The 91,945-nt window shown below is 71.0% G+C and carries 84 protein-coding genes, 1 tRNA gene, 1 pseudogene and 1 riboswitch; of the genes and pseudogenes, 63 read left to right on the forward strand and 23 right to left on the reverse strand.

The annotated features are described in order from the left end of the window. The 6 genes and pseudogenes from KME78_RS56675 to rpe all read left to right on the forward strand — a co-directional run. Positions 1-408: pseudogene (locus KME78_RS56675) on the forward strand (hypothetical protein); the annotation flags it as partial. Between the two features lie 38 nt (positions 409-446). After that, on the forward strand, positions 447-1,784 hold the full coding sequence (locus KME78_RS56680; protein ID WP_219538370.1) for a hypothetical protein: 1,338 nt from the start codon (positions 447-449) through the stop codon (positions 1,782-1,784). Between the two features lie 26 nt (positions 1,785-1,810). Continuing rightward, entirely contained in the window at positions 1,811-2,359 is a 549-nt protein-coding gene (gene def, locus KME78_RS56685; protein WP_219538371.1) for a peptide deformylase, read from the forward strand. Between the two features lie 2 nt (positions 2,360-2,361). Next, positions 2,362-3,291 carry a methionyl-tRNA formyltransferase gene (fmt, locus tag KME78_RS56690; RefSeq protein ID WP_219538372.1) on the forward strand — a complete coding sequence of 310 codons (930 nt, stop codon included), beginning with the start codon at positions 2,362-2,364 and terminating at the stop codon, positions 3,289-3,291. Between the two features lie 8 nt (positions 3,292-3,299). Then, positions 3,300-4,997 carry an RsmB/NOP family class I SAM-dependent RNA methyltransferase gene (locus KME78_RS56695; protein ID WP_219538373.1) on the forward strand — a complete coding sequence of 566 codons (1,698 nt, stop codon included), beginning with the start codon at positions 3,300-3,302 and terminating at the stop codon, positions 4,995-4,997. Positions 4,998-5,089: 92 nt separating this feature from the next. Further along, a complete protein-coding gene (gene rpe, locus KME78_RS56700; RefSeq protein ID WP_219538374.1) occupies positions 5,090-5,758 on the forward strand; it encodes a ribulose-phosphate 3-epimerase in 669 nt (222 codons plus the stop codon). A 158-nt stretch (positions 5,759-5,916) separates the two neighbouring features. Here rpe and KME78_RS56705 read toward each other — a convergent pair whose 3' ends face one another. The 5 genes from KME78_RS56705 to KME78_RS56725 are packed head-to-tail and all read right to left on the reverse strand — an operon-like array spanning position 5,917 to position 11,790. After that, positions 5,917-6,948 (reverse strand): ABC transporter ATP-binding protein, encoded by a 1,032-nt coding sequence (locus tag KME78_RS56705; RefSeq protein ID WP_219538375.1) that lies wholly within the window; start codon positions 6,946-6,948, stop codon positions 5,917-5,919. Further along, entirely contained in the window at positions 6,945-7,958 is a 1,014-nt protein-coding gene (locus KME78_RS56710) for an ABC transporter ATP-binding protein (RefSeq protein ID WP_219538376.1), read from the reverse strand. The genes KME78_RS56705 and KME78_RS56710 overlap by 4 nt, the downstream gene beginning before the upstream one ends. Beyond that, positions 7,958-8,938: an ABC transporter permease gene (locus KME78_RS56715; RefSeq protein ID WP_219538377.1), complete on the reverse strand. Its 981-nt coding sequence runs from the start codon at positions 8,936-8,938 to the stop codon at positions 7,958-7,960. The genes KME78_RS56710 and KME78_RS56715 overlap by 1 nt, the downstream gene beginning before the upstream one ends. Before the next feature lie 53 nt (positions 8,939-8,991). Next, on the reverse strand, positions 8,992-10,779 hold the full coding sequence (locus tag KME78_RS56720; protein WP_219538378.1) for an ABC transporter substrate-binding protein: 1,788 nt from the start codon (positions 10,777-10,779) through the stop codon (positions 8,992-8,994). 9 nt (positions 10,780-10,788) lie between these two features. Beyond that, positions 10,789-11,790: an ABC transporter permease gene (locus KME78_RS56725; protein ID WP_219538379.1), complete on the reverse strand. Its 1,002-nt coding sequence runs from the start codon at positions 11,788-11,790 to the stop codon at positions 10,789-10,791. A 316-nt stretch (positions 11,791-12,106) separates the two neighbouring features. Here KME78_RS56725 and KME78_RS56730 point away from each other — a divergent pair, with 316 nt between their 5' ends. From KME78_RS56730 to KME78_RS56780, 11 genes are all read left to right on the forward strand, one after another. Continuing rightward, a complete protein-coding gene (locus KME78_RS56730) occupies positions 12,107-12,868 on the forward strand; it encodes an oxygenase MpaB family protein (RefSeq protein ID WP_246654739.1) in 762 nt (253 codons plus the stop codon). Between the two features lie 89 nt (positions 12,869-12,957). Then, positions 12,958-13,088, forward strand: a riboswitch (FMN riboswitch). A gap of 246 nt (positions 13,089-13,334) precedes the next feature. Then, positions 13,335-14,645: a bifunctional diaminohydroxyphosphoribosylaminopyrimidine deaminase/5-amino-6-(5-phosphoribosylamino)uracil reductase RibD gene (ribD, locus tag KME78_RS56735; RefSeq protein WP_219538433.1), complete on the forward strand. Its 1,311-nt coding sequence runs from the start codon at positions 13,335-13,337 to the stop codon at positions 14,643-14,645. After that, entirely contained in the window at positions 14,645-15,235 is a 591-nt protein-coding gene (locus KME78_RS56740; protein ID WP_219538381.1) for a riboflavin synthase, read from the forward strand. Before ribD ends, KME78_RS56740 begins: the two co-directional genes overlap by 1 nt. Next, complete coding sequence (locus KME78_RS56745) at positions 15,232-15,891, forward strand: nicotinamide mononucleotide transporter family protein (RefSeq protein ID WP_219538382.1); 660 nt, start codon at positions 15,232-15,234, stop codon at positions 15,889-15,891. The genes KME78_RS56740 and KME78_RS56745 overlap by 4 nt, the downstream gene beginning before the upstream one ends. Next, positions 15,888-17,105, forward strand: a complete 1,218-nt coding sequence (locus tag KME78_RS56750) for a bifunctional 3,4-dihydroxy-2-butanone-4-phosphate synthase/GTP cyclohydrolase II (RefSeq protein WP_246654740.1) — start codon at positions 15,888-15,890, stop codon at positions 17,103-17,105. Before KME78_RS56745 ends, KME78_RS56750 begins: the two co-directional genes overlap by 4 nt. Next, complete coding sequence (gene ribH, locus KME78_RS56755) at positions 17,102-17,572, forward strand: 6,7-dimethyl-8-ribityllumazine synthase (protein ID WP_219538383.1); 471 nt, start codon at positions 17,102-17,104, stop codon at positions 17,570-17,572. Before KME78_RS56750 ends, ribH begins: the two co-directional genes overlap by 4 nt. 20 nt (positions 17,573-17,592) lie before the next feature. Beyond that, positions 17,593-18,045: a PH domain-containing protein gene (locus KME78_RS56760; protein ID WP_308127522.1), complete on the forward strand. Its 453-nt coding sequence runs from the start codon at positions 17,593-17,595 to the stop codon at positions 18,043-18,045. 78 nt (positions 18,046-18,123) lie between these two features. Further along, positions 18,124-18,990, forward strand: a complete 867-nt coding sequence (locus KME78_RS56765) for an AAA family ATPase (protein WP_219538384.1) — start codon at positions 18,124-18,126, stop codon at positions 18,988-18,990. Further along, positions 18,983-20,053, forward strand: a complete 1,071-nt coding sequence (locus KME78_RS56770) for a vWA domain-containing protein (RefSeq protein WP_219538385.1) — start codon at positions 18,983-18,985, stop codon at positions 20,051-20,053. The genes KME78_RS56765 and KME78_RS56770 overlap by 8 nt, the downstream gene beginning before the upstream one ends. Next, positions 20,046-21,137, forward strand: a complete 1,092-nt coding sequence (locus KME78_RS56775) for an XdhC family protein (RefSeq protein WP_219538386.1) — start codon at positions 20,046-20,048, stop codon at positions 21,135-21,137. Before KME78_RS56770 ends, KME78_RS56775 begins: the two co-directional genes overlap by 8 nt. Then, positions 21,134-21,697: a nucleotidyltransferase family protein gene (locus KME78_RS56780; protein WP_219538387.1), complete on the forward strand. Its 564-nt coding sequence runs from the start codon at positions 21,134-21,136 to the stop codon at positions 21,695-21,697. Before KME78_RS56775 ends, KME78_RS56780 begins: the two co-directional genes overlap by 4 nt. Here the strand turns inward: KME78_RS56780 and KME78_RS56785 are convergent. Further along, a complete protein-coding gene (locus KME78_RS56785; protein WP_219538388.1) occupies positions 21,686-22,573 on the reverse strand; it encodes an endonuclease/exonuclease/phosphatase family protein in 888 nt (295 codons plus the stop codon). The two genes, KME78_RS56780 and KME78_RS56785, sit on opposite strands and share 12 nt — an antisense overlap. Positions 22,574-22,677: 104 nt before the next feature. Between KME78_RS56785 and KME78_RS56790 the strand changes: the two genes are divergently transcribed. The 5 genes from KME78_RS56790 (at position 22,678) to KME78_RS56810 (ending at position 26,813) form a co-directional block, all read left to right on the forward strand. Next, complete coding sequence (locus KME78_RS56790; RefSeq protein ID WP_219538389.1) at positions 22,678-23,718, forward strand: LLM class F420-dependent oxidoreductase; 1,041 nt, start codon at positions 22,678-22,680, stop codon at positions 23,716-23,718. Positions 23,719-23,773: 55 nt separating this feature from the next. Then, positions 23,774-23,850: transfer RNA gene (locus KME78_RS56795), tRNA-Met, on the forward strand. Between the two features lie 189 nt (positions 23,851-24,039). Then, on the forward strand, positions 24,040-24,435 hold the full coding sequence (locus KME78_RS56800) for a VOC family protein (protein ID WP_219538390.1): 396 nt from the start codon (positions 24,040-24,042) through the stop codon (positions 24,433-24,435). Positions 24,436-24,719: 284 nt separating this feature from the next. Beyond that, positions 24,720-25,025, forward strand: coding sequence for a hypothetical protein (locus KME78_RS56805; RefSeq protein ID WP_219538391.1), 306 nt, complete (start codon positions 24,720-24,722; stop codon positions 25,023-25,025). Positions 25,026-25,232: 207 nt separating this feature from the next. Continuing rightward, positions 25,233-26,813, forward strand: coding sequence for a serine/threonine-protein kinase (locus KME78_RS56810; protein ID WP_219538392.1), 1,581 nt, complete (start codon positions 25,233-25,235; stop codon positions 26,811-26,813). Between the two features lie 79 nt (positions 26,814-26,892). Here KME78_RS56810 and KME78_RS56815 read toward each other — a convergent pair whose 3' ends face one another. Continuing rightward, positions 26,893-28,770 carry a glycoside hydrolase family 9 protein gene (locus KME78_RS56815; protein WP_219538393.1) on the reverse strand — a complete coding sequence of 626 codons (1,878 nt, stop codon included), beginning with the start codon at positions 28,768-28,770 and terminating at the stop codon, positions 26,893-26,895. 102 nt (positions 28,771-28,872) lie between these two features. On the opposite strand from KME78_RS56815, the gene KME78_RS56820 reads away from it, so the two are divergent. Genes KME78_RS56820 through nusB form a run of 3 tightly spaced genes read left to right on the forward strand, consistent with a single transcriptional unit; the run spans position 28,873 to position 30,919 of the window. Next, a complete protein-coding gene (locus tag KME78_RS56820) occupies positions 28,873-29,922 on the forward strand; it encodes a M24 family metallopeptidase (protein ID WP_219538394.1) in 1,050 nt (349 codons plus the stop codon). Between the two features lie 24 nt (positions 29,923-29,946). Continuing rightward, positions 29,947-30,507, forward strand: coding sequence for an elongation factor P (gene efp / locus KME78_RS56825; RefSeq protein ID WP_219538395.1), 561 nt, complete (start codon positions 29,947-29,949; stop codon positions 30,505-30,507). A gap of 1 nt (position 30,508) precedes the next feature. Beyond that, positions 30,509-30,919, forward strand: a complete 411-nt coding sequence (gene nusB / locus KME78_RS56830; protein ID WP_214637679.1) for a transcription antitermination factor NusB — start codon at positions 30,509-30,511, stop codon at positions 30,917-30,919. Between the two features lie 326 nt (positions 30,920-31,245). Here the strand turns inward: nusB and KME78_RS56835 are convergent, their stop codons facing one another. Then, positions 31,246-31,938 (reverse strand): hypothetical protein, encoded by a 693-nt coding sequence (locus KME78_RS56835; RefSeq protein ID WP_219538396.1) that lies wholly within the window; start codon positions 31,936-31,938, stop codon positions 31,246-31,248. Positions 31,939-32,180: 242 nt separating this feature from the next. On the opposite strand from KME78_RS56835, the gene KME78_RS56840 reads away from it, so the two are divergent. The 3 genes from KME78_RS56840 (at position 32,181) to KME78_RS56850 (ending at position 34,783) form a co-directional block, all read left to right on the forward strand. After that, positions 32,181-32,900 (forward strand): methyltransferase domain-containing protein, encoded by a 720-nt coding sequence (locus KME78_RS56840; protein ID WP_219538397.1) that lies wholly within the window; start codon positions 32,181-32,183, stop codon positions 32,898-32,900. Between the two features lie 42 nt (positions 32,901-32,942). Then, complete coding sequence (gene dinB / locus KME78_RS56845; RefSeq protein ID WP_219538398.1) at positions 32,943-34,184, forward strand: DNA polymerase IV; 1,242 nt, start codon at positions 32,943-32,945, stop codon at positions 34,182-34,184. Positions 34,185-34,387: 203 nt separating this feature from the next. Beyond that, a complete protein-coding gene (locus KME78_RS56850) occupies positions 34,388-34,783 on the forward strand; it encodes an SCO2097 family morphological protein (RefSeq protein ID WP_214637675.1) in 396 nt (131 codons plus the stop codon). A 75-nt stretch (positions 34,784-34,858) separates the two neighbouring features. Here KME78_RS56850 and KME78_RS56855 read toward each other — a convergent pair whose 3' ends face one another. From KME78_RS56855 to KME78_RS56865, 3 genes are read right to left on the reverse strand one after another with little or no spacing between them, the layout of a single operon-like run. Beyond that, positions 34,859-37,288: a transglutaminase TgpA family protein gene (locus KME78_RS56855; protein ID WP_219538399.1), complete on the reverse strand. Its 2,430-nt coding sequence runs from the start codon at positions 37,286-37,288 to the stop codon at positions 34,859-34,861. Next, positions 37,285-38,547 carry a DUF58 domain-containing protein gene (locus tag KME78_RS56860; protein ID WP_219538400.1) on the reverse strand — a complete coding sequence of 421 codons (1,263 nt, stop codon included), beginning with the start codon at positions 38,545-38,547 and terminating at the stop codon, positions 37,285-37,287. Before KME78_RS56860 ends, KME78_RS56855 begins: the two co-directional genes overlap by 4 nt. Then, the gene (locus tag KME78_RS56865) at positions 38,544-39,587 is read right to left on the reverse strand and encodes an AAA family ATPase (protein WP_372455126.1); all 1,044 of its coding nucleotides are present in this window, start codon (positions 39,585-39,587) and stop codon (positions 38,544-38,546) included. The genes KME78_RS56860 and KME78_RS56865 overlap by 4 nt, the downstream gene beginning before the upstream one ends. 408 nt (positions 39,588-39,995) lie before the next feature. On the opposite strand from KME78_RS56865, the gene mraZ reads away from it, so the two are divergent. From mraZ to KME78_RS56955, 18 genes are all read left to right on the forward strand, one after another. Further along, complete coding sequence (mraZ, locus tag KME78_RS56870; RefSeq protein ID WP_214637671.1) at positions 39,996-40,427, forward strand: division/cell wall cluster transcriptional repressor MraZ; 432 nt, start codon at positions 39,996-39,998, stop codon at positions 40,425-40,427. Between the two features lie 214 nt (positions 40,428-40,641). Continuing rightward, positions 40,642-41,613 carry a 16S rRNA (cytosine(1402)-N(4))-methyltransferase RsmH gene (gene rsmH, locus KME78_RS56875; protein ID WP_219538436.1) on the forward strand — a complete coding sequence of 324 codons (972 nt, stop codon included), beginning with the start codon at positions 40,642-40,644 and terminating at the stop codon, positions 41,611-41,613. After that, positions 41,597-42,121 carry a hypothetical protein gene (locus KME78_RS56880; protein ID WP_219538447.1) on the forward strand — a complete coding sequence of 175 codons (525 nt, stop codon included), beginning with the start codon at positions 41,597-41,599 and terminating at the stop codon, positions 42,119-42,121. Before rsmH ends, KME78_RS56880 begins: the two co-directional genes overlap by 17 nt. Positions 42,122-42,939: 818 nt before the next feature. Further along, on the forward strand, positions 42,940-44,670 hold the full coding sequence (locus KME78_RS56885; RefSeq protein ID WP_465264795.1) for a peptidoglycan D,D-transpeptidase FtsI family protein: 1,731 nt from the start codon (positions 42,940-42,942) through the stop codon (positions 44,668-44,670). Positions 44,671-44,710: 40 nt separating this feature from the next. Next, entirely contained in the window at positions 44,711-46,243 is a 1,533-nt protein-coding gene (locus KME78_RS56890; protein ID WP_219538402.1) for a UDP-N-acetylmuramoyl-L-alanyl-D-glutamate--2,6-diaminopimelate ligase, read from the forward strand. Next, a complete protein-coding gene (locus KME78_RS56895; protein WP_246654742.1) occupies positions 46,240-47,841 on the forward strand; it encodes a UDP-N-acetylmuramoyl-tripeptide--D-alanyl-D-alanine ligase in 1,602 nt (533 codons plus the stop codon). The genes KME78_RS56890 and KME78_RS56895 overlap by 4 nt, the downstream gene beginning before the upstream one ends. After that, on the forward strand, positions 47,838-48,893 hold the full coding sequence (mraY, locus tag KME78_RS56900) for a phospho-N-acetylmuramoyl-pentapeptide-transferase (RefSeq protein ID WP_219538403.1): 1,056 nt from the start codon (positions 47,838-47,840) through the stop codon (positions 48,891-48,893). Before KME78_RS56895 ends, mraY begins: the two co-directional genes overlap by 4 nt. Next, entirely contained in the window at positions 48,878-50,257 is a 1,380-nt protein-coding gene (murD, locus tag KME78_RS56905; protein WP_246654743.1) for a UDP-N-acetylmuramoyl-L-alanine--D-glutamate ligase, read from the forward strand. The genes mraY and murD overlap by 16 nt, the downstream gene beginning before the upstream one ends. After that, positions 50,254-51,549, forward strand: a complete 1,296-nt coding sequence (gene ftsW / locus KME78_RS56910) for a putative lipid II flippase FtsW (RefSeq protein ID WP_308127524.1) — start codon at positions 50,254-50,256, stop codon at positions 51,547-51,549. Before murD ends, ftsW begins: the two co-directional genes overlap by 4 nt. Before the next feature lie 12 nt (positions 51,550-51,561). Beyond that, on the forward strand, positions 51,562-52,638 hold the full coding sequence (gene murG, locus KME78_RS56915) for an undecaprenyldiphospho-muramoylpentapeptide beta-N-acetylglucosaminyltransferase (protein ID WP_219538404.1): 1,077 nt from the start codon (positions 51,562-51,564) through the stop codon (positions 52,636-52,638). Next, positions 52,635-54,035: a UDP-N-acetylmuramate--L-alanine ligase gene (murC, locus tag KME78_RS56920; RefSeq protein WP_219538405.1), complete on the forward strand. Its 1,401-nt coding sequence runs from the start codon at positions 52,635-52,637 to the stop codon at positions 54,033-54,035. The genes murG and murC overlap by 4 nt, the downstream gene beginning before the upstream one ends. A gap of 327 nt (positions 54,036-54,362) precedes the next feature. Continuing rightward, positions 54,363-55,025, forward strand: a complete 663-nt coding sequence (locus KME78_RS56925; RefSeq protein WP_219538406.1) for a cell division protein FtsQ/DivIB — start codon at positions 54,363-54,365, stop codon at positions 55,023-55,025. 454 nt (positions 55,026-55,479) lie between these two features. Further along, positions 55,480-56,928 (forward strand): cell division protein FtsZ, encoded by a 1,449-nt coding sequence (gene ftsZ, locus KME78_RS56930; protein ID WP_219538407.1) that lies wholly within the window; start codon positions 55,480-55,482, stop codon positions 56,926-56,928. A 312-nt stretch (positions 56,929-57,240) separates the two neighbouring features. After that, a complete protein-coding gene (locus KME78_RS56935; protein ID WP_308127525.1) occupies positions 57,241-57,963 on the forward strand; it encodes a YggS family pyridoxal phosphate-dependent enzyme in 723 nt (240 codons plus the stop codon). 142 nt (positions 57,964-58,105) lie between these two features. Further along, positions 58,106-58,606 carry a cell division protein SepF gene (locus KME78_RS56940; RefSeq protein WP_219538408.1) on the forward strand — a complete coding sequence of 167 codons (501 nt, stop codon included), beginning with the start codon at positions 58,106-58,108 and terminating at the stop codon, positions 58,604-58,606. A gap of 80 nt (positions 58,607-58,686) precedes the next feature. Beyond that, positions 58,687-58,980: a YggT family protein gene (locus KME78_RS56945; RefSeq protein ID WP_219538409.1), complete on the forward strand. Its 294-nt coding sequence runs from the start codon at positions 58,687-58,689 to the stop codon at positions 58,978-58,980. 107 nt (positions 58,981-59,087) lie between these two features. Beyond that, a complete protein-coding gene (locus KME78_RS56950; protein WP_219538410.1) occupies positions 59,088-59,963 on the forward strand; it encodes a DivIVA domain-containing protein in 876 nt (291 codons plus the stop codon). Positions 59,964-60,004: 41 nt separating this feature from the next. Next, the gene (locus KME78_RS56955) at positions 60,005-62,305 is read left to right on the forward strand and encodes a hypothetical protein (RefSeq protein WP_219538411.1); all 2,301 of its coding nucleotides are present in this window, start codon (positions 60,005-60,007) and stop codon (positions 62,303-62,305) included. Between the two features lie 175 nt (positions 62,306-62,480). On the opposite strand, the gene ileS is transcribed toward KME78_RS56955, so the two are convergent. Continuing rightward, entirely contained in the window at positions 62,481-65,627 is a 3,147-nt protein-coding gene (ileS, locus tag KME78_RS56960; protein WP_219538412.1) for an isoleucine--tRNA ligase, read from the reverse strand. Between the two features lie 441 nt (positions 65,628-66,068). On the opposite strand from ileS, the gene KME78_RS56965 reads away from it, so the two are divergent. Genes KME78_RS56965 through KME78_RS56975 form a run of 3 tightly spaced genes read left to right on the forward strand, consistent with a single transcriptional unit; the run spans position 66,069 to position 67,922 of the window. After that, on the forward strand, positions 66,069-66,458 hold the full coding sequence (locus KME78_RS56965; protein WP_214637658.1) for a TraR/DksA family transcriptional regulator: 390 nt from the start codon (positions 66,069-66,071) through the stop codon (positions 66,456-66,458). Further along, on the forward strand, positions 66,422-67,000 hold the full coding sequence (lspA, locus tag KME78_RS56970) for a signal peptidase II (RefSeq protein WP_308127526.1): 579 nt from the start codon (positions 66,422-66,424) through the stop codon (positions 66,998-67,000). Before KME78_RS56965 ends, lspA begins: the two co-directional genes overlap by 37 nt. Continuing rightward, on the forward strand, positions 66,993-67,922 hold the full coding sequence (locus tag KME78_RS56975; RefSeq protein WP_219538413.1) for an RluA family pseudouridine synthase: 930 nt from the start codon (positions 66,993-66,995) through the stop codon (positions 67,920-67,922). Before lspA ends, KME78_RS56975 begins: the two co-directional genes overlap by 8 nt. Before the next feature lie 8 nt (positions 67,923-67,930). On the opposite strand, the gene KME78_RS56980 is transcribed toward KME78_RS56975, so the two are convergent. Genes KME78_RS56980 through KME78_RS57005 form a run of 6 tightly spaced genes read right to left on the reverse strand, consistent with a single transcriptional unit; the run spans position 67,931 to position 74,473 of the window. Then, positions 67,931-69,307 (reverse strand): serine/threonine protein kinase, encoded by a 1,377-nt coding sequence (locus tag KME78_RS56980; protein WP_219538414.1) that lies wholly within the window; start codon positions 69,305-69,307, stop codon positions 67,931-67,933. Positions 69,308-69,316: 9 nt separating this feature from the next. Further along, the gene (locus KME78_RS56985; RefSeq protein WP_219538415.1) at positions 69,317-69,628 is read right to left on the reverse strand and encodes an AzlD domain-containing protein; all 312 of its coding nucleotides are present in this window, start codon (positions 69,626-69,628) and stop codon (positions 69,317-69,319) included. Then, positions 69,625-70,287: an AzlC family ABC transporter permease gene (locus KME78_RS56990; RefSeq protein ID WP_219538416.1), complete on the reverse strand. Its 663-nt coding sequence runs from the start codon at positions 70,285-70,287 to the stop codon at positions 69,625-69,627. The genes KME78_RS56985 and KME78_RS56990 overlap by 4 nt, the downstream gene beginning before the upstream one ends. A gap of 10 nt (positions 70,288-70,297) precedes the next feature. Further along, positions 70,298-71,143, reverse strand: a complete 846-nt coding sequence (locus tag KME78_RS56995) for an AraC family transcriptional regulator (protein ID WP_219538417.1) — start codon at positions 71,141-71,143, stop codon at positions 70,298-70,300. A 5-nt stretch (positions 71,144-71,148) separates the two neighbouring features. Then, complete coding sequence (locus KME78_RS57000) at positions 71,149-72,732, reverse strand: serine/threonine-protein kinase (RefSeq protein WP_219538418.1); 1,584 nt, start codon at positions 72,730-72,732, stop codon at positions 71,149-71,151. 10 nt (positions 72,733-72,742) lie between these two features. Beyond that, the gene (locus KME78_RS57005; protein WP_219538419.1) at positions 72,743-74,473 is read right to left on the reverse strand and encodes a serine/threonine-protein kinase; all 1,731 of its coding nucleotides are present in this window, start codon (positions 74,471-74,473) and stop codon (positions 72,743-72,745) included. A 285-nt stretch (positions 74,474-74,758) separates the two neighbouring features. Here KME78_RS57005 and KME78_RS67750 point away from each other — a divergent pair, with 285 nt between their 5' ends. Then, the gene (locus tag KME78_RS67750) at positions 74,759-75,670 is read left to right on the forward strand and encodes a chorismate mutase (protein WP_219538420.1); all 912 of its coding nucleotides are present in this window, start codon (positions 74,759-74,761) and stop codon (positions 75,668-75,670) included. 25 nt (positions 75,671-75,695) lie between these two features. On the opposite strand, the gene KME78_RS57015 is transcribed toward KME78_RS67750, so the two are convergent. Beyond that, positions 75,696-76,799 carry an SGNH/GDSL hydrolase family protein gene (locus KME78_RS57015; RefSeq protein WP_246654746.1) on the reverse strand — a complete coding sequence of 368 codons (1,104 nt, stop codon included), beginning with the start codon at positions 76,797-76,799 and terminating at the stop codon, positions 75,696-75,698. Positions 76,800-76,835: 36 nt separating this feature from the next. On the opposite strand from KME78_RS57015, the gene KME78_RS57020 reads away from it, so the two are divergent. Beyond that, a complete protein-coding gene (locus KME78_RS57020; RefSeq protein WP_246654747.1) occupies positions 76,836-78,221 on the forward strand; it encodes an amidase in 1,386 nt (461 codons plus the stop codon). 9 nt (positions 78,222-78,230) lie between these two features. On the opposite strand, the gene KME78_RS57025 is transcribed toward KME78_RS57020, so the two are convergent. Beyond that, positions 78,231-78,728 (reverse strand): hypothetical protein, encoded by a 498-nt coding sequence (locus tag KME78_RS57025; RefSeq protein WP_308127527.1) that lies wholly within the window; start codon positions 78,726-78,728, stop codon positions 78,231-78,233. Positions 78,729-78,803: 75 nt separating this feature from the next. On the opposite strand from KME78_RS57025, the gene murA reads away from it, so the two are divergent. Both murA and KME78_RS57035 read left to right on the forward strand, forming a co-directional pair. Then, positions 78,804-80,114, forward strand: coding sequence for a UDP-N-acetylglucosamine 1-carboxyvinyltransferase (gene murA, locus KME78_RS57030; RefSeq protein WP_308127528.1), 1,311 nt, complete (start codon positions 78,804-78,806; stop codon positions 80,112-80,114). 57 nt (positions 80,115-80,171) lie between these two features. Continuing rightward, on the forward strand, positions 80,172-82,421 hold the full coding sequence (locus KME78_RS57035) for a transglycosylase domain-containing protein (RefSeq protein WP_308127529.1): 2,250 nt from the start codon (positions 80,172-80,174) through the stop codon (positions 82,419-82,421). On the opposite strand, the gene ybaK is transcribed toward KME78_RS57035, so the two are convergent. Together ybaK and KME78_RS57045 are read right to left on the reverse strand one after the other, a co-directional pair. Beyond that, complete coding sequence (gene ybaK / locus KME78_RS57040) at positions 82,402-82,896, reverse strand: Cys-tRNA(Pro) deacylase (RefSeq protein ID WP_219538423.1); 495 nt, start codon at positions 82,894-82,896, stop codon at positions 82,402-82,404. The genes KME78_RS57035 and ybaK overlap by 20 nt on opposite strands. A 20-nt stretch (positions 82,897-82,916) precedes the next feature. Next, positions 82,917-83,657 carry an AraC family transcriptional regulator gene (locus KME78_RS57045; protein ID WP_246654748.1) on the reverse strand — a complete coding sequence of 247 codons (741 nt, stop codon included), beginning with the start codon at positions 83,655-83,657 and terminating at the stop codon, positions 82,917-82,919. Between KME78_RS57045 and KME78_RS57050 the strand changes: the two genes are divergently transcribed. After that, the gene (locus KME78_RS57050) at positions 83,643-84,878 is read left to right on the forward strand and encodes an MFS transporter (RefSeq protein ID WP_219538424.1); all 1,236 of its coding nucleotides are present in this window, start codon (positions 83,643-83,645) and stop codon (positions 84,876-84,878) included. The two genes, KME78_RS57045 and KME78_RS57050, sit on opposite strands and share 15 nt — an antisense overlap. A 225-nt stretch (positions 84,879-85,103) precedes the next feature. On the opposite strand, the gene ligD is transcribed toward KME78_RS57050, so the two are convergent. Beyond that, complete coding sequence (ligD, locus tag KME78_RS57055) at positions 85,104-86,093, reverse strand: non-homologous end-joining DNA ligase (protein ID WP_219538425.1); 990 nt, start codon at positions 86,091-86,093, stop codon at positions 85,104-85,106. Positions 86,094-86,227: 134 nt separating this feature from the next. Between ligD and hisD the strand changes: the two genes are divergently transcribed. From hisD to hisF, 9 genes are all read left to right on the forward strand, one after another. Next, positions 86,228-87,550: a histidinol dehydrogenase gene (gene hisD / locus KME78_RS57060; RefSeq protein ID WP_219538426.1), complete on the forward strand. Its 1,323-nt coding sequence runs from the start codon at positions 86,228-86,230 to the stop codon at positions 87,548-87,550. Next, positions 87,547-88,641 carry a histidinol-phosphate transaminase gene (locus KME78_RS57065; protein ID WP_308127530.1) on the forward strand — a complete coding sequence of 365 codons (1,095 nt, stop codon included), beginning with the start codon at positions 87,547-87,549 and terminating at the stop codon, positions 88,639-88,641. The genes hisD and KME78_RS57065 overlap by 4 nt, the downstream gene beginning before the upstream one ends. Beyond that, a complete protein-coding gene (gene hisB, locus KME78_RS57070) occupies positions 88,638-89,231 on the forward strand; it encodes an imidazoleglycerol-phosphate dehydratase HisB (protein ID WP_219538427.1) in 594 nt (197 codons plus the stop codon). The genes KME78_RS57065 and hisB overlap by 4 nt, the downstream gene beginning before the upstream one ends. Continuing rightward, positions 89,228-89,383: a CG2302 family histidine operon protein gene (locus KME78_RS57075; RefSeq protein WP_219538428.1), complete on the forward strand. Its 156-nt coding sequence runs from the start codon at positions 89,228-89,230 to the stop codon at positions 89,381-89,383. Before hisB ends, KME78_RS57075 begins: the two co-directional genes overlap by 4 nt. Beyond that, positions 89,380-90,015 carry an imidazole glycerol phosphate synthase subunit HisH gene (gene hisH, locus KME78_RS57080; RefSeq protein WP_219538429.1) on the forward strand — a complete coding sequence of 212 codons (636 nt, stop codon included), beginning with the start codon at positions 89,380-89,382 and terminating at the stop codon, positions 90,013-90,015. Before KME78_RS57075 ends, hisH begins: the two co-directional genes overlap by 4 nt. After that, the gene (locus tag KME78_RS57085; protein WP_219538430.1) at positions 90,008-90,337 is read left to right on the forward strand and encodes a hypothetical protein; all 330 of its coding nucleotides are present in this window, start codon (positions 90,008-90,010) and stop codon (positions 90,335-90,337) included. The genes hisH and KME78_RS57085 overlap by 8 nt, the downstream gene beginning before the upstream one ends. Continuing rightward, positions 90,337-91,059 carry a bifunctional 1-(5-phosphoribosyl)-5-((5-phosphoribosylamino)methylideneamino)imidazole-4-carboxamide isomerase/phosphoribosylanthranilate isomerase PriA gene (gene priA, locus KME78_RS57090; RefSeq protein ID WP_219538431.1) on the forward strand — a complete coding sequence of 241 codons (723 nt, stop codon included), beginning with the start codon at positions 90,337-90,339 and terminating at the stop codon, positions 91,057-91,059. Before KME78_RS57085 ends, priA begins: the two co-directional genes overlap by 1 nt. Before the next feature lie 28 nt (positions 91,060-91,087). Then, on the forward strand, positions 91,088-91,480 hold the full coding sequence (locus KME78_RS57095) for a Rid family hydrolase (RefSeq protein WP_214637636.1): 393 nt from the start codon (positions 91,088-91,090) through the stop codon (positions 91,478-91,480). Next, on the forward strand, positions 91,477-91,945 hold a 469-nt coding region (hisF, locus tag KME78_RS57100), incomplete at its 3' end, for an imidazole glycerol phosphate synthase subunit HisF (protein WP_219538432.1). The genes KME78_RS57095 and hisF, both read left to right, overlap by 4 nt.

Raw genomic sequence — 91,945 nt, forward strand, 5'->3', positions numbered from 1 at the left:
CCCGCCGTGGCGCGCGGCCTGGCGGTGACCATCGTCGACCGCCTCGGCGCCGAGGCGGAGCCCGAGGTACGCGCCTGCCTGGAGGACCAGGAGCTGCGCCCGCACGCCATCCACTGGCTGACCGCCAGAGGGCTGGCCGCCCCGCAGCTCAGCCAGGAGGAGCTGCTGTGGGTCAGCATCGACATGCTGGCCCTGGCGCTGCCCGCGGCCGAAGAGGACCCCGAGATCTTCGCCGAGAACATCGCCGCCTCCGGCCCGCCCGCCCACCTCATCGACGAGATGTGGCGGGTGGACCACCCGGACGTCGTCGATGTGCTGGAGCTGCTCGGACGCTCGCTGCCCGACGGCACGGTGGCCAAGGCCGCGCGCAAGGCCGCCTTCAAAGCGCGCTCCCGAGCCATCCGTTGAGTACGTTCATGTGACTCGTGTGCAGTAAGTTTCGTGGGGTGGCAAACAATGTCTTCGACCTCGCCGAGCTGCGGAAGCTGATCGATGAGCAGGCCGCCGTGCCCCCACGGCCACCTGAGGAGACCCCCGAGGTGGAGCAAGAGGCGCTGACCTTCCCGCCCGTCCTGCTGGCCGCCGACGCCGAGCTGGCCGAGATCGTCCCCACGGTGCCGCTCGTCGCCGACGCGATCCGGCTCATGAGCTGGACCGGCACCCGCGAGGTCACCCCGGAAGGGCTGCCGAACGAGGCCGACGCCCGCACCGCCGCCGCCGAGCTCGGCATCGACGCCGCCCGGCTGCGGCTCGTCTGGATCGTCGCCGTCAACACCGGGCTGCTCCAGATCGCCGGCGGCCGGGCTTCGCGCGGGCCGCTGCCGGCCCGGCTCACGCCCGAGGCCACGCTGGAGTTCTGGGACGGCGTGGTCATGGACGTGCTCGACCGCGCCGACGACGGGCTGACCGGCTCGGCCGTCGTCGACGAGCACCTGGCCGAGATGCTGGCCACTGTCTACTCCGTACGTTCCGGCGTCGCGATCGCCAACCTCGCCAGGGGCATCCTGCAGTCGCACGAGGTCGCCTGCGAGCCGGGCGCCGTCGAGATGCGCAGGCTCGCCGCCTCGCTGCCCGCCGAGCTGCTCGACGCGCTGTCGCTGCTGGCCTACTGCGGCCTGGTCGAGCAGACCGCGGCCGGGCGCACCGCGCTCACCCCGCTCGGTGTCTGGGCCATCCGCAGGGACCTGCTGCGCGAGGGGCACGACGCGCCGACGACGGCCGAGGTGGAGGTGTTCGCCGACCTGTCCGCCGCCGAGCTCGTCGAGGCCCTCGTCAAGGGCTCCGCCACGCAGAGCGCCGTGGCCGGCTGGCTGGAGCGCCGTCCGCCCGCGCAGGCCGCGCACGACCTCATCGAGATCGCGGCGGAGGGCACGGCGGGGCAGCGCGGCGCCGTCGGCGCCATCCTGGAGGAGCTGGGGCCCGAGGCCGAGGCCCCCGTCCGCGAGGCGCTCGGCCTGCCGCTGATGCGCCGCTACGCCGCCTCCTGGCTGCACATCCGCGACCTCGAGGCCCCCACGCTCAGCACCGACGACCACACCTGGATCGCCGTCGACTCGCTGGCCGCCCTCATGCACCTGTCCGCCCCCGCCGCGGGCCGCCTGGACCCGCCCGAGCCGGGCGAGGACCTCATCCGGCTCGTCACCGAGATGCCCGCCGTCGGCCACCCCGACACGATCGCGGTGCTCGACATGCTCGCCACCGCGCACGACGACAAGGCCGTCGTCAAGGCAGCCCGCAAAGCCGCGATGAAAGCCCGATCGCTGGCGCACACTAAACTGGGCTGACCCACTGACGAAACGGAGTGACCCCTTTGGCGATCCAGTCGATCCGCCTGTTCGGAGACCCGGTGCTGACCACCGCGGCGGCGCCGGTCGTCGACTTCGACAAGGAGCTCCGCAAGCTGGTCAAAGACCTCACCGACACGATGATGGACGCCCCCGGCGCCGGGCTGGCGGCCCCGCAGATCGGCGTCGGGCTGCGGGTGTTCACCTATTACGTCGATGAGCAGCTCGGCCACCTGATCAACCCTGATCTCGACCTCTCCGCCGACATCGACGAGGAGGGCGAGGAGGGCTGCCTGTCCTTCCCGGGCCTGTCGTTCCCGACGCCGCGGGCCATCCGCGCCGTCGCCAAGGGCTTCGACATGTACGGCGAGCCGGTCACGCTGGAGGGCACGGACCTGATGGCCCGCTGCTTCCAGCACGAGACCGACCACCTCGACGGCATCCTGTTCATTGACCGGATGGACCCCAAGCAGCGCAAGCTGGCGATGAAGGCCGTCCGCGAGGCGGAGTGGAGCGGCCTGTCCGTTCCCGCGGTCAAGTTCTCCCCGCACATCACGGGCGGGAGGGCACTCTGACGATGCGCCTGGTCTTCGCGGGCACGCCCGAGACGGCGCTGCCGTCACTGCGCACACTGATCGACTCGCCGCGGCACGAGGTGGTCGCGGTCGTCACCCGGCCCGACGCCCAGTCGGGGCGCGGTCGCAAGGTGCACCCGTCGCCGGTCGCCGAGCTGGCCGAGGAGGCGGGCATCGAGGTGCTGCGCCCGGCCAAGGCCGGCGACCCCGAGTTCCTCGACCGGCTGCGCGGGCTGGAGCCCGACTGCTGCCCCGTGGTCGCTTACGGGGCGCTGCTGCCGCAGTCCGCGCTCGACGTGCCGCGGCTCGGCTGGATCAACCTGCACTTCTCGATCCTGCCCGCCTGGCGGGGCGCCGCGCCCGTCCAGCACGCGATCCTGCACGGTGACGAGATCACCGGCGCCTCGACGTTCCAGATCGTCAAGGCGCTCGACGCCGGCGACGTCTACGGCGTGGTCACGGAGCAGATCCGGCCCGACGACACCAGCGGCACCCTGCTCGAACGGCTGTCGTTCTCGGGCGCCGAGCTGCTGTCGGCCACGCTCGACGGGGTGGCCGACGGCAAGCTGGAGGCGCGTCCTCAGCTTGCCGACGGGGTCAGCATCGCACCCAAGATCAACGTGACCGACGCCCGGGTCGACTGGTCCGCGCCCGCCATGCGCGTCGACCGCCTCATCCGCGCCTGCACACCCAACCCGGGCGCCTGGAGCGAGTTCCGCGGCCACCGGCTGAAGCTCGGCCCGATCCGGGTCGTCCCCTCGGCCGAGCCGCTCGCCCCCGGTGCGATCGCCGTGGCCAAGAACACCGTGCTGGTCGGCACCGCCACCCATCCGGTTGAGCTGGGCGAGCTCCAGCCGCAGGGGAAGCGGCTGATGAGCGCGGGGGAGTGGGCGCGCGGTGTGCGTCCTGAGAGCGACGACAGGTTCGAGTGAGAAACGACATGGGACAGGGCCCACGCCGCCGCAACGAGGGAACTCCGGCGGGGCAGGGCGGCGGCAGAGGCGGTCAGGGCAGTGCTCGGGGTGGTCAGGGCGGCGGCCCGGCCGGTCAAGGCGGTGCTCGGGGCGGCCAGGGTGGCTCGGCCGGTCACGGTGGTGGCCGAGCCGGTCAGGGCGGGGGTCGTGGCGGTGGCCAGGCGCGTGGCCGGTCGCGGGGGCCGGCGCGTGATCAGGCGCGCAATGCCGCCTTCGACGTCATGCGGGCCGTCGACGAGCGCGACTCGTACGCCAACCTGCTGATGCCGCGCCTGCTGCGCGAGCGCGGCGTGAAGGGGCGTGACGCGGCGCTGGCGACCGAGCTGGCCTACGGGACGCTGCGCGGGCTCGGGACCTACGACGCGATCATCGAGATGTGCGTCGACCGGGCGCCCGATCCCGACGTGCGCGACGCCCTGCGGCTCGGCGCCCACCAGCTGCTCAAGATGCGCGTCCCCCCGCACGCCGCCGTCGGCACCACGGTCGATCTCGTACGGCTGCGCATCGGGGCGGGTGCCGCCAAGTTCGTCAACGCCGTGCTGCGCAAGATCGGCTCGCGGACCATCGAAGAGTGGATCCCGATCGTGGCCCCCGACGAGGCCCGCGACCCGGCCGGGCACCTCTCCGTCGCCTACAGCCATCCGCGATGGATCGTGAGCGCGTTCCGCGACGCTCTGGGCGGGCGGGCCGGCGAGGTGGCCGACCTGCTCGCGGCCGACAACGAGCGGCCGCTGGTGACGCTGGTCGCCAGGCCCGGCCGCAGCTCGGTCGAGGAGCTGACGGACAGCGGCGCCGACCCCGGCCGCTACTCGCCGTACGCCGCCTACCTGCCGGAAGGCGACCCGGGCAGGATCCCGGCGGTCGCCGAGACCCGCGCCGCCGTCCAGGACGAGGCGAGCCAGCTGGTGGCGCTCGCCCTGACCCGCGTGCCGCTCGACGGCCGGGACGAGCGGTGGCTCGACATGTGCGCCGGGCCGGGCGGCAAGGCCGGCCTCCTCGACGCCATCGCCACCTACGGCGACCTCGCGGCCTCCGGCGGCCACGGCTTCGCCGATTCCGACGACCGGGATGCCGCCGACACCATCCCCGCTGCCGGCGATGGTGTGGGCTCTGGGGGGCGGGTGGCCTTCGCAGCCGCTTCCGGTGGGCGGGCGGTGGCCTATCCGGGTGGGGCGCGGTTGGTGGCCGCCGATGTGCAGTATCACCGGGCGCGGCTGGTCTGGCAGACCACTCGGGACGCCGCCGTGGTCACCGCCGACGGGACCGAGCCCGCCTGGCGGCCGGGGGCGTTCGACCGGATCATGCTCGACGCGCCCTGCACCGGGCTGGGAGCGTTGCGCCGTCGCCCCGAGGCGCGGTGGCGTCGCGATCCCGCGGGCATCGCCGAGCTGGGCCGGCTGCAGCGGCGTCTGCTCGACGCGGCGCTCGACGCCGTACGGCCCGGCGGGGTCGTCGCGTATGTCACCTGCTCGCCGCACCTCGCCGAGACCCGGGTCGTCGTCGGTGACGTCGCCGGTCGGCGCGGTGACGTGGAGCAGCTCGACGCGCGCGACTATCTGCCGGAGATCGACGGGCTGGGCGACGGTCCGCACGTCCAGTTCTGGCCGCACCGCCACGGCACCGACGCGATGTTCCTCGCCCTCCTGCGCAAGCGCCCGCTCTGAGGCGCCTCAATCAGAGAGCTGTGAGGTTCGTCAGGCCCGAGATCGGGGCGCGGGCGACTCGCGTGGGCGCTGTTCAATAGACTCTCAGCATCATGGCCGTACAGATCTCTCCCAGCATCCTCGCCGCCGACTTCGCCAGGCTCGCCGACGAAGCCGCGGCCGTTCCCAACGCCGACTGGCTGCACGTGGATGTCATGGACAACCACTTCGTGCCCAACCTGACCCTCGGGCTGCCCGTGGTCGAGTCGCTGCGCAAGGCGACCTCGACACCGCTCGACTGCCATCTCATGATCGAGGATCCCGATCGCTGGGCACCGCCCTACGCCGAGGCGGGTGCGGGCAGCGTCACGATCCACGCGGAGGCGGCGAAGTCCCCGGTGCGGACGCTGCGCGAGATCCGTTCGCTGGGCGCGAGGGCGGGTCTCGCGCTCAACCCGGCGACGGCGATCGAGCCCTACGAGGGCCTGCTGGGTGAGATCGACATGCTGCTCCTGATGACGGTCGAGCCGGGGTTCGGAGGGCAGAAGTTCCTCGACATGGTGCTGCCCAAGATCCGCCGGGCGCGCGACCTGATCGAGCGGCACGGTGGCCAGATCTGGCTCCAGGTGGACGGCGGCGTGGACGCGGACACCATCGAACGCTGCGTGGTGGCGGGCGCGGACGTCTTCGTGGCGGGCAGCGCCGTCTATGGCGCCTCCGACCCGGCGGCAGCGGTCGACGCCCTCCGGTCCCAGGCCGAACGGGCTGCCGGCGGGGCGTAACGGCGCCTGGCCACCATCCGGTCAGAGGCCGTCTTCCTGGAGGTCCTCAGCCACGGTCGGCGGGTGGCGGGTTCCCCATGCTTGCCGTACTAGAGAAATGCTGGCGAAAGACGTCCGGCCCGCAGCGGGAGTGCGGCGGGCCGGTACGAACAGGCAGATCAGGCAAGCGCCGGATCGAGCACCACGTCCTCGCCCTGGGTGGTCGGGGCCTCGGGGAAGTGGCAGGCGGTCAGGTGGCCCTCGTGGTTGCCGGACAGGCGCGCCAGCGGCGGCTCCTCCACCGCGCACTTCTCCTGCGCCTTCCAGCACCGCGTACGGAAGCGGCACCCCGACGGCGGGTTGAGCGGCGACGGGACGTCCCCCGCCAGCCGGATGCGCTGCCGCGCCGGCCCCTCCACGTCCGCGTCCGGCACCGCCGACAGCAGCGCGTGCGTGTACGGATGGCGCGGCCGCTCGTACAGCGAGTCCCGGTCCGCGATCTCGACGATCTTCCCCAGGTACATGACCGCGACCCGCTGCGAGAAGTGCCTGACCACCGCCAGGTCGTGCGCGATGAACAGGAACGCGATCCCCATGTCCCGCTGCAACTGCTGCAGCAGGTTGATCACCTGTGCCTGGATCGAGACGTCCAGCGCGGACACCGGCTCGTCGGCGATGATCAGCCGCGGCTCCAGGGCCAGCGCGCGGGCGACACCGATGCGCTGCCGCTGGCCGCCGGAGAACTCGTGCGGGAAGCGGTTGTAGTGCTCAGGGTTCAGGCCGACGATCTCCAGCAGCTCCCTGGCCCGGGCCTCCCGGCCGCCGGGCGGGTTGATGTCGTTGATGTCCATCGGGCCGCGGATGATCGAGCCGACGGTGTGCCGGGGGTTCAGCGACGAGTACGGATCCTGGAAGACCATCTGGATCTCGGGCCTGATCGGCTTGAGCTCGCGGCGGCCCGCGTGGGTGATGTCGCGGCCGTCGTAGGTGATGCTGCCGCCGGTCGGCTCCAGCAGCCGGGCCGCCAGCCGGCCGGTCGTCGACTTGCCGCAGCCCGACTCGCCGACCAGGCCGAGCGTCTCGCCCGCGTGTACGGTCAGGTCGATGCCGTCCACCGCGTGCACCACGCCGACCTGGTGCTTGACCAGGAAGCCGCCTCTGACGGGGAAGTGCTTGACCACCCCGGACAGCTCCAGCAGCTTCTCCGTCACTTCGTCTCCTCAACGGGTCGGTCGCGCAGCTCAGCCTTCTGCTTGAGCGTCAGGTAGCAGGCGTCGCCGTGGCCGTGTTCCGGCGACAGCTCGGGCCGCTCGCCCGCGCACACCTGTTCGCCCAGCAGTCGCACGTAGTCGCAGCGCGGGTGGAACGGGCAGCCGGACGGCAGGTTGATCAGGCTGGGCGGGGTGCCGCGCACCGGCGCCAGCGGCAGGTCCACCGGGCGCCGCAGGCTGGGCATGGAGCCCAGCAGCCCCCAGGTGTACGGATGGCGCGGCTCACGCAGCACCTCCCGCATCGTGCCCCGCTCCACGGCCCGTCCCGCGTACATGACCAGCACGTTGTGCGCGGTGCTCGCCACCACGCCCAGGTCGTGGGTGATCAGCACGATCGCCGTGCCCGACTGCTCCTGCAGCTCGCTCAGCAGGTCGAGGATCTGCGCCTGTACGGTGACGTCGAGCGCCGTGGTCGGCTCGTCGGCGATGAGCAGTCCGGGGTCGCAGACCAGCGCCATGGCGATCATCGCGCGCTGGCGCATGCCCCCGGAGAACTGGTGCGGATAGTCGTCGACGCGGAGCTTGGGCTGCGGGATGCCGACCCGGTCCAGCATCTCGATCGCCCGGTCCCGCGCCGACGACCGCGAGACGCCCTTGTGCTTGCGGTACACCTCGGCGATCTGCGCGCCGATCGTGTGGAACGGCGACAGCGACGTCAGCGGGTCCTGGAAGATCATCGCGATCCGGTCGCCACGCAGCTTCTCCATCGTGGACCTGGACGCGCCGATCAGCTCCTGGCCGTCGAAGGTGATGCTGCCGGAGATCTTCGCCGTCTCCGGGTTGTGCAGGCCGAGCACGGCCAGGTTCGTCACCGACTTGCCCGAGCCCGACTCTCCCACGATGCCGAGCGTGCTCCCGCGCTCCACCTGGAACGAGAGCCGGTCCACCGCGTGGACCACGCCGTCCTCGGTGTGGAAGTCGACGGTGAGCTCGTTGACCTCAAGGAACATCAGCTCAGCCTCACGCGGGGATCGATGACGGCGTACAGGGCGTCGACGACGATGTTCATCGCCACGATCGCACCCGCCGCGACCAGGACGGTGGCCATCAGGGTGGGCAGGTCGGAGTAGTCGACCGCGCGGACCGACAGGCGGCCGATCCCCTGCAGCCCGAACGTGGTCTCGGTGATGATCGCGCCGCCGATGAGCGTGCCCAGGTCCACGCCGAAGATGGTGACGATCGGGGTCAGCGTGCCGCGCAGGGCGAAGCGCAGCACCACGCTCCTGCCGGACATGCCCTTGGCCCTGGCGGTCCGGACGTAGTCCTCGCTGAGGTTCTCCACCATCGTGGAGCGGGTCATCCTGGTGTAGTTGGCGGTGAAGATGATCGCCAGCACGATCCAGGGCAGCAGCAGACCGCCGAACCAGCCGACCGGGTCCTCGGTGATCGGGATGTACTTGGGCTGCGGGAAGACGTGCGCCTGGTAGACGAAGAAGTACATGAGCAGCGTGCCGACGAAGTAGATCTGCATCGAGGCGCCGACCAGCGACGAGATACTGGCGACCTTGTCGAGCGCCTTGCCCTGCCGCAGCGCGGCGATGATGCCGGTGGCCACACCGAACGTCAGGAAGATCACCGAGGCGCCGACCGTCAGCGCGATGGTGACGGGCAGCCGGTCGATGATGGTCTCGAAGACCGGGGCCCGGTTGACGAAGGAGTAGCCGAGGCAGGGCGCGGGGCAGTGGCCGAGGCCCGGGTAGTCCCGGCCGACGAAGATCCCCCCGAGCCACGACACGAACTGCACCACCACCGGCTGGTCCAGGCCCAGGTTGTGCTTGGCCTGCGCCAGTGTCGTTGGCGGGCAGACCTTGCCGCACGCGAGCCGCGCCGGGTCGGCGGGGATCACGAAGAACAAGAAGAAGGTCACCCCGGAGATGATCACGAGGATGACCGCGGCGCCGATGACGCGGCGGGTCAGGAATCGAAGCACGAGATCTCCAAGAGAGTGCTCCGGGCGCCGTGACGGCGCCCGGAGCAGCGGTGCTACTGCTTCACGAAGATGGTGTTCGGCGAGACGATCCACTGCTGCGGATCGATCTCGGCGCCGCCCACCTTGGAGCCGTGCAGCATGGTGGCGATCCGGTTCTCGGCCACGACCAGCGGGGTGATGGTCTCCTGGATCTGCTTGTCCAGGTTCATCCACGCCGCGTTGGCCGCGTCGATGTCCGGGTTCTCCTCGATCTTCTTCATCTCGGCGTTGACCGTCGGGTCGTTCAGGTGGCTCATGTTCTGGCCGCCGTCGGAGACCGGGCCGAAGATGACCGGCATCACGGTGGAGCCGGACGGCCAGTCGGCGCCCCAGCCGCCCCAGTACAGATCGAACTCGTTCTTCGTCTGGCTGATCGAGTCGTAGTAGGTCTTACGGTCCAGCGGCTTGGCCACGACCTTGATCCCGGCCTTCTCCAGGGCGTTCTTGATCACCAGGGTGACCGGTTCCTGGGTGGGCATCTGGTTGTAGGCGTACACGATGGTCGGGTGGGGGTTGCTCGACTCGGCCAGCAGCTGCTTGGCCTTCTCGATGTCGCCCTCGGGCTTGTCCTTCTTCCCGAACAGGTCGTACGGCTTGTAGCCGACCGTGGTGTTCTCGTTCAGGATCGTCGTCGGCAGCGCCACCGACTGCGGGCCGCCCAGGGCCTGCTGGATCTGCTTGGACGGCCAGGCGTAGTTGATCGCCTGACGGATCTTCTGGTCCTTCACCCGGTCGAGGTTGAAGTAGTAGTAGTTGCCGTACGGCGAAGGGCTGATCATCCGGCGATCGGCCAGGCTCGCGTCGCTCAGCACCTGCTGCAGCCGCTCCGGCGGGGTGTTGGCGTAGAACGTGAACGCCGTCTGGTCGGGCCCCGAGTCGGCCACCAGGCGGTCGGTCACCTGGGTGGCCTCCTGGCCGAACTCCATCTTCCACACGTCCGGGTAGCCGCCGCGGATCGGGTCGGTGGCGGCGTCCCAGTTGGGGTTGCGGGCCAGCTCCATCGACTTGTCGACGACGTGCGACTTGATGATGTACGGACCGGAGGAGACGGGCTGCTTGTCGTACTTCTCCTTGGTGTCCTTGGCCTTGGGCACGATGTTGTAGCCCGCCATGGCGAAGGCGTAGTTCGCGTCGGCGTGCGGGGCCTTGAACTTGAAGACGACGGTCTTGTCGTCAGGGGTCTCGATGTTGTCGAGTTCCTTGCCGCCGTACGGGCCGGGGTAGGCCTTCTTGAAGTCGACGTCGGTGAGCCATTGCTGCACGTACTGGGGGCCGAACGTGATGAAGGGCGCGAACATCCGCTCCACGGACCACTTCACGTCGGCGGAGGTGATGGGGCTGCCGTCCTGCCATTTCACCCCGTCCTTCAGGGTGAACTTCCACGTCTTGCCGCCGTCGGAGGCCGTGCCCGCGTCCGTGGCCAGGTCGCCGACCAGCTTGTAGTCGCCCTTGGCGACCCGCTTGTAACCGGTCAGGCCGCGGTTGAGGAGCAGGCCCATGTTGGCATCGGTGTTCACGTAGATCTGGGCCGGGTCGAAGTGGGGGAAGTCGTCCCGGTCGATCATGGTGACCGTGCCGCCCTTGACCACGCCCTCCGGCGGGATCGCGGGGCCCTTGGAGTCCTCCGCGGTGCCCAGGGTGATCGTCGGGGGCTTGTAGGCCTCCGCCGCCGGCGCCGACGAGGCGCCCGCGCTGGCGGGAGCGCTCGACGGAGCGCCCGCGTTTCCCGGCGCGCAGGCGCCGACCAACGCCAGCGAGGCCGACGCGAGAACCGCGAGAGCCGACCGTTTGCGGTGATTCATTTCTCTCCTCTAGCGCTTGATCTTGGGGTCGAAGGCGTCGCGGACCGAGTCACCGAGCAGGTTGAAGGCGATGACGAAGATCAGCAGTGCGACGCCGGGGAAGATGAGGTAGGTGATGTCGTTCTGGTACACCTGCGTGGCGCGCAGGAACATCCGGCCCCAGTCCGGCACCTGCTCGCCCATCCCGACCCCCAGGAAGGACAGCCCCGCCTCGGCCGTGACCAGGGCGGGCAGCAGCAGCGTCGACTGGATGAGGATCGGGGTCCAGAGGTTGGGCAGCAACTCCTTGAACACGATCCTGGCCGGGGAGGCGCCGGTGACCTTGGCCGCCTCCACGAACTCACGCTCGCGCATCGACAGCACCTGGCCGCGCAGCAGCCTGGCCAGCCCCGCCCAGCCGAAGACGGTGAGCAGGATGGTCAGCGTGACCGCCCGCAGCCACACCGGAGTCTCCTCGTTGGACGGCACCAGGAACTGATCCACCACCGGCGTGAACGCGATGATGAACAGGACCTGCGGGAACGACAGCATCAGGTCGATGAACCGGCCGATGAAGTAGTCGGTCTTGCCGCCCATGTACCCGGCGACGATGCCGACCACGACGCCGATGGCGGCCGTGAGGATCGTCGCCACCACCGCGATCAGCAGCGAGGTCCTGATCCCGTAGACGAGCTGCATGAACACGTCACGGCCCAGGTTGGGCTCGATGCCGAACCAGAACTCCGAGCTGATCCCGCCGTTGGGTGCCAGCGCGTACCCGAAGTCGTTGAGCAGTCCGGGCCGGTCCTGGCCGTACAGGGTGTACGGGTCCTTGCCGTACACCAAGGAGATGACCGGCGCGAGGATGGCGACCAGGAAGAAGAAGATCACGATCACGGCCGAGATGACCCCGGTACGGTCCCGCCGGAAGCGCAGCCACATGAGCTGGCCGGGCGAGCGGCCTACGGCCTCCGGTGCTTCGGTCACGGACGTCGCGTCGATCTCTGATGCGGTGGACGTCGGTGTGGTCATCTAACAGGGCCCCCAAGCAACATGCCAGAACTGGAAGTACTAGGCCATATGGCACATTTGCAGGCGAGATCGCCTGGGGCAATGGTTTCCGGAGGCTTCACTATTTCGTTGTGCAAAGTCGACCCGGTCGTGCCATTTATCCCGTTGACCTGCGTCTATGTGAGATGTCATGATCTCTACAGGTAAAGCCTGCTTAATCACGGAATCAAGGCATAAACAAGATGCTGTCGTGACATGAACTTCGGCTTACCTGGGTAACTGTCCACTTATGGAGGACCACGGGCTCTTCGGGCCTCGCTCGGTGACATGGCGGGTCATGGGCGAGCCGATTCTGCTGATAGGCGGGTTCCGTGCGCTGCTGATGCAGGGATTGCACCCCAGGGCGATGCGCGGTGTCCTGCAGAACTCCTCGCTGATGGATCCGAATGAGGCGTGGTCGCGTTTCGTGCGCACGACGGAATTCGTCCGCGTCCGCACGTACGGTACGCGCGAGGAGGTCGAGCGGGCCGGCCGCCGGGTCCGCAAGATCCACGCCACGCTGAGCGCGTGTGATCCCGACACGGGCGAGCGCTTCCACCTCGACGACCCGGACGCGCTGCGCTGGGTGCACGCGGGTGAGGTCGACTCCTACCTGTCGGTGGCCCGCCGGGGCGGCGTCAAGCTGACGGACGCCGAGGCGGACACGTTCGTGGCGGAATGGCGGCGGGCCGCCGAGGTCGTCGGCCTCGACCCGGCCTCCGTCCCCGGCACGGTGGGCGAGCTGCATGACTACATCGAGGGGGAGCGCCCCGGCCTGCGGTTCGTCCCCGAGGCGGCGCATCCGCTGCGCCTGTCCCTCAACGCGCCGCTCCCGCTGCTGCTCACCCCGCTCAAGCCGGTCGTGCCGGGGGTGACGCTGCTGGCGTTCGCGACGCTCCCGCGCTGGGCGAGGAGGCTGTACGGCCTGCCGGCCACGCCGGTCGGCGACCTGTGGGCGACGGCCACGCTGAAGGCGCTGCACACCGGGCTGGGGCTGGTCCCGGCGCAGGTCCGCTACAGCCCGGCCGCCCGGCTGGCCCGCCGCCTCATGGCCGCCTGATGTGTTGACCAAGCGAGCGCTTGGTTGTCATAGTGGGGGTAGGTCGCATGCGGTTTTTCCGGCATGGCAGACTGGTGTGAGAAGAGAGCTAGCGTGCTCCGGGGTCGGTGAAATTCCGAACCGGCGGTGACAGTCCGCGACCCGGCCGATGCCATCGGCCGGTTGACTCGGTGAAATTCCGGGACCGACGGTTAAAGTCCGGATGGGAGGAAGCGCGCGGGTGTCCGGTGTCGAGCCGGGCGCCGCAGTGGTGTGTACGCGCACCGCCATACCCCCCGGGGCCCGCCGTGGCTTGGAGCTACTGGCGAGTAGGAGGCCCGGGGTGGAGACACCCGCTGAGGACGCCGCGCATTCGGCGCGTGCCGTCAACGACGCCATCCACGAGGCACAGGCCGTCACTGACTCCGCACGCGAGGCGCCTGCCATCTCCGGCGACGCTCGCGAGGCGCGGGCCGTCACTGACGCTATGCACATGGCGCGGGCCGTCGAGTTGGCCGCGTGTGGGCGCGGGGCCACCAGCCCGAATCCCGTGGTCGGCTGCGTCGTGCTCGACGCCGACGGGAATGTCGCGGGGGAGGGGTTTCACGCCTACGCCGGTGGCCCGCATGCCGAGGTCGTCGCGTTGCGTGCGGCGGGTGAGCGGGCGCGTGGCGGCACCGCGTACGTGACGCTGGAGCCGTGCGACCACACCGGCCGGACCGGGCCGTGCAGCCTGACGCTGCTCGACGCGGGCATCGCCCGGGTGGTCGTGGCGGTCGCCGATCCCACCCCGAAGGCCGCCGGTGGGGGCGCGAGGTTGCGCGCGCACGGGGTCGCCGTGGAGTTCGGGGTGCTCACCGAGGCGGCGGAGCGGGTCAACGCCGAGTGGCTCACCTACGCCCGGCTCGGCAGGCCGTACGTGACCTGGAAGTTCGCCGCCACTCTCGACGGCAGGTCGGCCGCCCCAGACGGCACCAGCCAGTGGATCACCTCCCCCGAGGCCCGAGCCGACGTCCACCGGCTGCGCGCCGAGTCCGACGCGATCATCGCCGGCATCGGCACGGTCCTCACCGACAACCCCCGCCTCACCGCCCGCCCGACCAACCCACCCGACCCGAGCCCGACGGGCGGCCCGGCCGACTCGAGCGGCTCGGCGGACCCGAGCCCGAAGGGCAACCCGGCCGACCCGGACCGCCCGACCGGCCCTGCCGGGTCAAGCAGCTCTACCGGCCCCAGCCATCCGGCGAGCCCTTGTGGCGGCGCCCGGCCCGGCGCGCGGGTGCCGTTGCGGGTCGTGGTCGACTCCGAGGCGCGGACACCGCCCGGCGCCAGGGTGCTCGACGGTGAGGCGCCCACGCTCATCGCGGTCGCCGACGACATCGAGACCGGCCTCGCTCGCACCGATCCCGCCCAGACCGATCTCGCTGAGACCGGCCTCGCCCAGACCAGTCCCGGCGAGGCCGGTCACAAGGCGGAGCTGATCCGGTTGCCCCGCCACGACGGCGGCCTCGACCTGGAGGCGCTCCTCCGCGAGCTGGCCGCGCGCGAGGTCGTCAGCGTGTTCCTGGAAGGCGGTCCGACGCTCGCGGGCTCGTTCCTGCGCCAGGGCCTGATCGACCGCGTCATCGCCTACCTGGCCCCGGCGCTGCTGGGCGCCGGGCCCGCCGCGCTCGGCGACGCGGGCGTGGCGACCATCGCCGGCACCCACCGGCTGGTCTTCGACGACATTTCCCCCATTGGACCGGACCTGCGGCTGACCGCGCGGCCGGTGCTCGCACCACCACGCAAGGAGAGTTGATGTTCACCGGAATCATCGAGGAAAAGGGCGACATCGTGGCCGTCGAGGCGGTGGGCGACTCGGCGCGGCTGTCCGTCCGCGGCCCGATCGTCTCCTCCGACGCGCGCCACGGCGACTCGATCGCCGTCAACGGCGTCTGCCTGACGGTCGTGGACGTCCAGGGCGACGTGTTCACCGTGGACGTGATCAAGGAGTCGCTCGACCGCAGCTCGCTCGGCGCCCTGGACGCGGGCTCCGCGGTGAACCTGGAGCGCGCCGTACGCGCCGACCAGCGCCTCGGCGGCCACATCGTGCAGGGCCACGTGGACGGCACCGCCGTACTGCGGTCCCGGGAACCTGGAGCGAACTGGGACAACCTCCGCTTCTCCCTCCCCGAGTCCTTCGCCCGGTACGTGGCGGAGAAGGGCTCGATCGCCATCGACGGAATCAGCCTGACGGTCACCACGGTTGACGACGACAGCTTCGGCGTGAGCCTCATCCCCACCACGTTGAAGCTGACCACGATGGGTGAGCTCGCAGTGGGCGACACGGTGAACATCGAGGTCGACGTGATCGCGAAGTATGTGGAAAGGCTGGTGGGCAAGCAGTGAACTGGGCTGACGCCGGATTCGAGGTATTCGGCACGCACGTCCTCTGGACGGACCTGGTCGGCAACATCGCCGCGCTGAGCACCGTCCTGCTGGCGATACGTAAGTCGATGTGGACGTGGCCGGTGCAGTTCACCGGCTCGGTGCTGCTGTTCATCGCCTCGATCAACGCGGGCATCACCGGCAACGCGCTCAAGCAGGCGATGTTCGGGGCGCTGGCGGTCTATGGCTGGTGGGCGTGGCGGCGCGGCACGCAGGACGGCAAGCAGCTGGCCGTGCGGCCGGCCACGGCGCGGGAGCGCATCGGCTACATCAGCGTGATGGTGCTGGGCACCGCCCTCGTCGGCGTGCTGTTCTTCGTCACGCACCTGTCGTGGGGAGCCGCCGTGCCGCTGCCGAAGGGCGCGTTCCTGGTGGCCGCCGACGCCTACATCTTCGTCGGCAGCGCGGTCGCCACCTGGGCGCAGGGCAGGGCGCTGGTCGACTTCTGGATCGTGTGGGTGGCCGTCGACCTGGTCGGCGTGCCACTGGCGTTCAGCTCGGGGCTGGTCGTCTCCGGCGCCGTCTACGGCGTGTTCTTCGTGCTCGTGCTGATCGGCTTCGTGAAGTGGCTGAGGGAGTACCAGGGCGCTCCCAGGGATCTGGCGGTGGTGTCATGACCGAGACCATTCTCGACCCGGTCGAACGGGCGATCCAGGACATCCGCGACGGCAAGCCCGTCCTGGTCGTCGACGACGAGAGCAGGGAGAACGAGGGCGACATCATCTTCGCCGCCTCCAAGGCCACTCCCGAGCTGCTCACGTTCACGATCAGGCACACCAGCGGCGTCATCTGCGTGCCCATGGAGGGCAAGGAGCTGGACCGGCTGGGCCTGCCCCTCATGGTGTTCCAGAACCGGGAGCGGCTGCGCACCGCGTACACGATCAGTGTCGACGCCCGTGACGGCGTGAGCACCGGCATCTCCGCCGCCGACCGTGCCAGGACGATCCGAACGCTCGCCGACTCCGCCACCGAGCCCTACGAACTGGTCCGGCCCGGCCACATCTTCCCGCTGCGCTACCACGAGGGCGGCGTGCTGAGCCGGCGCGGCCACACCGAGGCCGCCGTCGACCTGGCCAGGATCGCCGGCCTGAGTCCCGCGGGGGTCCTGGCCGAGGTCGTCAACGACGACGGCACCATGGCCAGGCTGCCCGAGCTGCGGGCCTTCGCCGACGAGCACGACCTGGCGCTCATCTCCATCGAGCAGCTGGTCGACTACCGGCGCAGGACCGAGAGCATGGTCACCAGGGTCGCCGAGACGAACCTGCCCAACGCGTACGGGATGTGGCGGGCCTACGGCTACGCCAGCGCGCTCGACGGCGGCGAGCACATCGCGCTCGCCTACGGCGACCTGTCCGACGGCGAGAACATCCTGGTCCGCGCCCACTCCGAATGCCTGACCGGCGACGTGTTCGGCTCGCTGCGCTGCGACTGCGGGGTCCAGCTCGAGCACGCCATGTCGGCGATCGCCGAGGAGGGCCGCGGCGTCGTCGTCTATCTGCGCGGCCACGAGGGCCGGGGCATCGGCCTGCTGGCCAAGCTCCGGGCGTACAGCCTGCAGGACAACGGCAGCGACACCGTCGACGCGAACATCGAGCTCGGCCTGCCGGTCGACGCCCGTGAGTTCTCCAACGCCGCGCAGATCCTGGCCGACCTCGGGGTCAAGTCCGTACGGCTGCTCACCAACAACCCGGCCAAGCTCAAGGGCATGGACGGCTACGGAATCAAGGTGCTCGGCCGCGAGCCCATGCCGGTGGCGATGAACCCCTACAACGAGCGCTACCTGAAGGCCAAGCGCGACCGCCTCGGCCATGACATCTCGGAGGCTTCATGAGCGGGCAGGGACGTCCCGCGGTATCCGCAGTGCCGGACGCCGCGGGCCTGACGGTGGGCGTGGTCGCCGCATCCTGGCACGCCAAGATCACCGACCAGCTCCTCGCCCGGGCGCTGCAGGCGTGCGACGACAGCGGCGCCACGGCCACCGTCGTACGGGTGCCGGGCTCGCTGGAGATCCCGGTCATCGCCCAGGCGCTGGCCCGCCGCTGCGACGCGGTGGTGGCGCTGGGCGCGGTCATCAAGGGCGAGACCGCGCATTTCGACTACGTCTGCGACTCGGTGACCGCCGGCCTGACCCGGATCTCGCTCGACGAGGAGACTCCGGTCGGCAACGGCGTACTCACCTGCGAGACCCTCGACCAGGCACTCGACCGCTCGGGCCTGCCGGACAGCAAGGAGGACAAGGGGTATGAGTCGACCGTCGCCGCGCTGGAGACCGCACTCCTCCTGCGGGACCTCCACTGACCTGCGGTAGGTTTCCGTTCGTGTCCGATCCGCTGCCTCCTCCGCCGTTGCCCATCACCTGGCGTCCCCGCCGGGGGAGAATCGTCGCGTACGGCTTCGCGACGCTGGTCGTCCTCGGCTCGGTGGTGATGGCCGCCCTCATCGCCGAGCCGTTCCAGCTGCCGGACCGGATCATGCTCGTGCTGTTCGGCTGTCTCGTGGCCTTCGTCCTGCACCTGCTGGGCCGGGTGCGGGTCGAGGCCGACGAGACGGGCCTGACGATCGTCAACGCCATCCGTACCCACCGCTACAGCTGGCCGGAGGTCCTGGACGTGACCCTGCTGGTCGGCGAGCCGTGGCCCAAGCTGGACTTCTCCGACGGCCGCAGCATCGGCGCGATGGGCATCCAGGGCTCGGAGAAGGCCCGCGCCCGCCGGGCCACGGCCGAACTGGCGGCCCTGATCCGCGAACGCGGCGAGGCGAGCGAGGACTAGAGCCGAACACGTCGAGAATTCTCGCGAGGACCAAGCGGCGCGTAGCCTGAAGGCGTGCTGCGGCGGACAATCAGGGCAATGGACATCGAGTCTCCAGAGAAGCTCATCGAGCTGCTCGACCGGCACGCCTACCTGGCCGACGAGGGACTGGCCACAGCCGCGTTCCTGGCGCTCAGGATGGGACGGCCGCTGTTCCTCGAAGGGGAGGCGGGGGTAGGGAAGACCGAGCTGGCCAAGACGCTGGCCGCGCTGCTGAAGGCGCCGCTGATCCGGTTGCAGTGCTACGAGGGGCTCGACGCCGCCCAGGCGCTCTACGACTGGGACTTCGCCCGCCAGCTGCTCCACCTCAAGGCCGCCGAGGCCGCCGGGATCACCGACGTGGGCCGGCTCGAAGGCGAGATCTACGACCGCCGGTTCCTGATCGCCCGGCCGCTGCTCAAGGCCGTCGAGATGCAGCCCAGCGTGCTACTGGTGGACGAGATCGACCGGGCCGACGACGAGTTCGAGGCGTTCCTGCTCGAAGTGCTGTCCGACTTCACGATCTCCATCCCCGAGCTGGGCACGATCAGCGCCAGGACGCCGCCGGTGGTCGTCGTCACCTCCAACCGGACCCGCGAGGTGCACGACGCGCTCAAGCGCCGCTGCCTGTACCACTGGCTGGAGCACCCGGACTTCGACCGGGAGGTGGCGATCCTGCTGCGCCGCCTGCCCGATTGCACCGAGACGCTGGCCGTACAGGTGGCCCAGGCGGCGGCGCGGCTGCGGCGGGCCGGGCTGGTCAAGCCGCCGGGCGTCGCCGAGACGCTCGACTGGACCGAGGCGCTGCTCACGCTGGGCGCGAAGGAGCTCGACCCCGGCCGCGCCGCCGCCACGCTGGGCGCCGCGCTGAAATACCGCGAGGACGTCGAGAACGTCCTGGACAACGGGCTGCTCGACCATGCATGACCTGATCGGCACCATGACGGGCTTCGCCAGGACACTGCGCGCCGCGGGCGTCGCCGCCGACCACGAGCGGACCCGCAACCTGCTGCTGGCCCTGGACCACCTCGACGTGACCGCCCCGGCCGAGGTCTACTGGGCCGGCCGCTTCACCCTCTGCGCCACCCCCGACGACCTGCCCAGGTACGACCGCTGCTTCGCCGCCTACTTCGGCGGCAGAACAGCGAAGGTCAGCCGTACGAGCACCACGACCGTCACCCGGCACACCGCCGCGGCCGACCAGGACGAACAGGAGGGCGAGGCGGACGCCGTGCCCGGCACCGCCAGCCGTACCGAGATCCTGCGGCACCGGGACGTGGCCAGGCTCACCGAGGCCGAGCGGGCGGAGGTGCACCGGATGCTGTCGCTGCTGCGCGGCCGGCGCGCGCAGCGGCGCTCGCGGCGGTTCGCGGCCGCGCACCGGGGAGTCCTGGACCAGCGGCGCACGATCCGGGACGCGCTCAGGAAGGGCGACGTCGCGCGGTTGCGGCGCAAGCGGCACGCCACCAGGCCGCGCCGCGTCGTGCTGCTGGTGGACGTCAGCGGCTCCATGGCGCCCTACGCCGAGACGCTGCTGCGCTTCGCGCACGCCCTGGTCAGGAGCGAGCCGCGGGCCACCCGGGTCTACTCGATCGGCACCAGGCTCACCCCGATCACCGCCGAGCTGCGCCACCGCGACCCTGGCACGGCGCTGAACGAGGTGTCCAAGGCCGTGCCCGACTGGAGCGGCGGCACCAGACTCGGCGAGGAGCTCAGGGAGTACCTCACCCGCTCCAGCGCGCGAGGCGCGATCGCGGTGATCGCCTCGGACGGCTGGGAACGCGGCGATCCGGAGCTCCTGGGCACCCAGATGGCCCGGCTGGCCCGGCAGGCGCACCGGGTCATCTGGGTCAACCCGCACAAGGGATACGCGGACTACCAGCCGCTGACCGGCGGCATGCGCGCCGCCCTGCCGTACCTGGACGATCTGGTGGCCGGGCACAGCCTGGCCGCCTTCGAGGAACTGAGCGAGAGGCTCGCCGATGCGTGATGTGCTGACGGAGATCATGCCCTGGTGGCGGTCGGGGCTCAGGTTCGGGCTCGCCACGGTGGTGAGCACGTTCAGCAGCGCCCCCCGGCCACCCGGCGCGGCCATGGCCGTACGCGGCGACGAGGTGGTCGGCAGCGTGTCCGGCGGGTGCGTCGAGGGCGCGGTGTTCGAGCTGGCCGCCGAGATCGACACCCCCGTCCTGCAGAGGTACGGCGTGAGCGACGACGACGCGTTCGCCGTCGGGCTGACCTGCGGCGGCATCATCGACATCCTCGTCGAGCCGGTCTCGATCGAGACGTTTCCCGAGCTGGGGGAGATCTCGGCGTCCGTGAAGGCGCACGAGCCCGTGGCGGTCGCCACGATCGTCTCCGGCCCCGGCCGGATGGGCGCCCGCCGCGTCATCTGGCCGGACCGCTCCTCCGGCACGCTCGGCCTGGACCGCCTCGACGAGGCCGTCGACGACGACGCCCGCGGCATGCTGGCCCAGGGCGCGACGGGCATCAGGCACTACGGCGGGCAGGGCGAGCGGCGGCTGGACGACCTCGCGGTGTTCGTGCACTCGTTCGCGCCGCCGCCGCGCATGCTGGTCTTCGGCGCGATCGACTTCGCCGCGGCGGTGGCGCGGGTGGGTAAGTTCCTGGGCTATCACGTGACCGTCTGCGACGCGCGGCCCATCTTCGCCACCCCCAAGCGCTTCCCCGAGGCCGACGAGGTGGTGGTCAAGTGGCCGCACGACTACCTAGCCTCGGTGCAGGTGGACGAGCGCACGGTCATCTGCGTCCTCACCCACGACCCCAAGTTCGACGTGCCGCTGCTGGAGGTGGCGCTGCGCACCGACGCGGGCTACGTCGGCGCCATGGGCTCCCGCCGCACCCACGAGGACCGGCTGGACCGGCTGCGCGAGGCGGGCCTGACCGAGGACGAGCTGGCCCGGCTGAGGTCGCCCATCGGCCTCGACCTGGGCGCCCGGACCCCGGAGGAGACGGCGGTGTCGATCGCCGCCGAGCTGATCCAGCTCCGCTGGGGCGGTTCGGGACGGCCGCTGACCCACACCGAGGGGCGCATCCACCAGGAGACGCCATGAGAGGCTCCCGGGTGGCCGGGCTGCTGCTCGCCGCCGGGCAGGGCGCCCGGCTGGGCACGCCCAAGGCGCTGGTCGAGTACGAGGGCGAACGGCTGGTCGACCGGGGCGTGCGGCTGCTGGAGGAGGGCGGCTGCCATCCCGTGGTGGTCGTGCTCGGCGCGGCGACCGTACAGGTGCGTCGGGCGGTGACGGTACGCAATCCGGACTGGCCGACGGGCATGGGCTCGTCGCTGAGAGTGGGGCTGGCCGCGCTGCCCGAGGAGGCCGATTCGGTGGTCATCGCGCTGGTGGACCAGCCGTTCATCAGGCCCGAGGCGGTCCGCGCCCTGATCGCCGGCCAGGCCGAGGTGGCCGTGGCGACCTACGGCGGCAAGCGCAGGAACCCCGTGCTGATCGCCCGCAGCCACTTCGGTGCGGTCGCCGCGCTGGCCGTGGGTGACGTGGGCGCGCGGCCGTTCCTGAAGGCGCATCCCGAGCTGGTCACCGAGGTGCCGTGCGACGGCCTGGGCGACCCGGCGGACATCGACACGCCCGGGGACCTGTCGCTGCTAGAGACGTAGCGAGGCGACGGCGGCCCGGTGGTCGCTGCCCGTCGCCGGGGCCACCCCCGCCTTGGTGGCCGTCATCCCCTTGAACAGGATGTGGTCCGGCCGGGTGATCGGGAACTCCGACGGCCAGGTGAACCCGAAACCGTCGCCCGCCGTGACCTGCGCGTCGATCAGCGGCGGGGTGAGCCCCCGCATGCCCCGGTCGGTGGTGGCGGTGTTGAGGTCGCCGAGCAGCAGGATCCGCTTGCTCGGGTCGGCGTCGATGAGCTTGCGGGCGGAGGCCAGGGACTCGTCGCGCGAGGCGGTCTGGCCGGGGCGGGCGGAGGCCAGGTGCATGACGTACACAGTGACCTTGCCCTTGGGCGTGGCCACCACGGCCCGCAGCGCGCGCGGCCAGCCCATGCCGACGTCGAGCGGCTTGGTCTCGGTGATCGGGTAGCGGCTCCACAAGCCGACCGTGCTCACCGGATAGTGGTACTTGAACATCTTGTTGAGCTGCTTGGCGGCCGGGCCGCCGCTGGTGAGCTCCTGCGCCGCCAGCAGGTCGAGGTCTTCGGCGATGCGGCGTACGGCCTCGCCCGAGGCGTTGTTGGTGACGCCCACGTTCACCGTGCCGACCGCCAGATCGCTCTGGCCGCCGGGCGGAGTGCGCATCAGCGTGGCGCCGAACATCACCGCCCACACCACCCCCGGCACGAGCGCCGCCACCGTGGCCACCGTCGACCGGGCCACGAGGGCGCCCACGATCAGCAGCGGCACGATGATCCCGAACCAGGGCAGCAGGCTCTCCATCACGGGAGTGAACCCACCCAGCGCCGGGATCAGCTGGTGCCCCGCCAGACTCACCGCGAGCACGGCTGACACGACGATGACGAGGCGCTTCAGCATTCGACCCAGGCTAGCCGCTCGCCGCAGGTGACGCGGCGCGCTAACCTGTTGCCGTCGCAACGGAACAACATTCGGTTCATCCTTCGGTTCATCGGGAGCCCGGCATGCGCATCGGTATGGCACTCAACTACTCCGGCGGTTTCAAGGAGACCGTCGCCGAGCTGGCCGATTACGAAAAGGCGGGCCTCGACATCGTCTTCGTGGCCGAGGCCTACAGCTTCGACGCCGTGAGCCAGATGGGCTACATCGCCGCCAGGACCGAGCGCCTGGAGATCGCCTCCGGGATCCTGCCGATCTACTCGCGGACCCCGACGCTGCTGGCGATGACCGCCGCGGGCATGGACTACGTCTCCGACGGGCGCTTCACGCTGGGACTCGGCGCGTCGGGGCCGCAGGTGATCGAGGGCTTCCACGGCGTGCCGTACACCGCGCCGCTGGGCCGTACGAGGGAGATCATCGAGATCTGCCGCCGGGTGTGGCGGCGCGAGCGGATGGAGTACGAAGGCAAGCACTACACGCTGCCGCTCCCGTCCGACCAGGGGACCGGGCTCGGCAAGCCGCTCAAGCTCATCAACCATCCGGTACGCCCCCGCATCCCGATCGTGGTCGCGGCCATCGGCCCCAAGAACGTCGAACTGGCCGCGGAACTCGCCGAAGGCTGGGAGCCGATCTTCTACGTCCCCGAGAAGGCCGCCGACGTGTGGGGCCCGTCGCTGGCCGCCGGGCGGGCCAAGCGGCAGGACGAGCTCGGCGAGCTGGACGTGATCGCGCAGGCGTCGCTGGCGATCGGCGACGACGTGGCGGGGCTGCTGGAGTTCGGCCGGCCGATGGCCGCGCTGTACATCGGCGGGATGGGCGCCAAGGGCCGCAACTTCTACAACGATCTGGCTCGGCGCTACGGCTACGAGAAGGAGGCCGAGGCGATCCAGGAGCTGTACCTCGAGGGGAAGAAGAACGAGGCGGCGGCGCTGGTGCCGCACGAGCTGCTGGAGAGCATGTCGCTCATCGGGAGTGAGGGGTTCGTGCGGGACCGGGTGGCGGCGATGAAGGAGTCGGGGGTGACGACGCTCAACATCGCGCCGTTCGGGGCGACGCACGAGGACCGGGTGAAACTGATCGAGCAGATCAAGGAGATCGCCTCCTGATTTGCCGTTGGGCGGCCGAAGCACTCCTCGGGACCCGATAGTCTTTCTCTTGCGACGCGGGGTGGAGCAGTTCGGTAGCTCGCTGGGCTCATAACCCAGAGGTCGCAGGTTCAAATCCTGTCCCCGCTACCAAGACGAGAAGGCCCTTCAGGATCATCCTGGAGGGCCTTTTTCGCGCGTCCAGGCACAATGGGCCGCGCTTCGCTCGGACCGCCTTTCTCGGCGCGCAACCCCTTACGGTCGGCGCTTGCGGCCGCCGGTTGGCCGGAGTCGACAGTCATGATCACTCGCCCGGGACCTCTGAGCTAAGCTCGGTAGATCATGACCGATCTGCTCGGAATCAACCATCTGACACTGTCCACGACCGAACTCGACCGGCTCGTGGCGTACTACACGGAGTTGCTCGGAGCAAGGCTCGCGTTCGAGCGCGCTGCAACCTCTGCCGATCCTCGGATCGCAGTCCTAGATGTCGGCGGGGCCGACCATCTGATGATCGTCGAAACCGCTACTGTCCCCGCCCTCGATCTTGATCCCCTGAACCGGGCGGGTTGGGGCCTGCGCGTGGGCACATACGCACAGCTGTGTGAGCTTCGCGAACGGATTCTGGATGCCGGGCGGTCAGTCGGACAGATCGAGACGCTGCCCACGCAATGGACGATGACGGCTCGCGATCCCGATGGACGCCCTGTGGATATCCGGGCCCATCGCCCTCGATGATCACACGTGGGGACAAGGCCCTCACGGCTTGATGTCTCCCGCCATCTCGACCGTACGCGCAGTTCGCCAACAGTGTCCGCCGAAAGGGCGGACAATCGCCGTCGGTTGGCCCGTCACCGAATCCGGGCGTATGGCGGTTGGCGTGGCGGGTGTGGGGTGAGAAAGACTGCACGTGACGGCAAGCGCTCTCCTGGGCGAATCGATGCGCATCGCACCGGCTGAGACGGCATGCTGGTTCGGGCGCCCAAGGGCGCTACCCCTCCATGCCGGAAGGTGCATGAGTCATGACAGGCAGCCCTCAGCGGGGCGCTTTCCTCAAAGAGCACATGAACGCCGTGCTGGCGATGGTCACCGTCGCTCTGGAAGCACGGGAGAGCGGCGACACCAGCGACCCCGTCGGCCTGCAGGTGATCAGCCGGGTCATCAACGAGGTGCCACGGGAGGTCGCCGCGATGGCGTCCCTGCATCTCATCCTGCTGCTCGTCCGGCACCTCGCGCGGGTGCAGGGACGGCCGGTGGACGAAGTGTGGCAGGAGCTCGCGCTGATCTACGCCGAGGACTGGCCCGAGGACGATGCGCCCCGGGCGTGAGGCCCGGGCCCGTCCTATGCCTCTGAAATGTGAGCACCACCACCCTCGTCCGTACTGGCTCTGTGTTGTGAGACGCCTTCGCGATCCGGTGGGTTGACAGGGGCCGCGCCGGAACCTGATCCCTTCGGACCGTGTTGTGGGGCGGGTGAGGCCCGTGGGGGCCTAGTGTGGGGCGGAAATTGACGTTTCTGAGTTATTGGCGGAGATATGTCCGACGCGACGCCGTCCTTGATCGCCGGCCGGTACCGGCTTGATGAGCTCATCGGCAGCGGGCCGACGGGTGAGGTGTGGCGCGGGTACGACCAGCGCGCCGACTGGACCGTGGCCGTGAAGGTGCTGGACACGCGGGCGGCCACGCCCGAGGTGCTCCGGCAGCATGCCCAGGCCGTGGCCCGGGTGATCCACCCGAACGTGGCCATGGTGCTCGACGTGGGCGACCACGAGGGAGCGCCGTACCTGGTGATGGAGTTCCTGACGGGGGAGAGCCTCGGTGAGGAGGTGGCAGCGGGGCCGCTGCCCATCGTGGAGGCCTGTGACCTCATCGGACAGGCGGCCGCGGGGCTGGAGGCGGCGCACCGGGCCGGTGTGGTGCACGGCCAGATCGGGCCCGACAGCTTCCGGCGGGCCGGGAGCGGGGTGCTCAAGGTCGTGGGGTTCGGGCTGACCGACCAGGTTCCGTCGGATGACGGCGTACGGTATCGGGCGCCTGAAGTGATCGACGGACGCGGCGGGGCGGCCCCCGCCGACCTGTACGCGCTGGGGTGCGTCTGTTACGAGGTGCTGTGCGGGCGCCCGCCCTTCGAGGGGTCGCCCGAAGAGGTCGGCGAGCTGCACCTGCACGCCGAGCCCGCCCCGCCGAGCAGCCATCGGGCGGAGGTGCCGGGCGAGCTGGACCGGCTGGTGCTGGCCATGCTGGCCAAGGACCCCGCCGCCCGGCCGGCCGGTGGCGAGCCGGTACGCAGAGCGCTGGCCGCCATCGCCCGGCCACCCCGCTCCCAGCCCGGCCAGTCCACAGCGCCCCAGCCCCACCCGGCCACGGCCCCTCAGGCCATCCCTCACCCAGCGCCCCAGGTCACCCCACACCCGGCGCCCCAGAGTGGTCAGGCCACGCCCTACCCGGGCGGCGCACCGCAGACGGGTCAGGTCGCTTCCTACCCGGGCGGAGCGGGCATCGGTGATACTCAGGCCATGCCTCCCGCTGCGTTCCACGACGGTGACGGCCCGCGCAAGGGCGACACCGCGATCTACGACGCGCCGCCACCCGGCCCGTCGTCCAACCGCCGGCTGTTCGTGCAACTGGGCGTGGCCCTGGCCGCGATCGCGGCGGTCACCGTGGGCCTGATCCTGTGGTCGGGATCACGCGGTGAGCCCGTGGCCGGGCCGACGTCCTCGCCGACGCCCACCACCAGCGCCCCGGCCCCGGTGCCGACCGAGACCCCCGAACCGAGCACGTCCGTCGCGCCCATCCCCACCGATCCCGTGGGCCCCACACCCACCCCCAAGGGCACGCTCGCCAACAGCGTCCCGCCCGGAGGTTGGGTGAAGTGGCTGGGTGAGTTCGACAAGGCCGTGACGGCTCAGGAGTCCATCGGCGACATCGAGCCCGGCGCCGCCAGAAAGGCCCACGACAAGATCAGGAAGGCCGCCAGGAAGTCCCTGGAGAACCACGACGGCCCGGCGCTCGACCAGGTCGCGGGCATCGTCCGCGACCTGCGCAAGGCCCAGGCGAAGGGCGACGTCCCCACCTCCGGACCCCTCGCGGACTTCCTCGACGACTGGAAACTCTGACGTCCGGAAACGCCGACGTCCGGAAACCCTGACGTCGGCGACCGGCGACCGGCGACCGGCGACCGGTCAGCGGCGGTGGCTACCGCGACATCAGCGTCAACGCGTAGACGCCGATGGCCGCGAAGTCGTCCGCCGGTTCCGACGCCTGCCAGGACCGCACATCGTCCACGAACCGGCTGCCCCGCCCGGTGAACGGCGCGTACCGGTCCACGCCGTCCTTCGGGCACGGCACCATCCCTTCCAGATGGTCGCCCAGCCCGTCGTGGAACAGTGAGGCGTCGTTCGGCCCGTTCACCACGGCCCCCGTGGCGGGCTTCCGGGTGATGTCGGAGATCTGGTAGTGCGGGCAGCGGATCGCGTTCTCCCCAGCCCCGGCGACGAACGACACGCCCCACGCGTTGGCGCCGAACACCCACCCGCGCTGCCGCGTCCCGAAGGCGTCGTACGCCCGGTCCCCGCTCACCGACCGGTACAGCCGCGACGTCGCCGCCATCCCGAACGCGTGCGGCACCGCGTCGAACTCGGAGTAAGCGGCCCCCGCGCGGAACGGATCCTTCCCGGCCCGCGCGGAACCGATCTCCAGCTGTGCCCGAAGATCGTCCACCAGCTGCTGTTCGGAGACGGCGAGTCCGTCGGAGATCGTCTCCTGGCCCGACGCGCCGACCAGCGCCGGCTGCCCGTCGGGGCCCGTCACCTCGATGGCCTGCACCGATCCGGCCGCGTCCGCCTGCCGGATCCCCTTGACCAGGTCGGCGTGGGCCAGCGCGCTCACGTCGTACAGGTTGAAGGTGTCGCCCCCGGCCTCGTGCTCCAGGTACTGCCCAGCCCAGTGCGCCGCCTTCTCCAGCCAGCCCGTGGCCCGGTCGTCGCCCAGCCGCAGCGCCGCCAGCGCCAGCTCGGCGGCGCCCAGCTCCATGTCGTCGCGCCAGGCGCTCTCCGGGTAGAAGGCGTGCGGCAGCGACGTGACGAGCTGCCCGACCTTCTCCGTCTTGGCCATGGCGTAGACCGCCGCCGCCTTGCCCAGCAGCGCCGCCGCCCGTTCGGGGGACGGCTCCACCTGCGCGGCCAGCGCGAAGGCCGCCGCGGTACGGCCGGCCAGGTTGGGGCTGATCGGCTTGCCGGGGGCGGCCGCGCGGAAGACCGGCCGGTGGCTCAGGAAGCGGTGCCGGGAGGAGTCGTCGGACTCGGGCAGCCGCCAGACGTCGTGGTCGCCGACGTAGGTGGCCTCCTCGTTGCCCGCGCCGATGCCGACCTGGATGTAGAGAGTCTTGGAAGCGCCGTCCCACATTTTGTCTAGATATTTCAGGCCGTGGGTGGCTTCGCGGTTGAGGCGCTGGTCGGGTCCGCCGTCTCGTGCCGAGGCCCAGAGCAGCGTGTCGACATAAGCCAGGATGTGGGTGAACTTGAGATAGTCGCCCGCGTCGAACCATCCGCCCTCGACGTTCACGGGGCCGCCGATTTTCGTCAGCTTGCCCTTGATCTCGTCGGTGTCCGGCCCGGTGAACACCGGCCAGTCATAGACCGAGGCGGCCTTGTCGTTGCGGTGCCGCCGACCGCCGTCCCGCTGCCCTTCGAAGAAAGTGAGGATCTTCGAGGTGGGCGAGGCAGGCGCGATCTGGAAGGTCGGGGAGGTCATCGTGCCCGACTTGATCCGGTAGCGGCCCGGCTCCTTGAGCGCGGTGAGGTCCAGGCCGTACACGTGCTTGTACGTGCCGTTCCAGGAGCCCAGGTCGCCGCCCGCCGTGCCCTTGAGCACCTCGCGCCCGTCGGCGCGGACGACGGTGAAGCGGGCGCCCGCGGACCCCGCGCGGGTCATCAGGAAGGCGTGCTTGGACTCGGCGGGTGCGAACCCCACTTGATCGACCCGGATATGGCCGGGTGGGGGCGGTGCGGCGAGCGCCGGGGTGCTCCCCATGGTCAGGACGGTCAAGGCGACAGCTAAGGCGTACCTCATCATGGGGCGCTCCATGGAATTATGTGAACAGCGTTCAGCACGGTATTCGCGTGTGACAGGGGAGGTCAATAGTGGCGTGAGGGTTAATACACGTACATTGACGAAATGACCGTCAATTATCCGGAACGCCGGGCGCGGGTCGCGGAAATGCTGCCCGCGCGCGAGGTCGACGCGATCCTCGTCACCTCGGGCGTCAACGTGCGCTACCTCACCGGGCTGGAGAGCTCGAACGCCGCTGTGCTGATCAAGGCCGACGGTTCCGCGCTGCTGGTGACCGACAACCGCTACATCGAGAAGACGCGCGGGCTGGACGTGGCGGCCGTCGAGGCGTCCGACGTGGCGGCCAGGCTGGCCGCGCCCGGCATCGGGATCGAGGCGGCGAGCATGACCGTGGCGACGTTCAACCGGCTGAGCAGCCTGCTGGAGAGCGGGCCGGTTCCCCTGGAGCCGCTCGTGGAGCTGCTGCGGGCGGTCAAGGACGACGACGAGCTTGAACTCCTCCGTACGGCCTGCGCGATCAGCGACCAGGCGTTCGCCGACGTCACGGGCAACATCGGCCCCGGCGTCACCGAGCGGGACCTCGCCCGGCTGCTCGAAGCCCGCATGATCGAGCTCGGCGCCGACGGACCGGCCTTCGCCACCATCGTCGCGGCGGGAGAGAACGGCGCCATCCCGCACCACGCGCCCAGCGGCAGGGAGCTGCGCACGGGCGACCTGATCACCATCGACTTCGGCGCCTGCTACCAGGGCTACCACGCGGACATGACGCGTACGGTCGCCCTGGGCGGCCCCGCCGACTGGCAGCGGGAGATCTACGACCTGGTCGCCGAGGCGCAGCGCGCGGGCAGCGAGGCCCTGGCACCGGGGGCGACGGCCAAGGAGGTGGACGCGGCCGCCCGTTCGGTCATCGAGGCGGCCGGCCACGGCGGTCACTTCAGGCACGGGCTCGGTCACGGCGTCGGACTGGAGATCCACGAGGACCCGTTCCTGGGCCCGTCGCGGACCGGTAGACTAGAGGATCGAGTTCCTGTCACCGTCGAGCCGGGGGTCTACCTTCCGGACCGGGGCGGTGTTCGCATCGAGGACACCCTTGTGACCCGCACGGGCGGCCCGGAACTCCTCACGAAGACGACCAAGGAGCTGCTCGTCCTTTGAGCGGCCGCACGCGGGAGAATACGAGTGGCGACGACCAACGACCTCAAGAACGGCATGGTGTTGAAGCTCGACGGCGGTGAGCTGTGGGCCGTTGTGGAGTTCCAGCACGTCAAGCCGGGCAAGGGCGGCGCGTTCGTGCGCACCAAGCTCAAGAACGTGCTCTCGGGCAAGGTCGTCGACAAGACCTTCAACGCCGGCGTGAAGGTCGACGTGGCCAACGTCGACAAGCGCGAGATGCAGTATTCCTACAAGGACGGCGACGACTTCGTCTTCATGGACACCGAGACCTACGACATGGTCAACGTGCCCACCGGCACGGTCGGCTCCGCCGCCAACTACATGCTCGAGAACACCCTGGCCACGATCGCCTTCAACGAGGGCTCCGCGCTCTACGTCGACCTGCCGGCCGCGGTCGAGCTGACCATCTCCAGCACCGAGCCCGGCCTGCAGGGCGACCGCTCCACCGGCGGCACCAAGCCCGCCACGCTGGAGACCGGCGCCGAGGTCAAGGTCCCGCTCTTCATCACCACCGGCGAGAAGATCAAGGTCGACACGCGCAGCGGCGACTACCTCGGCCGGGCCTGAGGTGTCTGCACGCGGCAAAGCACGCAGGCGAGCGCTCGACATCCTCTTCGAGTCCGAACTCCGCAGCGAGGATCCCCTGCGGATCCTCGCTGAGCGGGTCGAACGGCAGGACCCCCCGGTCAACGAATACACCTCGACGATCGTCGAGGGCGTCGCCCGTCACCAGGCCCGCATCGACGAGCTCATCACCACCTACTCCGAGGGCTGGACCCTCGACCGCATGCCCGCGGTCGACCGCAACCTGCTGCGTGGCGGCACCTACGAGCTCCTGTGGATGCCCGGCGTCCCCGAGGGCGTGGTCATCAGCGAGTGGGTGCACCTGGCGGGCGAGCTCTCCACGGACGAGTCGCCCCAGTTCGTGAACGGGCTGCTGGCCCGCTTCAAACAGCTGAAGCCAAGTATCACCCTTTAGACACCCTCTTCGGGTGAACCTGGTTCTACCGCCGGGGGATCCCTGCCCCTCCGGGTAGAAGAAGTTCCTACTTCTGCCCCGAAAGTCGTCCATATAGGCGAGGTACGTTCCAGACACGCGGCCTGCACGGCTTGCGCTAGGCGAGGGACGTGTACACCGCACGGTCAACCGTTCGACGCCTGTCGGCGCCTGGTTGACCGTGCGGTTTCGACAGGAGCCCACCCGCCCCGGTCCCGTCCCGCGTCAGGAACTCAGCGCCGGCCATGGGCGCCGACGCCCCACAAAACGCCCCGCCGGTCCATCCCAGCCGGCGGGGCACCGGTGTGCTACCAGGTCCAGTCGGAGTGCGCGTCGGCCTGCCACGCCTTGGGGAAGTACTGCCGGATGGCGAAGGCCATGCCGATGCCCCGGGCGATGAACTGGTCGCGCTCCAGCTTCCTGGTGATCGGCTCGCCGGGCCGGCCCTGGTTGTCCCACCAGGACTCCCACTGCTTGACGCAGGTCTGAGCGCCGTACTTCGCGTTGCTACAAGGCGCGGGCGGCGACCAGATCTGCGTGTGGCCGAAGTCGACGATCTTGCCCGACGACTCCTCGGTGAGAGTGCCCCACGCCTTGAGGCAGTAGGTCTGGCTGGGGATGTCCCACTTCACGTAGTGCTGCCGGCCGCTGGTGGCCAGCGTGCGCAGGTTCCCGCACTTGGCGTCGCCGATCTGCTCCTTGGTGATCCGCAGGCGGTAGTAGGTGCCGTTGTCGCGCCAGCCGTCGAGCATGACCCAGCCGCCCTCGTGGACGAACTTCTCCGCGTAGTTCGGCGGCCACTTGGCGGGGTCGCCCCAGCTGATCTCCGACGTGGTGGCCGACAGCGGCTTCCAGGCCCACTGCCCGGCCGCCCGCCCATCGGCCCAGAACTGACCGGCGCTGCGCGAGGTCATCCGCGAGTACGCGCCGTAGACCTCACCCGCCGTGTCCGTACCCGCCGTCTCCGCCTGAGCCGGTACGGCCGCCGGCGAGCCCAACACCACCGCAAATAGCGAGATTCGCCACAAAATCCTCATAAATCCCTCTGTACGTAGATAAGTAGCTCACGACCCCACCGCATCAGACGCCACCTACGGGCGGGCTTCGACGATCCTGGAAGCGAGGAGGCGGAGCGGGCGATCTCCCACACCGCGTAGGCTGGGGCGGGGTTGTGGGAGCAAAGGGAGGCGAGCCGACGTTGCGTGCTGAAGGACGTGCCGCAGGCGTCACGAGGACTCCGGCGGTGCGGACCGCCGTCGTCTGGGCGGCGCTGCGGGCGGTGCTGGCCGAACGGGCGGCCGCCACGGGGCGTGATGACCTCGACATCGTCGACGCCGGGGGCGGGACCGGCGGGTTCGCCGTGCCGCTGGCCGAGCTGGGCCACACGGTCACCGTGGTCGATCCGAGTCCCGACTCGCTGGCCGCGCTGGAGCGCAGGGCCAAGGAGAAGGGCGTGGGCGTGCGCGCCCTGCAGGGCGACGCCGCCGACCTGGGCGACCTGCTCGACCGCGACAGCGTTGACCTGGTCCTGTGCCACAGCGTGCTCGAATACGTGGAAGACCCGATCAGCGCGCTGACGGCCGTGGCCGGCGTGCTGCGCGCGGGCGGCGCGGTCAGCGTGCTGGCCGCCAACCCGGTGGCCAGTGCCATCCACCGGGCGCTCGCGGGGCAGTTCGACGAGGCCAGGGCCGTGCTGAGCGATCCGCGGGGCAGTTGGGGCGATCGCGACCCCACGCCGCGCCGCTACACCGCCGAGGCGCTCGCCCAGCTGCTGGCCGTGACCGGCTTCACGGTCGGGGAGGTGCACGGCGTGCGGGTGTTCGCCGACCTGGTGCCCAGCAGGCTGGTCGACGGCGAACCGGGCGCGGCCGAGGCCCTCGTCGCTCTCGAACAGGCCGCCGCCGCCCACCCCGTGCTGCGTGACATCGCCACTCAGCTCCACGTCCTCGGCCATCGCGGCTGATCAGGTCCTACCATAGAACGCGTGTTCGGATAGAATGGTGGCGTGTCTCGTAAGCAGATCACGGGCATCGGCCCCGCTCCACAGACCGGGGTCGATGACAGCGGCTGCCCGATCCTGCATGTCGACATGGACGCCTTCTTCGCCAGCGTCGAGCTGCTCGACCGCCCGGAGCTGCGGGGGCGCCCGGTGATCGTCGGCTCGCCGGCCGGGCGCGGCGTGGTGCTCAGCGCCACCTATGAGGCCAGGTCCTACGGCGTGCACTCGGCGATGCCGATGAGCAGGGCGCGCAGGATGTGCCCCCAGGCCACGATCATTCCGCCCAGCCACGGCAAATACTCCGAGGTCTCCAAGGGCGTCATGGAGGTCTTCCACGCGATCACCCCGATGGTCGAGCCGATCGCCTCCGACGAGGCGTTCCTCGACGTCGGCGGTGCCCGGCGCAGGCTCGGCTCGCCCGCCGTGATCGCCTCGATGATCAGGGCCCAGGTGCTGGAGCGTTACGGCATCACGTGTTCGGTGGGTGTGGCGAGCAGTAAGTTCGTGGCGAAACTCGCCTCAAAACAGTGCAAGCCAGACGGCCTCCTGGTGGTCCCCGAGGGCGAGGTGGTGGATTTCCTCCACCCGCTGCCCGTCTCGGCGCTGTGGGGCGTTGGCGAGCGCACAGAGCAGTCCCTGGTCCGCCTCGGCATCCGCACGGTCGGCGATCTGGCCAGGGTCCCCGTCCCCACTCTCCGGCGCGAGCTGGGACAGGCCGTGGGAGGCCATCTGGCCGCGCTGGCCTGGGGGCGCGACGAGCGCCCGGTGACCGCGCACGTGCCCGACAAGAGCATCGGCAACGAGGAGACCTTCGCGGCCGACATCGACGACCCCGAAGTGATCAAACGCGAGTTGCTGCGTCTGTCCGAGCGAGTGGCCTCCCGGATGCGTAAGGCCGGCCACGTGGGCAGGACTGTGAGCGTGAAGCTGCGCCGTGCCGATTTCACCACCATCAACCGGTCCAGGACCCTCAGAGAGCCGACCGACGTGGCCCAGGAGATCTACGCGACCGCCTGCGAGCTCTTCGAGGCGGCAGGGCTTGAGCGGGTGCGACTGCGCCTGGTCGGGGTCAGGATGGAGAATCTCCGCCCCGCCGATTCGGCCTCGCGCCAGCTCGGCCTGGGCGATCGGGAGACCGGCTGGCGGGAGGCCGAGCAAGCCATGGATCAGGCGATCCGAAGATTTGGTCCTGATGCGGTGCTCCCAGCGTCGCTTGTACGCGGCAGACTTGATGAAATGGAGGCATGACGTCAATGTCAGGATTTCTGGGGAGGGGCGGCGGATGACCCACAATGGAGTCATGACGTCACCTCCGGTTTGGTCTGCGTTGGGCGTTTGCTTTCGCCCACGCCTACAGCCTCGTATTCTGGGGATAACCGACCGCGAGGTTCGGACACCCCGTGTCGTCCGTAGCCGTCTTCCCCGTCCTGGGGCCGTCCTTGGGAGGCGCCGTGCCGCTCTCTGAGCACGAGCAGCGCTTGCTCGACCAGATCGAGCAGGCCCTCTACGCCGAGGACCCGAAGTGGGCCAACACCGTAAGGATCAGTGACCCGCGCAGCCATTACAAGCGTCGCCTCATCAAGGCCTCCATCGGCTTTGCCCTCGGCGTCGTCCTGCTGATGGTCGGCGTAGTGATCAATTTGATTCCGCTCGGCGTCGGCGGTTTCGTGGTCATGCTCGCCGCGTGTCTGTGGGGTCTGTCGAGCTGGAAACGCATGAACGGGTTCGGCGACGCCGCGCCCGCCTCGGGGGCGTCCGTTTCGGGCAAGCCGGCCCGCCGGGGCAACCGTGGCAGCTTCATGGAGCGCATGGAAGAGCGCTGGCGCCGTCGTCACGACGAGCGCTGAGCGCGAAAGAGCCTCCACACGACCGTGCGGCCGCCCCCCGGCGAGGGGGAACGACCGCACGGTCGAGTCAGACGGTCATGAGCCCTTCTGTGCCGCCGTCCGCCGCAACCTGATGTTCTCCAGCCGGTCGAATCCGTCGAGCACCCGCTCGCCCATCCGCCGCAGCCGCCGCAGTGTCGACGGGGGCAGCAGCACGGCCCGCACCCGCCGCCGGCGCGACACCGTGGCCGCCAGCGCCTGCCGTACCTTCCGCAGGTCCTTCCGCATCGGCGCGAGCTCGCCGACGTTCCGCGCGAACAGCGCCCGCTCGACCGCCGAGGCGATCGCCGAGATGGACGCGGCCGACTCGGCGTCGAACTCATACCGTTCGGTCAGCCGCCGCGCCAGCGCCCGCGGTGTCTCGCTGGGCTGGCGGGCCATTCCGTAGTCGAACAGCACGTCGTCCAGCTCCGCCCAGGCGGCCGCCACGGACGGGTGGCTGCCCGCCACCACCTTGGCCGTCACCTCGTCCGACGGCTCGGACACCTTCCAGCTCAGCGCGCGGACCCGCCTGCTCCTGGTGACCACCCGTATCCCGGCCGGGATCAGCAGGATGAGCAGGAGCACGCCCGCGCCGATGCCGAGCTTGCCGATCAGCGGCATCGAGTCGTCCGCGGGCAGCCCGCTGTCGGCGAGAGTGGCCTCGCGGTCGAGTATGCGGGGGTTCTCCCGGTTCTGCGGGTTGAGCGGCGAGTCGTCGCCCGTGCTGGTCGCCCCGGGCGTCGGCGAGGCGCTGTCACTCGTCGAACGGGGGAGCGGCTGCGTGTAGGCGGGCACCCGGGCGCTGCCCTGGCCGAGCGAGCCCGTCGGGGTGGGCTCGAACGGCAGCCAGCCCACGCCGTCGAAGTACAGCTCCGGCCACGAGTGGGAGTCGTTCGTGCCGACCATCCACCTGTCGCCGACCTTCGTACCTCCCGTGTAGCCGATCGCCACCCTGGAGGGGATGCCCACGATCCTGGCCAGCAGCGCCATCGACGCGGCGAACTGCTCGCAGTAGCCCGCCCTGCTGCGCAGCAGGAAGTCCTTCAGCGCGGAGTTGCCGGAGCCCTGCGTCCTGAGGCTGTAGGTGAAGTCGCCGGTCTTGGTGAAGAACTCCTGGAGCTTCACCGCGGCCTCGTAGCCCGTATGGGCGTCCGCCGTCTCCTTGAGCGCCAGGTCCCTGATCTCCGAGGGGAGGTTCTCCGGCAGCTTCAGGTAGCGCGGGTCGCTGGCCGAGGCCCTGGCCTGCGGCAGCGCGTCGAGCTGGGCCGAGGTCACGTCGGGCTCGGTGGTGAGCACGTCGTAGCCGAGGCCGGCGGCCTCGTCCCTGGTGGAGAAGACCATCAGCGTGCTGACGTCCGCGCGCCAGTCGCCGTCGATGCGGATCTGCCGCGCCGGGTACGGCAAGGGCAGGAACACCAGTCGCTCGATCTCTTCGCTGATCTGGATCCTGGTCGTCACGTTCGAGACCTTGGTCGCCGGAGACAGGCCGGGCGGAGTGGGCAGCGGGCCGTTCTCCGTCTTGTTGTCCGGCGCGCCCTTCGGCTCCGTCATGCCGAACTTCTCGCCGTCGAAGGTGTCGAGCGAGTAGATCCGCAGGTAGCGGGGCTTGTCGTCGCTGTTGGTGTAGGACAGTACGGTGCGCCGTTCCGGCAGCTCCAGCTGGCCCTTCAGGCCGGCGATCGGGTCCGGGATGCTGATCGAGTTGCCCTTGCCCGGGCCCCTGCCGCCCACACCGAAGGTGAAGAACGACACCGGCTCCATGGCCGGCAGCGCCGCGGGCACCAGGACCGCCAGCGCGATCGCGGCGAACCCGATGCGCTTGCCCGACAGGCGCAGCCCCCGCGTGTCGGCCGTCTCGCGCTCGGCGCCCGGCACCGGCGAGGTGGCGACGCGGGTCCGCCTGACCAGCACCGCGCGGCCCCAGTGGCCGATGCGTTCGCGGCCGTCGGCGATCAGCAGGCCGGTGAAGCCCAGGGCGGCGATGATGAACGCGGGCCAGCTGATCGGATCCGGCAGGATCGTGGCCGGCACCGTCGCCAGCGCCAGCATCGGCAGCCCCGCCAGCGCCGCCCGCCGCAACCGGGCGGCGAACAGGTCCACCACGATCGCGATGAGCCCCACGCCGCCGGCCGTCAGCAGCGCGATGCCCTCGGTGGCGGGCACCGGCGCGGCGAACCGCTGGATGTCGGCCCAGCCGGTGCCCAGCAGCTTGCCCAGCTCCACCACCGACCCCTTGGTCGGCACCACCCACGCCCACGCCTTGTCGGAGGCGTAGGCCAGGGTCAGGTAGATCCACAGCGCGCCCGCGCTCACCAGGGCCGCCGCCCACGCGGGCAGCGACAGCCGCCCGCTCACCAGACCGGCGCACATCACCGAGAGCACCGCGCCCAGCGACCCCCAGAACCAGAAGCCGCCCTGGAACAGCGGATAGAGCAGGATGGCCGCGCAGAACGTGGCCACCGCCGCGGCGATCGAGAGCCTCATGCCGCACCTCCCGCCGAACTGAGCGCGTACCTGCCACGGTTGGCGGCGTCCTGCCAGACGGAGGCGACCGAGACGCCGGCGGGCAGCCGCACGATGCGCCATCCGTAACCGGCGAGCACGCCCTGCACCGCCTCGTAGTTCTCCGTGGAGCCCGGCTCGCCGCCGTCCCACGTGCCCACGTCGAGGAGTACGGCCACACCGGTGATGCCGCTGTGCCGGAGCCTGGCCAGCTCCCTGGCCTCCTCCGGGTCCAGCGAACCGAGCACCGCCACGATCAGTCCGTCGCCGCCGCCCTGGCGGAGCGCGGACACCCCCATCTCCAGCGAGCGGGCGGTGCTGTTCCGTACCACCGCGAGGGTGTCGAGCAGTGACCAGCTCAGCCCGGTGTCGGTCAGGTGCTCGGCGCCCTGGTCGGTCACCAGCCGCAGGCCGAGCCCCTCATGGGCGAGATGCACGCCGATCGAGGCGGCTGCCGAGACCGCCACCTCGAAGGAGGAGCGCGGGCCCTCGCCGCGGTGGGCGTAGCGGCGCGTGTCCAACAGCAGCGCGCCGCGGCTCTGCCACTGCTGCTCCTCGCGCCGCACCATCAGCTCGCCGTGGCGGGCGGTGGAGCGCCAGTGCACCCGGCGCAGGTCGTCGCCCTGCCGGTACTCGCGCGGGGCCACGTCGTCGTCGCCCGCCGCCGCCACGCTCCTGGTGCGGCTGTCGCCGCCGCCGGTCCACTCGCCCGACAGCCGTACGTGGGGCAGCGCCACCACCTGCGGCGTCACCACCAGCGTGTCGCTGATCGTGAACCCGCGGGTGAGCTCCACCAGCCCGAAGGGATCGGTGATCCGCACCGACAGCGGGCCGATCGTGTAGCGGCCCCGCAGGTCGGAGCGGACCCGGTAGTCGATCTCCCGGACCCCGCGCGACTCCACCCGGTCCAGCACGAACCGGGGCCGCACACCCAGCGCGTACGGCACGGTGTCCTCGATCAGCAGCAGCCCGGTGGGCAGCCGGGTGACGTTCTCCAGGCGCAGGGTCACGGTCGCCTCGCCGCCCACCTCCGCCCTGGCCGGGTCGAGACGCCGCGCGCAGCTCAGCCGGTAGCGGGTGCGCGCCACCACCATCGCGGCGAGCAGCGGCAGCGCCGTCACCAGCACCCCGATCCTGAACAGGTCGTTCTCGCCCAGCAGGAAGGCCATCAGCATGGCGGCCACCCCGGAGGCCAGGAACGAACGTCCCCTGGAGGTCAGCGCCCGCAGTCCGTCTCTCACGACGCTCGCGTCTCCGGCACGGGTACGCGTCTGACGAGCTCGGCCACCACCTGCTCCGGCAGCCGGCGCTGGCCCTGGGCCTCGATGCTGGGCAGCAGCCGATGCGCGAGCACCGGCACGGCCAGCTCCTGCAGGTCGTCCGGGATGACGTAGTCGCGCCCGGACAGCGCCGCGTTCGCCCTGGCCGCCCTGACCAGCTGCAGCGTCGAGCGCGGTGAGGCGCCCAGCCGCAGGTCGGGGGAGTGACGGGTGGCGACCGCGAGGTCGATGGCGTACTTCTTGACCGGCTGCGAGACGTAGACGCCGCGCACCGCGTCGATCAGCGCGCGCACCTCGGCGGTCGTCGCGACCGGCTCCAGCTTGTCCAGCGGCGGGGTGCCGCCGTGCACGTCGAGCATCTCCAGCTCGGCCGACGGCTCCGGGTAGCCCATCGCGACCCGCGCGGTGAAGCGGTCGCGCTGCGCCTCCGGCAGAGGGTAGGTGCCCTCCATCTCGATCGGGTTCTGCGTGGCGATCACCATGAAGGGCGCGTCGAGCTGGTAGGTCACTCCGTCGACCGTCACCTGACGCTCTTCCATGCACTCCAGCAGCGCCGACTGCGTCTTGGGCGAGGCCCGGTTGATCTCGTCGCCCACCACGATGTTGGCGAACACGGGTCCCGGCTTGAACTCGAACTCCCGGGTCTGCTGGTTGTAGGCGCTCACCCCGGTGATGTCGCTGGGCAGCAGGTCCGGCGTGAACTGGATGCGCCGGACCGGGCAGTCGATGGACTTCGCCAGCGCCTTGGCCAGCATGGTCTTGCCGACCCCCGGCACGTCCTCGATCAGCAGGTGGCCCTCGGCCAGCAGGACGGTCAGCGTGAGGCGGACGGCGTCCCCTTTGCCCTCGATCACCGACTCGATGGCCTGCCGGATCCGGTGCGCGGTGGAGACCAGCTCATCGAGCCGGCTCGGGACGTCATGGGTTACTGCCACCAGGCCTCCATGAGAAGTGCTACGGCAGTCCCGCACGTGAGAGCGTGATAGCGGGAGCCATGCCATTCCTTTTCCATTGTGTGTACGACCCTACGACTCTGCGGGTTCTGGAGCGACTTTTACCGATATTCCAGAGAACCTGCCCAAGGTTCCGGTTCTTGTGGCATACGGGGTCGAATCTCGTGACAGTCGCCCTGACGGCGCGCTCCACTTTCCACCACCCGGTGCTTCGCGCAGCGCGCGATCCGCTAATTCCATGGTCATTTCAACCCTCGACACGCCCATGAGGGTTGGCCCGCGCCCCGGCGCCCCCCACCCGACCTCATGGCTCTGACCTGCGGTAACGCGCGGCGGATGGACGACGAAGCGCAGTTGAATCAGTTGACGGTGGGGAGAAGTGGAGTATGGTGGTGCGCAGTGGAGGGCCCGGTGCGCCAGCGCTGAGCGCTTCGCTAGGCACGGGAGGTGGGGCCGATGTTCCTCGGCACCCATCAGCCGCGTCTGGACGACAAGGGACGGCTGTTCCTGCCGGCTAAGTACCGTGAGGAGCTGGCGGAGGGTCTTGTGATCACCAAAGGCCAGGAGCGATGCCTCTACGTCTTTCCCGTAGAGGAGTTCCAGCGCATTACCGAGGCTCTCAGCACCGCCCCGGTCACCGCCAAGGCGGTGCGCGACTACAGCCGCGTCTTCTTCGCCAGTGCGTCCGACGAGACGCCTGACAAGCAGGGGCGCATCACGATCCCGCAGAGCTTGCGCCAATACGCGGGCCTCGTGCGTGACTGCGCGGTCATCGGGGCCAACACCCGGCTGGAGATCTGGGACGCCCAAGCCTGGGATACCTATCTCGACGCGCAGGAGCAGGCGTTCGCCGATCTGTCGGAGGAGGTGCTGCCAGGGATTCTCTAGAGCCACGGTCGATCCGTCGGAGATGTCGTTCGGCGAGGTCTCCACCCGCAACCACTGCCCGCCAGCTGATGCACCTTCCCCGGTGTCAGATGGCAGGCTCCACGAAGAGGGTGCGGATGGGGACCTGGCCGGACGGCGCCGGGTGGGGGCCAGGTGGGCCGATGATCGACTGGACGCGTCGTCCGCGAGCAAGGACGCGAGAGGGGGGTTGGAGATGTACGACAACGCAGGCACAGGCGGTCACGTTCCGGTCATGCTCGACCGCGTACTGGAGCTCTTGGCTCCGGCGCTGACCGGCCGGGGGCCCGTCGTCGTCGACGCCAACCTCGGTCTCGGTGGCCACTCGGAGGCCCTGCTCGCCACCCATCCGTCTCTTCACCTGATCGGCATCGACCGCGACCCTTTCGCGATCGAGTTCTCCACGAAGCGGCTCGCTCCCTACGCCGACCGGACCACGCTGGTCCACGCCTCGTCCGACGAACTGGCCGACGTGCTCGCCCGCGCGGGCCGCACCGCCGTCGACGGGGTGCTGTTCGACCTGGGGGTGTCCTCGCCGCAGCTCGACGAGGCCGAACGCGGGTTCGCCTATTCCTATGACGCTCCGCTCGACATGCGGATGGATACGGATCAAGAGCTCACTGCCGAGAAGGTGGTCAATACCTACTCGGCTGCGGAGCTAACCCGCATCCTCCGTGTTTACGGCGAGGAACGGTTCGCACCGCGTGTCGCTGGCCTAATTATCAAGGAAAGGGCCAAGGACCCCATAACGTCGACTAAGCGGCTGGCCGAGATCGTTCGTCAGGCCATTCCAGCCGCCACCCGGCGCACTGGGGGCAACCCCGCCAAGAGAACTTTTCAGGCACTGCGCATCGAGGTCAACGCGGAGCTCGCCGCCCTGGAGGCGGCGCTGCCCGCGGCACTCGACGCGCTCGTGCTCGGTGGGCGAGTCGTCGTGCTCTCCTACCACTCCCTGGAGGACCGGCTCACCAAGCAGGTCCTCGCGGCGCGAACCAAGGACACCGGCCCCCCCGGGCTGCCTGTCCCGCTGCCGGCCCATCAGCCGCGGTTCCGCCTGTTGACGAGGGGAGCTGAGCTCCCAAGCGAAGAAGAGGTGGCCCGCAACCCGCGGGCGACCTCGGCCCGGCTACGGGCGGCAGAGAGGATCCGTGTTGACCACCAGGACTGAGCAGGAGAGCAGGCGGGGCGCGGCCGTCCGCGGCGTCCCGCCGAAGACGGCGCCCAAGACCGGCCCGCGCAGGCCCGGCGTGCCTCACCAGTCCAAGCCCATCCCGCGCTCGCGCCCCGGCGGACCGGAGACGGCCGGTCTCGGCGACGGCGAGATCCTGGCGAGCCCCGAGCGGGCGCGCCCGGCGCTCAAGCGGCGTCCGTCGCGCGGGCGCCAGCGGGCTCCGTTCGTGCTGCTCGTCGTCGGGCTGATGTGCGGCGGCCTGGTGAGCCTGCTGCTGCTCAACACCGTTCTCGCGCAGGACTCCATCACCGCGGCCAACCTGCGTGACGAGATCGCGGTGGCGCGGCAGGCCAACGAGGAGGCCAAGCTCGCCAACGAGAAGGAGATGGGTCCCGGGCCTGTCGCCGAGAAGGCCGAGCTGCAGGGTGAGCACCGTGACTGGGACAAGCCCAACGTCCTGACCGACGCTGGGGCTGACAGCGGCCAGGTGGACCCAGGACGGTGAGAGACACAGGCGGCAGGGGGCAGGGTCCCGGCCGCGGCGGCGCCGGCTCTCAGGGAGGGCCCGGCGCCGCTCGCCGTACCCCGGCAGGACCGGGGCGTCAGGGCCGGCAAGCGGGGTCGGCTCGCTCGGAGGGGGCGGGCCGGCCCGACAACCCACCCAAAGAGCCGAGAAAGCCAGACCCGCTGGACCTGCCCTTCGGCCTTCTCGGCAGGGACGGTGACCGCGAGGACACGGAGGACCGCGCCCGACGCCCGCAGGACCCAGCTGACGGGTCCCGCGGCCGCTCCCGCGACGACGAGTCCGACGGCCCGCGGAGCCGCTCCCGTGGCGACGAGCCCGATGGGCCCCGCGACCGGTCTCGTGACGGCGAGGGCTCTCGTGGGCGATCGCGCGACGAGGACGCCTCGCGTGGGCGGTCTCGCTCGGGCGGTGGGGACGGGGTCGGTGGGCGGCCTCGGCCGGGTGGTGACGGGCCGAGGTGGCGTTCCAGGCCTGACGGGGACGACGCCGCCAAGGACCGTGCCCGCCAGCGTTCCGGCCGCCCGCGCCCGGAGGCCGAACGCCCCGGCGGCCGCACCTCTCAGGCCAGGGACGACCGGTCCCGTGGCCGTCAGGATGACGGCCCGCTGCGCCGTACCCGCGAAGAAGCCCCCCGTGACGTCCGCCGCACCCGTGACGACGGTCGCGGGGACGACGCCAGGCTGCGCCGTACCCGTGACGACGAGCGCACCCGCGCGCAGAGTGCCCTGCGGCGGGGTGGCGGCGAGGGCCCGCCCCGCAGGCCCCCCGCGCCGCCGCGCCCGCCCAAGCCGCCGCCCGTGCTGCGGCTGGGAAACCCGCGCAGGCGCATCAACATCGGCCTGATCGGCATGACGTTCATCCTGTCGATCTTCGGCGGCCGGCTCATCCAGATGCAGGGCCTCGACTCCAAGGTGTACGAGGCGCGGGCCGTGGGCCAGCGCACGCAGACCGAGGACATCCCGGCCAAGCGCGGCACCATCACCGACGTCAAGGGGCACGCGCTGGCCGTCACCGTCGAGGCCCGCGAGATCGCCATCGACCCCACCAAGATCAAGGAGGCGGTCCGGGCGAACGTCGCCGCCGTGCTCGCCAGACAGCTCGGCAGGACCCCGCAGGAGATGGCCGCCAAGCTGGCCAGGGTCGACACCCGCTACCAGCTGCTGGCCAGAGACGTCGACCCGGTCGTGGCCAGCCGCCTGCTCAAGTCCGAAGTGCCCGCGCTGACCTCGACGAAGACCTATCGCCGTGTCTACCCGGGAGATGACCTGGCGGGCAGCCTGATCGGGTTCGTCGGTGACGAGCAGAGCGGCCTGGGCGGCATCGAGCAGGCGCGCAACACCCTGCTGAAGGGGCGCGACGGCGAGCAGCGCGTCGAGACGGGCCGCGACGGTCAGCGCATCCCCATGACCAGCAGCCAGCGCACCGTCCCCGTCGACGGCGCCGACGTGCGGCTGACCATCGACCGCGACATCCAGTGGGCCGCCCAGCAGGCGGTGGCCCAGCAGGTGACCGACTCCGCGGCGAGCAGCGGCACGGTCATCGTCATGGACGTGCGCACCGCGCAGATCGTCGCCATGGCCAACGCCCCCGAGCTCAACCTGAACAACTGGCGCAACGCCCCCGCCTCCCAGTACATCAACCGGGCGGCCTCGGACGTCTTCGAGCCCGGCAGCACCAACAAGGTGATCACCGCCGCCGCCACCCTGGAGGCCGGGGCCGTCACGCCCGACACGGTCTTCCAGGTCAAGGACAACATCAAGTGCGCGGACCGGGTGCTGCACGACGCGCACCCGCACAAGCCGGAGCCGATGACCTACCGCCAGGCCGTGGCCGAGTCGAGCAACGTCGCCACCATCATGGCCGCGCGCAAGGTCGGCAGCGAGCGGCTCTACCAGATGCTGAAAGCCTTCGGCTTCGGCGAGCGGCCGGGGGGCGGCGTGCCCAACGCGGAGGCCGGTCTGCTGCCCAACTACAAGAGCTGGTCGGGCAGCCAGAGCTGCACGATCGCCTACGGGCAGGGCGTGTCCGTGACCGCGCTGCAGATGGCCAGCGTCTACCAGACGATCGCCAACGGCGGCGTCAAGATCGAGCCGCAGATCGTCGCGGGCACCACGGACGCGTCGGGCAGGTTCGTCCCGTCCGCTCCCGGTAAGAAGACCAGGGTGGTCAGCGACAGAACCGCCAAGGAGATCACCACCATGCTGGAGACCGCGGTGAGCGCCGAAGGCACCGGCGAGCTGGCCGCCATCCCCGGATACCGGGTGGCGGGCAAGACCGGCACGGCCAACCGATACGACGCGGAGCTCGGCCGCTACGACGGCTATACGGCGTCGTTCGCCGGATTCGCCCCCGCCGACGCGCCTCGGCTCGTCGTGCTGTCCGTGCTGCAGAATCCGAAGAAAGACCACTTCGGGGGCTCGGTCGCCGCTCCCGTTTTCAAGGACGTGATGACGTTCGCCATCAAGAGCAAGAAGATTCCGCCGACCGGCTCGACCGCCCCCGCGGTGCGGGCTGGCGCGGGACAGTGACCAGGGAAGGTACGCTGCCGCCGTGCGTCCCCCGTCGTCTATGCGTCCAACGACCAGCCCGCCTCGCCCGCTGACCGGGCTGGCGACCATGCTCGACGCCGATTCCGGCACGTCGCGGTCGCCACACGCCCCGCTCACCGGTGTCACGATCGACTCCCGCCAGGTCCGGCGCGGAGATCTCTACGTGGCCTTGCCGGGCAACCAGTCCCACGGCGCCGATTTCGCCGCCGAAGCCATGGCGCGCGGCGCCGTGGCCGTCCTGACCGATCCCGGCGGCCGCGCGGCCGCCGCCGCGACCGGTCTGCCCGTCCTCGTCGTGCCCGACGTCCGGGCCGTGCTCGGGCAGGTCGCCTCCTGGGTGTACGGCCGGCCGGCCGACCACATCCAGTTGCTCGGCGTCACCGGCACCAGCGGCAAGTCCACCACCACGTTCCTGCTCGAAGCCGGCCTGCGCGCCGCGGGCCACAGCACCGGGCTGGTCGGCGGCGTCGAGATCCGCGCCGGTGAGCTCTCCTTCGAGCCCCGGCTCACCACCCCCGAGGCCACCGAGCTGCACGGCCTGTTCGCGCTCATGCGGGAGACAGGCGTCACGGCGGCGGCCATGGAGGTCTCCAGCCACGCCCTGGCGCTCGGCCGGGTCGACGGGCTCCACTACGACGTCGCCCTGTTCACCAATCTGTCGCAGGACCACCTCGACTTCCACAAGGACTTCGACGACTACTTCGCCGCCAAGGCCAGGCTCTTCCAGCCCGAACTGGCCCGGGTGGGCGTGACGAACCTCGACGACCCCTACGGCCGCGAGCTGCTGTCGATCGCGAAGGTGCCGATGACCACCTTCTCCGCGCTGGGCTCGCCCGAAGCCGCCTGGCGCGCGCTCGACGTGCGGCTGGGCGCCGACGGCAGCACGTTCCGGGTGACCGGTCCCGGCGGCGTCGAGGCCGACGCGCAGATCTCGCTGCCCGGCCCGTTCAACGTCGCCAACACGCTCGGCGCGATCGTCACGCTCGTCGAGGCCGGAGTGCCGCTGCAGGCCGCGGTCCACGGCGTCGGCACGCTCACCGGCGTCCCCGGCCGCATGCAGCGCATCACGGGCGCCGGCGACGAGTTCCAGGCGATCGTCGACTACTCGCACAAGCCCGCCGCGGTCGAGTCGGTGCTGCGCTCGCTGCGCGAGGTGACCGCGGGCCGCCTGGTCGTCGTGCTCGGCTGTGGCGGCGAGCGAGACGCGGGCAAGCGGCCGGTCATGGGCGAGTCCGCCGCGCGGCTGGCCGATGTGGCCATATTCACGAGCGACAATCCTCGTTCCGAGGACCCTTTGGACATTCTGGCCGCGATGATGGAGGGAGCGCTCCGCGTTCCGCAGCATGACCGCGCTCATGTGATCATTGAGCCCGACCGCGCGTCCGCGATCGACCTGGCGATCGGCCGGGCCGGGCGCGGCGACGTGATCGTCGTGGCAGGCAAGGGTCACGAGCAGGGCCAGTACGTTTCAGGCGAGGTGATCCCCTTCGACGATCGCGAAGTGGTCGCCGGAGCGATCGACGCACGTAAGGAAAGCAGGAAGCACGCATGATCCCGTTGCCTCTGGCCAGGATCGCCGAGATAACCTCGGGCGCCCTGTCGGGCATGGCCGACCCTCGCGCCGTGGTGCGCGGTCCCGTCGTGATCGACTCGCGCGGCGTAGAACCGGGATCCCTGTTCGTCGCCCTGAAGGGCGCGCGGGTCGACGGCCATGACTTCGCCGCCCAGGCCATCCGGGCCGGCGCCGTCGCCGTGCTGGCCACCAGGCCGGTCGAGGCGCCCACGGTGATCGTCCCCGACGCCGCCGCCGCGCTCGCCGAGCTGGCCAGGGCCCACGTCGCCGCGCTGCCCCAGGCCACCGTGATCGGCGTGACCGGCTCGGCCGGCAAGACCTCCACCAAGGACCTCCTGGCCAGGCTGACCGCGCGGATCGGGCCGACCATCGCGCCCGTCGGCTCGTTCAACAACGAGCTCGGCCACCCGCTGACCGTGCTCAGGGCCGACGCCGACACCCGCTACCTGGTGCTGGAGCTCAGCGCCCGCAACATCGGCCACATCCAGGACCTCGCCCGCATCGCGCCGCCGCAGATCGGCATCGTGCTCAACGTCGGCACCGCGCACATCGGCGTGTTCGGCGGCAAGGAGGCCATCGCCAAGGCCAAGGGCGAGCTGGTCGAGGCGCTGCCGCGGACCGGCGTGGCCGTGCTCAACGCCGACGACCCGCTGGTCCTCGAGATGGCCTCGCGCACCGACGCCAGGGTCACGCTGTTCGGCCGGTCCGAGGCCGCCGCGATCCGCGCCGAGGATGTCACCGTCGACGAGCGCGGGCGCGCCTCGTTCACGCTGCGCACCCCTTCGGGCTCCGGGCAGGTCCGCCTCAAGCTGTACGGCGCGCACGCCGTGGAGAACGCCCTGGCCGCCGCCGCGGCCGGTTACGAGCTCGGCCTGCCCGTCGCCACCATCGCCGCGGAGCTGTCCGCGGCCACGCCGGTCAGCCGGTGGCGGATGGAGGTCACCGACCGGCCCGACGGGGTCACGGTCGTCAACGACGCCTACAACGCCAACCCCGACTCGATGCGGGCCGCGTTCGAGGCGTTCGGTGTGCTCGGCAAGGGCCGCCGCCGCTTCGCCGTCATCGCCGCGCTGCGCGAGCTGGGCGAGGAGAGCGCCGCTCTGAACGAGGAGCTGGGCCGTCTGGCGGGCGGCTCGGGGCTCGCGGGCCTCATCGTCGCCGGCCCCGACGCCCAGCCGGTGCTCCAGGGCGCCTACGCGGCCGTCCAGGAGGCCTCGGCCGCGGGCCCACCGCTCGCGGGAGCACCGCCGTTCCCGCCAGCCGCCGGCGGGCCCCCGTTCCCCGTGGGGGTACCGCAGGCGCCGCCCCCCGTGGGCGCTCCGGCGTTCCCCCAGGGCCCGGCCGGCCCGCAGGGCGTGGGCGGCGCGCCGGTCCCGCCGATTGTCGGGGGCCCACCTTTCGTTGGCGGTTCCGCAAACCCACAGCAGACGCTCATCCGGCACGTGCCCGACGCCGCCGCGGCGGCGGCCGAGCTGGCCGGGTGGCTGCGTCCGGGTGACGCGGTGCTGGTCAAGGGGCCCCGGGCGATGGGCCTGGAGCGGACGGCCGAGCTGTTGCTCGGGGGGGCCCAACAGTGATCGACATCGTCATCGCCGGTGCGGTGGGGCTGGTCCTCTCGATGCTCGGGACGCCCCTGGCCATCCGGCTGTTCTCCCGGCGCGGCTACGGCCAGGAGATCCGTGAGGAAGGCCCGTCAGGGCACTACGACAAGCGGGGCACGCCCACCATGGGCGGCACCGTGATCGTGCTGGCGTCGCTGCTCGCCTACGGCGGCTCCCACCTCGCCACGCTGGCGGCGCCGACCGTCTCGGGGATGCTGGTGCTGTTCCTGATGACCGGGCTCGGCGCGGTCGGCTTCCTCGACGACTTCATCAAGATCTACAAGCAGCGCAGCCTCGGCCTGCGCAGCGGCGCCAAGGCGCTCGGCCAGCTCGTCATCGGCGCGATCTTCGCGGTGCTGGTGACCCGGCAGGCCAACGTCTACGGCATCACCCCCGCCGAGCCCCGGCTGTCGTTCCTGCGCGACTTCGGGCCGTCGATCGGCCTCGTGGGCTTCACCATCTGGGTCCTCGTCATGATCGTCGGCTTCTCCAACGCGGTGAACCTCACCGACGGCCTCGACGGCCTGGCCAGCGGCGCGACCGGGGTGGTGCTGGGCGCGTACGTGCTGATCGGCAACTGGCAGCTGCGCAACAACTGCATCGACCAGCTCGGCCCCAACTGCTACTGGGTACGAGATCCGCTCGACCTGGCCGTGGTGGCCGCGGCCGTGCTCGGGGCGCTGATCGGGTTCCTGTGGTGGAACGCCCCGCCCGCGAAGATCTTCATGGGCGACACCGGCTCGCTGGCCCTGGGCGGCGTGCTGGCCGGTCTGGCCATCGCCACCCGCACCCAGCTGCTGCTCATCATCCTCGCCGGGCTGTGCGTGATCATCACGATGTCGGTGATCATTCAGGTCGGCTTCTTCAAGATGACCGGTAAACGGGTGTTCAGGATGGCGCCGCTGCAGCACCACTTCGAGCTCAAGGGCTGGGCCGAGACCACGATCGTGGTCCGCTTCTGGCTGATCGCCATGCTGTGCGCGGCCCTCGGGCTCGGTCTGTTCTACGTCGAATGGATGCCCAAGTAATGTCCCTCACCTGCGTGGCCGGGCTCGGTGTGTCGGGCACCGCCGTGGCGCGGGTGCTCGCCGCGCGGGGCGAGCCCGTCGTCGTGGTCGAGGGCGTCGAGGGCGAACGCCAGCGCGCCGTGGCCGCCGAGCTCGCCGGGCTCGGTGTCGAGGTGCGCTTCGGCCCGATGGAGCTGCCGGAAGGCGTCACCCGGCTGGTCACCACCGGCTGGGCACCGCACCACCCGCTGATCGCCGCCGCCCTGGAGGCGGGCGTCGAGGTGGTCGGGGAGGTGGAGCTGGCCTGGCGGCTGCGGCCCGCCCAGGCGGCCCCGTGGCTCGCGCTGACCGGCACCAACGGCAAGACGACCGTCGTCCGCATGCTCACCTCCATCCTGCTCGCCGCCGGGCGCAAGGCGCTCGCCGTGGGCAACGTGGGCGTGCCCGTGGTCGAGGCCGTCGCGGAGCCGTACGACGTCCTGGCCGTCGAGCTGTCGAGCTTCCAGCTGCACTGGTCCAGCACGCTCGCCCCGCACGCCGCCGCGATACTCAACCTGGCGCCCGACCATCTCGACTGGCACGGCTCGATGGAGGCCTACGCCGCGGCCAAGGGCCGCATCTTCGAGCGGGCGGGCACGGTGGTCTACAACGTCGACGACCCCGAGGCCTCCCGGCTCGCCGCGCCCTACCCGGACAAGGTCGGCTTCACGCTGCTCGTGCCCAAGCCGGGCCAGCTCGGCGTGGTGGAGGACCTGCTGGTGGACCGGGCGTTCGTGCCGAACCCCGCCGAGTCCGCCGAGGAGCTCGCGACGCTCGCCGACGTGCGCCCCCTCGCGCCGCACAACGTGGCCAACGCGCTCGCCGCCGCCGCGCTGGCCCGCACGCTCGGTGTCCCCACGGACGCCGTACGGCAGGGCCTGCGCGACTTCGTGCCCGACCCGCACCGCATGGCGCACGTCGAGCGGGTCGGCGAGGTCGACTACGTCGACGACTCCAAGGCCACCAACCCGCACGCCGCCGCCGCGGCCCTGTCGTCGTACCCCTCGATCGTGTGGATCGCGGGCGGTCAGCTCAAGGGCGCCGACGTCGACGACCTCGTACGGCGGGCGGCGCCCAGGCTGCGCGGCGCCGTGCTGCTCGGCGTGGACCGTGCCCGGATCGCCGAAGCTCTGGCGCGACACGCGCCGAATGTCCCCGTCGTGGACATCTCCGCCCAAGACACTGGTGCGATGGACCGTGTCGTCACCGAAGCCGCCAGGCTCGCCTCCCCAGGGGACACCGTGCTGCTGTCCCCGGCCGGCGCGTCGCTGGACATGTTCGCCAACTACCCGGCCCGAGGGGAGGCCTTCGCGCGAGCCGTACGCGGCCTGGAGGCGGCGACGTGAGCACCACCACTTCTCCGCAGGCTCCGGAGCGGCCACCGCAGAGCGCGGTCGAAGGGCCGATCGGCTGGATCCGCGACCAGCTCGCCGTGCTCAAGGAGCTGCTGGAGAAGCCGCTGGCGACCTACTACCTCATCCTCGGCTGCTGCGGCCTGCTGCTGCCGCTCGGGCTGATGATGGTGCTGTCCGCCTCCAGCATCGAGGCGATGCAGAAGACCCAGGACCCCTTCACCTGGTTCGTCAAGCAGTCGCTGTCGGCCGCCCTCGGTCTGCTGATCATGTGGGCCTGCTCGCGGCTGCCGCACAAGTTCTTCCGCTGGGCGGGCTACCCGCTGATGGCGCTGTCGTTCATCGGCCTGGTCATGGTGCTGTTCATCGGCTCCTCCCAGCTGGGCGCGCAGCGGTGGATCGACGTCGGCTCGTACAGCATCCAGCCGTCGGAGCCCGCCAAGCTGGCCCTCGCGCTGTGGGGAGCCGACCTGCTGGCCCGCAGGGCGCGGCACGGCCGCATCGAGTGGCGGCAACTGCTGATCCCGCTCATGCCGGGCACCGTGCTCCTGGCCGTCATGGTCATGCTCGGCCGCGACCTGGGCACCACACTGGTGCTGTTCATGATCTTTCTGTCGCTTCTGTGGGTGGTGGGCGCGCCGGTGAAGCTGTTCGGCGGCATCCTGTCGCTCGCCGTGCTGGCCACGTTGATCATGATCAAGGTGGAGCCGTACCGGATGGCGCGCATCGGCGCCTTCCTCGACCCCTGGGCCGACGCGCAGGGCGACGGATACCAGGCCGTGCAGGGGCAGATCGCGATGGGCTCGGGCGGCTGGTTCGGGCTCGGGCTGGGCAGCAGCCGGGCGAAATGGAGCTGGCTGCCCCACGGCGAGAGCGACTTCATCTTCGCCATCCTCGGCGAGGAGCTCGGGCTGATGGGGACCCTGATGGTGGTGGTGCTGTTCGGGCTGCTCGGCTACGCCGGCCTGCGGGTCGCCTCCCGGGTCAAGGACTCCTTCGTCCGGCTCGCCGCCGCCGCCATCGTGGCCTGGATCGTCGGCCAGGCCGTCGTCAACATGGGCGCGGTGCTCGGCGTGGTGCCCATCACCGGCATCCCGCTGCCGCTCGTCTCCTACGGGGGGTCGGCGCTGTTGCCCACTCTCGCGGCCCTGGGGATGCTGCTGTCCTTCGCGAAACGTGAGCCGGGCGCGCGCGAGGCTCTGGCGGCTCGTGGCCCCGGACCGGCCGCACGGGCCCTAAGCTGGCTTGGCCTGGGGGGAACGACCAAAGGCCGAGTGAGACGTTAGGGAGTGACCGACATGAGGGTGGTCCTCGCCGGTGGCGGGACGGCCGGGCACATCGAGCCGGCTCTCGCCCTTGCGGACGCGCTGCGCCATCTTGACCAGCGCATCGGCATTACCTGCGTGGGCACCGAACGCGGGCTCGAAACCCGCCTGGTCCCGGCCAGGGGATACGAGCTCGAGCTGGTGCCGGCCGTGCCGCTGCCGAGGGCGATCACGCCGCGGCTGCTGACCGTGCCCGGTCGGCTGGCCGGGGCGGTCAACGCGGTGGCGGCGATACTCGACCGGGTCCAGGCCGACGTCCTGGTGGGCTTCGGCGGCTACGTGGCGACCCCCGCCTACCTGGCGGCCAAGCGGCGCGGCCTGCCGATCGTGGTGCACGAGGCCAACCCGCGGCCCGGCCTGGCCAACCGGCTGGGCGCCCGGCTCACCGACCACGTCTTCACCGGCTTCCCCGATCACGCGCTGGGCAAGGCCGAATACATCGGCACCCCGCTGCGCCGCGAGATCGTCACGCTCGACCGGCTGTCGATGGGCGACAAGGCGCGCTCCTGGTTCGGGCTGCAGACCGACCGGCCCACGCTGCTGGTGTTCGGCGGCTCCCAGGGAGCCAGGTCGCTCAACGAGGCCGCGCTGGCCGCCGCGCCCGTCCTGCGCTCGGCGGGGGTGCAGGTGCTGCACGTGCTCGGCCCCAAGAACACCGTCGAGCGCGAGCCGCCGCCGGGCGACCCCCAATACGTCCTGCTGCCCTACGTCGATCGCATGGATCTCGCGTACGCGGCCGCGGACTTCGCCCTGTGCCGCAGCGGCGCGCTGACCTGCGCCGAGCTCACGGCGGTCGGGCTGCCGGCCGCCTACGTGCCGCTGCCGCACGGCAACGGCGAGCAGCGGATCAACGCCGAGCGCATCGCCGCGGGCGGCGGTGGGTTCGTGGTCGGCGACGCCGACCTGTCATCTGATTGGATCGTCCACAACGTCCTTCCGGTGCTCCGCAGTCCCGAGCGGGTCGTGGCCCTGTCGGAGGCCGCCTCCAGACTCGGTCGGAAGGACGCCGATATCATTCTGGCCAGGAAAGTGTTGGAGATAGTCCGATGAGTCTCGTCAAGCTGGTCGATCCCGTCGCCGCAGAAGAGCTGGGGCGCGTGCACTTCATCGGCATCGGCGGCGCGGGGATGTCCGGGATCGCCCGCATCCTGCTCAAGCGCGGGGTGCGCGTGTCCGGCAGCGACGCCCGCAGCACCGATCAGGTGAGCGAGCTGCGTGAGCTGGGCGCGACCGTGCACATCGGCCACGCCGCCTCCCACATCAGGGACGTCGACACCGTGGTGGTCTCCACCGCGATCCGCGACTCCAATCCCGAGCTGGGCGAGGCGCTCAAGCAGGGGCTGCGGATCATCCCGCGGGCCGCCGCGCTCGCCTCCGTGATGGCCGGGCGCACCGGCGTCGCCGTCGCGGGCACCCACGGCAAGACCACCACCGCCTCGATGCTGACCGTGGCGCTGCAGAAGTGCGGCGCCGACCCCTCCTACTGCGTGGGCGGCCAGCTCGTCACCACCGGGCTGGGGGCCGACGAGGGGTCGGGCGAGGTGTTCATCGCCGAGGCCGACGAGAGCGACGGCTCGTTCCTCATGCTGGCGCCCGACATCGCCGTGGTGACCAACGTCGAGGCCGACCACCTCGACAACTACGGCGACCCGCGGGCCGTGCACGACAGCTTCGCCCGCTTCGCCGAGCGCATCGGGTCGCTGCTGATCGCCTGCGCCGACGACCCCGGCGCGGCGGAGCTCGCCGACGTGGCGCGGGCGCGCGGCCTCAAGGTCGTCACGTACGGCGAGACGGGCGACTACCGCGTGCGCGATGTCCGGCCCGACGGGTTCGGCATCACGTTCACCATCGAGGGCATGGGCGAGGTCCGGCTGGCCGTTCCCGGGGCGCACAACGCGCTCAACGCCACCGCCGTGGTCGCCGTGGCCGTGGCGCTGGGGCTGCCGTTCGAGGAGATCAGAGACGGGCTGGCGACCTTCACCGGGGCCAAGCGGCGCTTCGAGGCCAAGGGCGAGGCGGGCGGGGTCGCGGTGTTCGACAGCTACGCCCACCACCCGACCGAGCTGGCCGCGGACCTGCGGGCCGCGCGTGACGTGGTGGCCTCCTACTCGGGCAGCGGGCGGGTCATCGCGGTCTTCCAGCCGCACCTCTACTCGCGCACCAGGTTCTTCGCCGACGAGTTCGGGGCGGCGCTCGGGCTGGCCGACGAGGCGATCGTGCTCGACGTCTACGGGGCCCGTGAGGACCCCGAGCCCGGGGTCTCGGGCGCCATGGTGGCGGGCCGCGTGCGGCTGCCCGAGTCGCAGGTGGTCTACGCTCCGGACCGCGCCTCCGTGCCCGCCCTGGTGGCGGGCCGGGCCCGGGGTGGCGACATCGTGCTGACGATGGGGGCGGGCGACGTGACGGAGCTGGGCCCGCAGATCATCGCGGAGCTGTCCGCAGGGTGACACCGCGGTCCGTCAGCGTCTGCGGTCCCTGAGGGGCCGAGCTCTTTTACGGTCGTCACTCTCGTACGTCCGGCGCTCCCGCCTTGCCGGTGGCCACAGGCGGGGCGGTGGGTAGGGCGGCCCTGGGCGGCCGGTCGGTAGGTCCGGTGGCCGTGAGCCGCCCCGGTCCGGTGGTTGCGGGCGGCCGGTCGGTGGGTGGCGGGCCCGGTGGCCGTGGCCGCTCGGGTGGTGGTTCTGGCGTGGCGCCGTGGGCGGTGGCCGCGCGCGGCGTAGGTTCGGTGGCGCGCGGCGTGTCGGTTGCGCGAGGCGGGCGACCTTGGGAGGGCGATGAAGGCGCGCGACGCTTTGCTGGTGCTGCTGACCGCCGGAGTGGTGGGCACGGCCGCCTGGCTGGTGTTCTTCTCACCGGTACTCGGCGTACGTTCGATCGACATCGTGGGAAATGTCACAGTGCCTGCTGAGCGCATCGAACAACAGGCCGCAGTGCCCCAACTGCACCCGCTGGCCACCGTCGACCTCGCCGAGGTGGAGGGCCGCGTGATGAAGATCAGGCAGCTCGCCTCGGCCAAGGTCGACCGGGTCTGGCCGGGCACGCTGAGGATCGAGGTGGTCGAGCGCGAGCCGGTCGCCGCGGTCACGGCCGGCGGGAAGGCGGCGCTGATCGACAAGACGGGCGTCGTCATCGAGATCAAGGACACGGTCCCGCCCGGCCTGCCGGAGCTCAAGGTGGACCGCCCGGCCGCCGGAGACCCCACGACGATGGCCGCGCTCCAGGTGATCCAGTCGCTGCCCGACGATCTCGCCGCCAAGGTACGGCTGGTCCGCGCCTCCTCGCCCGAGGGTGTGTCGCTGCAGCTCACCGACGGCCGCAGCGTGGTCTGGGGCGCGTCCGACCGGGGCGCGGACAAGGCCCGCATCCTGGCGACCCTCCTGCGGCGCAAGGCCGAGGTCTATGACGTGAGCTCACCCGACGTGGTGACGCTCAAGTGAGTCCGGCTCCAGCGCCGCGACGGGAGCCGCTGGGGCCGAGGCGGGTCGCCGGCGTTCGCCATCGGCGTGATCCGCGGATGGGGTTGGGGCGTCCTAGGGGATATGCGTCGCATAAAGGGCGACGCGCCGGTCAAAGTGCGCCAAACGTGCCGCCGGATGAGGGCCGAGCCTGTCCGGGATGGGGGTCCCGGCGTGAGAGCCTTAACACGGCGCGTGGCAGAGGAGGACCCCGACCAGGCGTGACGACGGAGCGAAACGGACAGCCCGCGACACGCCGGACGTGCTTGCGGCGCGGTTAGTTGACCCGCCTGGAGCGTAACTCCTACTGTCCGTATCAATCCTCAGGTTGACATAAATCTGAATCTCAACTTGAGGTTGAGAGTTAACGAAGCAAGTGAACGCGGAGACGATCCGCACCGAAATGGCAAGTCAACGAGCGGAAAGGCCCCTCGTCGTGGCAGCACCGCAGAACTACCTCGCGGTCATCAAGGTCGTCGGCATTGGCGGCGGCGGAGTGAACGCCGTCAACCGGATGATCGAGGAGGGACTCAAGGGCGTCGAGTTCATCGCGATAAACACCGACGCCCAGGCGCTGCTGATGAGTGACGCCGACGTCAAACTCGACGTGGGCCGCGAGCTCACGCGCGGGCTGGGTGCCGGCGCCAACCCCGATGTGGGGCGCAAGGCGGCCGAAGACCATCGCGAGGAGATCGAGGAGGTCCTCAAGGGGGCCGACATGGTCTTCGTGACCGCGGGCGAGGGCGGCGGCACCGGCACCGGCGGCGCGCCCGTCGTGGCCAACATCGCCAGATCGCTCGGCGCGCTCACGATCGGCGTGGTGACCCGGCCGTTCAGCTTCGAGGGCCGGCGCAGGGCCTCCCAGGCCGAGGCCGGCATCGAGACCCTGCGCGACGAGGTCGACACGCTGATCGTGATTCCCAACGACCGGCTGCTGTCGATCTCCGACCGGCAGGTGAGCGTGCTCGACGCGTTCAAGGCGGCCGACCAGGTGCTGCTGTCCGGTGTGCAGGGCATCACCGACCTGATCACCACGCCCGGCTTGATCAACCTCGACTTCGCCGACGTCAAGTCGGTCATGTCCGGCGCGGGTTCGGCGCTGATGGGCATCGGCCACGCGCGCGGTGACGACCGCTCGGTCGCCGCGGCCGAGATGGCCGTCTCCAGCCCGCTGCTGGAGGCCAGCATCGACGGCGCCCACGGCGTGCTGCTGTCGATCGCCGGCGGCTCCGACCTCGGCCTGTTCGAGATCAACGAGGCCGCCCAGCTCGTGTCGATGGCGGCCGCGCTCGACGCCAACATCATTTTCGGTACGGTCATCGACGACGCGCTCGGCGACGAGGTGCGGGTCACCGTGATCGCCGCCGGGTTCGACGACGTGCCGCCGCCGGTGGAGAAGTCGCTGCCGCGCCCGCAGAGCCGCCCGGCCGCCGCGCCCGCGGCCCCGCCCGTGTCGTCGCCGGTACGGCCCAGCGTGCCCAGCGTGAAGGCCGAGCCCGCGCCGCAGCGGTTCGAGCCGCGCCCCGAGCCCCGTCCCGAACCGCGTCCCGAGCCCCGCGCCGACTTCAGGCCGGAGCCTCGCCCTGAGCCGCGTCCCGAGCCTCGCTCAGATCTCCGCCCCGAACCACCTCGCCCGGACCACGGCTCCGACTTCCGGGCCGACCATCGGGTCGAGCCGGTGCGCCCGGTGGACAACGCGCCCGAGTCGGTCCACGAGCCGATCGCCGACGAGCCCTCCGGCCCCGTCTCGATCCCCCGCCCCACGCCCGAGCCCGCCAATCCGCCCACGCCCATCACCTCCCGCATGTCGGAGCCCGCCAAACGCCGTCCGGTGGTTTTCGAAGAGCAGGAGGAGGAGCTCGACGTCCCCGACTTCCTCAAGTAGCCCGACTCTCCGCCGCTCCTTCCTCACCGGCCTTCCTAGGTCTCACCGGGGGAATGGAGCGGCGCAGCCGCGTCCGGGGTCGGTTCGGGAAGCCGCTCATGGGGTCGGCCCGGGGTGCCGGAGTGATCGAACTCACCTGCCTCGTCACGGCGGCCCGCCCCGTGCGGGGTCAGCGGCCGTCTTCCTGGAGGCCCCCGGCCCCGTACGGCGGGTGGGGCCCACCGGGCTTGCCGTACTGGAAAGAAGAGTGCCGCACCACACGGGAGGCGCGCCCGCGGCACAGAGACACACGAGCCGAACGAAGAGGTGGACGTGAGCGTGAGTACGGACGAGAGCCGGCGGACGCGGCGGGATGAGATCGCGGCCGGGCTGGCGGAGGTGCGCGAGCGGATCGGCGCGGCGTGCCGGGCGGCCGGGCGTGATCGCGATGAGGTCACCCTGATCGCCGTGACCAAGACCTACCCCGCCTCCGACGTCCGTCTCCTGTGCGAGCTCGGCGTCCGCGAGGTCGGCGAGAACCGCGACCAGGAGGCCGCCCCCAAGGCGCGCGAATGCCAGGACCTGCCGCTGACCTGGCACTTCGTCGGCCAGTTGCAGACCAACAAGGTCCGTTCCGTGGTCTCCTACGCCGATGTGATCCATTCCGTGGACCGGGCCCGGCTGGTCGAGGTGATCAGCCGGGAGGCCGGCAAGCAGGAGCGCCAGGTCGGCTGCCTCGTACAGGTGGCGCTCGACGACGACCCGGCCAGAGGCGGCGCCAGGCCCGCGGACGTGCCGGAGCTCGCCGACCTGGTCGCCGCGGCTCCGCACCTGTGGCTGGGCGGGCTGATGGCCGTGGCGCCGCTGGGGGAGGAGCCGGGCAAGGCGTTCGCCCGGCTGCGAGAGTTGGCCGCCGCCGTGCGGGAGCGCCACCCCCGTGCCACGATGCTGTCGGCGGGCATGAGCGATGACCTCGGCGCGGCCGTCGCGCATGGCGCGACACACGTTCGGGTCGGTACGGCGTTGCTCGGTCGTCGCAAGCCCTTCGTCAGGTAATGTCCCGTCAAGTGGGTCTTACAGGCCCACCACTACCCAGTAGAGGTCGATCAGCGGTGAGCTCCAAGGGGGTACGGCTGCCGCCTCGGACCCGGCGACAGGCCCGAGCGAGTGCGACCATGAGCAGGAGGACGACGTAGCGATGGCCGGCGCGATGCGCAAGATGGCGGTCTACCTCGGTCTCGTGGAGGACGACCGCTACGAGAGGTACGAGACCTACCCGGACGAGTACGCCTACGAGGATGAGCCCCCCCGAACCGGCGAGGAGCGGGCCGTAGCGGTCCAGGACCGCGACGACGAGGCCGATGCAGGCGTCCCCGCGCCGAGGCCATCCACGACCGTCCTGGAGCGCCGTACGACCGATCTGGCGCGCATCACCACCCTCCACCCCCGGACCTACAACGAGGCCCGGACGATCGGCGAACACTTCCGCGACGGCACCCCGGTCATCATGAACCTGACCGAGATGGTTGACAGCGACGCAAAACGCCTGGTCGATTTCGCGGCAGGTCTGGTCTTTGGCCTACATGGCAGCATTGAACGTGTTACCAACAAGGTGTTCCTGTTGTCCCCAGCCAATGTCGAGGTGACCGCCGAGGACAAGGCTCGAATCGCGGAACGCGGGTTCTTCAACCAGAGTTAGAGTCTCTGTATGTCTATCGCACCCAACCCGGTCTCACCGAGGCCGGGCGGGCGCATCAGGAGTGGAGGCGCGGCCAGGCCGTGGGGATCGTAAGTCAGATCTTGGTCGTAGTCCTGTCTCTGTATCTGGTGCTGCTCATCGGCAGGATGATCTTTGAGACGGTCCAGGCGTTCGCCAGGCAGTGGCGCCCCTCGGGCGTCGTGCTGGTGCTTGCCGAGGCCACATACACCGCAACCGACCCACCCCTCAAGTTCCTCCGCCGTTTCATTCCCCCGCTCCGGTTGGGTACGGTGGCCTTTGACCTAAGCTTCACAGTCCTCTTCATCGTCGTTCTGATCTTGATCCAGATCGCTGGATCGCTGGGCGCGCGGTGACGGAGGGCCGTGTCCCCCCGGTCGTGATCCAACTCGTGTCCGCGCTGAAGTGATTCGGGTTAACCGTCCCTCCGGACAGACTCCAAGCGCGCCAAGGAGACCAAAAGATGCCGCTGACGCCCGCTGATGTGCGGAACAAGCAGTTCAGTACCACCCGGCTACGGCCGGGCTACGACGAGGAAGAGGTCGACGCCTTCCTCGACGAAGTCGAGGCTGAGCTTGACCGCCTGATCCAAGAGAACGAGGAGCTCCGCGCGAAGCTGGCCGAGTGCCTGCGCGGGAAGGTGCCCGGGGGCATGAGCATGCCCATGGCCTCCGCGCCGGTCCAGGAGCAGCCGAAGCCCGAGATGATGGCGCCGCCGCAGCCGGAGCCCATGCGGGCCCCCGAGCCGCAGCAGCAGCCCCAGCCGGTCCCCGTCGCCATGAACATGCCTCCGGCCGAGGACAACATGGACACCGCGGCCCGCGTGCTCGCGCTGGCCCAGCAGACCGCCGACCAGGCGATCTCCGACGCCCGCCGCGAGGCCGACGAGACCGTCACCCGCGCCCGCCGCGAGGCCGACGAGATCCTGACCAAGGCTCGCCGCCAGGCCGAGCAGGTCATCGGCGACGCCCGCGCCCGCGCCGAGACGCTCGAGCGCGACGCGCAGGAGCGCCACCGTCAGGCCATGGGCTCCCTCGTCCAGACCCGCGACGAGCTGGAGCGCAAGGTCGAGGAGCTGCGCAGCTTCGAACGCGAATACCGCAGCCGCCTCAAGCTCTACCTGGAGAACCAGCTCGCCGAGCTGAACGTCTCCGCGGAAGGCAGCGGTGGCTTCCCCGTCATGACGGGCGGTGGTCCTTCGGCGGCTGCTCCGGCCATGTCGCACGCGGTGCCCCAGGGCGCTCAGCAGCCTCTTCCCGGTGGTCCCAACCCCTTCGGCGGTGAATCCCCGCAGGGCGCTTTCCCCGGCGGTGACGGTCCGCACAACGACCGCCGGTAAAGTAGCGGGTCACCAGGACCCGTCACTCGAAAGAGCCCTTTGTGATCCTAATCAGTGCTGGTTTGGTGCTCGCGGCGGTTGTCTTGCTGATCGCGGGCTTCGTTCTGGCAAAGCCGTTCCTGATCATGTGGTCCATCGTGGTCAGCGTGCTGTCCGCGCTGTTCCTGGTGATCGGGGCGCTGCTGCGGCGTCACGAGCTGTTTCCCGGTGGTGGGCGGGCCGCTGCGCCGGCCACCCCGCCGGTGGGGCTCACGCCCGTCGGCCTGCCGCACGGCCAGACCCAGCCGGGCCCGATCGGCGCCCCCATGGGAGCGCCGCCGTCGCCGCGTCCACCGACGCTCCAGCGGACGGTCACCGCACCGGCGCAACGCCGTCCCGCGGTGCGCGGCATCTCCCCGGACGCGCTGGTTCTGGTGATCCCCGGACGCAAGCGCTACCACGTCCCGGGTTGCCGCCAGCTGATCGGACGGGATCAAGAGGAGCTCACGTACGAGGAGGCGCGCGAGGAGGGCTTCACGCCCTGCACGGCGTGCCTGCCGGACGCAGCGCTCGGCGGACGGCAGCTGCCGCCTGCCGCCGGCCCCGAGCCCGCCGTCACCCCCAAGCCCGGCGGTCCTGAGTCCGCCGCCACCCCCAAGCCCGGCTCCGAGCCTTCGCCGGCTCCCAAGGTCCCCGCGGACCTCCGGGCCGAGGCGCCCGGGCCCACGCGCGACCTGCGCCCCCCGGTGTCCGCCGGTGCGGCCCAGCCGAAGCCCGACTCCAAGGCTTCCACCCCTGCCCCGGACCCGGCCGACGCCCCCGCCGAGCCGACCGGATGGTTCGCCCGCCCCCCGGCGGAGCCCGCCCCGTCGAGCGGCACGCGAAAGCCCGCCACTCCGGGGCTCGGCACGGAACCTCCGGCCGCCGACCCTTCAGCGGGCCCGAGGCTCGCCCCTTACATCACCACCATGCCGTCGTCCGGCCCGCCATCGCCAGGCAAGCCCGGGTCCGATCGGCCGCCGTCCGGTCAGTCCAGAGGCGACCAGCCCTCGTCCAGCCGTCCCGGGGCGCGTCAGCCGTCGTCGGGGCAGCCCGGTTCCGGCCCGTCCAGGGGTGGCCAGCCAGTGTCCGGCCGGTCCGGGGCGGGGCAGTCCACGGGTGACCGACCGTCCGCCGGTAGGCCCGGGAGCGGCAAGCCTGGAGCAGAGCGTCCGTCGGCTTTCGCCGCAGAGGGCCGTGACCAGAGTCGTGGCGGCCCGGACCGTGGTGCCCCCGAGCGTGCTGGTCAGGACCGGGGCGCCTTCGAGCGCGCTGGTCGAGAGCGTGATTCCGCCCCGGACCTCGACGACTCGGGGCCCGCGACGGCGCCTCAGCGTGCCATACAGCCGGGCGATCCCGCGCCGGGGAAGGCCGGTCGGTCCTCCTCGTCGGGGCAATCAGAGCGTCCCACCGCGGTGCCCGAACGTCCCGCCTCGGCCGCTGAGTCCGCTGCCAAGCCTCAGGGTCCCCCGCCCAAGGGGCCGAGCGCGTCAGGCAAGCCTCAGCGGCCCGAGCCCGGCAGTGGGGCAGGCGGGCCCGGTAGCGGGTCTGGTGGGCCCGTTAGCGGTCCGCAGGAAGCCGGTGCCAAAGCCGGCAGGGCTGAGGGCGCCCAGCCCGGCAGGCCTGAAGGGGCCAAGCCCGGCAAGCCCGAGTCGGGTTCGCAGGCGGCTAAGGCTGAGCGCCCCGGATCCGGGGGCGAGGCGTCCGGGGCCAAGGGAGAGCGGTCCGAATCGGTGGGCGGGACCGTGATCATGCCTGTGCAGTCCGGACCGGCCTCTGGGGCGACGTCCAAGCCAGAGCGTGGCGGGCCTACGAGCGGGACACGCCCGGCCGGGGCGAAGCCCAGTGCGGGTGCGACGCCTGCGGAGAGCACACCCGCAGAAAGCGCCAAGGCAGCCGAGAGCGCTAAGAGGACCGAGGGTGCTAAGGCGGCCGAGGGAGCCAAGGCAGCTGAAGGCGTCAAGGCGGCTGAGAGCGCCAAGGCGGCGGCCAGAACGTTCGAGCCCGCGCCCGCCAAGCCGGACAGTGCCGCTGCCAAGCGTGGCGGCTCCGCGTCCGGCGAGGAGACCCCGGGCGGAGGAGACACCGCTCCCGCCAAGGGAACGACGGCCGAGGGCAAGTCCGACGGAGAAGGCGCGGCGAAGGCCGGACGGCCGGTCACCGTGAAGGTCATCGTGGGTACCAGCCGCTACCACAGCACCGCCTGCCCGCTCATCCAGGGCGCGGGCGATACCGGCGTGGAGACCATGACGATCACGCAAGCCGAGTCGGCCGGCCTGACGAGCTGCTCCGTCTGCCAGCACGAGCGCGAGTCCGTCAGCTGACCGACCGCGAGTCGGTCCGCGTGCGTGGCTTGGGAGTCCGTCGGCTGTGCGACCGTGAGTCGCTGTGCCAGAACGGGCCGCGAGGCCGTCGGCTGAGTGACTGCGAGCCGGTCTGGCAGTTACGGGCCACGAAGGGGACGCGCCCGCAAGGCGCGTCCCACAACGTACGGTTCCGTCAGGCGCGGCGTAGCTGGAACGTCAGTCCCAGGTCCGTGTCCGCGTGTGACGGCAGGCCGGCCTCGACGCCCTCCGTGACGGTCGTGGCGAGTACCTCGTCCGCCACCACCTGCCACCCCGACCGCAGCGCCTGCGCCACGGCCGGGTCGGCGGCCGACCACCACAGGGAGATGCGGTCGGTGATGGTCAGGCCCGTCGACTTGCGGGCCTCCTGCACCAGGCGGATGACCTCGCGCAGCAGGCCGGCCTGGCGCAGGTCGTCCGTCAGCTCCAGGTCGAGCGCCACCGTCTCGCCGGTGCCCGTGTCGACGGCGCCGGTCTCGACGGCCCAGCCGGAGCGGGGCTGTTCGGTGACGATCACGTCGTCGGGGCCGAGGGACACCGTGCCCAGTTCCGCAACGTCCACCGTGGCGGAGGCGCCGGAGCGGAGGGTGCGGGCCAGGGAGGCGGCCTCCACCGTGCCGACGGCTGCCGCCACCAGCTTGGTCTGCGAGCCGAACCGCTTGCCGAGGGCCCGGAAGTTGGGCTTGACGGTGTAGGACACGAGATCGGCGCTGAAGCCGGACATGTCCTCGAGAGCCTGGACGTTCAGCTCGTCGGCGATCAGGTCACGCAGTTCGGGCGGGAGCGAGGGCCAGCCGTGCGCTCCGACCAGGGCGCGGCCGAGCGGTTGGCGGGTCTTGACACCCGAGGAGGCGCGGGCCGAGCGGCCCAGCTCCACCAGCCGCCGTACCAGCGCCATCCGCTCCGACAGCGCGGGGTCGAGCAGGTCGTCGCGTACGGCGGGCCATGAGGTCAGGTGTACGGAGGAGGGCGCGCCGTCGCCGCGCAGCACGTCCCAGAGGTAGTCGGTGACGAACGGCGCGATGGGCGCCATCAGCCGCGTGACCGTCTCCAGGCACTCGTACAGCGTCGCGAACGCGTCGGCCGACCCCTGCCAGAAGCGGCGGCGCGAGCGGCGTACGTACCAGTTGGACAGATCGTCGAGGAACTCGGCCAGCCGGCGCCCGGCCCGCTGGGTGTCAAACTCGTCCAGGGCGGCCGTGACCTCGGCCACCGTCCTGTGCAGCTCCGCCAGCGCCCAGCGGTCGAGCAGCGGACGCTCGGCCGCGGGGGTCGCCTGCGCCAGGCGGTCGGGAGTCCACGACTCGGCGTTGGCGTAGAGGGTGAAGAAGGAGGCCGTGTTCCAGTACGTCAGCAGGACCTTGCGGACGATCTCCTCAAGGGCGTTGTGCCCCACGCGGCGGGCCGCCCACGGCGAGCCGCCGCAGGCCATGAACCAGCGCAGCGCGTCGGCCCCGTGCTGGTCCATCAGCGGCATGGGCTCCAGGATGTTGCCCAGGTGCTTGCTCATCTTGCGGCCGTCCTCGGCCAGGATGAGCCCGAGGCAGAGTACGTTCTCGTAGGACGACTGGCCGAACACCAGCGTGCCCACGGCCATCAGCGAGTAGAACCAGCCACGCGTCTGGTCGGTCGCCTCGCAGATGAACTGCGCCGGGTAGACGCCCTCCGGCTTGCCGCGCGCGCCCCACTGGGCGAACGGCATGGAGCCCGAGTCGTACCAGGCGTCGATGACGTCGGGCACGCGGCGGGCCTCGGCCGAGCAGGACGGGCAGGGGAAGGTGACGTCGTCGACGTACGGGCGGTGCGGGTCGAGGGCTGAGACGTCGCGGCCGGCGAGCGTGCCCAGCTCCTCCATCGACCCGACGCACGTCACGTGAGACTCGTCTTCGGTGCACACCCACAGCGGCAGCGGCGTCCCCCAGTAGCGGGAGCGCGACAGCGACCAGTCGACGTTGTTGCGCAGCCACTCGCCGAAGCGGCCCCACTTGATGGTGTCGGGGTACCAGTTGGTCTTGGCGTTCTCGGCCAGCATCTGGTCCTTGACCGCGGTGGTCCTGATGTACCAGGAGGGGAGCGCGTAGTAGAGCAGCGGCGTGTGGCAGCGCCAGCAGTGCGGGTAGCTGTGCTCGAAGTGGCCGCCGCGGAACAGCAGGCCGCGGACCCGCAGGTCCTCGGTGAGGCCCTCGTCGGCGTCCTTGAAGAACTGGCCGCCGACCATCGGCACGTCGTCCAGGAAGCGCCCGTCGGGCCCGATCGGGTTGACGACCGGCATGTCGTAACGCTTGGTCACGGCCAGGTCGTCGGCGCCGAACGCCGGAGCCTGGTGGACCAGCCCGGTGCCGTCCTCGACCGTCACGTAGTCGCCGAGCACCACGTAGTGGGCGCCGGGGATGTCGACCAGGTCGAACGGCCGCGTGTAGGAGGTGTGCTCCAGCTCGCGGCCGGTGAAGCGGGCCACCTCGGTCGCGCCCTCGCCGAGCACCGACAGCAGCGGCTCGGCGACGACCAGCACCTCGCCGTCCGTCGTACGGGCCGCGACGTAGGTCACCTCGGGGTGTACGGCCACGGCCGTGTTGGAGACCAGCGTCCACGGCGTCGTCGTCCACACCAGCAGGGCGGCGCCGAGCTCGCTCAGCGGGCCGGAGGTGACGGGCATGCGTACGTAGACCGACGGGCTGGAGACGTTCTCGTAGCCGCCGGGCTGGCCCAGCTCGTGGTCGGACAGGCCGGTGCCGCAGCGCGGGCAGTAAGGGGTGATGCGGAAGTCGCGGAACAGCAGGCCCTTGTCGAAGACGACCTTGAGCGACCACCAGACCGATTCGATATAGGACGGGTCCATGGTCCGATAGGCGGTGGACAGGTCGATCCAGTAGCCCATCCGCTCGGTCATCTGCTCGAAGGCGTCGACGTGGCGCAGCACGGATTCGCGGCATTTGGCGTTGAACTCCGCGATGCCGTATTCCTCGATGTCCTTCTTACCGGTGAGGCCGAGCTCTCGCTCGATGCCGACCTCGACCGGCAGGCCGTGGCAGTCCCAGCCCGCCTTGCGCGGCACGCTGAAGCCGCGCATCGACTTGTAGCGGGGGAACAGGTCCTTGAACACCCGGGCCTCGACGTGGTGGACGCCGGGCAGGCCGTTGGCGGTGGGCGGGCCCTCGTAGAAGGTCCAGGAGGGGTTGCCGTCGTTCTGCTCGACGGACCGCTCGAAGATCTTCCCGTCCCGCCACCGGTCGAGGACCTCGCGCTCGAGCGCGGGCAGGTCGACCTGCGCGGGAAGAGGGCGGAAAGAAGGGGAAGACATCTCGGGCGGGCCTCCACGCGATCACTGGCTGACAGGTCGGCGTGAAGGGACGAAGCCATGCGGCTCCGCGGTACCACCCTTCTTGGCCTCGTGTGAGGCCCTCTTCATTTCATGCTGCGGCCGGGTCTAGTGAGCTCGTGAGAGCCGTTCTTCCGGCGGCTCCGGGGTGATATCCCTCACAGCGGGGCCCCATCAACGCCTTGCAGCTTCACACGATAACGCAGAGTGGACCGCAAAGCTTCCGCGTTTGCAGTGAGCAGGTAGCGAACTCGTAAAGCCCGACAAAGTTGTGGGAACGCGCACGGCGGCGGAGGCGTTGAACCGCCGGGGCGGGATAGTACGGGAGAGGTAAATCGTCCGGCGGGTCGTTTGCTGTTCTGTTATGGGAGACCTAAGCTGCCCGCACCATTTACGGCCTTGGTTCAGCCTGGAGGTAGCACCATGACGCCCGTCACGCAGACCGCTACACCGCCGATGTGGTCGGAGGAGGAGCTCGCCGAGGTCCGCGGCCAGCTGCAGAGCGAGATCGACGAGCTCAACACCGACATTCTTCGCCATGAGTCGGAGATCGCGTCGGGTGACGTCACCCAGGGGGCGGGTGACGACCAGGCGGACGCGGGAGCCAAGACGTATGAGCGCGAACGCGAGATCGCCCTTACCCTGAATGCACGCGACCTGGTCGCGCAGAACGAACGTGCGATCGCCAGGATCGACGCAGGGACCTATGGAGTGTGCGAATCGTGCCACAAGCCGATCGGCAAGGAACGCCTGCAGGCGTTCCCGAGGGCGACGCTGTGCGTGACCTGCAAGCAGAAGGAGGAGCGCCGGTAGAGGGGCGGCGCGGCCGCCTCTTCGCGGTCCTCGTCGTGCTGGCGGTCGTGATCTACGCGGCCGATCTGATCAGTAAGACGATCGTGCTGCGGACACTCGAGGGCAAGGCGCCCCTGGTGGTGATCCAGGACGTGCTGCAGCTCCGGGTGATCTTCAATTCCGGTGCCGCCTTCAGCCTCGGCACCGGGATGACGATCGTCTTCACGTTCATCGCGACGGGCGTGGTGATCGCGATCCTCCGCACCGCCCGCAAGATGCGCAGCCTGCCGTGGGCGATCACGCTGGGGCTGCTGCTCGGCGGGGCGCTGGGCAACCTGACCGACCGGCTGCTGCGTTACCCCTCCGGCATCGGCAGGTCCATCCAGTTCCAGGGCCACGTGGTCGACTGGATCGAGGTGCTGCCGGGGCACTTCCCCGTGATCGACTACTTCCCGGTGTTCAACGTGGCCGACTCGGCCATCGTGTGCGGCGGGATCCTCGCGGTGATCCTGGCCTGGCGGGGCTACCAGATCGACGGCACCAGGGAGGTCAAGCATGGCTGACCAGCGTAGCCTGGCCGTGCCCGACGGGCTGGAGGGTGAGCGGCTCGACGCCGCGATCTCGCGGCTGTTCGGCTTCTCCCGCACCCGCGCCGCCGAGCTGATCGGCGCGGGCGAGGTGCTCGTCGACGGCCGGGCGCCCGCCAAGTCCGACCGCGTGCACGCCGGCGCCTGGCTCGACGTGACGCTCCCGCCGCCGGTCACCATGCCGATGCCGGTCGCCGAACCGGTTCCCGGCATGACGATCGTCTACGAGGACGACGACATCGTCGTGGTCAACAAGCCCATCGGGGTGGCCGCCCATCCGACCGTCGGCTGGACGGGACCGACCGTGATCGGCGGCCTGCTCGGCGCCGGCCACACGGTCGCCACCAGCGGCGCGGCCGAGCGGCAGGGCATCGTGCACCGGCTCGACGCCAACACGACCGGCGCCATGGTCGTGGCCAAGAGCGAGCACGCCTACTCCCACCTCAAGCGCGCCTTCAAGGAGCGTACGGTCGACAAGCGCTACCACGCGCTCGTGCAGGGCCATCCGGACCCGTTCAGGGGCACCGTCGACGCGCCCATCGACCGGCACCCGTCCGGCGACGGCAGGTTCGCCGTGGTCGCCGGGGGGAAGCCGTCGATCACCCATTACGACACGATCGAGGCGTTCCGGGCGGCCTCGCTGCTGGACATCAAGCTGGAGACCGGCCGCACGCACCAGATCCGGGTGCACATGTCCGCGCTCCGCCACCCGTGCGTGGGCGACCTGATGTACGGCGCCGACCCGACGATCTCCGCCCGGCTGGGCATCACGCGGCAGTGGCTGCACGCGGTGTCACTCGGCTTCGAGCACCCGAGCACGGGCGAGTGGCTGTCGTTCTCCACCGACTACCCCGATGACCTGCGGCGGGCCCTCGACATCGTACGCGAGGAGTCCTGACCGACCGCCTACTCGGCCTCGTCCTCGGCGTCGTCGGCAGGCGGCACGTCGGTGGGCTCGGTGGCCTTCTTCGTGGTCTTGGCCGTCGTCTTGGTGTTCTCGGGGGACTTGCTCTTGCTGGGCGTGGCCGAGGCCTTCTCTGTCGGCTTCTTCGTCTCCGTGCCGGTCGGGGCCGGGGTGGGCTCGCCGGTCCGGCCCGTGGGGGGCGGGGTGTCCTGCCGTACCGGGTTCTGATAAGTGGTCGGCCGCGTGTGCGTCGGCGCGGGGGTCGGGCCCGAAGGGCTGACGCTGGAGGTGCGTACCACGGCCGGGACCGGCGTCGGTGAGCGGACGCCGGCCTGCCGGTTCGTCCACCACGCGGCGCCCGCGGTCAGGACGGCCAGGGCGAGCGTGCACGCCGCCACCGCGGTCAGCGGCGGCCTGTGTTGCCTCCCAGGCGCGACTGTGGCCGGGGCCGCTTCATCCACCGGGTCGGGCCCGGCCATCGCGCCCGCTTCCGCCGCCGCGTCCCGTACGGGCATCGCGGGCGGCACTGGGATGGCCACCGGCGCGGTGGACTCCACGGAATCGCTGATCATCACGCGGTGCAGCTGGTGCTCGGCCTCGTCCAGCGTCATCCGCTCGGCTGGGTCCTTGCGCAGCAGCCCGAGTATGACCGGGGCCAGCATGCCCGCGCGGGCCATCGGGGCCGGCTCGGAGTGCAGGACCGCGCCCAGCGTGGCCAGCGCGTGCGGGCGCTGGAACGGCGAGTGGCCCTCGACGGCGAAGTACAGGGTCGCGCCCAGCGCCCACAGGTCCGAGGCGACACGTGCCTCGCCGCCCGCCGCCCGTTCGGGCGCCATGAACGCGGGCGTGCCGACCAGCACCCCGGTCCTGGTGACGGGCGCCTCTCCCTCGGTGGTGGCGATGCCGAAGTCGGTGAGCACCGCCCGGCCGTCCTCGGTCAGCAGCACGTTGTCCGGTTTGACGTCGCGGTGCAGGACCCCGGCGGCGTGCGCGGCGCGCAGCGCCTCCAGCACCTGCACCCCGATGTCGGCGGCATCGGCCGGCAGCATCGGGCCGTCGTCGCGTACCAGTTCGCCGAGGGTGCGTGAGTGGATGAGCTGCATGACGATCCACGGGTGGCCGTGCTCTTCGAGCACGTCGTACACGGTGGCGACACCGGGGTGCGCCACCCGCCCCGCGGCTCTGGCCTCGCGGAAGGTACGGACGCTGAACACGTCTCGCTCGGGGTCGGTCAGGTCCGGAGGGGGATGGATCTCCTTCACCGCCACGTCCCTGCCGAGCACTTCGTCGTGGGCCTGCCAGACGGTTCCCATCCCACCCTGGCCGATGGTCTTGACCAGCCGGTATCGTCCACCGACCAGCAGCGCAGAATCGGACATGTCCGGCGTCTACCCGATAAAGACCCGGACAAGCGCGGTGACGGCCGCCGCTGTGGCCAAAATGATCAGGAAGGGCGCGCGCAGCAGGAGCGCCACCACGGCCGCGCCCAGCCCGGCCGTACGAGCGAGGTCGAAGCGCAGTTCGCCGTGCTCGGCGAACATCTGCACCGCGATCAGCGCGGCCAGCAGCGCCACGGGCACCAGTTCGGCGAAGCGGCGGACCCGGGGATGGTCGAGCACCCGGCGCGGCGCCGCCAGCCCGGCCAGTTTGAGCGCGTAACACCCGGCGCACACCGCCGCGATCGCCCACCACAGCGTCATCGGACCAGCACCGCCAGGACGACGACCGCCGACAGCAGCACCGGCACGCCCGGTGGGAAGAACGGGGTGGCGCACAGCGCGACCGCCGCGCCGGCCACCGCCAGCCACCTGAGCTGGACGTTGCCCACCAGGCGCGGCCACAGGATGGCCAGGAACGTGGCCGGGCCGACCACGTCCAGCCCGAACATCCCCGGATCGCCGAGGAAGGACGTGCCGAGCGCCCCGGCCAGGGTGGTGAGGTTCCAAGTGACGTACAGGCTGGCGAAGGTGATCGTGAACCCGACGCGGGCCGTCTCGGGCGACGGCTGGGCGAGGGTGACGGCGGTGGTCTCGTCGATCACGCCCTGCGCGGCGAGCAGCCTGCGCGGGCCGCGTACCCGCAGCAGGTCGGCCAGGCGCAGCCCGTAGAGGGTGTTGCGGCCGCCCAGCAGCAGCGCGCCCGCGGCGGCCGCCACCAGGTCGCCGCCCGCGCCCACCGCGCCGGCCAGCGCGAACTGCGAGGCGCCGGTGAACGCCAGCAGGCTCAGCACGCACGCCTGCGCCACGCTGAGGCCCGCGGTGATCGCCGCGGCGCCGAAGGCGAGCCCGGACAGCCCCACGGCCAGGCCCACGCCCAGACCGTCCCGTATGGCGGCGGAACGGTGTGTTGTCTGTTCCATGCAGGTGACGCTAGGTGAGGTGGGGATCGCCAGTCTTGTACGTTCCTGCCGCACGTTGGTAGGCCGCGGGTGGAACGCCCACGATGCGCTTGAAGTGGCGGTTCAGATGGGCCTGGTCGGTGAAGCCCACTTCGGCGGCCACCTGCGCCGGCCGTACACCGGAGTTCAGAAGGTGGCGCGCCCGCTGGATCCGCAGCGAGGTCAGGTAGGCGTGTGGCGGCAGGCCGGTCGCCGCCTTGAACGCGCGCAGCAGCGGGAACGGCCGCGCCCCGACGGTCAGCGCGAGATCGTCCAGCGACGGCGGGTCCACCAGGCTCTCGTGCAGCACGTCCAGCGCCTCGGCGACCGCCCGCCCGCCCTCGGCGGGCAGGACGGCGGACGGGCGCGGCGTGGCGTGCCGGATCAGCAGGCGGGCGAAGAAGCCACGCATCAGCGACTGGGCGGCCAGCGCGTCACCGCGCTCGGCGGTCAGGTGCGCCCGGCCGAGCAGCGTGGCCACCGCCGGGTCCCGCACCACCTGCTCGGGGAAGTACGGCGTCGCGTAAGGCAGGCCGAGCTCGGCCGCGAGCTCCGAGAGCGCCTCCACCGACGGGTAGAGCATCCGGTACGTCCAGCCGTCCTCCATGCCCGCCTGGCCGGTGTGCACCGACTCCGGGTTGACCAGCACCACCTCGCCCGCGCCCGCCCGGTGCAGGCTGCCCCGGTAGTCGAACTCCTCCACGCCCTGGAGGATGAGGCCGATCGCGTAGCCGTCGTGCACGTGCCGGGCGAAGCGGTGGGTGACGTAGCGGGCCTTGAGCAGGTCCACCTGGGGCACCGCCGGGTGCCGCCAGAAGAGCGCCTGCTCCTGCTCCATGGCACTCACTCGGGCCTGAACGTCTTGACGAACTGGTCGAAGTAGTGCCGGTCCTGGTCCCAGCGCGCGTCGGTCGTGTCCCAGTAGAGGGCGTAGTGCCGGCCGTCGGCGGTGCGGAAGCCCCGGTTGATCACGTGGATCAGGGTGCCGCCGCGCTGCCGGGTGAACTCCCAGTCGGCGGCCGGCCGGCCGAGGTAGGTCGTGGACCTGATGCCGATCCGCTCATAGCCGGCGAACTCGCCCTTGGCCTGGATCTCCTTCTCCAGCTCCACCCAGGCGCGCGCGGGATCGGCCACGGGCTTGTCGGGGACGGTCCACTCGACGAGCAGCATGCCCGGCGTGCCGGGGCCGGTGACGGTGATGCTGTCCCTGGTGGGGCTCTTCTTGGCCTGCCAGCCCTGGGGGATGCCGATCGAGAATTGTCCGGCGGAGTTGGCGAGCCGGCGCCAGCCGGCGGGCAGGCGTGGCGTGGTGGGGGTGGTGGACGCTTCGGGGGTGGCGGTGGGCGACGCCGTCGCGCGGCTGGGGGCGGGGGTGGACGTCGAGGTGGGTGCCGGGGTCGGGGTGGTCGCCGACTGGGAGGTGGTGACGACGTACCAGCCGCCCGTGCCCAGCGCCGCGACGGCGAGCACGGCCGCGGGCACGCCCAGGAACCACCCACGCCGCCGGGCCCGCAGCGAAACGGTCCCCGCGGGCCCCCGCTCGCCAGGCCCGGTCATGTCCGACCAGGACCCGGCAGGGCCGGGCGGGGGCGCCGGAGGCGCGGCATATCCGTACGGGGCGGGCTCGGACGCGGCGGCCCGCAGCAGATGGGCGGCCTCGTCGGCGGACATGCGCGCGGCCGGATCCCGCTGCAGCAGACCCATGATCACCGGGCCCAGCACGCCTGCCCTGACCGGCTGTCCGGGCAGGTCGCGCAGCACCGCCGCGACCGTGGCCGCCCACGAGTCGCGCTTGAACGGCGGCACACCCTCGACGGCCGCGTACAGCGTCGCGCCCAGCGACCACAGATCGGACTCGGGCCGGGCGGGCTCGCCGTTGAGGCGTTCGGGCGGCATGTAGGCGGGCGTGCCCACCAGGCCCCCGGTGGCGGTCAGACCGGCCTCGGCCTCCAGCGAGGCGATGCCGAAGTCGGTGAGCACCACCCGGCCGTCGTCGGCGAGCAGCACGTTCTCGGGCTTCACGTCGCGGTGCAGCACCCCGGTCGCGTGCGCGGCCCGCAGCGCGTCGAGCACCCGGCCGCCGATCAGCGCGGCCTGCGCGACCGGCAGCGGCCCGTGCTCGCGGATCACCTCGGCTAGCGACCGCGAGCGGATCAGCTGCATGACGATCCACGGGCGGCCGTCCTCCTCGACGACGTCGTGGATGACGATCACCGAGGGGTGGTCGAGGCGGCCCGCCGCCCTGGCCTCCCTGATGGTCCGGCGATTGAGGTCGGCCCGCTTGTCGTCACCGACGCCGGTGTAGCGGACCTCCTTGATCGCGACCGTACGGTCGAGCAGCTCGTCGTAGGCACGCCAGACCACGCCCATCCCGCCCTCGCCGAGCGGTTCGATGAGCCGGTAGCGGTTGCTGACCTGCCTTTCCACGCAGAAAAGCCTACTTCGGGATGAAGGTCGCGGCGAACGTGTCGAAGAAGTGCTTGTCCTTCTTCCACCGGCTGGACAGGTTGTGCCAGTAGATCGCGTAGCCGCGGCCGTTGGCGATGAAGCCGCGGTTGCGGACCCTGGTCGGGCCGGTGTTGGTGTTCCAGGTGAAGTCCCAGTCCGCCGCGCCGTCCATGTAGTCGACCGCCTTGATGCTGATCTTCTCGTAGCCGCCGAACCCGTATTTGGCGGTCTTCTCCTGCTTCTTCCAGTCCTTGACGGGGTCCTTGCCGGGGTGCTTCGTCATCTCGAACATGATGTACGCGTTGCTGCCCGCGCCAGGTCCGTGGAACGCGATCTGGTTGGTGCCGCTTCGGTACTTCGTCCAGCCCTTCGGCAGCGCGACGGAGAACTTCAGCTTCTTGTTGGTGTACAACCTCCAGCCATCCGGCACCGCGGCGGCCGTGTTGGTGGACTTGGGCGTGGCCGTTGGCGTCGGAGACGGGGGTGGGGTGGACGGCGGGGCGCTGCTCGGCGGGTTCTTCGTCGGGTCGGCACTGGCCGTCGGCTGCTTGCCGGACTCCTTGGGAGATGAGGTGACGGACGCGGACTTCGTCCCGTCGTCCTCAGGGCTGTTCTTGGCCGAGCGCAGGCCGAGATAGCCGCCCAGGCCCGCCACGAGCACCACCGCGACGAGCACGCCGACGATCGGGCCCCACCGGCGGCCGTCGGGCCTGACGACGTTCCGGGTGGAGGGGAGGGGCTCCTCGGCACCGCCGCCGGTCGCCGGGGTGAGCCGTAAACCGGTCTCGGGGACGGGGGCGTCCGGGACCACCAGCTCGGGGTCGGTCGGAGTCTCGTCCACGGCCGGCGGGATCACCGCGGTCGGCGCGGGCGCCGACATCGGGGACTTCCGTGGCCGTTGCTGCGTGATGACGGCCCGCAGCAACTCGCCGGTCTCCTCGTAACCCAGGCGCTGCACCGGCTCCTTGGTCAGCAGGCCGCTGATCACGCCGGAGAGCGGCCCGGCATGGGGCGCCGGGTCGGGTTCGTCGGTCAGTACGGCGTGCATGGTGGCGAGCGCCATGCCGCGCTCGTGTGGCGAGCGGCCTTCCACCGCCGTGTACAGGGTCGCGCCGAGCGACCACAGGTCCGACTCGCGCCGCGCGGGCAGCCCCTTGAGCCGCTCGGGCGCGATGAACGCCGGAGTGCCCGCCAGCCCCGTCACCGTGAGCTGCGTCTCCGTCTCCAGCGTCGCGATGCCGAAGTCGGTGAGCACCACCCGGCCGTCATCGGCGAGCAGCACGTTCTCCGGCTTGACATCCCGGTGCAGGACGCCGGACTCGTGCGCGCGGTGCAGCGCGTCGAGTACGGCCAGGCCGATCTCGGCCACCCGCTTGGGCGGCAACGGCCCGTCCTGCTTGATCACGGCTCCCAGGGAGCGTGACTGGACGAGTTGCATAACGATCCAGGGACGACCGTCCTCTTCGATCACGTCATGTACGACGATCACGTTGGGGTGCTCGAACCTGGCCGCGGCCCTCGCCTCGCGCATCGTGCGCCGGTTCAGCAGCTGCACTTCGTCACCCAGGGCGGCGGCGTATCTGACCTCCTTGACCGCGACCGTGCGGTCGAGAAGTTCGTCATGGGCTCGCCAGACGATGCCCATGCCACCCCTGCCGATGGGTTCCTGCAGCTGGTAACGACCGGCGATGCGGCGTCCGTCCCGCTTACGATCCGACATCAACGGCCTCGTACCCTCCTCTAGGCCAAGAAATACTCCCATAGCGAGGGATCAACGGCGACTCGCCTGAAGGCTAGTCCGCTATGTGAGAAGCGGAGTCCAGCAGCTAGAGGACCGGGTGTAAGGTTTCAGACATGACTTGTCGCTACGCGTTTACCGAGCCGGCTCCGGGAGGGCCGGTCGGCTAGCGACCACCCGGAGTCGGCAGCAGGCAGAGACGCCATCGTCTCTGCCTTTTTGATTTCCCGCCGGTTCCAGGGGAGCCGGCCGATGTGGGGAGCCGAGATGTCATCGACCTTGGAACGGCATGTGGTCACCGTGGGCGGGCTGCGGGTGGGCGACGGCCCGGCCGTGGTGATCAGCCGGATCAGCCTGCGCGGGCCGGGCCGGGCCACCGAGATGTGGCGCGCGCGTGACGGGGTGACGCTGGTCGAGCCGGGCTCGGCGGCCGACCTGCCGGCGATCGCCGGGGCGGCCGACGGGGTGGTCATCGGGGCGGCGTGGACGCGTGACATCCCGCTGGTGCGGGCCGTGGCCGGGCTGGGACTGCCGGTGGTGGTGGAGCGCCGGGCGTCGGCGACGCTGGAGGAGTGGCTCGGGCTGGCCGACTACTGTGCCCTGGAGTGCGACGACCGGGTGATCCTGTGCGAGACGGGACGGCTGGACCTGGGGCTGCTGCGGGCCGCGCGGGCGGCGTCGGGGCGGCCGGTGCTCGCGGACGTGAGCGCGGACCTCGGGCTGTCCGCGGCGGTGGTGGCGGCGGGCGCCGACGGCCTGATCGTGTCCCGTCCTCCCGCGGACGGGCCGGAGAGCGGCGCGGGCGACGCCCACCGGACGGATGAGCGCCGCTCCGCCGGTGAGGCGGGCGTTCGGCTGGCGGAGGAGGCGGTCACGCTCGTCGGGCCGCTGGTCCGTCCCGAGACCCCCGCCACGCTGCCCGAGTGCAGGCAGGCGATCGACCGGGTGGATGCGGCGCTGGCCACGTTGCTCGAACGCCGGGCCGCGCTCGCCGGGATCGTGCAGACACTCAAGCCGGTCGGCGGCTTCCAGGGCCGGGACATGGAGCGCGAGCGCGCACTCGTCGCCCGGATGGCCAACCGCGCCCCCGAACTGGGCGAGGACCGGCTGGCGCCCATCATGAACGCCGTCATCGAGGCGGGCCTGAGCCTCGCCGAGGAACGGTCGACCGCCGACTGACCGACCGCTGAGTGGCGGAGATCGGTCAAAAGCGGCTGTCGGTGGGGGCCGGGGTCGTCAGGCGGAAGTTGTTCATCGGCCGGCCCGGTCCGGCCGCGATCCGCGCGTTGACCAGCTCGGCGAACCGCCGGTAGCCCGCCCCGGTGGGATGGAAGCTGCGGCTGTTGACCACGAACTCGTCCAGGTCCAGCGCCAGCCCGTTCAGGTACGGGTCGGGCCGCCCCGCCTCATGCCCGTCGAAGGCGTCGTAGGCGTCGATGTACTCCACGCTCCCCGCGCCCCCGAACGCCACGATCCCCCGGTCGAACTCCGCGGTCACCCGCGCCGCGACGTCGTTGAGCCGCCGCGTCATGCCGTTGAGCCAGCGCTGGTCCTCGACGGTCAGGTTGTCGAACCCGTCCGGGGGTGCGGCGGGGAACGGCCGGGGATAGCCGAGCACGATGATGCGCGCGTTCGGTGCCCGGCGCCTGAGCTCCCGCAGCACCTTCGTCATGCTCGGCCCCAGCGCCGCGATCCGCTTGGTCACCTCGGACTGCTGGTCGAGGCAGGCCGAGGACCAGGGCAGCTTGACGATGCAGCCGGTGAGCACACTGGTGAACCCCGCGTCGTTGCCGCCGATGCTGAGCGTCACCAGGCTGGCGGCGGCGCCCACGCGCTCGATCTGCGGCTGCTGGCCGTACTGGCCGGAGAAGAGCTGGCGGGTGGTGGCGCCGCTGCAGGCCCAGAAGGCGCTGCCGCCGCCGAACCGGTGGGCGCCCGCGACGAGCGGCACGTAGGAGCCCGGCGAGCGGTGGCAGCGGTCGGCGCCGCTGTTGATCGGCCGCGCGGCGCGGTCGAAGACGCCCTCGCCGGAGGAGTAGGAGTCGCCCAGCGCCACGTACGTGCCGCTCTGCGCGGCCTGTACCGGCGTCAGGCGGGTCAGGACCGGGAGGCTGCCGTGCGGCGGCCCGGCGGGGCAGCCCGCGCCGATGGTGGCGCAGGCCAGCGACGTGTAGAGGCCCAGGGGAGCCCCCGCCAGGGCCAGCGCGGCACCGAGGAGCGCGGCCGCGGCGACCTGGACGATCTTCCATCTCGTCCCGTTCAGCGCGGCCTCCCGAGCGGCGACAACGTGGCGACAACATGGCGACAACTCCGCCAGAAGCCTAATCCACGATGGGGTGGTGACTTGAGCGACAATCGGAACGTGACCGCACCGCACTACCTGACCGCGACCGAGATGGCCCACCTGGTCAAGACCCGCCAGGTGAGCGCCGTCGAGCTGCTCCAGGCCCACCTCGACCGCATCGAGCAGGTCAACCCTCAGGTCAACGCCATCGTGACGCTGGTCGCCGAGCAGGCGCTCAAGGCGGCCGAGGCGGCCGACGCCGGCGAGGCGACGGGGCCGCTCCACGGGGTGCCGGTGGCGCACAAGGACCTCGTCGACACCAAGGGCATCCGCACCACCTACGGCTCGCCGCTCTACGCCGACCACGTTCCCGACAAGGACGACGTGATCGTGGAGCGGCTCCGGGCGGCCGGGGCGATCCTGGTGGGCAAGACCAACACGCCGGAGTTCGGCACCGGCTCCCACACCGTCAACGAGGTGTTCGGGGCCACCCGCAACCCCTACGACCTGACCCGGTCGGCCGGAGGCAGCAGCGGCGGGGCGGCGGCGGCGCTGGCGACCGGGATGGTGCCGCTCGCCGGCGGATCCGACATGGGCGGGTCGCTGCGCAACCCGGCCTCGTTCTGCAACGTGGTGGGGCTGCGGCCGACGCCGGGCCGGGTGCCCGCCCTGTCGGAGCAGGCCGCCTGGTACACGCTGTCCGTACCGGGGCCGATGGCCAGGACGGTCGACGACCTGACCCTGATGATGTCGGTTATTTCGGGATTCGACGCTCGGTCGCCGTACTCGATCACCGAGGACTTCACCCCCGACGAGCGGGACGTGGCGGGGCTGCGCGTGGCCTGGAGCCCGGACCTGGGCGGGCTGCCGGTGGACCCCGGGACGGCGGCGGTCACCGCGACCGCGCCCGGCGTGTTCGAGCGGCTCGGCGCGCGCGTCGAGCAGGTCGAACTGGACCTGTCCGACGCCGAGGACGCCTTCCGCGTCTACCGGGCGTGGTACTACGCGCTGGCCTTCGGCGAGCTCGACGGGCTGGGCGCCAACACCAGCTGGAACGTCGAGCAGGGCCGCAAGGTCACCGGCGCCGACCTGGCCAGGGCCGAACGGTCGCGCAGCGGCCTCTACCACCGGATGGCGGCCTTCTTCGACACCTATGACGTGCTGATCGCGCCCGTCAGCCAGGTGCCGCCGTTCCCCGTCGAGGACCCTTACGTGAGTGAGATCAACGGGGTGCGGCTGCCCGACTACCTGGCGTGGATGCGGTCCGCCTACTGGATCAGCGTGCTGCACGCGCCCGCCGCGTCCGTCCCGGCCGGGTTCACGCCGTCGGGGCTGCCGGTCGGCGTGCAGATCATCGGCCGGCCGTTCGCCGACGCCACGGTGCTGCGCGCGGCCCGCGCCTTCGAGCAGGCCACCGGACACGGCCTGCGCCGCCCGCCCCTCTGAGCGCGGGCTTCAGCCGAGCCCGTACGGCTTGCGCAGCGGCGACTCGCGATAGCCGTGCATGCCCTCCATCAGCCCGAAGAAGGCCACCGCGACCAGCGGCCAGGCCACGATCACCCCCGTGGCCGTCAGCGTCAGCGAGCCGGGGACGATCTTCACCCCGGGCGTGGCCGCCGCCTCCACGACCACCACCCCGAGCGTGAACGTCGACCCCACCCAGAGCGTGAGGAAGGCCGCCAGCACCCCGCCGGCGCCGAGCCCCAGCAGCACGGCGAGCTGGTGCCGCCGGCCGAGGAACCACGCGAGCGCGCCACAGGCCAGCCCGAGCCCGCCGGTGATCACCGCGTACCATCCGTCAGCGCTGATCAGCGCCTGTGTGGACGGGTCCGCCAGCACCGGCCCCTCCGCCGTGACCTGGTACGGCGCGCGGGGAGACAGGTGTGACCACAGCAGCCCGGCCAGTACGGCCAGGGCGGCGAGCGTGAGGACAGTAACCGCAAATGCGCGCACATGCCTCGCCACGCCGCTCCCCCTCACATTCGCGTCTTAATCAGGTCGATCGTATCTCCCGGCTAGGCTCGCTTCGTGATTGAAGACAAGGTATGGCTGATCGAACCTTCCGGCCCGCTCCGGGGTGATGTCGAGGTACGCGGCTCCAAGAACGCCGTGTCCAAGCACATGGTCGCGGCCATGCTGGGCACCGGGGAGAGCGTCATCCACAACGTTCCCGAGGTCGGCGAGGTCGGCATCACGGCGGCGATGCTCGACGCGCTGGGCATCAACGTGGAGATCTCCCGGGGGGAGATCCGCATCGGGCAGGGCCCGGAGATCAGACCGCGGGTGCCCGACGCGTTCACCGGGCTCAACCGCATCCCCATCCTCATGCTCGGCCCGCTGCTGCACCTGGCGGGGGAGGCGTTCGTGCCGCTGGTCGGCGGCGACCCCATCGGCCGGCGGCCGGTGAACTTCCACGTCGAGGCGCTGCGCGCGATGGGCGCCGAGGTCGAGGTGGGCGACACCGGGATCTTCGCCAAGGCCAAGCGCCTGAACGGGACCCGGCTGGAGCTGCCCTATCCGAGCGTCGGGGCGACCGAGACGATCCTCATGTCCGCCGTGCTGGCCGAGGGCAAGACCGTGGTGAAGAACGCGGCCATGGAGCCCGAGGTCGTGGAGCTGGCGCTGTTCCTGCAGCGGATGGGCGCCAGGATCGAGCTGTCGCCCGACCGCAGGATCGTCATCGAGGGCGTCGAGCGGCTCCACGGCGCCTCCATCTGGCTGGCGGGCGACCGCATCGAGGCGTTCTCCTACCTCGCGGCGGGCCTGATCACCGGCGGCGAGGTGCGCGTGCACGGCTGCCCGCAGGACCGGCTGGTCACCGCGATCACCACGCTGGCCAGGATGGGTGCCCAGTTCGACATCAACGACGAGTACCTGTGCGCCACCGCGCCGCCCGAGGGGCTGCGCGCGGCGGCCGTGCAGACCGACACGCACCCCGGGTTCATGACCGACTGGCAGACGCCGCTCATGGTGCTGTTCACGCAGAGCCAGGGCATGTCGGTGCTGCACGAGACCGTCTTCGAGAACCGCCTGGTGTACGTCCCGGCGCTGCAGAAGATGGGCTGCGAGATCGAGGTGTTCGACCAGTGCCTGGGCGGCCCGGCCTGCCGCTACCACGACACCAACGCCAGGCACTCGGCCGTCGTGCGGGGCGTGTCGCAGCTGCGGGGCGCGGACGTGACGCTGCCCGACATCCGCGCCGGGTTCTCGGCCGTGCTGGCCGCCGCGGTGGCCGACGGCACCTCGACGCTGCGCGGCGTCAACCACATCGAGCGGGGCTATCACCAGCCGTTCGAGCAGTTCGCGTCGCTCGGTCTGAATATCAGCAGACAACAGTAAAGACGGGGAAGCCGGTGTTTGCCGGTGTTCCCCGGGCCGCAGATCATCTGAGTGACTGTGCTCAGATCCATCGGCGTGCTCGCCGTGGCCGGGGCGATCGGGGGCCTCCTGGCGGCGGCGCTGGCCGCGCCGGTGGTGACCGGGGCGGGCCTGTCCGCCAAGAACGTCGCCTTGACGTTCGTCGACCTGCCGCCCGCGCCGCGTGAGGAGCCGCTCTCCCAGGTGACCAGGCTCCTCGACCGCAACGGCAAGCAGTTCGCCCAGTTCTACGAGGCCAACCGGACGACGGTCCGGCTCGACCAGGTGGCGCCGGTGATGCGCCAGGCGATCGTGGCCATCGAGGACGCCCGGTTCTACGAGCACGGCGGCCTGGACGTCAAGGGCACGATCCGGGCGCTGCTCACCAACACGCAGGCGGGCGGCATCAAGCAGGGCGGCTCGTCCCTCACCCAGCAACTGGTGAAGAACATCCTGGTGGAGGCCGCCCGCACCGACGCCGAGCGCGACCGGGCCCGCGCGCCCAACCTGGGCAGGAAGATCACCGAGCTGCGGTACGCGCTGGCGATGGAGGAGAAGTACCGCAAGGACGAGATTCTTGAGAAATATCTGAACATCGCGTACTTCGGCGCCGGCGCCCACGGCGTCGAGGCGGCGGCCAGGCGGTTCTTCTCGACCACGGCCGCCCGCCTCACCCTGACCCAGGCGGCCACGCTGGCGGGGGCCGTGCGCGTGCCGTACTCGACCGATCCCTCGCTGGGCGACAGGCAGCAGGCCCGGCTGCGGCAGCGGCGCGACATCGTGCTGGACCGGATGGCCGAGGTGGGCCTGATCACGCGGCAGGAGGCGACCGCGGCCCAGCGGACCGGGCTCGGGCTCCGGCTGCACCCGGAGCCCGGCGGCTGCGCGGAGAGCGCCTATCCGTACTACTGCTATTACGTGCAGCGGGAGCTGCTGACCAACCCGGCGTTCGGCGGTACCGCGGCCAAGCGGCAGGCCAGGATGAGCAGGGGCGGGCTGGTGATCCGTACGAGCCTCGACCCGCTGGCGCAGCGGGCCGCCGAGCAGGCCATCCAGCGGCGGGTACGACCCGAGGACACCGAGGTGGCCGCCGAGGCCATGGTCGAGCCGGGCACCGGGCGGATCACGGCGATGACGGCCAGCAAGCGCTTCGGCCGCAACCCGGGCAACAAGAAGAACGGGGCCAGGACCACGTTCAACCTGCCGGCCGACGTGCTGCACGGCGGCGGGCAGGGGTTCCAGGCGGGCTCGACGTTCAAGGTGTTCACCCTGGCCACGGCGTTGCGGCAGGGGTGGCGGTTCGGCGACGGGTTCCAGACCCCTGGGGTGCTGACGCCTGGGCAGGGCTATCGCGACTGTCAGGGCAGGCGTGTCAACGACCCGAAGACGACCGTCTACAACGCCAGCGGCGAGGGCACCGGCGGCCCGCACAGCCTGGAGACCGGCACCTGGAAGTCGGTCAACATCTTCTACATGATGCTGGAGCGCAAGGTCGGCCTCTGCAACGTGGTCAAGACCGCCAAGGCGCTGGGCATCTCCCGGGCCGACGGGACCCCGCTGCGCGAGGTGCCCACGTTCACGCTCGGGGTGAACGAGATGGACCCGGTGACGGTGGCGGCGGGGTTCGCGGCGTTCGCGGCCAGGGGGAAGTACTGTCGGCCGCTGGCGATCGTGGAGATCACCGGCCGGGACGGCGAACGCACCCAGGTGCCGCCCGCCTGCGAGCAGGGCATCGAGCGGGAGGTGGCCGACGCGGTCAACTGGGTGCTGGGCGGTGTCTTCACCCAGGGCACCATGCGCGGGCAGAGCCTCGACCGTCCCGCGGCGGGCAAGACGGGCACGAACAACGGCTACACCTCGGCGTGGTTCGCCGGCTACACCCCGGATCTGGCGGCGGCGGTCAGCGTCGGCGACATCAGGGGCGCCTACCGCTACCCCCTGCGGGACGTGGAGATCGGCGACGACTACTACGGCGCCGTGCAGGGCGCGTCGCTACCGGGCCCGATCTGGATCGACTCGATGCGGGCGGCCCTGCGGCGGACCAGCCCCTCGGGTTTTCCCGGTCCTGACATGTCCCGCTTCGGTGGTGGGTTCACGCCGGGCCTGAAGGAGGCTCTGGAGGCGGAGGCGAAAGCCCGCCGCGAGCATGACCAGACGATCGCCCACCGCCGACGCTTCGACTTCCTGTGGCCGCCGTGGCAGCGCCGCGACGTCCGGGAACCACGGCATCGCCGTGACATCCCGGGACCGCGCCAGCGGCGTCACAGGTTCAACTGGCGCTACCGATAGCGGCGGTGACGGCGCCGGTCAGCGAGATGAGGTTGGCCGGCGCGGTCTCGATCTGCAGCCCTCGCTTGCCCGCGGAGAAGTAGATCGTGCCGAACTCCAGAGCCGACGCGTCGACCACGGTCGGCAGCCTCTTGCGCTGGCCGAGCGGGCTGATGCCGCCGACGACGTAGCCCGTGACGCGCTCGACCTTCGCCGCGTCGGCCATGGCCGCCTTCTTGGCGCCGAGCGCCGCCGCCAGCGCCTTGAGGTCGAGCTTGCCCGACACCGGCACGACCGCCACCGCGAGCCCGCCCTCGACCTCGGCCACCAGCGTCTTGAAGATCTGCTCGTGCGGCACGCCGAGCGCGTCGGCCGCCTCCTCGCCATAGGCCTGCGCGTTGGCGTCGTGCTCGTACGGGTGAAGGGTGAACTCCGCCTTGGCCTTCGCCAGCGCCACCGTGGCCGGAGTGCCCCCTTGGGCTTTCGCTCTGCTCACGGAATGCCATTGTAGCGAATCTACATTGTAAAGGCGCGGCCCGGGGTGTACCCGAGGGCTCGCCGGAACACGTCGATGAAGGCACTGGCGGAGGCCCAGCCGCAGCGGTGCGCGACGGTGGTGACCGGGGTGCCGTCGGCCAGCAGCAGTAACGCGTGATGCAGGCGGAGCTGCGTACGCCACTGCGGGAACGTCATCCCCAGCTCGCCCTGGCAGAGGCGGGCGAGCGTGCGGTCGCTGGTGCCGGCCTGCCTGCCGAGCTGCGCGAGCGTCCGGCGGTCGGCCGGGTCGTCGTGCAGGATCGCGCAGACGGCGGCCAGCCGTGAGTCCCTGGCCGTGGGCAGGTGGAACGGCTGCTCGGGGGAGCGGCGCAGCTGGTCCAGCAGGACGGCCCGCAGTCGTTGCCGCTCGGCGCCGTCGTCGTGGGGGTCCTGGGTGTAGGCGATGATCAGCTCGCGGAGCAGCGGGCCGACGGCCAGGACGGCGGGCCGCTGAAGGTTCAGGGGGTTGTCGGCGACGGGCAGGCCGATGAGCCGCAGGTCGGTGTCGCCGTGCGCGCGGTGCTCGTGGACGGTGCCGGCCGGGACCCAGATGGCCCGGTTGGCCGGGGCCACCCAGGTGCCCGCGCTCGTCGTCACCGACAGGACGCCCCGGCAGGCGTAGGCGACCTGGTGGGTGTCGTGGCGGTGCGCGTCGATCCCGGTGCCCGGCGCCAGCGGCCGTATCCCGGTGGGCGCCTCCGGAAGATGGCGGATTTCCATGATGGCTTGGCATTTTATCGGAAGCGGGCCACCTGGTCACGGGGTGACGATCGAGGCGTGAAGGCGAACAGGATCGTGATGCTGGCCGTGGGCCATGCCGGTGTGGACGTGTATCAGGGGGCGGTCCCGGCGCTGGTGCCCTTCCTCGTGGCGCAGCGCGGGTACGGGTACGTGGCCGCGTCGGGCATCGTGCTGGCCGCGACGCTGCTGTCCTCGATCGTGCAGCCGGTCTTCGGCGCGCTGACCGACCGCCGGCGGATGCCGTGGCTCATCCCGGTCAGCATGCTCACGGCCGGGCTCGGGGTGGCGCTCAGCGGGGTCACCGACGGGTACGTGCTCACCTGGCTGGCGGTGGCGCTGTCGGGTCTCGGCGTGGCGGCCTACCACCCGGAGTCGGCCCGCCTGGCCAGGATCGCCAGCGAGGGCAGTCATGTGCGGATGAGCTGGTTCTCGCTGGGCGGCACGCTCGGCTTCGCCACCGCGCCGATCATCGTCACGCCGCTGCTGTCGCTGTGGGGGCTCGGCGCCTCGCCGCTGCTGGTCCTGCCCGCCGTGGTGGGCGCCCTGCTCACGCTCACCGTGATCCGCTCGCTCGCCCGTCACGGCGAGCGGGCTCGGGCCGAGGCGCGTTCGGCCGGGCGGGACGACTGGGCGTCGTTCGTCCGGCTCACGCTGGTGATCGTCTTCCGGTCGATCGCGTACGTGGGGTTGAGCGCGTTCGTCGCCCTGTACATGGGTGGTGGCGCGGCGGGGGCGGTGGCGCTGTTCGTACTGTTCGCCGGGGGCGCGGTGGGGACGGTGCTCGGCGGCCGGCTCGCGGGCCGCTGGGGCCGGGTCCGCACCATGCGCGTGGCCTACGCGGCGGCCGTCCCCGCCGTCGCCGGGGTGGTGCTCGCGCCGGGTCTTTTCGCGTACGTCTTCATCGCGGCCGCGTCGATCACCTTGTACGCGCCGTTCTCGCTGCATGTGACGCTGGGGCAGGATTTCCTGCCCAACCGTCTCGGCACGGCCAGCGGTGTCACGCTCGGGCTGGCGGTGAGTGCGGGCGGTCTGACCAGCCCGCTGGTCGGGGCGGTGGCGGAGGCATCCTCGCTCCGGGTCGCGCTCGCCTGCCTGATCGTCTTTCCTGCCCTGTCCTGGCTGCTTGCTCGTACGCTCAGGGACCCCGCTCCGGTCGTCCCGGAGCCGACCCCCGCGCGCGGCTCGGCCGCCGGCGACTAGCCGCCTTCTCCGCACGCACCACTCGTCGCAGGCGCCGCGAGCGATCGCCCCTCGCGTTCCCCAGGAGGGCTTGGGCGATCGCTGCCCCCGGACCTGGGCGATCGCTGTCCCCGGCTCTCCGGAGGGACCTGGGCGATTGCCGCCCCTGCTCTCCAGAAGGACCTGGGCGATCGCCGCCCTCCTCTCCTCAAAAGGACCCAGCCGAAGTACGGCGGGGAGTGCGGATCAGCCGACGGCCCAGTCGCCGCCGTCCATCCGCACCTCGTCCGGTTCCCGGTCGGGCCGGAGCCCGCGCCAGGCGGGGTGGCGCAGGCGGCCGTCGCCGGTCAGCTCGGCGTAGCGGACCTCGCCCACCAGGCGCGGCTCGACCCAGTGCGCGTCTCGGGCGTGCTCGCGGGGCACCGGTGCGTCGAACGGCGGCTCGGGCCGCTCCAGTGCGGTGAGCCGTTCGTACAGGTCGTTCAGCATCGCCTCGGTGAAGCCGGTGCCCACGTGGCCGACGAACAGCAGCCGCCCGTCCCGGTCGTGCGCGCCGAGCAGCAGCGAGCCGATCGTGCCCGCCCGCCGGCCCGCGCCCGCCTTCCACCCGCCGATGACCACCTCGACGACCGTGAGGTTCTTGACCTTCGTCCACTCGGCGCTGCGCCGGCCCGGCCGGTACGGCGACGACAGGCGCTTGCACACCACGCCCTCCAGCCCGAGCTGACGGGAGGACAGGAGCGCGCGCTCCGCGTGATCGTGGAACCACACCGGCACCTGCCAGCGGAAACCGGGCGTCAGGACCTGCTCCAGGAGCTCACGGCGTTCGGTGTAGGGCCGGCTGACGGTGCTGGTGGAGTCGAGGTGCAGCAGGTCGAACGCCATGAACGTCACCGGCACGGCCCTGACGAGTTCGGCGACCTTGGCCGGGTGGCGCTGGTGCATCCGCGGCTGCAGCGCGCCGAAGCTGGGCCGTCCCGCCTCGTCGAACGCCACGATCTCCCCGTCGACGACCGCCGCCCGCCCTCCGCTGGCACCGGCCATCAGTTGCAGCTCTGGGTAGGCGACGGTGATGTCCTTGCCGCTGCGTGACATCAGCCGTACGCCGTGCTCCTCCAGGTAGACGAGGGCGCGCACGCCATCCCACTTCATCTCGACGGCCCACTCGTCCCCGCGGACCGACGGCAGGGAGCCGAGCTGAGCCAGCATCGGCGCGTAGACCGGCAGCTGCGCCATGACCCCTGGCTTACCCCTGCCTCATGATCGGCACCAGGGGGTGGAGGTCTGCAGATGGTCAAATAGGGAGGAGGTCTCCGTCCCGGATGGTGGACAGAACCGGATTCAGGGGTGGGACTCCGTAAACTGGGATGGTGATTTCCCGTATTGACATGCGCGGTTCCCTCCCGGCGAACCTGCGCGACGTGCTGCCCCGCGCCGATCTCGACGTCGAGGCCGCCCTGGAGAAGGTGCGGCCCATCTGCGACGAGGTGCGCCATCGCGGGGCGGCAGCCGTACGGGAGCTGACCGCCAGGTTCGACGGTGTCGAGATCCAGCAGGCCCGCGTTCCGCGGGAGGCGATCCAGGCGGCGCTGCGGCAGCTGCGGCCGGAGGTCGTGGCCGCGCTGGAGGAGGCGATCCGGCGCACCAGGCTGGTCCACCGCGATCAGCGCCGCGCCGACGTGACGACGAAGGTCGTCCCGGGCGGCACCGTGACCGAGCGGTGGGTGCCGGTCGACCGGGTGGGGCTCTACGTTCCGGGCGGGCGCGCCGTCTACCCGTCGAGCGTGGTCATGAACGTGGTGCCGGCCCAGGAAGCGGGCGTGGAGTCGCTGGCCGTGACGAGCCCGGCCCAGAAGGAGCACGGCGGGCTGCCGCACCCCACGATCCTGGCGGCGTGCGCGCTGCTGGGTGTGGACGAGGTCTACTCCGTGGGCGGCGCCCAGGCCGTGGCGATGTTCGCCTACGGCACCGAGGAGTGCCCGGCCGTGAGCATGGTGACCGGACCCGGCAACATCTGGGTCGCCGCCGCCAAGCGCCTGCTCAAGGGCCGCATCGGCATCGACTCCGAGGCGGGGCCGACGGAGATCGCGGTCCTGGCCGACGACACGGCCGACCCGGTGCACGTGGCGGCCGACCTGATCAGCCAGGCCGAGCACGACGTGATCGCGGCCTCCGTGCTGGTCACCGACAGCGTCCGGCTGGCCGAGGCCGTCGAGAAGGAGCTGCCGGGGCAGGTCAACGCCACCCGGCACGCCCAGCGCATCACCGAGGCGCTCGGCGGCCGGCAGTCCGGCATCGTGCTGGTCGACAGCATCGAGGACGGCCTCAAGGTCGTCGACGCCTACGCCGCCGAGCACCTGGAGATCCAGACCGCCGACGCGGCGGCCGTCGCGGCGCGGGTCCGCAACGCGGGCGCGATCTTCGTGGGCCCGTACGCCCCGGTATCCCTGGGCGACTACCTGGCCGGCTCCAACCACGTGCTGCCCACCGGCGGCTGCGCCTGCCACTCCAGCGGCCTGTCGGTGCAGTCGTTCCTGCGCGGCATCCACGTCGTCGACTACACGCGCGAGGCGCTGGCCGAGGCGGCCGAGCACGTGACGGTGCTCGCCGACGCCGAGGATCTCCCCGCGCACGGCGCCGCTGTCCGCGCCCGTTTCGACTGGCAGGTCCCATCGCGAAAAGAGACCCCGTGAATCAGCACGTGAATCAGCACGTGAATCTCGACGACCTCCCGATCCGCGACGACCTGCGGGGTCGCACGCCGTACGGTGCTCCGCAGATCGACGTGCCGATCAGGCTCAACACCAACGAGAACCCCTACGCGCCCTCCCCGGCCCTGGTCGCCGACCTGGCCGAGGAGGTGCGGGCGAGCGCGGCCGAGCTCAACCGCTACCCCGACAGGGACGCCGAGGCGCTCCGCACCGAGCTGGCCGACTATCTGGGTCACGGTCTGACGAAGGACCAGGTGTGGGCGGCCAACGGCTCCAACGAGGTCCTGCAGCAGATCCTGCAGGCGTTCGGCTCCCACGGCCGCACCGCGCTGGGCTTCGAGCCGTCCTACTCGATGCACCCGATCATCACCACCGGCACCAGCACGGAGTGGATCTCGGGCGTCCGCGAGCCGGACTTCTCGCTCGATCCGGGCAAGGCGGCCGCCGCGGTCGAGGAGCACCGGCCCGACATCGTGTTCCTGACCTCGCCCAACAATCCGACCGGCACCGCGCTGCCGATGGAGACGATCAGCCGGGTCCTCGACGTGGCCACGGGCATGGTCGTGGTCGACGAGGCCTACGCGGAGTTCGCCAGGCAGGGCACGCCCTCGGCGCTCACTCTGCTGCCCGCCCACCCGAGGCTGATCGTCACCCGGACCATGTCCAAGGCGTTCGCCATGGCCGGCACCCGGCTCGGCTACCTGGCCGCGCACCCGGCCGTGATCGACGCGCTGCTGCTGGTACGCCTGCCGTACCATCTGTCGACGCTCACGCAGACGGCGGCCCGTGTGGCGCTGCGGCACCGGGCCGAGCTGCTCGGCACGGTCGACAAGCTCCGGCAGGAGCGGGACGACATCGTGGACTGGTTGCGGGGCAAGGGGTTGACCGTCGCCGACTCCGACGCCAACTTCGTGCTGTTCGGGCGTTTTCCCGACCGGCGCAAGGTGTGGGAGGCCCTGCTGGAGAGCGGTGTGCTCATCCGCGAGGTGGGACCGCCAGAATGGCTGCGGGTGTCGATCGGCACCGGTGAGGAGATGGCGGCGTTCCGCGCCGCTCTGGAGGGGATCCTGTGAGTCGTGTAGGCCGCGTCGAGCGCGCAACGAAGGAGACGTCGGTCCTGGTCGAGGTGGGTCTCGACGGCACGGGCCGGGTTGACGTGTCGACCGGGGTCGGCTTCTTCGACCACATGCTGGCGCAGCTCGGCAAGCACGGGCTGTTCGACCTGACGGTCAAGACCGAGGGCGACCTGCACATCGACTCGCACCACACGATCGAGGACACGGCGCTCGCGCTGGGCGCCGCGTTCCGCGAGGCTCTGGGCGACAAGTCGGGCATCAGGCGGTTCGGTAATGCGTCGTGCCCGCTGGACGAGTCGCTCGCCCAGGTGACCGTCGACCTGTCGGGCCGCCCCTATCTGGTGCACGCCGAGCCCGAGGGCATGGCGCCGATGATCGGTCCCGACTACGACACAACGATGACGCGCCACGTCCTGGAGTCGTTCGTCGCCCAGGCGGCGATCTGCCTGCACGTACGCGTCCCGTACGGCCGCAACGCCCATCACATCGTCGAGGCCCAGTTCAAGGCGCTGGCCAGGGCGCTGCGCGAGGCGTCGGAGCTCGACCCGCGCGCCACGGGCGTGCCGAGCACCAAGGGCGTTCTATGACGGACAACACGATCGCCATCGTCATGGTGTTCATCGGGCTGTTCCTCATCGGCGGGGTGTTCTCGCTGGCCAGGCAGGGGCTCAAGATCGGTGCGGCCGTCTGCGCGGTCGGCGCCGCGCTGGCGATCACGGCGGGGGTGATGTGGTGGTGAAGAAGAACGTCGTCGTTCTCGACTACGGCTCGGGCAATCTGCGCTCCGCGGAACGGGCCCTGGCCAGGGTGGGCGCGGACGTGACCGTCACGTCCGACTTCGCCGCCGCGCTCGACTGCGACGGCCTGGTCGTGCCGGGCGTCGGCGCGTTCGAGGCGTGCATGACGGGCCTCAAGAGCGTCTATGGCGAGCGGATCATCGGCCGGCGCCTGTCCGGTGGCCGCCCGGTGCTCGGCATCTGTGTCGGCATGCAGATCCTGTTCGCCAGGGGGGTGGAGCACGGGGTCGAGACCGAGGGCTGCGGCGAGTGGCCGGGCACGGTCGAGCGCCTGGACGCCCCCGTCCTGCCGCACATGGGCTGGAACACCGTCAAGGCGCCCGCGGCCAGCGTGCTGTTCGACGGGATCGACGAGGCGACGCGCTTCTACTTCGTGCACTCCTACGGCGTGCGCGACTGGGAGCTGCGGGCAGGTGAGGGCTTCGCCGACCCGCTGGTCACCTGGGCGGAGCACGGGGTGCCGTTCGTGGCGGCGGTGGAGAACGGCCCGCTGATGGCCACCCAGTTCCACCCGGAGAAGTCCGGCGACGCCGGGGCGGCGCTGCTGTCCAACTGGCTCGGCACCCTTGAGTAAGGAGCGGGCGCGCCGCCGGGCCGAGCGTGAGGCCGAACGGGCGCGCGCGATCCGGCTCAACGAGGAACGGCAGGCGCGCGCCGCGCGCCGCCGCGCCTTACTCGCCCGGCTGATCCCGCGCCCGATCCGGATCGCCCGGCAGGGCGGCCTGCTCGCCCGCCGCCGCCGAGGCCAGAACGCCGTACTCGGGCTGGTCTTCGTGCTGGTGCAGGTGGTGGCATGGCTCTATTGGGGCTCGCCGTTCCTGAGCCTGACGGTTTTCGTGTTTTCCCTGCTGCTGGCGCCCGTTGTCATGACTCTTGCTTTCGACCGGAGGACCTGATGTCGCTCGTATTGCTCCCTGCCGTGGACGTCGCGGACGGTCAGGCCGTACGCCTCGTCCAAGGTGAGGCCGGGACCGAGACCGGCTACGGCGAGCCGCTGGCCGCCGCGCTGGCCTGGCAGGAGGCGGGCGCGGAGTGGGTCCATCTGGTCGACCTCGATGCCGCCTTCGGCCGGGGCTCCAACCGGGAGCTGATCACCGACCTGATCGGCAGGCTGGATGTGAACGTGGAGCTGTCGGGCGGCATCCGCGACGACGCCTCGCTGGCCGCGGCGCTGGCCACCGGCTGCCGCCGGGTGAACATCGGCACCGCCGCGCTGGAGAACCCCGAATGGTGCCGGCGGATCATCGCCGAGCACGGCGACAAGATCGCCGTCGGGCTCGACGTGCGGGGCACCACTCTGGCCGCCCGCGGCTGGACCCAGGACGCCGGGGACCTGTGGGAGGTGCTGGAGCGGCTGGAGGCCGACGGCTGCCCCCGCTACGTGGTCACCGACGTCACCAAGGACGGCACCTTGCGCGGCCCCAACCTCGACCTGCTTCGCGAGGTCTGCAAGCGCACCGACAAGCCGGTCGTGGCCAGCGGCGGCGTCTCCTCGCTCGACGACCTGGTCGCGCTGGCGTCCCTGGTGCCGGACGGAGTGGAGGGTGCCATCGTGGGCAGGGCCCTCTACGCTCAGGCTTTCACGCTGGAGAGCGCACTGATCGCGGTACGCGCTTAGTTCCTCGGGAGGGGGCGTGATGGGCAACATGAGTATGGAAAGCACCGGAAGGGTGTTCTCCGGAGGCATCTGGGAGGAGAGGTACGGCTACGCGAGGGCGGTCGTCGTCGGCGACCGGGTGATCGTGTCAGGATGCACCGCCACCGTCGACGGCGAGGTACGCCACGACGGCGACGCCTACCTGCAGAGCAGGACCGCCATGGACATCGCGCTGGAGGCGGTCGAGATGGGCGGCCTGACCAGGGAAGACGTGGTCATGGTCCGCTACTACGTGGTCGAGCACGGCCACTTCGACCAGGTCGGACGGGCGATCGGCGAGGTGTTCGGGCGGGTACGCCCCGCCTGCACCGGTGTGCGGGTCGCCGGGTTGGTCGATCCGAAGATGCTGGTCGAGATCGAGATAGAGGCGTTGCGGGCATGACGGTAGCCGTACGGGTGATCCCGTGTCTGGACGTGGACGCGGGCCGCGTGGTCAAGGGCGTCAACTTCGCGAACCTTCGCGACGCGGGCGACCCGGTCGAGCTGGCCAGACGCTACGACGCCGAAGGCGCCGACGAGCTGACCTTCCTCGACATCACCGCCTCGTCGGGCGAGCGCGAGACCATGCTCGACGTGGTGCGCAGGACCGCCGAGCAGGTGTTCATCCCGCTGACCGTGGGAGGTGGCATCCGCACGGTCGACGACGTCAACACGCTGCTGCGCGCGGGAGCCGACAAGGTGTCGCTCAACACCGCCGCGATCGCCAGGCCCGAGCTGCTCACCGAGGCGTCGCGGCGCTTCGGCGCGCAGTGCGTGGTGCTGTCGGTCGACGCCCGCCGGGCGCCGGGCACCGCGAGCGGCTTCGAGGTGACCACGCACGGCGGGCGGCGCGGCACCGGCATCCGCG

The sequence above is a fragment of the Nonomuraea guangzhouensis genome, from assembly GCF_019396345.1.
Lineage (GTDB): Bacteria > Actinomycetota > Actinomycetes > Streptosporangiales > Streptosporangiaceae > Nonomuraea > Nonomuraea guangzhouensis.

Bases quoted from the DNA above. Each gene is read 5' to 3' on its own strand.
- fmt (WP_219538372.1), top strand. From the start codon at position 2,362: ATGCGCCTGGTCTTCGCGGGCACGCCCGAGACGGCGCTGCCGTCACTG.
- KME78_RS56695 (WP_219538373.1), top strand. From the start codon at position 3,300: ATGGGACAGGGCCCACGCCGCCGCAACGAGGGAACTCCGGCGGGGCAG.
- rpe (WP_219538374.1), top strand. From the start codon at position 5,090: ATGGCCGTACAGATCTCTCCCAGCATCCTCGCCGCCGACTTCGCCAGG.
- KME78_RS56710 (WP_219538376.1), bottom strand. From the start codon at position 7,958: ATGTTCCTTGAGGTCAACGAGCTCACCGTCGACTTCCACACCGAGGAC.
- KME78_RS56720 (WP_219538378.1), bottom strand. From the start codon at position 10,779: ATGAATCACCGCAAACGGTCGGCTCTCGCGGTTCTCGCGTCGGCCTCG.
- KME78_RS56725 (WP_219538379.1), bottom strand. From the start codon at position 11,790: ATGACCACACCGACGTCCACCGCATCAGAGATCGACGCGACGTCCGTG.
- KME78_RS56730 (WP_246654739.1), top strand. From the start codon at position 12,107: ATGGGCGAGCCGATTCTGCTGATAGGCGGGTTCCGTGCGCTGCTGATG.
- ribD (WP_219538433.1), top strand. From the start codon at position 13,335: ATGCACATGGCGCGGGCCGTCGAGTTGGCCGCGTGTGGGCGCGGGGCC.
- KME78_RS56740 (WP_219538381.1), top strand. From the start codon at position 14,645: ATGTTCACCGGAATCATCGAGGAAAAGGGCGACATCGTGGCCGTCGAG.
- KME78_RS56750 (WP_246654740.1), top strand. From the start codon at position 15,888: ATGACCGAGACCATTCTCGACCCGGTCGAACGGGCGATCCAGGACATC.
- ribH (WP_219538383.1), top strand. From the start codon at position 17,102: ATGAGCGGGCAGGGACGTCCCGCGGTATCCGCAGTGCCGGACGCCGCG.
- KME78_RS56765 (WP_219538384.1), top strand. From the start codon at position 18,124: ATGGACATCGAGTCTCCAGAGAAGCTCATCGAGCTGCTCGACCGGCAC.
- KME78_RS56770 (WP_219538385.1), top strand. From the start codon at position 18,983: ATGCATGACCTGATCGGCACCATGACGGGCTTCGCCAGGACACTGCGC.
- KME78_RS56775 (WP_219538386.1), top strand. From the start codon at position 20,046: ATGCGTGATGTGCTGACGGAGATCATGCCCTGGTGGCGGTCGGGGCTC.
- KME78_RS56780 (WP_219538387.1), top strand. From the start codon at position 21,134: ATGAGAGGCTCCCGGGTGGCCGGGCTGCTGCTCGCCGCCGGGCAGGGC.
- KME78_RS56785 (WP_219538388.1), bottom strand. From the start codon at position 22,573: ATGCTGAAGCGCCTCGTCATCGTCGTGTCAGCCGTGCTCGCGGTGAGT.
- KME78_RS56790 (WP_219538389.1), top strand. From the start codon at position 22,678: ATGCGCATCGGTATGGCACTCAACTACTCCGGCGGTTTCAAGGAGACC.
- KME78_RS56800 (WP_219538390.1), top strand. From the start codon at position 24,040: ATGACCGATCTGCTCGGAATCAACCATCTGACACTGTCCACGACCGAA.
- KME78_RS56805 (WP_219538391.1), top strand. From the start codon at position 24,720: ATGACAGGCAGCCCTCAGCGGGGCGCTTTCCTCAAAGAGCACATGAAC.
- KME78_RS56810 (WP_219538392.1), top strand. From the start codon at position 25,233: ATGTCCGACGCGACGCCGTCCTTGATCGCCGGCCGGTACCGGCTTGAT.
- KME78_RS56815 (WP_219538393.1), bottom strand. From the start codon at position 28,770: ATGATGAGGTACGCCTTAGCTGTCGCCTTGACCGTCCTGACCATGGGG.
- KME78_RS56820 (WP_219538394.1), top strand. From the start codon at position 28,873: ATGACCGTCAATTATCCGGAACGCCGGGCGCGGGTCGCGGAAATGCTG.
- KME78_RS56855 (WP_219538399.1), bottom strand. From the start codon at position 37,288: ATGAGGCTCTCGATCGCCGCGGCGGTGGCCACGTTCTGCGCGGCCATC.
- KME78_RS56865 (WP_372455126.1), bottom strand. From the start codon at position 39,587: ATGGCATGGCTCCCGCTATCACGCTCTCACGTGCGGGACTGCCGTAGC.
- mraZ (WP_214637671.1), top strand. From the start codon at position 39,996: ATGTTCCTCGGCACCCATCAGCCGCGTCTGGACGACAAGGGACGGCTG.
- rsmH (WP_219538436.1), top strand. From the start codon at position 40,642: ATGTACGACAACGCAGGCACAGGCGGTCACGTTCCGGTCATGCTCGAC.
- KME78_RS56890 (WP_219538402.1), top strand. From the start codon at position 44,711: ATGCGTCCAACGACCAGCCCGCCTCGCCCGCTGACCGGGCTGGCGACC.
- KME78_RS56895 (WP_246654742.1), top strand. From the start codon at position 46,240: ATGATCCCGTTGCCTCTGGCCAGGATCGCCGAGATAACCTCGGGCGCC.
- murD (WP_246654743.1), top strand. From the start codon at position 48,878: ATGGATGCCCAAGTAATGTCCCTCACCTGCGTGGCCGGGCTCGGTGTG.
- murG (WP_219538404.1), top strand. From the start codon at position 51,562: ATGAGGGTGGTCCTCGCCGGTGGCGGGACGGCCGGGCACATCGAGCCG.
- murC (WP_219538405.1), top strand. From the start codon at position 52,635: ATGAGTCTCGTCAAGCTGGTCGATCCCGTCGCCGCAGAAGAGCTGGGG.
- KME78_RS56925 (WP_219538406.1), top strand. From the start codon at position 54,363: ATGAAGGCGCGCGACGCTTTGCTGGTGCTGCTGACCGCCGGAGTGGTG.
- KME78_RS56940 (WP_219538408.1), top strand. From the start codon at position 58,106: ATGGCCGGCGCGATGCGCAAGATGGCGGTCTACCTCGGTCTCGTGGAG.
- KME78_RS56950 (WP_219538410.1), top strand. From the start codon at position 59,088: ATGCCGCTGACGCCCGCTGATGTGCGGAACAAGCAGTTCAGTACCACC.
- ileS (WP_219538412.1), bottom strand. From the start codon at position 65,627: ATGTCTTCCCCTTCTTTCCGCCCTCTTCCCGCGCAGGTCGACCTGCCC.
- KME78_RS56965 (WP_214637658.1), top strand. From the start codon at position 66,069: ATGACGCCCGTCACGCAGACCGCTACACCGCCGATGTGGTCGGAGGAG.
- KME78_RS56975 (WP_219538413.1), top strand. From the start codon at position 66,993: ATGGCTGACCAGCGTAGCCTGGCCGTGCCCGACGGGCTGGAGGGTGAG.
- KME78_RS56980 (WP_219538414.1), bottom strand. From the start codon at position 69,307: ATGTCCGATTCTGCGCTGCTGGTCGGTGGACGATACCGGCTGGTCAAG.
- KME78_RS56985 (WP_219538415.1), bottom strand. From the start codon at position 69,628: ATGACGCTGTGGTGGGCGATCGCGGCGGTGTGCGCCGGGTGTTACGCG.
- KME78_RS56990 (WP_219538416.1), bottom strand. From the start codon at position 70,287: ATGGAACAGACAACACACCGTTCCGCCGCCATACGGGACGGTCTGGGC.
- KME78_RS56995 (WP_219538417.1), bottom strand. From the start codon at position 71,143: ATGGAGCAGGAGCAGGCGCTCTTCTGGCGGCACCCGGCGGTGCCCCAG.
- KME78_RS57005 (WP_219538419.1), bottom strand. From the start codon at position 74,473: ATGTCGGATCGTAAGCGGGACGGACGCCGCATCGCCGGTCGTTACCAG.
- KME78_RS67750 (WP_219538420.1), top strand. From the start codon at position 74,759: ATGTCATCGACCTTGGAACGGCATGTGGTCACCGTGGGCGGGCTGCGG.
- KME78_RS57050 (WP_219538424.1), top strand. From the start codon at position 83,643: ATGGCGGATTTCCATGATGGCTTGGCATTTTATCGGAAGCGGGCCACC.
- KME78_RS57045 (WP_246654748.1), bottom strand. From the start codon at position 83,657: ATGGAAATCCGCCATCTTCCGGAGGCGCCCACCGGGATACGGCCGCTG.
- ligD (WP_219538425.1), bottom strand. From the start codon at position 86,093: ATGGCGCAGCTGCCGGTCTACGCGCCGATGCTGGCTCAGCTCGGCTCC.
- KME78_RS57075 (WP_219538428.1), top strand. From the start codon at position 89,228: ATGACGGACAACACGATCGCCATCGTCATGGTGTTCATCGGGCTGTTC.
- priA (WP_219538431.1), top strand. From the start codon at position 90,337: ATGTCGCTCGTATTGCTCCCTGCCGTGGACGTCGCGGACGGTCAGGCC.
- KME78_RS57095 (WP_214637636.1), top strand. From the start codon at position 91,088: ATGAGTATGGAAAGCACCGGAAGGGTGTTCTCCGGAGGCATCTGGGAG.